This window comes from Allorhizobium paknamense (genome assembly GCF_030815125.1).
In the GTDB taxonomy this organism is placed as follows: Bacteria; Pseudomonadota; Alphaproteobacteria; order Rhizobiales; family Rhizobiaceae; genus Allorhizobium; species Allorhizobium paknamense.
In genome coordinates this window covers 398,585-513,927 of the sequence record NZ_JAUSWH010000002.1, presented here as the reverse complement: position 1 = coordinate 513,927, position 115,343 = coordinate 398,585, and the positions used below count along the sequence as shown (strand labels likewise).

The 115,343-nt window shown below is 60.4% G+C and carries 101 protein-coding genes and 2 other RNA genes (2 of these 103 running past the window's edge); 39 read left to right on the top strand and 64 right to left on the bottom strand.

From position 1 onward, the window contains the following. Both QO005_RS05930 and QO005_RS05925 read left to right on the top strand, forming a co-directional pair. A protein-coding gene (locus QO005_RS05930; protein ID WP_307157061.1) for a TetR/AcrR family transcriptional regulator crosses the window boundary here: on the top strand, positions 1 to 382 show its 3' portion. Its footprint begins 227 nt before the window's first position; the window shows 382 of its 609 coding nt (coding positions 228-609); the start codon falls outside the window, past its left edge; its stop codon occupies positions 380 to 382. An 85-nt stretch (positions 383 to 467) separates the two neighbouring features. Beyond that, positions 468 to 1,631 carry an MFS transporter gene (locus QO005_RS05925; protein WP_307157060.1) on the top strand — a complete coding sequence of 388 codons (1,164 nt, stop codon included), beginning with the start codon at positions 468 to 470 and terminating at the stop codon, positions 1,629 to 1,631. Positions 1,632 to 1,637: 6 nt separating this feature from the next. Here QO005_RS05925 and QO005_RS05920 read toward each other — a convergent pair whose 3' ends face one another. Next, positions 1,638 to 2,039 (bottom strand): winged helix-turn-helix transcriptional regulator, encoded by a 402-nt coding sequence (locus QO005_RS05920; protein ID WP_307157059.1) that lies wholly within the window; start codon positions 2,037 to 2,039, stop codon positions 1,638 to 1,640. A 129-nt stretch (positions 2,040 to 2,168) separates the two neighbouring features. Between QO005_RS05920 and QO005_RS05915 the strand changes: the two genes are divergently transcribed. Beyond that, positions 2,169 to 3,041, top strand: a complete 873-nt coding sequence (locus tag QO005_RS05915) for an SDR family oxidoreductase (protein WP_307157083.1) — start codon at positions 2,169 to 2,171, stop codon at positions 3,039 to 3,041. Between the two features lie 188 nt (positions 3,042 to 3,229). On the opposite strand, the gene QO005_RS05910 is transcribed toward QO005_RS05915, so the two are convergent. Then, the gene (locus tag QO005_RS05910) at positions 3,230 to 3,982 is read right to left on the bottom strand and encodes a pyridoxine 5'-phosphate synthase (protein WP_307157058.1); all 753 of its coding nucleotides are present in this window, start codon (positions 3,980 to 3,982) and stop codon (positions 3,230 to 3,232) included. Positions 3,983 to 4,302: 320 nt separating this feature from the next. On the opposite strand from QO005_RS05910, the gene QO005_RS05905 reads away from it, so the two are divergent. Beyond that, the gene (locus QO005_RS05905; RefSeq protein ID WP_307157057.1) at positions 4,303 to 4,998 is read left to right on the top strand and encodes a MerR family transcriptional regulator; all 696 of its coding nucleotides are present in this window, start codon (positions 4,303 to 4,305) and stop codon (positions 4,996 to 4,998) included. A gap of 91 nt (positions 4,999 to 5,089) precedes the next feature. On the opposite strand, the gene QO005_RS05900 is transcribed toward QO005_RS05905, so the two are convergent. From QO005_RS05900 to QO005_RS05880, 5 genes are all read right to left on the bottom strand, one after another. Beyond that, complete coding sequence (locus QO005_RS05900; protein WP_307157056.1) at positions 5,090 to 6,220, bottom strand: ATP-dependent DNA helicase; 1,131 nt, start codon at positions 6,218 to 6,220, stop codon at positions 5,090 to 5,092. A 142-nt stretch (positions 6,221 to 6,362) separates the two neighbouring features. Further along, positions 6,363 to 6,764: a nitrile hydratase accessory protein gene (locus tag QO005_RS05895; protein WP_307157055.1), complete on the bottom strand. Its 402-nt coding sequence runs from the start codon at positions 6,762 to 6,764 to the stop codon at positions 6,363 to 6,365. Continuing rightward, a complete protein-coding gene (nthB, locus tag QO005_RS05890; protein WP_307157054.1) occupies positions 6,751 to 7,410 on the bottom strand; it encodes a nitrile hydratase subunit beta in 660 nt (219 codons plus the stop codon). The genes QO005_RS05895 and nthB overlap by 14 nt, the downstream gene beginning before the upstream one ends. Beyond that, positions 7,407 to 8,036 (bottom strand): nitrile hydratase subunit alpha, encoded by a 630-nt coding sequence (gene nthA / locus QO005_RS05885; RefSeq protein WP_307157053.1) that lies wholly within the window; start codon positions 8,034 to 8,036, stop codon positions 7,407 to 7,409. The genes nthB and nthA overlap by 4 nt, the downstream gene beginning before the upstream one ends. 14 nt (positions 8,037 to 8,050) lie before the next feature. Beyond that, positions 8,051 to 8,653 (bottom strand): LysE family translocator, encoded by a 603-nt coding sequence (locus QO005_RS05880; protein ID WP_307157052.1) that lies wholly within the window; start codon positions 8,651 to 8,653, stop codon positions 8,051 to 8,053. Positions 8,654 to 9,043: 390 nt separating this feature from the next. On the opposite strand from QO005_RS05880, the gene QO005_RS05875 reads away from it, so the two are divergent. After that, a complete protein-coding gene (locus QO005_RS05875) occupies positions 9,044 to 9,889 on the top strand; it encodes an aldo/keto reductase (protein WP_307157051.1) in 846 nt (281 codons plus the stop codon). A gap of 243 nt (positions 9,890 to 10,132) precedes the next feature. Here QO005_RS05875 and QO005_RS05870 read toward each other — a convergent pair whose 3' ends face one another. From QO005_RS05870 to QO005_RS05860, 3 genes are all read right to left on the bottom strand, one after another. Next, complete coding sequence (locus QO005_RS05870; RefSeq protein WP_307157050.1) at positions 10,133 to 10,393, bottom strand: hypothetical protein; 261 nt, start codon at positions 10,391 to 10,393, stop codon at positions 10,133 to 10,135. A 140-nt stretch (positions 10,394 to 10,533) separates the two neighbouring features. Then, positions 10,534 to 11,106 (bottom strand): acetolactate synthase small subunit, encoded by a 573-nt coding sequence (gene ilvN / locus QO005_RS05865; protein WP_307157049.1) that lies wholly within the window; start codon positions 11,104 to 11,106, stop codon positions 10,534 to 10,536. Positions 11,107 to 11,125: 19 nt separating this feature from the next. Continuing rightward, positions 11,126 to 12,904 carry an acetolactate synthase 3 large subunit gene (locus QO005_RS05860; RefSeq protein WP_307157048.1) on the bottom strand — a complete coding sequence of 593 codons (1,779 nt, stop codon included), beginning with the start codon at positions 12,902 to 12,904 and terminating at the stop codon, positions 11,126 to 11,128. A gap of 414 nt (positions 12,905 to 13,318) precedes the next feature. Between QO005_RS05860 and QO005_RS05855 the strand changes: the two genes are divergently transcribed. Next, positions 13,319 to 15,310, top strand: a complete 1,992-nt coding sequence (locus tag QO005_RS05855) for an ATP-binding protein (RefSeq protein WP_307157047.1) — start codon at positions 13,319 to 13,321, stop codon at positions 15,308 to 15,310. Positions 15,311 to 15,335: 25 nt separating this feature from the next. Here the strand turns inward: QO005_RS05855 and QO005_RS05850 are convergent, their stop codons facing one another. Next, the gene (locus tag QO005_RS05850; protein WP_307157046.1) at positions 15,336 to 15,602 is read right to left on the bottom strand and encodes a hypothetical protein; all 267 of its coding nucleotides are present in this window, start codon (positions 15,600 to 15,602) and stop codon (positions 15,336 to 15,338) included. A 115-nt stretch (positions 15,603 to 15,717) separates the two neighbouring features. Then, a complete protein-coding gene (gene miaA, locus QO005_RS05845; protein ID WP_307157045.1) occupies positions 15,718 to 16,611 on the bottom strand; it encodes a tRNA (adenosine(37)-N6)-dimethylallyltransferase MiaA in 894 nt (297 codons plus the stop codon). Here miaA and serB point away from each other — a divergent pair. Further along, positions 16,610 to 17,500 carry a phosphoserine phosphatase SerB gene (gene serB / locus QO005_RS05840; protein WP_307157044.1) on the top strand — a complete coding sequence of 297 codons (891 nt, stop codon included), beginning with the start codon at positions 16,610 to 16,612 and terminating at the stop codon, positions 17,498 to 17,500. The genes miaA and serB overlap by 2 nt on opposite strands. Then, positions 17,497 to 18,072, top strand: a complete 576-nt coding sequence (locus QO005_RS05835; RefSeq protein ID WP_307157043.1) for a GNAT family N-acetyltransferase — start codon at positions 17,497 to 17,499, stop codon at positions 18,070 to 18,072. Before serB ends, QO005_RS05835 begins: the two co-directional genes overlap by 4 nt. Before the next feature lie 52 nt (positions 18,073 to 18,124). Here QO005_RS05835 and QO005_RS05830 read toward each other — a convergent pair whose 3' ends face one another. The 6 genes from QO005_RS05830 to QO005_RS05805 all read right to left on the bottom strand — a co-directional run bounded on the left by QO005_RS05830 (position 18,125) and on the right by QO005_RS05805 (position 24,037). Continuing rightward, positions 18,125 to 19,657 (bottom strand): Do family serine endopeptidase, encoded by a 1,533-nt coding sequence (locus QO005_RS05830; RefSeq protein WP_307157042.1) that lies wholly within the window; start codon positions 19,655 to 19,657, stop codon positions 18,125 to 18,127. Positions 19,658 to 19,850: 193 nt separating this feature from the next. Then, the gene (gene hflC, locus QO005_RS05825) at positions 19,851 to 20,777 is read right to left on the bottom strand and encodes a protease modulator HflC (RefSeq protein WP_307157041.1); all 927 of its coding nucleotides are present in this window, start codon (positions 20,775 to 20,777) and stop codon (positions 19,851 to 19,853) included. A 1-nt stretch (position 20,778) separates the two neighbouring features. Next, entirely contained in the window at positions 20,779 to 21,888 is a 1,110-nt protein-coding gene (gene hflK, locus QO005_RS05820; protein WP_307157040.1) for an FtsH protease activity modulator HflK, read from the bottom strand. Positions 21,889 to 22,033: 145 nt separating this feature from the next. After that, positions 22,034 to 22,555 carry a dihydrofolate reductase gene (locus QO005_RS05815; RefSeq protein WP_307157039.1) on the bottom strand — a complete coding sequence of 174 codons (522 nt, stop codon included), beginning with the start codon at positions 22,553 to 22,555 and terminating at the stop codon, positions 22,034 to 22,036. An 85-nt stretch (positions 22,556 to 22,640) separates the two neighbouring features. Further along, positions 22,641 to 23,033: a DoxX family protein gene (locus tag QO005_RS05810; RefSeq protein ID WP_307157038.1), complete on the bottom strand. Its 393-nt coding sequence runs from the start codon at positions 23,031 to 23,033 to the stop codon at positions 22,641 to 22,643. Positions 23,034 to 23,242: 209 nt separating this feature from the next. Continuing rightward, positions 23,243 to 24,037: a thymidylate synthase gene (locus QO005_RS05805; RefSeq protein WP_307157037.1), complete on the bottom strand. Its 795-nt coding sequence runs from the start codon at positions 24,035 to 24,037 to the stop codon at positions 23,243 to 23,245. A gap of 128 nt (positions 24,038 to 24,165) precedes the next feature. On the opposite strand from QO005_RS05805, the gene ssrA reads away from it, so the two are divergent. The 5 genes from ssrA (at position 24,166) to QO005_RS05780 (ending at position 26,233) form a co-directional block, all read left to right on the top strand. Next, positions 24,166 to 24,546: a transfer-messenger RNA gene (gene ssrA, locus QO005_RS05800) on the top strand. Positions 24,547 to 24,720: 174 nt separating this feature from the next. Continuing rightward, on the top strand, positions 24,721 to 25,227 hold the full coding sequence (locus QO005_RS05795) for an SspB family protein (RefSeq protein ID WP_307157036.1): 507 nt from the start codon (positions 24,721 to 24,723) through the stop codon (positions 25,225 to 25,227). A gap of 8 nt (positions 25,228 to 25,235) precedes the next feature. Next, entirely contained in the window at positions 25,236 to 25,481 is a 246-nt protein-coding gene (locus tag QO005_RS05790; RefSeq protein WP_307157035.1) for a DUF4169 family protein, read from the top strand. An 18-nt stretch (positions 25,482 to 25,499) separates the two neighbouring features. Continuing rightward, the gene (locus QO005_RS05785; RefSeq protein ID WP_307157034.1) at positions 25,500 to 25,715 is read left to right on the top strand and encodes a ribbon-helix-helix domain-containing protein; all 216 of its coding nucleotides are present in this window, start codon (positions 25,500 to 25,502) and stop codon (positions 25,713 to 25,715) included. Between the two features lie 197 nt (positions 25,716 to 25,912). Continuing rightward, positions 25,913 to 26,233 carry a hypothetical protein gene (locus tag QO005_RS05780; RefSeq protein ID WP_307157033.1) on the top strand — a complete coding sequence of 107 codons (321 nt, stop codon included), beginning with the start codon at positions 25,913 to 25,915 and terminating at the stop codon, positions 26,231 to 26,233. A gap of 180 nt (positions 26,234 to 26,413) precedes the next feature. Here QO005_RS05780 and QO005_RS05775 read toward each other — a convergent pair whose 3' ends face one another. Further along, complete coding sequence (locus tag QO005_RS05775; protein WP_307157082.1) at positions 26,414 to 30,028, bottom strand: AsmA family protein; 3,615 nt, start codon at positions 30,026 to 30,028, stop codon at positions 26,414 to 26,416. A 268-nt stretch (positions 30,029 to 30,296) separates the two neighbouring features. Continuing rightward, positions 30,297 to 31,706: an FAD-binding oxidoreductase gene (locus QO005_RS05770; RefSeq protein ID WP_307157032.1), complete on the bottom strand. Its 1,410-nt coding sequence runs from the start codon at positions 31,704 to 31,706 to the stop codon at positions 30,297 to 30,299. 333 nt (positions 31,707 to 32,039) lie between these two features. Here QO005_RS05770 and QO005_RS05765 point away from each other — a divergent pair, with 333 nt between their 5' ends. The 3 genes from QO005_RS05765 (at position 32,040) to QO005_RS05755 (ending at position 37,822) form a co-directional block, all read left to right on the top strand. Beyond that, positions 32,040 to 33,947 (top strand): LodA/GoxA family CTQ-dependent oxidase, encoded by a 1,908-nt coding sequence (locus QO005_RS05765; RefSeq protein ID WP_307157031.1) that lies wholly within the window; start codon positions 32,040 to 32,042, stop codon positions 33,945 to 33,947. Then, positions 33,944 to 35,227, top strand: a complete 1,284-nt coding sequence (locus tag QO005_RS05760) for a tryptophan 7-halogenase (RefSeq protein ID WP_307157030.1) — start codon at positions 33,944 to 33,946, stop codon at positions 35,225 to 35,227. The genes QO005_RS05765 and QO005_RS05760 overlap by 4 nt, the downstream gene beginning before the upstream one ends. A gap of 84 nt (positions 35,228 to 35,311) precedes the next feature. Next, on the top strand, positions 35,312 to 37,822 hold the full coding sequence (locus QO005_RS05755) for an ATP-dependent helicase (protein WP_307157029.1): 2,511 nt from the start codon (positions 35,312 to 35,314) through the stop codon (positions 37,820 to 37,822). A gap of 88 nt (positions 37,823 to 37,910) precedes the next feature. On the opposite strand, the gene QO005_RS05750 is transcribed toward QO005_RS05755, so the two are convergent. The 4 genes from QO005_RS05750 to QO005_RS05735 form a co-directional block, all read right to left on the bottom strand. Then, a complete protein-coding gene (locus tag QO005_RS05750) occupies positions 37,911 to 38,555 on the bottom strand; it encodes a LysE family translocator (protein ID WP_307157028.1) in 645 nt (214 codons plus the stop codon). A 342-nt stretch (positions 38,556 to 38,897) separates the two neighbouring features. Further along, the gene (locus tag QO005_RS05745; protein ID WP_307157027.1) at positions 38,898 to 39,176 is read right to left on the bottom strand and encodes a DUF6074 family protein; all 279 of its coding nucleotides are present in this window, start codon (positions 39,174 to 39,176) and stop codon (positions 38,898 to 38,900) included. Between the two features lie 307 nt (positions 39,177 to 39,483). Continuing rightward, positions 39,484 to 41,817: a glucose/quinate/shikimate family membrane-bound PQQ-dependent dehydrogenase gene (locus QO005_RS05740; protein ID WP_307157026.1), complete on the bottom strand. Its 2,334-nt coding sequence runs from the start codon at positions 41,815 to 41,817 to the stop codon at positions 39,484 to 39,486. Between the two features lie 180 nt (positions 41,818 to 41,997). Further along, positions 41,998 to 42,606 (bottom strand): LysE family translocator, encoded by a 609-nt coding sequence (locus QO005_RS05735; RefSeq protein WP_307157025.1) that lies wholly within the window; start codon positions 42,604 to 42,606, stop codon positions 41,998 to 42,000. Between the two features lie 218 nt (positions 42,607 to 42,824). Between QO005_RS05735 and pncA the strand changes: the two genes are divergently transcribed. From pncA to QO005_RS05710, 5 genes are all read left to right on the top strand, one after another. After that, positions 42,825 to 43,451 carry a bifunctional nicotinamidase/pyrazinamidase gene (pncA, locus tag QO005_RS05730; protein WP_307157024.1) on the top strand — a complete coding sequence of 209 codons (627 nt, stop codon included), beginning with the start codon at positions 42,825 to 42,827 and terminating at the stop codon, positions 43,449 to 43,451. Between the two features lie 87 nt (positions 43,452 to 43,538). Beyond that, entirely contained in the window at positions 43,539 to 44,408 is an 870-nt protein-coding gene (gene panC, locus QO005_RS05725) for a pantoate--beta-alanine ligase (RefSeq protein ID WP_307157022.1), read from the top strand. Continuing rightward, the gene (gene panB / locus QO005_RS05720) at positions 44,405 to 45,229 is read left to right on the top strand and encodes a 3-methyl-2-oxobutanoate hydroxymethyltransferase (protein WP_307157021.1); all 825 of its coding nucleotides are present in this window, start codon (positions 44,405 to 44,407) and stop codon (positions 45,227 to 45,229) included. The genes panC and panB overlap by 4 nt, the downstream gene beginning before the upstream one ends. A 459-nt stretch (positions 45,230 to 45,688) precedes the next feature. Further along, entirely contained in the window at positions 45,689 to 46,402 is a 714-nt protein-coding gene (locus QO005_RS05715; protein ID WP_307157020.1) for an AzlC family ABC transporter permease, read from the top strand. After that, positions 46,399 to 46,704 carry an AzlD family protein gene (locus QO005_RS05710; RefSeq protein WP_307157019.1) on the top strand — a complete coding sequence of 102 codons (306 nt, stop codon included), beginning with the start codon at positions 46,399 to 46,401 and terminating at the stop codon, positions 46,702 to 46,704. Before QO005_RS05715 ends, QO005_RS05710 begins: the two co-directional genes overlap by 4 nt. Before the next feature lie 19 nt (positions 46,705 to 46,723). On the opposite strand, the gene QO005_RS05705 is transcribed toward QO005_RS05710, so the two are convergent. Beyond that, positions 46,724 to 48,565, bottom strand: coding sequence for an aminopeptidase P family protein (locus QO005_RS05705; RefSeq protein WP_307157018.1), 1,842 nt, complete (start codon positions 48,563 to 48,565; stop codon positions 46,724 to 46,726). A 317-nt stretch (positions 48,566 to 48,882) separates the two neighbouring features. Here QO005_RS05705 and QO005_RS05700 point away from each other — a divergent pair, with 317 nt between their 5' ends. Then, entirely contained in the window at positions 48,883 to 49,047 is a 165-nt protein-coding gene (locus QO005_RS05700) for a hypothetical protein (protein WP_307157017.1), read from the top strand. 184 nt (positions 49,048 to 49,231) lie between these two features. Here QO005_RS05700 and QO005_RS05695 read toward each other — a convergent pair whose 3' ends face one another. The 3 genes from QO005_RS05695 to QO005_RS05685 form a co-directional block, all read right to left on the bottom strand. Beyond that, complete coding sequence (locus QO005_RS05695) at positions 49,232 to 50,104, bottom strand: 50S ribosomal protein L11 methyltransferase (protein ID WP_307157016.1); 873 nt, start codon at positions 50,102 to 50,104, stop codon at positions 49,232 to 49,234. 77 nt (positions 50,105 to 50,181) lie between these two features. Beyond that, a complete protein-coding gene (locus QO005_RS05690; protein ID WP_307157015.1) occupies positions 50,182 to 50,781 on the bottom strand; it encodes an SCO family protein in 600 nt (199 codons plus the stop codon). A 122-nt stretch (positions 50,782 to 50,903) separates the two neighbouring features. Then, on the bottom strand, positions 50,904 to 51,056 hold the full coding sequence (locus QO005_RS05685; protein ID WP_307157014.1) for a hypothetical protein: 153 nt from the start codon (positions 51,054 to 51,056) through the stop codon (positions 50,904 to 50,906). Between the two features lie 169 nt (positions 51,057 to 51,225). Here QO005_RS05685 and QO005_RS05680 point away from each other — a divergent pair, with 169 nt between their 5' ends. The 3 genes from QO005_RS05680 to QO005_RS05670 all read left to right on the top strand — a co-directional run bounded on the left by QO005_RS05680 (position 51,226) and on the right by QO005_RS05670 (position 54,819). After that, positions 51,226 to 52,014 carry a DUF2189 domain-containing protein gene (locus QO005_RS05680; RefSeq protein ID WP_307157013.1) on the top strand — a complete coding sequence of 263 codons (789 nt, stop codon included), beginning with the start codon at positions 51,226 to 51,228 and terminating at the stop codon, positions 52,012 to 52,014. A gap of 352 nt (positions 52,015 to 52,366) precedes the next feature. Beyond that, a complete protein-coding gene (locus QO005_RS05675; protein ID WP_307157012.1) occupies positions 52,367 to 54,352 on the top strand; it encodes a methyl-accepting chemotaxis protein in 1,986 nt (661 codons plus the stop codon). Positions 54,353 to 54,354: 2 nt separating this feature from the next. Continuing rightward, positions 54,355 to 54,819: a chemotaxis protein CheW gene (locus tag QO005_RS05670; RefSeq protein ID WP_307157011.1), complete on the top strand. Its 465-nt coding sequence runs from the start codon at positions 54,355 to 54,357 to the stop codon at positions 54,817 to 54,819. 72 nt (positions 54,820 to 54,891) lie between these two features. On the opposite strand, the gene QO005_RS05665 is transcribed toward QO005_RS05670, so the two are convergent. Next, on the bottom strand, positions 54,892 to 55,308 hold the full coding sequence (locus tag QO005_RS05665) for a hypothetical protein (protein ID WP_307157010.1): 417 nt from the start codon (positions 55,306 to 55,308) through the stop codon (positions 54,892 to 54,894). 21 nt (positions 55,309 to 55,329) lie between these two features. Then, a complete protein-coding gene (locus tag QO005_RS05660) occupies positions 55,330 to 55,818 on the bottom strand; it encodes a CreA family protein (RefSeq protein WP_370878003.1) in 489 nt (162 codons plus the stop codon). Positions 55,819 to 56,147: 329 nt separating this feature from the next. Here QO005_RS05660 and QO005_RS05655 point away from each other — a divergent pair, with 329 nt between their 5' ends. The 4 genes from QO005_RS05655 (at position 56,148) to QO005_RS05640 (ending at position 60,573) form a co-directional block, all read left to right on the top strand. After that, positions 56,148 to 56,666, top strand: coding sequence for a GNAT family N-acetyltransferase (locus QO005_RS05655; RefSeq protein ID WP_307157009.1), 519 nt, complete (start codon positions 56,148 to 56,150; stop codon positions 56,664 to 56,666). A 510-nt stretch (positions 56,667 to 57,176) separates the two neighbouring features. Continuing rightward, entirely contained in the window at positions 57,177 to 59,132 is a 1,956-nt protein-coding gene (locus QO005_RS05650) for a DEAD/DEAH box helicase (RefSeq protein WP_307157008.1), read from the top strand. Between the two features lie 60 nt (positions 59,133 to 59,192). Next, positions 59,193 to 60,152, top strand: coding sequence for a TIGR02587 family membrane protein (locus tag QO005_RS05645; RefSeq protein WP_307157007.1), 960 nt, complete (start codon positions 59,193 to 59,195; stop codon positions 60,150 to 60,152). A 10-nt stretch (positions 60,153 to 60,162) separates the two neighbouring features. After that, complete coding sequence (locus QO005_RS05640) at positions 60,163 to 60,573, top strand: TIGR02588 family protein (RefSeq protein ID WP_307157006.1); 411 nt, start codon at positions 60,163 to 60,165, stop codon at positions 60,571 to 60,573. A 58-nt stretch (positions 60,574 to 60,631) separates the two neighbouring features. Here the strand turns inward: QO005_RS05640 and QO005_RS05635 are convergent, their stop codons facing one another. From QO005_RS05635 to QO005_RS05585, 11 genes are all read right to left on the bottom strand, one after another. Then, the gene (locus QO005_RS05635) at positions 60,632 to 60,988 is read right to left on the bottom strand and encodes a hypothetical protein (RefSeq protein WP_307157005.1); all 357 of its coding nucleotides are present in this window, start codon (positions 60,986 to 60,988) and stop codon (positions 60,632 to 60,634) included. Positions 60,989 to 61,344: 356 nt separating this feature from the next. Next, on the bottom strand, positions 61,345 to 63,501 hold the full coding sequence (gene ligA, locus QO005_RS05630; RefSeq protein ID WP_307157004.1) for an NAD-dependent DNA ligase LigA: 2,157 nt from the start codon (positions 63,499 to 63,501) through the stop codon (positions 61,345 to 61,347). A 56-nt stretch (positions 63,502 to 63,557) separates the two neighbouring features. After that, positions 63,558 to 64,376: an endonuclease/exonuclease/phosphatase family protein gene (locus tag QO005_RS05625; protein ID WP_307157003.1), complete on the bottom strand. Its 819-nt coding sequence runs from the start codon at positions 64,374 to 64,376 to the stop codon at positions 63,558 to 63,560. Between the two features lie 59 nt (positions 64,377 to 64,435). After that, positions 64,436 to 65,884 carry a cardiolipin synthase gene (cls, locus tag QO005_RS05620; RefSeq protein WP_307157002.1) on the bottom strand — a complete coding sequence of 483 codons (1,449 nt, stop codon included), beginning with the start codon at positions 65,882 to 65,884 and terminating at the stop codon, positions 64,436 to 64,438. 139 nt (positions 65,885 to 66,023) lie between these two features. After that, complete coding sequence (gene recN / locus QO005_RS05615; protein WP_307157001.1) at positions 66,024 to 67,697, bottom strand: DNA repair protein RecN; 1,674 nt, start codon at positions 67,695 to 67,697, stop codon at positions 66,024 to 66,026. Between the two features lie 34 nt (positions 67,698 to 67,731). Then, positions 67,732 to 68,589 (bottom strand): outer membrane protein assembly factor BamD, encoded by an 858-nt coding sequence (locus QO005_RS05610; RefSeq protein ID WP_307157080.1) that lies wholly within the window; start codon positions 68,587 to 68,589, stop codon positions 67,732 to 67,734. Between the two features lie 230 nt (positions 68,590 to 68,819). After that, positions 68,820 to 69,776 carry a UDP-3-O-acyl-N-acetylglucosamine deacetylase gene (gene lpxC, locus QO005_RS05605; RefSeq protein ID WP_307157000.1) on the bottom strand — a complete coding sequence of 319 codons (957 nt, stop codon included), beginning with the start codon at positions 69,774 to 69,776 and terminating at the stop codon, positions 68,820 to 68,822. A gap of 289 nt (positions 69,777 to 70,065) precedes the next feature. Further along, entirely contained in the window at positions 70,066 to 71,892 is a 1,827-nt protein-coding gene (gene ftsZ, locus QO005_RS05600) for a cell division protein FtsZ (RefSeq protein ID WP_307156999.1), read from the bottom strand. A 149-nt stretch (positions 71,893 to 72,041) separates the two neighbouring features. Then, a complete protein-coding gene (gene ftsA, locus QO005_RS05595) occupies positions 72,042 to 73,370 on the bottom strand; it encodes a cell division protein FtsA (protein WP_307156998.1) in 1,329 nt (442 codons plus the stop codon). Continuing rightward, positions 73,367 to 74,302 carry a cell division protein FtsQ/DivIB gene (locus tag QO005_RS05590; RefSeq protein ID WP_307156997.1) on the bottom strand — a complete coding sequence of 312 codons (936 nt, stop codon included), beginning with the start codon at positions 74,300 to 74,302 and terminating at the stop codon, positions 73,367 to 73,369. The genes ftsA and QO005_RS05590 overlap by 4 nt, the downstream gene beginning before the upstream one ends. Then, complete coding sequence (locus QO005_RS05585) at positions 74,290 to 75,216, bottom strand: D-alanine--D-alanine ligase (RefSeq protein ID WP_307156996.1); 927 nt, start codon at positions 75,214 to 75,216, stop codon at positions 74,290 to 74,292. The genes QO005_RS05590 and QO005_RS05585 overlap by 13 nt, the downstream gene beginning before the upstream one ends. Before the next feature lie 332 nt (positions 75,217 to 75,548). On the opposite strand from QO005_RS05585, the gene QO005_RS05580 reads away from it, so the two are divergent. Beyond that, on the top strand, positions 75,549 to 76,853 hold the full coding sequence (locus QO005_RS05580; protein WP_307156995.1) for an MFS transporter: 1,305 nt from the start codon (positions 75,549 to 75,551) through the stop codon (positions 76,851 to 76,853). Positions 76,854 to 77,072: 219 nt separating this feature from the next. Here the strand turns inward: QO005_RS05580 and murB are convergent, their stop codons facing one another. From murB to QO005_RS05495, 17 genes are all read right to left on the bottom strand, one after another. Further along, positions 77,073 to 78,047, bottom strand: a complete 975-nt coding sequence (gene murB / locus QO005_RS05575; protein ID WP_307156994.1) for a UDP-N-acetylmuramate dehydrogenase — start codon at positions 78,045 to 78,047, stop codon at positions 77,073 to 77,075. Beyond that, positions 78,044 to 79,459 carry a UDP-N-acetylmuramate--L-alanine ligase gene (gene murC / locus QO005_RS05570; protein ID WP_307156993.1) on the bottom strand — a complete coding sequence of 472 codons (1,416 nt, stop codon included), beginning with the start codon at positions 79,457 to 79,459 and terminating at the stop codon, positions 78,044 to 78,046. The genes murB and murC overlap by 4 nt, the downstream gene beginning before the upstream one ends. After that, positions 79,456 to 80,577: an undecaprenyldiphospho-muramoylpentapeptide beta-N-acetylglucosaminyltransferase gene (gene murG / locus QO005_RS05565; protein WP_307156992.1), complete on the bottom strand. Its 1,122-nt coding sequence runs from the start codon at positions 80,575 to 80,577 to the stop codon at positions 79,456 to 79,458. The genes murC and murG overlap by 4 nt, the downstream gene beginning before the upstream one ends. A 6-nt stretch (positions 80,578 to 80,583) precedes the next feature. Then, a complete protein-coding gene (gene ftsW, locus QO005_RS05560; protein WP_307156991.1) occupies positions 80,584 to 81,738 on the bottom strand; it encodes a putative lipid II flippase FtsW in 1,155 nt (384 codons plus the stop codon). Position 81,739: 1 nt separating this feature from the next. After that, positions 81,740 to 83,137 (bottom strand): UDP-N-acetylmuramoyl-L-alanine--D-glutamate ligase, encoded by a 1,398-nt coding sequence (murD, locus tag QO005_RS05555; protein ID WP_307156990.1) that lies wholly within the window; start codon positions 83,135 to 83,137, stop codon positions 81,740 to 81,742. A 6-nt stretch (positions 83,138 to 83,143) separates the two neighbouring features. Then, positions 83,144 to 84,244: a phospho-N-acetylmuramoyl-pentapeptide-transferase gene (gene mraY / locus QO005_RS05550; RefSeq protein WP_307156989.1), complete on the bottom strand. Its 1,101-nt coding sequence runs from the start codon at positions 84,242 to 84,244 to the stop codon at positions 83,144 to 83,146. 23 nt (positions 84,245 to 84,267) lie between these two features. Next, a complete protein-coding gene (locus tag QO005_RS05545) occupies positions 84,268 to 85,698 on the bottom strand; it encodes a UDP-N-acetylmuramoylalanyl-D-glutamyl-2,6-diaminopimelate--D-alanyl-D-alanine ligase (protein WP_307156988.1) in 1,431 nt (476 codons plus the stop codon). After that, a complete protein-coding gene (locus QO005_RS05540; protein WP_307156987.1) occupies positions 85,695 to 87,155 on the bottom strand; it encodes a UDP-N-acetylmuramoyl-L-alanyl-D-glutamate--2,6-diaminopimelate ligase in 1,461 nt (486 codons plus the stop codon). Before QO005_RS05540 ends, QO005_RS05545 begins: the two co-directional genes overlap by 4 nt. A gap of 288 nt (positions 87,156 to 87,443) precedes the next feature. After that, positions 87,444 to 89,192 carry a peptidoglycan D,D-transpeptidase FtsI family protein gene (locus QO005_RS05535; protein WP_307156986.1) on the bottom strand — a complete coding sequence of 583 codons (1,749 nt, stop codon included), beginning with the start codon at positions 89,190 to 89,192 and terminating at the stop codon, positions 87,444 to 87,446. Next, positions 89,192 to 89,563: a cell division protein FtsL gene (ftsL, locus tag QO005_RS05530; protein ID WP_307156985.1), complete on the bottom strand. Its 372-nt coding sequence runs from the start codon at positions 89,561 to 89,563 to the stop codon at positions 89,192 to 89,194. The genes QO005_RS05535 and ftsL overlap by 1 nt, the downstream gene beginning before the upstream one ends. Before the next feature lie 4 nt (positions 89,564 to 89,567). Next, a complete protein-coding gene (rsmH, locus tag QO005_RS05525; protein WP_307156984.1) occupies positions 89,568 to 90,593 on the bottom strand; it encodes a 16S rRNA (cytosine(1402)-N(4))-methyltransferase RsmH in 1,026 nt (341 codons plus the stop codon). A 14-nt stretch (positions 90,594 to 90,607) separates the two neighbouring features. Continuing rightward, positions 90,608 to 91,048, bottom strand: a complete 441-nt coding sequence (mraZ, locus tag QO005_RS05520) for a division/cell wall cluster transcriptional repressor MraZ (protein WP_307156983.1) — start codon at positions 91,046 to 91,048, stop codon at positions 90,608 to 90,610. 377 nt (positions 91,049 to 91,425) lie between these two features. Then, positions 91,426 to 91,822, bottom strand: an RNA gene (gene rnpB / locus QO005_RS05515) — RNase P RNA component class A. Between the two features lie 70 nt (positions 91,823 to 91,892). Next, a complete protein-coding gene (locus QO005_RS05510) occupies positions 91,893 to 93,161 on the bottom strand; it encodes an NAD(P)/FAD-dependent oxidoreductase (RefSeq protein ID WP_307156982.1) in 1,269 nt (422 codons plus the stop codon). Between the two features lie 184 nt (positions 93,162 to 93,345). Then, positions 93,346 to 93,963: a lytic transglycosylase domain-containing protein gene (locus QO005_RS05505; RefSeq protein WP_307156981.1), complete on the bottom strand. Its 618-nt coding sequence runs from the start codon at positions 93,961 to 93,963 to the stop codon at positions 93,346 to 93,348. Between the two features lie 260 nt (positions 93,964 to 94,223). After that, complete coding sequence (locus QO005_RS05500; protein ID WP_307156980.1) at positions 94,224 to 94,982, bottom strand: N-acetylmuramoyl-L-alanine amidase; 759 nt, start codon at positions 94,980 to 94,982, stop codon at positions 94,224 to 94,226. Next, positions 94,979 to 95,716, bottom strand: a complete 738-nt coding sequence (locus QO005_RS05495) for a J domain-containing protein (protein ID WP_307156979.1) — start codon at positions 95,714 to 95,716, stop codon at positions 94,979 to 94,981. The genes QO005_RS05500 and QO005_RS05495 overlap by 4 nt, the downstream gene beginning before the upstream one ends. Positions 95,717 to 96,043: 327 nt before the next feature. Here QO005_RS05495 and QO005_RS05490 point away from each other — a divergent pair, with 327 nt between their 5' ends. The 3 genes from QO005_RS05490 to QO005_RS05480 all read left to right on the top strand — a co-directional run bounded on the left by QO005_RS05490 (position 96,044) and on the right by QO005_RS05480 (position 99,399). After that, a complete protein-coding gene (locus tag QO005_RS05490; RefSeq protein WP_307156978.1) occupies positions 96,044 to 97,270 on the top strand; it encodes a pyrophosphate--fructose-6-phosphate 1-phosphotransferase in 1,227 nt (408 codons plus the stop codon). Between the two features lie 162 nt (positions 97,271 to 97,432). Further along, entirely contained in the window at positions 97,433 to 98,068 is a 636-nt protein-coding gene (locus QO005_RS05485) for a hypothetical protein (protein ID WP_307156977.1), read from the top strand. A 296-nt stretch (positions 98,069 to 98,364) separates the two neighbouring features. Beyond that, positions 98,365 to 99,399 (top strand): lytic transglycosylase domain-containing protein, encoded by a 1,035-nt coding sequence (locus tag QO005_RS05480; protein WP_307156976.1) that lies wholly within the window; start codon positions 98,365 to 98,367, stop codon positions 99,397 to 99,399. Between the two features lie 135 nt (positions 99,400 to 99,534). Here the strand turns inward: QO005_RS05480 and QO005_RS05475 are convergent, their stop codons facing one another. After that, positions 99,535 to 100,905, bottom strand: coding sequence for a serine hydrolase domain-containing protein (locus tag QO005_RS05475; RefSeq protein ID WP_307156975.1), 1,371 nt, complete (start codon positions 100,903 to 100,905; stop codon positions 99,535 to 99,537). A gap of 169 nt (positions 100,906 to 101,074) precedes the next feature. On the opposite strand from QO005_RS05475, the gene QO005_RS05470 reads away from it, so the two are divergent. From QO005_RS05470 to QO005_RS05445, 6 genes are all read left to right on the top strand, one after another. Continuing rightward, on the top strand, positions 101,075 to 102,322 hold the full coding sequence (locus QO005_RS05470; RefSeq protein WP_307156974.1) for a BtaA family protein: 1,248 nt from the start codon (positions 101,075 to 101,077) through the stop codon (positions 102,320 to 102,322). Beyond that, positions 102,319 to 102,990, top strand: a complete 672-nt coding sequence (locus QO005_RS05465; RefSeq protein ID WP_307156973.1) for a class I SAM-dependent methyltransferase — start codon at positions 102,319 to 102,321, stop codon at positions 102,988 to 102,990. Before QO005_RS05470 ends, QO005_RS05465 begins: the two co-directional genes overlap by 4 nt. 125 nt (positions 102,991 to 103,115) lie before the next feature. Next, positions 103,116 to 103,919: a glycoside hydrolase family 25 protein gene (locus QO005_RS05460; protein WP_307156972.1), complete on the top strand. Its 804-nt coding sequence runs from the start codon at positions 103,116 to 103,118 to the stop codon at positions 103,917 to 103,919. A 267-nt stretch (positions 103,920 to 104,186) separates the two neighbouring features. After that, positions 104,187 to 105,401 (top strand): lytic murein transglycosylase, encoded by a 1,215-nt coding sequence (locus QO005_RS05455; RefSeq protein ID WP_307156971.1) that lies wholly within the window; start codon positions 104,187 to 104,189, stop codon positions 105,399 to 105,401. A 392-nt stretch (positions 105,402 to 105,793) separates the two neighbouring features. After that, complete coding sequence (locus QO005_RS05450) at positions 105,794 to 106,774, top strand: acyltransferase family protein (RefSeq protein ID WP_307156970.1); 981 nt, start codon at positions 105,794 to 105,796, stop codon at positions 106,772 to 106,774. Positions 106,775 to 106,927: 153 nt separating this feature from the next. Next, positions 106,928 to 107,179, top strand: coding sequence for a hypothetical protein (locus QO005_RS05445; RefSeq protein ID WP_307156969.1), 252 nt, complete (start codon positions 106,928 to 106,930; stop codon positions 107,177 to 107,179). A gap of 89 nt (positions 107,180 to 107,268) precedes the next feature. Here QO005_RS05445 and metF read toward each other — a convergent pair whose 3' ends face one another. The 5 genes from metF to QO005_RS05420 all read right to left on the bottom strand — a co-directional run. Next, a complete protein-coding gene (metF, locus tag QO005_RS05440; RefSeq protein WP_307156968.1) occupies positions 107,269 to 108,183 on the bottom strand; it encodes a methylenetetrahydrofolate reductase [NAD(P)H] in 915 nt (304 codons plus the stop codon). Continuing rightward, the gene (locus QO005_RS05435) at positions 108,183 to 109,184 is read right to left on the bottom strand and encodes an ArsR/SmtB family transcription factor (protein ID WP_307156967.1); all 1,002 of its coding nucleotides are present in this window, start codon (positions 109,182 to 109,184) and stop codon (positions 108,183 to 108,185) included. The genes metF and QO005_RS05435 overlap by 1 nt, the downstream gene beginning before the upstream one ends. A gap of 180 nt (positions 109,185 to 109,364) precedes the next feature. Beyond that, entirely contained in the window at positions 109,365 to 111,695 is a 2,331-nt protein-coding gene (locus tag QO005_RS05430) for a methyl-accepting chemotaxis protein (RefSeq protein ID WP_307156966.1), read from the bottom strand. A 215-nt stretch (positions 111,696 to 111,910) separates the two neighbouring features. Beyond that, positions 111,911 to 114,196 (bottom strand): methyl-accepting chemotaxis protein, encoded by a 2,286-nt coding sequence (locus QO005_RS05425; protein ID WP_307156965.1) that lies wholly within the window; start codon positions 114,194 to 114,196, stop codon positions 111,911 to 111,913. 618 nt (positions 114,197 to 114,814) lie between these two features. Beyond that, positions 114,815 to 115,343, bottom strand: the final stretch of a protein-coding gene (locus tag QO005_RS05420) for a methyl-accepting chemotaxis protein (RefSeq protein WP_307156964.1). The gene runs 1,820 nt beyond the window's last position; only the last 529 of its 2,349 coding nucleotides appear in the window; its start codon lies beyond the right edge, outside the window; its stop codon occupies positions 114,815 to 114,817.

Below are 115,343 nucleotides of genomic sequence, written 5' to 3'. Positions count from 1 at the left end.
CGCACTGCTTGAGGCGAGGCTTGCGGGTTGCCGCACCGGGCGGCAGGCTGTGGAAGAGATTTTGCGTTATTACGCCGATTGGTCCCACGGCGAGGACGGGCGGCGCGGCTGCATGGTGGTGGGCAGCGCCAATGATCTTGCCAATCTGGATCAGGAGGCCGCAGACCGCGTGGCCCGCGCGGTGCGGGAAAATGAGGAGCGCATTCTCACTCATATTCGCGCCGGGCAGGCGGATGGGTCCGTGCGAGCCGATCTCGATGCGGAAAGCCTTGCCCGCACCCTGCTCTGCTTAACGCTTGGCATGCGCGTCGTGGGCCGCACCGGCCCTGATCGTGACGCCATGGCGGCAACCGCCGCCATTGCCCTGAAACTTCTCGATTGAATCCGATTGCGAGCCTCATGCTCGAAACCCCGAAAGATCTGTCATGACCATACATGCCTCGGAGCTTCACTCAAAAAGCACAGAGATGACGCCGCTGCTGACCTTCGTCTTCGCCCTCTCCTGCGGATTGCTGGCGGCAAATCTCTATTACGGTCAGCCGCTGGCTGGTCTGATCAGCGCCGATCTCGGCTTCTCGCCGCAGGCCACCGGCCTCATCGTCACGCTTTCCCAGCTTGGCTACTGTCTGGGCCTGTTCCTGATCGTGCCGCTGTCGGACTTGATGGAAAACCGCAGGCTGGTGCTCATTCTGCTCTTGCTCGCTTTTCTGGGGCTTGGCGGTGCCGCGCTTTCCGGCAGTCCGCTGCCCTTTCTCGCCGCAAGCTTCGGCATAGGGCTGGCATCGGTCGCTGCGCAGGTGCTGGTGCCTTTTGCCGCCAGCCTCGCGCCGGAGCATAGCCGCGGCCGGGTGGTTGGCAATGTCATGAGCGGGCTGCTCACAGGCATCATGCTGGCGCGGCCCCTCGCCAGCTTTGCAGCGGAAATCAGTTCCTGGCACATGATCTATGTCGCGTCTGCCGCAGCGATGCTGATGCTGATCGCGCTGCTGCGAACCACGCTCCCGAAACGCGAACTGCCACATCGACTGAGTTACGGGCAATTGCTGTCCTCCATGGGGCACCTTGCGCTGACATCGCGTATTCTGCAGCGACGCGCCCTTTACCAAGCTGGCATGTTCGGTGCTTTCAGCCTGTTCTGGACGACGACGCCGCTGCTGTTGGCTGGCAACGGCTTCAATCTGAGCCAGACCGGAATTGCACTGTTTGCATTGGCCGGAGCCGCAGGCGCGATCGCCTCCCCCATTGCCGGGCGGTTGGCCGACAAAGGCTACGCCCGTCAGGTGTCCATCCTGGCCATGACCCTCGGTATTGCCGCCTTCCTGATGTCGCTTTACGCCGTCAAGCTCTCTCCCGTTCCGGGTCTGGCACTGCTGACCTTCGCCGCCATTACGCTGGATTTTGGCGTGCAGGCCAATCTCGTCAGCGGTCAGCGCATCATCTTTTCGCTCAACCCCGAACAGCGCGGACGGATGAACGGCATCTACATGGCCACGTTCTTCCTCGGCGGCGCCATTGCCTCGGCGCTGGGCGGCTGGGCCTTCGCGTCCGGCGGCTGGGAAAGAACGGCCCTTATCGGCCTCGCCTTTCCCACCGCCGCACTGGCTCTGATGCTGACGGAGAAACGTGGGTAACTTCTGTCAGTTGTTTTCCGCATCGAAGCGCTGGCGAGCCTCTACGACGGCCGCATGGTTGGCCAGCGCAAAATCCACGAGCGATTGCAGGGCATCCACAAGGGCACGCCCGAGCGGCGTCAGCCGATATTCCACACTGGGCGGCTTGGTGGGAAAAACCTGCCGCTCGACATAACCATCGCGTTGAAGATCCCGCAATGTCTGGGTCAGCATGCGCTGGGAAATATCTGGCACGAGACGGCGCAACTCCCCGAACCGATAGGGTTTTTCAGCAAGCGACCCCAGCAGCAAGGTCGACCATTTATCGCCGACCTGGGAAATGACGGACCGGACGGGGCACACGTCCTCAAGGTCCACAACGGAGGATCGTCTGGCAACCAATTGAGCGAGATTGACCTGTTCCGTCATCGTTTCCTAGTTCCCTTTCTGTAACCAAGCGCGGCAAAACTGCCTTCTTTACATCCCATGGCGAATGACGGATGTAAAGCTGGTCTCAAAAAGAGAGCTATAATTCGCAAGGTTTCCGAAAGGAAGGATATTATGAGCAAGATACTCGTCACGGGCGCATCCGGCAAATTGGGCACTCTCGTGATCCGCCATCTGCTGAAGACGGAAAATGTAGCCCCCGGTAATATTGTCGCTGCCAGCCGCGATCCCGCAAAGCTTGCGGCGCTTCAGTCAGAAGGCGTGGAAACCCGGCGCGCCGATTTTACCGATCCGGGCAGCCTCTCGGAAGCCTTCAAGGGCATCGACCGGCTGCTGATCATCAGCACCGACGCCATCGGCAGCCGCGTGCCCCAGCATGAAGCAGCGGTGGCCGGCGCCATCAAGGCTGGCGTGACCCGGCTCTTCTACACCTCGATGTTTTCGCCGGAGACGTCGAAGGTCTCCTTTGCACCGGAACATCAGGCCTCGGAAGCGGCCATCAAGGCCTCAGGCCTCGCCTACAGCATCTTCCGCAATGGCTGGTATATGGAAAACCTGTTCAACGGCCTGCCTGCGGCGCTGGCCAGCGGCAACTGGTACAATGCAGCCGGTGAAGGCGGCACGTCCTATATTGCCCGCGACGACATCGCCCGCGCCATGGCTGCCGAACTGGCCAATCCGGCTGACCAAAGCACCATCTACACGCTGAGCGGCGGACACGCCTATAGCAAGGCGGAAATTGCCGCCCTGGCGCGGACCATTACCGGCAAGCCGCTGGCGGTGGTGGATGTGACCGAAGAACAGCTCGCAGGCGGCTTGAAAGCTGCCGGCATTCCGGAAGCCTTCATTCCCGTCATTGTCTCCGTCGAGGCCGCCACCCGCGCCGGCAATCTCGCCACCGTAACGCCGGATGCCGAGAAACTCGCCAGGACCCCGCTGCAATCGCTGAAGGACTTTCTGGAAGCCAACAAGGCCGCCTTATAGCGCTTTTCGATCTGATTGAATCAGATCGGCGCTCTAACGTTTTATTTTTGAAGCATAATTTTATCGATCCTCGTTTCACTCCGGTCGAATTATGCTCTAGGCTGACACTCAAATACAAAAGCCGGTCTCAATCTTCTTGACCGGATCGGCTTTTCAGGACCGGTGAGCCAGTCCCTGCCCACGCCCCACTATACTGGCTCACCGCACGCATGGCGGAAACGGCGCACCGTTTCCGCCATGCCGTATTCCAGCGCATCGGCCGTCAGACCGTGACCGATGGAAACCTCCGCAAGATGCGGAATACGCCGTGCCAGCTGAGGCAGATTGGCAACCGTCAGATCATGGCCGCCATTGACGCCAAGGCCGTACGCCTTGGCGAAATCAGCCGTTTTCCCCAGTTTTTCCAAGAGCTCCGTCGCCCGCTCCGGAGCATCGTAGCAGCCGCCATAGGGACCGGTGTAAAGTTCGATGCGATCCGCGCCCGTCGCCTTTGCGGCCTCGACAGCGGCCTTCTCACCATCTCCATCGGCAAAGAGGGAAACGCGCATGCCGCGTGCCTTCAGCCGGGACACCACTTTCGTCAAAAAATCGCGATGGGCGGCAAAATCCCAGCCATGATCCGAGGTCGCCTGGGCAGGATCATCCGGCACCAGCGTCACCTGCTCTGGCTCATTGGCCTCACAGAGTGCGAGGAATTCCTCCGTCGGATAGCCTTCCATGTTGAATTCGGCACCGGGAAATTCATCATCGATCAGCGCCCGCAGAATGGGCAGGTCGCTGAAACGGATATGCCGCTGATCGGGACGCGGGTGAACGGTCAATCCGTGCGCGCCAGCCCGAAGCGCAAGCCGCCCGAAATGGGCAACATCCGGCCAGGGAAGATCACGGCGGTTGCGCAGCATGGCAATGGCATTGAGATTGACAGACAGCTTTGCAGGCATGGATCAGGTCCGTTCATCATGTGGTTCAGGCCATTCCGTCGCAAGGGCGGAAAATCAGGCTCCGGAGCCTGTCTCTAAAGCCAGACGCAGGAAAAGGCCAATGAGTTTATAAGATGGAAAAATCGAATTTGATGATGGTTGCAGTGCAATACATCCTGAAGGAGAGGAATAAATCCCTCAAAACCATGGGTTTGAATTTTAGAGAAAATGATGATAACAAGATAAACAGTGCTTTACCGTGAGTCGGGGATAGTTTTGAACGGTCAGGTTCTTGTGAGCTTTGCGTGAAACGGGGCAATCAACGCAAAAGGAGACAGCGCATGGACGGACACAGGGAGTCCATTGAGCTGATTGCAGACTACCCACCGCCGCCGGGCAGCGGCCAATCCTTCCTACCCTCCGTCCCTTTACCGGAGGATGTGCCATCGGAACCCGTCGGGATTTCGGACATGGCCAATCTCTTTGGGGTGACCCATAGAACCCTGCATTTCTACGAGGAAAAAAATCTTCTCTCGGCAAGCCGGATCGGGCTGATGCGCGTCTATTACCATCGCGACATTGCCCGCATGGCGGTGATCAATACCTGCCGGGAAACAGGCATGCCCGTGGCAGCCATTCAGGACCTGATGGCGGACCTGGCCGAAGCCGTGACACAGGCCGAGGCCGACAGGTTGCTGAATGATGCGCTGGAGGCCAGGAAACGGGAACTGGTTTCCGCCCAATCGCTGATCCTTCGGCAGATGCAGCAGATCAACGCCCTCATGACACGGGAGAGGACTGAGGAGGAGGAGCCGGTGACGCGGCTTGCTCCGCATGGCATCGAGCTTTCGGACATGGAGCATCATTGCCTGAGCCTGATGGCGGAAGGCTATACCCAGCTTCGGGTGGCGCGCAACATGCACCTGACGCCGGAAGCGGCGCAGGCGCTGGAGCAGAGCATCATGCGCAAGCTGAAGGCCACCAACCGTTTTCAGGCGGTGGCAAAGGCGGTGCTACTGGGGCTGGTCGCCTCCTGACCGGAGCACAAAAGCCAATGGTTAGAGCATTTCCGGAGGGAAATCGGTTCCCACTTTTCTCGGGACAATGCTCTAACAGATCGGCAAACACTCACCGAACGACGGTCAGCGTCTCGGCGGCACGGGTGACTGCGGTGTAGAGCCAGCGCTCCCGCGTATCGCGGAAAGCCCAGCTTTCATCAAACAGCACGACATTGTTCCACTGCGATCCTTGCGCCTTGTGCACGGTGAGCGCATAGCCGAAATCGAACTCGTCATAGCGCTTGCGGGTCGTCCACGGGATTTCCGTTTCAAGCTCTTCAAAGGCGGCCTTCAACAATTTGATCTTGGCGGCGCCGCGATCCATATCGTCGTCTTCCGGCTTGATCAGCAGGTTGATGCCGGGCTTCACCGTCTCGCGGGAGGAACTCATCACCTGCCACAGCGAGCCGTTGAGCAGGCCCTTGACCTGATCGTTGCGCAGGCAGACCAGCTTGTCACCCGCCTGCGGATAATCAGCGGTAAAGCCCTTCAACTCCCGCAGGCGCTTGTTATAGCGCCGCCGCGTCTTGTTGGTGCCGACCAGCACCTGATCGGCTCCCAGCACCAGATCCTGATTGACCTCGTTGCGGGAAATCACCCGCGCCGTGCTGCCATAATCCCCATGCATGATCTCCTTGCCCTCGCGGATCTGCATGGCAAGCTGGATGATGGGGTTGTCGCGGGCCTGACGGTGGATTTCCGTCAGCAGATAATCCGGCTCCTGTTCGGTGAAGAAGCCGCCGCCGGAAACGGGCGGCAACTGCCCCGGATCGCCCAGCACCAGGATGGGCGTACCGAAGCTTAACAGATCGCGGCCAAGCTGCTCGTCCACCATGGAGCATTCATCGATGACGATCAGCGCCGCCTTGGCCACCGGGCTCTGGCGGTTGATGGAGAACATCGGCGAGATCGAGGTCTTGCCCGTCTCCTCATCCTCCACCGCCTCTTCGCCGCGCGGGCGATAGATCAGCGAATGAATGGTCTTGGCGTTGGACGCCCCACGAGAGCGCAGCACCTGCGCGGCCTTGCCGGTAAAGGCGGCAAACAGCACATCGCCATCCACATGCTCGGCAAAATAGCGGGCAAGCGTCGTCTTTCCCGTCCCGGCATAGCCGAACAGCCGGAAAACCGGTGACTTGCCCTCCTTCAGCCATGTGCTGACAGCTTTCAGGGCTTCATCCTGTTGAGGCGCGAATTGCATGGCTCAGGAGATGTGCGGATTCGAGCGGCAATTGCAAGAAGAAAAGGAGAACATTACAGCGCCGTGCGCCATATATGGCGCACAAGGTTCGCTGTAACACTTTAAATCTGCTGCATAATTTTATCCTGAAATCGATTCCGATTTAAGGAATTATGCAGTAACCGCCGTGATGGGTCCGCGCCGGATCGTTTTCCAAAAGAATGGGCCTTCCATGCGGCGTGGCTTCCGCTGCCCGCTGCCAGCTTTGTTGAAGCGCCAGCACGGTTTCAGCATCCGCAAAGCCCTTTGTGATCAAAAGCGCGGTCAACGCCGCCACCCAGGCATCGAAATAATCGGATCCATCCGCTTTACGCTCGGGCCTGTGCAATTCGGAAGAAAGCATTTCGGCCCACTCGCCCCATCCGAAATGACCGCCATCATGGAGATGGACTGTCAAGGCAAAGGCTTCCGCCTGCCAGGGCTCGGCGAAAACGGGCTCGCCCGCTTGTGACACGGGAAGGCCAGGCGAAGAAATAAACCTTGAAAACTGTTCACACTGGCTCAAGATAGCTCTCCCAGGCGTCGATGGAAATGGTGAGCGTCGGATCGGCTCCCTCGCCCCAAATCTCACCGGCGTCGAACACGATGGTATAGACCCATTGCGGATTTTCGCCCCGCCCATGGGCATTGTCATCGGCAAAGACGAAACCGCCCTGAACGGCCTCCACCACAGCCGTCTTGCCACGGGCATAGCGCGGCAGCCGTGTATGGGTGGCAGGATGGATGTTGCGGGCGCGCACCCGTTGGCCCACCGCGAATTTCGGTGGTGTCTCCACCGGCCTGTCGCTTGGACCGCCCTTGGCCAGAACGCCAGCCACCATATCCGCCTTCAGCACCCGCTTCGGCGCGGCACCCGGTTGAAGATGCTGGCCGGACAACAATTCCTCCCGCGTGGCAAAGCCGTGGCGCGCCAGCAGCATGTCGATGCCGCGAATCCAGATCTCGTAATAGCTGGCGGCAAGATAATTGGCAGGCGGAATATTTTCCCGCGCATGGCGGCTTTCATCCAGCGTCCAGGCTCCGAAGGCGCCACAGCACAGCGTGATGCCCAGTGCCCGTTTTTCCCATTCCGCATGAAAAAGCGGCTCGTTCACCTCAGGCCGAATGGGGCCGAACCCCATTTGCCCGCCCAGATCATGGGGGCCGTTCATGCCACCTCTCCCGGCAGCAACGCTAACCCCGTGCCGATCATGGAATTGCGGGTGACAAGGGCGGCCAACTCCTCCTGGGAATAATCCTCCGTCCCGGCGGGCCGTTCCGGCACCACAAGATAGCGCAGTTCGGCGGTCGAGTCCCAGACCCGGATTTTCTTCTGCTCCGGCAGCTGAACGCCAAATTCCGTCAGCACGCCACGCGGATCGATCACGGCGCGGGAGCGGTAGGCAGGCGCCTTGTACCAGACCGGTGGCAGGCCCAGCACCGCCCACGGATAGCAGGAGCAGAGCGTACAGACGACGATGTTATGCGTTTCCGGCGTGTTGAACACGGCGCGCATATGCTCGCCCTGCCGCCCGGTAAAGCCGAGGCTGGCAATGGCCGCCGTCGCATCGCGCTTCAACCAATCGGCAAAATCCGGTTCTGCCCAGGCCTTGGCCACCACCGCCGCGCCATTGCGTGGGCCAATTCGGGTTTCATAGGTCTCGACAATCGCATCGATGGCGGCGGGATCGATCAGGCCCTTTTCCGTCAGCAGCGTTTCCAGGGCCCGCACACGGGCCTGCATGTCGGAATAGTGGTTGTCGTGATCGTGCTCACGGTCGTGATGATGATCGCCCATCCTCGCCTCCTTTTTCAGCGCAGCATTGGCCAAAGGCTGGCGACCAGCAAGAGCGCCATGGTGATATTGAACCATTTCAGCCGCTTTGGCACCGAAAGCCAATCCCTGAGCGCCGAACCGAAACCCGCCCAGGCCGAAACACAGGGCACATTGACCAGCGCAAAAACCAGCCCAACGATCAATACGCTCACCCAATAGTTCTCAAGGCTGGTATAGGCCGCCATGCCGGAAACCGCCATGACCCAGGCCTTGGGATTGACCCATTGGAAAGCGGCGGCAGCAAAAAAGCCCATGGGCTGCCCCTCGCCCGCGGCCCCTTCCTCTGTCTGCAAGGAGCGGGATGAGCCGATTTTCCAGGCAATCCACAACAGATAAAGTCCACCGATCACCTTCAACGCGGTATAAAGAACCGGCACGGCAGTCAGCAAGGCACCCATGCCGAAACCGATGCACAGCAGCAGAAACAGAAACCCGGCACCAATGCCCAACATATGCGGAATGGTGCGGCGAAAGCCGAAATTCACGCCCGAAGCAAACAACATCATATTGTTGGGGCCGGGCGTAAAGGATGTGGTGAAGGCAAACAGAACCAGGGCGTAGAGTGTCTGATACGTCATTGCGTTTCCTGTCCCTGCTCGGATTTGATTATTTAGGTCAACATAACTGACCTATCGGCAAAAGCAACCACGTTGAGAGCAATAGCCTCTTCCACAAAGTCGGGTGAAGAGACCGAAGGCTTTCAAAACTTGCTGAGAGCGCTTTTCGATCTGATTGAATCAGCTCGGTGCTCTAACGTTTTTTTCGGAAGCATAATCTTGTCGATCCTCGTTTCACTCCGGTCGGATTATGCTTTACAGCGCCGTGCGCCATATATGGCGCACAAAGGTTCGCTGTAACGCTTTAAATCTGCTGCATAATTTTATCCTTAAATCGATTCCGATTTAAGGAATTATGCAGTAGGGTCCTGGCGCAGGTTGCCATGACATTCACCCAGAGGAGAAAAAGCCATGGATGACAACGCCCCCGTGATCACGCTGAAGAACGGCCTCGACCTTCCGGCTCTCGGTTTCGGCACCTGGATGATGGGAGAAAATGCCGCCCATGCGGGCGACGAGGTGAAGGCCGTGCGCCGCGCCATTGAGCTTGGCATGCGGGTGATCGACACGGCGGAAATGTATGCCCATGGCGGCTCCGAACGGATTGTCGGAGAGGCGTTGCAAGGCCTTCGCGGTGAGGCCTTTCTGGTTTCGAAAGTGCTTCCCTCCAATGCCTCCTACAACGGCGCTATCCGCGCCTGCGAGGAAAGCCTGAAGCGCCTGCGCACCGATCAAATCGATCTCTATCTTCTGCACTGGCGCGGCGGCACCCCGCTCTCCGAAACCGTATGGGCCTTTGAAACGCTGAAGCAGCAGGGCAAGATTGCCGCCTGGGGTGTTTCCAATTTCGATGTGGAAGATATGGAAGAGCTGCTGTCGCTCGAGAATGGCGAAAACTGCGTGGCCAATCAGGTGCTCTACAATCTTTCCCGCCGGGGCATCGAATACGATCTTCTGCCCTGGTGCCAAAGCCGCAATATTGCCGTCATGGCCTACTCGCCCATCGAACAGGGACGGGTGCTGCACAGTCCGGAACTGATCCACATCGCCAAGGCGCATCAGGCGACCCCGGCGCAGATCGCCCTGGCTTTTCTGCTGGAACGGGAGGGTGTGATGCCCATACCGAAAACGTCAAATCTCCAGCGCCTTGCGGAAAACGCCGGGGCTCTGGAGATTGAACTGACGGAGGATGATCTTGAGCGGCTGGACCGGGCTTTTCCGCCTCCCGTCAGCAAAATGCCACTCGAAATGATTTAGGGTGTGTGGACATTCGCCCTTGAGCGGGCTGCAAACGGCAATTTCCTGCGCTTCCGGTGCTCATGTACTCAAGTACACTCCGCTCCGGTTCTCGAAAATCACCGTTTTCGCCACGCCCAAAGCCGAATGTCCACACACCCTAGAGCATTGTCCCGAGAAAAGTGGAAACCGGTTTTCCGTCCGGAAATGCGGAGAAACAAAGACTTAGAGCATTTCGGTGTTTCCGTGAAACACTGAAATGCTCTAGCCCTTTAGACATGCAGCCAGGTCGGCGGCATTCTCTTCTTCGCCATCCGGACCGAAGGCATCGTAGCAATCGGCGGTCCATTCGCTATGCGCATCGATCATAACGCTTTGCTGCTGATGAATATCCGGCAGGCGCGAAGTCTTTTGCGCATTCACCTGAATAAAAGCCGGCTCGGCCTTGAACTCAAACAGTTCCTTTGCTGCAAGACCAGCCGGAACCGTCAAACCCGCAATAAGGATGATCACTGCTTTCTTCATGGCAGGCTCCCTGTGTTACCTGCCAGTTAACGCGGTGTTTACGTTTTTGTTCAATCACCCAAAGATCACGGTTTTTCACGAGATGCAAAAAACCGCCCGTTCCTATGAACGGACGGCCCATACTTCAAGATACCGAAAACTTACATGCCTTGCGCGCCACGGTTCATGGCGGCAATGCCGGTGCGGCAGACTTCATTGAGGCCAAGCGGCTTCATGATCGAAACGAACTGATCGATCTTCGAAGACTTGCCGGTGATTTCAAAGATGAAGTGATCCACTGTCGCATCCACCACCTTGGCATGGAAAGCATCGGCCAGCCGCAGCGTCTCGGCCCGCATGTCGCCTGTGGACACCACCTTCACCAGCGCCACCTCGCGCTCGATGGGCCGCTCCTGTCCGAGCTGACGGGCGCGAACCGTCAGATCCACCACCCGGTGCACCGGCACGATGCGCTCCAGCTGCGCCTTGATCTGCTCCAGCACCTGCGGCGTGCCGCGCGTGACGATGGTAATGCGCGACAGATGCGCCTCATGCTCGGTTTCGGAAACGGTGAGGCTTTCGATGTTGTAGCCACGGCCCGAGAACAGGCCGATCACGCGGGCCAGAACGCCCGGTTCGTTATCCACCAGCACCGAAAGCGTATGGCTTTCGATGGCGGCGGTTTCGGTGGCGATGAAATAGGCGGAGCCGGTCGGCTGTAGATGTGCGTTCATAATCTTAAAATCCCCCTGATCAGACGAGCTGACGGCCCTTGCTGTCAATGGCCGTGGCAACGGCTTCATCGGTGGCCTCATCCGGCAACAGCATTTCATTATGCGCCTTGCCGGAGGGGATCATCGGGAAGCAATTGGCCAGATTGGCCACGCGGCAATCGAAGATCACCGGCTTCTTCACATTGATCATCTCCTGAATGGCGCCATCCAGATCATCCGGCTTTTCGCAGCGCAGGCCAACGCCGCCATAAGCTTCCGCCAGCTTCACGAAATCCGGCATGGCTTCCGTGTAGGAGTTGGACAGGCGGTTGCCGTGCAGCAATTGCTGCCACTGCCGCACCATGCCCATATACTGGTTGTTCAGGATGAAGATCTTGACGGGCAACTCATACTGGATGGCGCAGGACATTTCCTGAATGCACATCTGGATCGAGGCGTCACCGGCAATGTCGATAACCAGGCTTTCCGGATGCGCCACCTGCACGCCGATGGCGGCGGGGAAGCCATAGCCCATCGTGCCGAGGCCGCCCGAAGTCAGCCAGCGGTTCGGCTGCTCGAAGCCATAATATTGCGCCGCCCACATCTGGTGCTGGCCCACTTCCGTGGTGATGTAGGTGTCACGGTCCTTGGTGGCCTGATAGAGACGCTCCAGCGCGAATTGCGGCATGATTACGTCGCGCGACGGCGTGTAGGAGAAGGACTTGCGCGCCTTCCAGCGGGCAATGCTGTCCTTCCACTCCGCCGTCTGCGCAGGGGCCGGCTTCTTCGGCAGGGCACGCCACAGACGCACCATGTCTTCCAGCACATGGCCGACATCGCCGGTGATCGGAATATCGACGCGGACATTCTTGTTGATCGAGGACGGATCGATATCAATATGGATCTTCTTGGAATTCGGCGAAAACGCATTCAGACGGCCAGTAATACGGTCATCGAAACGCGCGCCGATACAGACCATTACGTCGCAATCATGCATGGCCATATTGGCTTCGTAGGAACCGTGCATGCCGAGCATGCCCAGCCAGTTCTTGCCGGAAGCCGGATAGGAGCCCAGACCCATCAGCGTCGAGGTGATGGGAAAATCGGTCAGCGCCACCAGTTCGCGCAGCAGCTTGGAGGCTTCCGGGCCGGAATTGACCACGCCGCCGCCGGAATAGATGACAGGACGGCGGGCATTGGCCATCAGCTCGACAGCGGCCTGAATGGCGCGGGCATCGCCCTGAAGCTTCGGCTGGTAGCTCTTCTGGATCGGATGGTTTTCCGGCGGCACATAGGTGCCGGTGGCAAACTGCACATCCTTCGGAATATCGACGACCACCGGCCCCGGACGGCCCGTCTGGGCAATGCGGAAGGCTTCATGGATGATGCGGGCGAGATCGTTCACATCCTTCACCAGCCAGTTATGCTTGGTGCAGGGCCGGGTAATGCCAACCGTATCGCATTCCTGGAAGGCATCCGAGCCGATCAGCGTCGTCGGCACCTGACCCGTGAGGCAGACCAGCGGAATGCTGTCCATCAGCGCATCCTGCAACGGCGTCACGGCATTGGTGGCGCCAGGACCGGAGGTCACCAGCATCACGCCAACCTTGCCGGTGGAGCGGGCATAGCCTTCGGCGGCATGGCCGGCACCCTGCTCGTGACGCACGAGAATGTGCTGGATCTCGTCCTGCTGGAAGATTTCGTCGTAGATCGGCAGCACAGCGCCGCCCGGATAGCCGAATACGTGTTCGACACCGTTATCCTTCAGCGCTTTCAGAACGATTTCCGCGCCGGTCATCCGATTGTCCTTGCCCGTCATGCCTCTTCCCGTTTCATGTCTTTGACTTAGAGGAGTGGAGTAGCTGCTACCCCGGTTTTGGCCATAAAAAAAGGCCCCTTCGAGGAGCCTGTTTGTCGCGCATGGGTGGCTGATGCCTGACGGTCACACCGTCATGCCCATGCGCGTTCCCACCACGATAAGTACGTTAAACTTTGCCATGTCTGATGTGATAACCACCCTCTTGCCCAGCGTCAACGCCAGATGGGGCGAAAAACGTACGCCCAAGCGTTTTTTTGGCTGAAGCGGGTCACCTCTTGTTAAGGCAGGCCGCTTAAGGTCCATTTTTGGGTCTAAGCGGTCGGTCCTGCTGTGGGACAGGCGCTTTGCCTGAAATGTTTCAGCATTCGCGTGGGCCACCGCAAGCCTTCGCGACATGCCGTGATGGGGTGGGCCTTGCGCGAATTCGAGCCATTCAAGCCCGGTCCGGCGGGCGAAATCGAGCGCCGCGACCAGTTGAAGCCGGGAAACCGGTTCCTGGGCCGCGTGGTGGCCTGTAATGGTTCACGCGCCACCATTGCCGCAACGGCAGAAGAGGGCAGCACGGAACTCTGCGAATTGTGGTCGGTCGGGCGGCTGATTTCCATCAGCGTCAACAACAATCGCGTTGTGGCGCTGGTCTATTCCATGCAGACCTCCACCCGCCACTGGGCCGAACAGCAGGACAATACCTTCTTCTTCGAAGTGGAGCTGATGGGCGAGGTGCACAAGACGCCCGAGGGAAAAGAGGAATTTTCCACCGGCATCTCCCATTATCCCTATCTTGGCGCAATTGCCCACCGCATTCGCGCCGCAGATCTCGCCCGCATCTATGCCAGCCGCGAGGGCGGCAGTACGGTGATCGGCCAACTCAGCCAGGATCAGAGCATTCCGGCCGCCATTCATATTCCCTCCATGCTGTCGAAACATTTCGCCGTGGTGGGATCGACGGGGGTGGGCAAATCCACGGCGGTCTCGCTGCTGCTGCACAGGGCCATCGAGCACGATCCCAAGCTGCGCGTGCTCATTCTCGATCCACATAACGAATTTGCCGCGGCTTTTCCCGATCAGGCCGTGGTCATCGATACCGATACGCTGGACCTGCCCTTCTGGCTGATGCGGCTCGATGAGTTTACCGAAGTGCTCTATCGCGGCCGCACACCGGTGCCGGAAGAGCTGGATGTGCTGCGCGATCTGATGCCGGAGGCAAAGCGCGCCTTCCGCGGCTCGGATGCCAGCCTCGTTCGCCGCAGCGAACGCACCGCCTTTACCGCCGACACCCCTGTGCCCTACCGCATGGCCGATCTTCTGGCGCTGATCGACGAGCGCATCGGACGGCTGGAAGGGCGTGATGAAAAGCCTTTTCTGCGGGCGCTGAAAATGCGCATCATGTCGGCGGTCAACGATCCGCGCTATCGTTTCATGTTCTCCAGCAACACGATCAGCGATACGATCATGGAGACCATCGCCCATATTTTCCGGGTGCCCGGCAATGGGCGGCCCATTTCCACCTTCCAGCTTTCCGGCATTCCCTCCGAGGTGGTGAATTCGGTGGCCTCGGTGCTGTGCCGCATGGCCTTCGAGCTGGCGCTGTGGTCCAACGGCGCCATCCATATGCTGGTGGTCTGCGAAGAGGCGCATCGCTATGTGCCGGCCGATCCGGCGCTCGGCTTCTTTCCCACCCGCCAAGCCATCGCCCGCATTGCCAAGGAAGGCCGCAAATACGGGGTGTCACTCGGCATGATCACCCAGCGGCCGGGAGAACTGGACCAGACGATCCTCTCGCAATGCTCAACCATTTTCGCCATGCGGCTGGCCAATGAGCGGGACCAGGACATCATCCGCTCGGCACTGCCCGATTCGTCGATTTCCACCACCAGCTTCATTTCCTCGATCAGCAATGGCGAGGCCATTGCCTTCGGCGAGGCCGTGCCGGTGCCGATGCGCATGCGCTTCGAGCGCGTTGCGCCCCGCCTTATCCCCCGTGCCAGCGGCACCGACAGACCCGTACACGAGGAAGCGCCGGACAATGTCGATCTGCGCGAGGTCATCTCCCGCATGCGCGCCACCGCAGAGCCTGACATTTCCGCCTTTCAGCAAAGCTATATGGCGGCAGAACCCAGCCCTTTGCCGCCGCTGCCGGAACCTCGGCCCCTTCCGGAACGAGCCCATGACCTGCCGCCCATCGAGCCCTACCGGCCGGACATGCTGCCCCGCCGGGAGCAGGAAACGGCAGTGCCCGCAAGCCCCGGCGGCTTTCGCCCCCAAAGCGCCTATGCCGGCAGCCGAAGCCAGGAAAATTCCGGCCTCTTCGCCACCGCCCCCTCACCAGCCGTCCCCCGTCGCGATACCGGCATGAGCCTCAGGGACAGCATTTTGAAAAAGCCGCTGAACGGTCTGAAGGATTGAAGAGATAAAAGGGCAGAGCTGAAAGTCAGGAAGCCGTATCGCGCTTCACTGCCTCGGCCAGGACGCTCAGGTGCCGTTCGATCAGCGTCAGAAAAGCGATGGTGCCGCAGACGAGAGCGGCAAGGAAAATACCGGCGATGGCCCCGAAAATCGCCCCCGGCACCGAAATCTGCCCGTCGAAATAATAGTAATGCCCATTGCCGGTGGCCCCGGATGCCGTGGCCACCGCAATGATGATCAGCGCCAGAAGAACGTTGAGGGCGGAAAGGGTACGCGCCAGAAAGCGGTTCATGGAAAGTCCTCGACAGGAAGGAAGGCAATGGCGGCGAAAGAAGCACGCGAACCCTTCGTGTGCAAGCGGGCCTCAGGCATTTCCCGGAAAAGTGTGGGGGCGATTTTCAGGGGAATCATGCAAGCCGCTGCCAGCTCTCATCCATCTGGTTGCGAAACCACGTCATTTGCCGCTTGGCATATTGGCGGGTGGCGGCAGAGGCCTGTTCGATGGCCTCTGCCCGGCTGATCTCTCCCCGCAGCATGGCAGCAATCTGCGAGACGCCGATGGCCTTCATGGCGGGCAGGTCAGGCGGCAGGTTCAGAGCCAGCAAAGCCTCTACCTCCTCCACCGCGCCCTCCTCCATCATGGTCTCGAAGCGACGGTTGATGCGCTGGTGCAGCAGGGCGCGCTCCGGCAGGACGATCATCTTCCGCGCCCGCGCCGGATCGACAATCGTCGGTCCCGGCTTCTCCTGAAGCACACTGATCGACTGCCCGGTTACCTCCAGCACCTCCAGAGCGCGGATGATCCGTTGGGCATCGGTGGGGGAAAGCCGTGCGGCCAGTTGCGGATCTCGACGGACGAGTTCGGCATGGAGACTTGCCGCCCCCTCTTGCTGCGCGCGCTGGCGCAGGTTTTCCCTAAGCTCGGCGGGAATGGCGGGCATGTCGGAAAGGCCGCCGGTCAGCGCCTTGAAGTAAAGCCCGGTGCCGCCAATGATGATCGGCAGCCGGCCTTGCTGGCTAAGGCCTGCCAGCACGTCGCGTACCTCCCGCAGCCAATCGCCGGTGGAATAGTGCAAGGACGCCGGGACATGGCCGTATAGCGCATGCTGCACGCCCTGCATCTCCTTCTCGGAAGGCCGGGCAGTTATCACACGCAAAGTGTCATAAACCTGCATACTGTCGGCGTTAATCACGACACCGTCGTATTCTCTCGCAAGCGTGAGCGCCTTGGCGGACTTGCCGCTGGCGGTAGGCCCGGTTATCAGGATCGCATCAAAGTCTGTCATAAGGTTCGTCATCATGGCCTTCGTTGCCACGCTTATTGCCAATCCGTCAAATCCGGCCATCACCCCCGCCCTTGCCGAAGCTGCCGCCGCAAGGCTTGCCGCCACCGGGCTTTATTGGCTGGCCGATGGCGTGGCCTGCGATCTCGCCCTCAAGGATGGCACGCCCGCCGCCGAGGCCGAAGCGGAATTGCGCGCCCTCATCGGCGCGCTGCCCATCGATATTGCCGTGCAGGAGGCAGACACCCGCCGCAAGGCCTTTCTGATCGCCGACATGGATTCCACCATGATCGGCCAGGAATGCATTGACGAACTGGCAGCGGAAGTCGGCCTGAAAGACAAGGTTTCGCAGATCACCGCCCGGGCCATGAATGGGGAGATTGCCTTTGAACCGGCGCTGCGCGAACGGGTGGCTCTGCTGAAGGGCCTGCCCCTCACTGTCGTGGACGAGGTCATTGCCAAGCGCATCACGCTCACCCCCGGCGGCCCGGAACTGATTGCCACCATGAAGGCCAAGGGCTTCTACACCGCGCTCGTTTCGGGCGGCTTTACGGTCTTTACCTCCCGCATTGCCGCAACCCTCGGCTTTCACGAAAACCGTGCCAATATTCTGCTGGAAAAGGACGGCAAGCTCACCGGAGAAGTGGCGGAACCGATTCTCGGCAAGCAGGCCAAGGTGGATGCACTGCTCGACATCACGGCCAAGCTTGGCATTGGTCCGCAGGATTGCATTGCCGTTGGCGACGGCGCCAACGATCTCGGCATGCTGGGGCTGGCCGGTTCCGGGGTAGCGCTGCATGCCAAGCCAGCGGTGGCTGCGGAAGCCAAGATCCGCATCGACCATGGTGACCTGACGGCGCTTCTCTATCTGCAAGGCTATCGCAAGACGGACTTTGTCACGCCATGATCCTTCTCGAAACAGAGCGACTGATCCTGCGCAACTGGCGCGAGAGCGACCGCGATCTGTTTCGGGAAATCAACCGTGACCCCAAGGTCATGGAATTCTTTCCCTTCCGCCGCAGCCATGCGGAAGCCGATGAGATGATGGACCGCGTCAAGCGGCTCATCACCGAAACCGGCTTCTGTTTCTATGCGGTGGAATTGAAGGAAACGGCCGAGCCCATGGGCTTTTGCGGCCTCTCGGATGCCGCCCTACCGGATATTCTGCCGGAAGGCACCACGGAAATCGGCTGGCGGCTCGCCACCCGTTTCTGGGGACATGGCTATGTCACGGAAGCCGCAAAGGCGCTTTTGGATCATGCCTTTCTGACCGAAAAGCTGCGGGAGGTCGTGTCCTTCGCCGTTCACAACAACCAGCGCTCCATCGCGGTGATGGAGCGGCTCGGCATGCGGCGAGACCCGGGCGGCGATTTCGACCATCCGCGCGTACCCGAAACACATCCGCATCTCAAACGGCATGTGCTCTACCGGCTCAAGGCGCGGGAATGGATACGCCTGCAGGTTTCATCCTCTGCCTGAAGCAGCGGATTCAGTTTGTGAGAACGAGAACACAAACCGTTCAAAGGATTCATTATTCCAGCGGAATGGCAACGAAGCGCAGATCGCCCCGCGCATTGGCCACCATGAGGTGAGCACTGCGGCGGCCATCATTCTTGAGTTTCGCAAGCTTCTCGGCCATGGCCTCCGGCGTATCGACAAATTCCTGCGCCACTTCCACAATCACCTCGCCCGGCTTCAACCCCTTCTGCTCAGCCTGGGAGCCCGGCTCGACTGACGTGATCAACAGGCCCTCGACACTTTCAGCGATGGAATTGGCGGCGCGGTTTTCGTCGTCCAGCGTGACCAGACCAAGACCCAGCACCGTCTTGTCGGCATCTTCCTGCTGTTCGCCATTGCCTTCCGGTGCCTTGGGATCGGCCTGCTCGTCCGTCTTGGCATCGGTTTTTTCATCCTGCAGCCGCGCCAGTTTCACCTTGACGGTGAGGCGCTTGCCATCGCGGAAAATCACCGCCTCCAGATCCTGATCGATCGGGCTTTCGGCAACGCTGCGCACCAGATCGCGGCTTTCCATGATGTCCTTGCCGTTGAAGGAAATCACCACATCTCCCGCCTTCAAGGGGCCATTGGCGGAAGGGCCGCCATCGATAACGCTGCTGACCAATGCGCCCCGGCCCGGCTTGATCCCGGCGCTTTTGGCAAGCTCATCCGGCACCGGCTGAATGCGCACGCCCAGCCAGCCGCGCCGCGTCTCGCCATATTGGCGCAACTGGTCGATGACATTCTGCGCCAGTTCCGTCGGCACGGCAAAACCGATGCCGATGGAGCCGCCGCTGGGTGAAATGATGGCGGTGTTGATGCCGATCACCTCGCCCGCCATATTGAACAGCGGGCCGCCGGAATTGCCCTTGTTGATGGCGGCATCGGTCTGGATGAAATTGTCATAAGGCCCTGCATTGATATTGCGCCCGCGAGCCGAGACGATGCCCAGCGTTACCGAACCACCCAGGCCGAACGGGTTGCCAATGGCCATGACCCAGTCACCGATGCGCATTTTCTTCGAATCGCCGAATTTCACCGCCTTCAGCGGCTCCGGTGAATCGACCTTCAACAGCGAAAGGTCGGTCTTTGTGTCGGTGCCGACCAGCGTGGCCTTCAGCTTGGAGCCATCGGAAAAAATCACCTCGATATCATCGGCATTCTCGATGACATGGTTGTTGGTGACGATGTAGCCCGCCGGGTCGATGACAAATCCGGAACCCAGCGAATTGACCTTGTGGTTCGACCCTTCGCCGCCGCGATTCTTGAAGAAATCCTCGAACAGGTCTTCAAAGGGCGAGCCTTTCGGCACCTGCGGCATCGGCCCGGCATCGTCATCCTTCACATTCTGCGAAGTGGCGATGTTCACCACCGATTGCAGCAGGCCTTCGGCAATATCCGACACCGGGGCCGGGCCGCTGAGCTTGCTGGCCGCCGCCGGCGCCCCGCCCGGTTGCGCGCCCATGGTGGATTGCGCCTGCAACGTGCCCGTTTCGGCAAGCATGACCGCGCCTGCGACCAGAAGGGACGTCAGGAGACGCGGGTTCGTTGCGGCGGGCTGCTTCATGGAATCCTCTGCGTGGTATTCGTAACAGGATGATCATAGGGCGGGAGAGCACAAACCGAAACGCCCCCGGCTGGCTTGTTCACGCTATCTTGAGGATAAGCATGGCTAAAGCTTGTCGAATACGGCCGCAACGCAACGCAAAAGGGCAGCCGATGGGCTGCCCTTCCGAAATCTTCTGTTGGAGACGCCACCCTCAAGGCTGGCGCGGCTGGGCGGGTGCGCCGCCCGGCTGAAACGGCGTACCGCTTTCCGAATTGAAGAAGCGGAAGAACTCCGAATTCGGCGAAAGCACCATGGACGTGCCCGCAACACCCAACGATTGCTGGTAAGCGGCCATCGACCGGTAGAACTCGAAGAAGGCCGGATCACGCTGATAGGCATCGGCAAAGATGCGGTTGCGCTCACCGTCGCCCTGACCGCGCAGGATTTCCGATTCGCGCTGGGCGTCAGCCTGCAATTCCACCACCTGACGATCGGCGATAGCCCGGCGGCGCTGGCCTTCCTCGTTACCACGGGCGCGGATCAGTTCGGCCTCGGCCAGACGCTCGGAGCGCATACGGGCATAGGTCTGCTGCGACACTTCCTGCGTCAGATCCGTGCGGCGAATGCGGACATCCTCGATCTTCAGGCCCAGGTTTTCCGCATCCGTCTTGAGATCGGAGGCCACTTCCTGCATCATCTGCGAGCGTTCATCCGAAAGCGCGGCCTCGAAACCACGCTGACCGTAGACGCGGCGCAGAGAGGCATCGAGACGGGTGCGCAGGCGCGATTCCGCCGCGTCGCGGTCACCGCCGCTGACGATGCCGATAAAGCGCTTGGCATCGGCAATGCGGTAGATCAGGAAGGCATCGACTTCATAAAACTTGCCGCCGCGAACCTGCACGCGAATATTGTCGAGATCAAAGCGCAAGGCCTGATCCGACACCATCTGCACGCGGTCGGCGCCAAGGAAGGCGAAGGGCATTTTGAAGTAAAGACCCGGCTCGTTGTAAACGGCCTTGATCTGGCCGAAGCGAACCACGATGGCCTGCTGGCGCTGATTGACCACGAAAACCGAGGAATAGATCAACAGCAGCACGACCGCGAGGCCGATGAGAATGGAGACGAGACGATTGGTCATCTTACTTGCCTCCCTGGCCGGCCTGGCCCTGCTGGTTGCCCATGCGGCCAATCTCGTTCAGCGGCAGATAGGGCACAACACCCTGCTGGTCATCGACAATGACCTTGTTGGACTTCTTCAGAACCTGCTCCATGGTTTCGATGTAGATCCGCTTGCGCGTCACATCCGGGGCCTTGGTATACTGGTCGTAGATGGACACGAAGCGCTGCGCCTCACCTTCCGCTTCCTTCACCACCCGGTCCTTGTAGGCGGCGGCCTCTTCGCGGATCTGCGCGGCCTGACCGCGTGCAGCACCCAGACGCTGGTTGGCGTACTGGTTGGCTTCCTCGACGAAGCGGTCCTCGTCCTGTTCGGCGCGCTGCACTTCATCAAAGGCATCGGCCACCTCACGCGGCGGCGCGGCATCCTCGATGGCCACCGAATTGATGGAAATGCCAGAGCCGTAGCTATCCATGGTGCCCTGGATGATGTTGCGCACATCCACCGCAATCTGCTGGCGGGCATCACGGAAAATGTCCTGAGCTGGCCTGCGGCCCACCACCTCGCGCATGGCGCTTTCAGCCACCTGCTGCATGGTCTGCGGCGGTGTTTCCAGGTTGAACAGATAGGCCTTCGGGTCGTTCACCGTATAGAGAACGGAGAACTGAACGTTGACGATGTTCTGGTCGCCGGTCAGCATCAGCCCGGCGGTCGAGGTGGTCGAGGCGCGCGCACCGATATTCTGCTGCTGCTCCGTGACCTTGACCTTTTCCACCGTTTCCAGCGGCCACATGTGGAAATGCAGGCCCGGGCCGGAAATCTCGTCCTTCGGCTTGCCGAAGCGCATTTCCACGCCGCGTTCATCCGGCTGGACGGTGTAGATGGCCTGGGTCAACCAGAAACCGCCCAGCACCAGCGCCAGCACGAGCGCGACACCGCCATTGGCGCCGCCGGGAATCAGGTTTTTGAACTGATCCTGCCCCTTGCGGATGATCTCCTCGATATCCGGCGGCTGCTTGCCGCCACCGCCCCCTCCACGGGGCCGGTTCGGCCCCTGGCCCCATGGGCCTTGATTGTTATTACCACCGCCGCCGCCCCACGGGCCGCCGCCGTTCTGATTGCTCCAAGGCATTCAAACCTCTTTGGTCGGAAACTCCCATCGCCCGCAACGGCGCCATAAGAAGGCTGCCACTGGGATTAGTTCCCGTTATAGGTATCGGAACACCGGCTTTCAACGCAATGGCGGCAACTTCTTCAATTCCGGGAAAAATAAAGAGTTAACGCGGCTTCTTGCGACGATAGATCGCGTATCGCGTGTCGTAACTGTCGCGCTCCCCGGCGGGAACGAAATGCTCTTCCTGTTTTTCAAAGAGATCATCGCTGATTGGCGGGAAAAACGTATCGCCGTCGGCAATATCCGCTTCCACATGGGTCACATGCAGAACATCCGCCAGAGGCAGGGCCTGACGGTAAATTTCGCCGCCGCCGATCACGCAGATGTCATCCACACCGAGGTCCTGCGCCAGCCTCTCAGCCCGCGCGAGGGCCGCCTCCAGGCTTGCGGCGGTTTCCACGCCCGCGACCGCAATGGGTGCGCCGCGGCTGACGACGATATGCGGACGTCCCGGCAAGGGGCGGCCTCCGAAGCTCTCAAAGGTCTTGCGGCCCAGAACCAGCGGCTTGCCCATGGTCAGCGCCTTGAAGCGTTTGAGATCGGTGGAGAGCTTCCACGGCATGTCACCGTCACGGCCAATGACATGGTTGCGGGAAAAAGCCACGACAATGGAAATCTGTGTCAAGGCGCACGCCCTCTTCGCAAACGGTAAGACCTCCGGCACCCATCCGGTGCCGGAGGTCACCCTTTATCGTCCCCGCTGACCGGCCTCAAGCCCGGCCAGACTTCGCATCGAGACCGATCGGACCGCCGCCGGCGAAAAAGATGTAAAGCGCAATGAAGCAGAACAGGATGGCTGCATCGCCGCCATTGTTGACGGGGAAGAAGTTCTTAGGAGCATGGCCGATGAAATAGGCAAAGGCGCAAAGGCCGGACGCCAGGAAGGCCGCAGGCCGGGTGAAAAGGCCGATGATCAGCAACACACCGGTCACGAGTTCGATCACGCCGGCAATCCACGGCAGGCTCATCGGCGGCGGGTTCATCTGCGAAACCGGGAAACCGATGATTTTCGCCATGCCATGATCGAGCAGCAGAAGCCCGACGACGATGCGGAGAATGCTGAGCACGAGCGGTGCCCACTGGTTGAGACGTTGAGAAAACATAAGAGACCTTTCGGAAGAACGGAATGGTGTGCCCCCTTCCCCATTCGGAAGTCCGTCCGGGAAATTCCGCAGCAGAAATAACGTTTTAGCCGATAACTCACGAGAATATGTTATCAGCCCGATCACTAAATTCACACAGGCCTTCGAAAGTCACGGCAGGGTTTCATAAACTTACCGTGAAATCACCGTGAGAGCCTGCAGCCGACAGGTCAAACGGCAATGGGCGCCTTGATGGAGGGATCGGCCACGTAATTTTCCAGCACGAAATCCTCGAAGCGGAAGGCAAACAGATCCTTGACGGCCGGATTGATCCGCATGGTCGGCAGCGACTTGGGGCTGCGCATCAATTGCAGCCGTGCCTGCTCGAAATGATTGGCATAGAGATGGGCATCGCCGAGGGTGTGGATAAAGTCGCCGGGCTCAAGATCTGTCACCTGCGCCACCATCATCGTCAGCAGGGCATAGGAGGCGATGTTGAAAGGCACGCCGAGAAAGATATCGGCAGAGCGCTGGTAAAGCTGGCAGGAAAGCTTGCCATCCGCCACATAGAACTGAAAAAGGCAATGGCAAGGCGGAAGCGCCATCTCATCCACCAGCGCCGGGTTCCAGGCGGAAACGATGTGACGGCGGGAATTAGGGTTCTTGCGAATACCCTCGACAAGATTGGCGATCTGGTCGATGGAACCGCCATCCGGGGCTGGCCAGGAGCGCCATTGCGCACCGTAGACCGGGCCGAGATCGCCGTTTTCATCGGCCCATTCATCCCAGATGGTGACGCCGTTTTCCTTGAGATAGGCGATATTGGTATCGCCCTTCAGAAACCACAGAAGCTCGTGAATGATGGAGCGCAGATGCAGCTTCTTGGTGGTGAGCACCGGAAAGCCGTCTGAAAGATCGAAACGCATCTGATAGCCGAAGACCGAGCGCGTGCCCGTGCCCGTGCGGTCGCCACGGTCGCTGCCATGCTCCAGCACGTGCTGCATGAGATCGTGATATTGCTTCATTGCGGCATTCCATCTCCGACACCTCCGCTTCCTTATAGCAAAATCCCCTGAAACGGCGAGGGTTCGCCCGACCTTCGTCAACAGCTTCGTGAGACAACGGTCACCTGCCCGTCATAAAGCGCGCGAAACCTCTTTTCATCGCCGCTCTGACAACCTATATGAAGCATGCCGGTGCTTGCATCGGCTATGGCAATAAACGGTCGATGAAATAAACCTATTGGACCCGGGGGCGGTACCCGGCGCCTCCACCAAAAACCGGTCGGCTCTCCACCTCGTGGACTGTGACCGGCTTTTGATGGGGGCGAAATAGGATCGACAAGGGTGTAAAGATCGAACTTTTGCCCGGCATGATACCGCCGTTATCGGGTCACTAGAGTAGTTGCAAACGACAACAACGCTCAGGGTTACGCTGTCGCTGCTTAATCGCGGTGCCAGAAACCCAAATTAAGTCCTTGCGGGTAGCACTGTAAGGCGGGGTTCGGAGGTACCTGGCAACAGAAACCTCCACTTCCCCCTCATTCTGCCAGTATTTGCCGCTCACAGGCCGTAAACTGCAAAAGCTTGACGGCAAAAGCATTCTGCCTTTGCGCCAGCGGCCAGCTTGGCTTATAAACAGGAATAAGCATCCCTTCGGTGCTGTAGATCTAAGACCCAGAAGCAGACTGAAAGAAAGATAGGACCACATGGGGCAGGACCACATCCGTTATGACATTCTGGCTCAGGATGCGCTGCGCGGCGTTATCCGCAAAGTGCTTGCAGAAGTGGCAGCAACGGGCAGGCTTCCGGGTGACCATCACTTCTTCATCACCTTTCTGACCGGGGCTCCGGGGGTGCGGATTTCCCAGCATCTCAAGGCAAAATATGCCGAGCAGATGACCATTGTCATCCAGCATCAGTTCTGGGACCTGAAGGTCACGGACAGCCAGTTCGAAGTGGGTCTGTCCTTCTCCGATACGCCGGAAAAGCTGGTCATCCCGTTCAACGCGATTCGCGGCTTCTACGATCCCTCCGTCAACTTCGAGCTGGAATTCGACGTTCCGCTGGTGGAAGAGGAAGAGACGCCCGCCGAGGTCACGGCCTATCCGCTGGCCGCCACGGAGCGGACTGAAGAGAGCGGCGACGACAAGGGCGATGGCGAGAAGAAGCAAGGCTCTGTCGTTTCGCTCGACGCCTTCCGCAAGAAGCAATAGGGTCAGCCATGGCGGCGGATATCGTCAACCTTCGCCAGTTCAAGAAGGCCAAGGCCAGAGCCGAGAAGGAAAAGGCGGCGGAACAAAACCGCCTGACCTTCGGCCGCACCAAGGCGGAAAAATCCCTGACGCGAGCCTTGAACGAAAAGGCGGAAAAATCGCTCGATCAATCCCGCCTTGAACGCAAGCAGGCCGATGACGAAGCAAAGGACGGTGCACCGTCCCCTTCTTCGAAATCTCCTGACAAAAGCTGATAATCACGGCCTCGCCCGGTGATCCGCAAACACTCCGTTTCGCTGCACGGACATCGCACCAGCCTCTCCCTCGAAGACGAATTCTGGGAAGAGCTGCGTCGCATGGCGGCTGAGCGCGGCATGCCTCTTGCTGCACTGATTGCCGAAATAGACAGGAGCCGCGACCCGAATGACAATTTGTCCTCGGCGTTGCGCCTGAGTGTGCTGGCGTGGCTGAAGGCGCAGATTCGTTAAATCTCTATCAAACATTATGGATCATAACTGTCTCGCGATGAAACGTTGTGCAAGCGAATCAATTGCACAAAGCGTTTCATAGTATGACAGCGCTGGCCTTGAGAAAGGTGGGGACGGTTTTCACGGAAGGCGCGAAACCATCGACAATCATTCGGCCGATTCCAATCGGCGAATGATTCAGCCAAGAGGAAAATCACATGGTAAGCGGCATTTCTTCCTTTGCAGGCTTCGGCGGACCGATGGGTCCAATGGGCGGCATGCGTTTTCCGCGTCCCGAGGATGCAAGCGCAAGCACGACAACTGGCACCACGACGACTGACAGCACGACGACGACCGACGCCAGCACGGCTTCAGCCACAGACTCCACGACGGCAGCAAGCGACAGCGAAAGCACAGAAACCACAAGCGCGGCACCGGAAGGTTTCGAAGACTTCGCATCCAAATTCGCCAATTTCGGCGGTGGCAATGTCGAAGGCGGCGAGATGCCCCCCTTCGGCCAGCGTTTTGCCTTCGTTTAAGTCAGACTCAATCCCTGTTTTAAGCATGCGCCCTGGCTTTCAAAGCCGCGCAATGCTCTGACCCAGCACCGCTCTGCCATGACGGCATAGCGGTTCTTTTTTGTCTTTCAAACGCCTCGACGCTGAGGTTCTACATATGGTGAGGCGGGAAACCGCTACGCACTTTCTCCGGATAATGCACTAATTTCCACCCGGCAGGCTGCGCATATCCAGCATGGGCTGATCGGCAGGCCGTTCCGGCGCCGGTGGCGCGGTCACCGGCGGGGCGTTATCATTCCCCGCCTTTTCCGCCGCAGCCCGGCGTTCGGCCTCCTGCCTTGCCCGCTCCGCCTGACGTGATGCGGCGAGCGCGGCATAATAGGCCGCCTCCCGGCGCAGGCGCTGCTTTTCCAGCACATTGGCCTGCAAGGTTTCCACCCGCCTGCGCTCACGCTCCAGCGCGCGCGCCGAAAGATCGTTGGCCAGAGCCTCCACACCATAGGTCAAAACGGGCGCCGCGACTGGTCCTGTCAGTGAGAGCGTCAGTTCCGGAGCACTGCCTTGCGGCGCATCTTCGCCCGGCGGATAGGCAATGGTCAGCGCGGCATCGACATCACCATCGGCAAGCCCCACCGTTCCGTCAGCCCTGAGTTCGCCCGGGGGTGCAGCAAGATGCACACCCTGAAAGCGGATCGTCCCCTGCGTAACGGTCAGCGGCAGTTCAACCTTCTCCAGCCGAGCCGGTGCCTTTGCGAGCAGCGAGGGAAGCATCTGCGCCACCCGGCTTGCCGCAATCTCGCCGGTCTCCCCGGCAAACGCCTTTTGAAGCGCGTCATAGGCCGAAAGATCGAGACCGGCCACCACCAGCGGCGAGACCATCGCCTTGCCGGAACCGTTGACCGACGACAGGAGATCGGCAACCGTCGGGCCGCTGCCTTCAAGGGTCAGGTCCAAATCGCCCTTGCCGCTCAACCTGCCGGTTTGCCACAGCCGGGCAAGATCAACCTGCTTGACCGTCGCCTTGCCGCGCAGAAAGCCTGTCTGCTGCGTGTTGGAAAGGCTCATCTGGCCTTCCAGCGTGCCGCCCAGCCATTGGCCGGTCAGGCTTTCCATCTGCACGCCGCCATCCACCACGGAAAATCTGAGTTTTGCATCCGAGGCTGGCGGAAGTTCGCCCATGTCCAGCGATTTGGCATCCACGACCAAAGCCAGTTCGGCGTTACCCCAGATGGGGACATGCAATTTCTCCCGCATCAGGCCACCATCGGCAGCGGTCAGTGGGCCAAGCACGGTGGATGCCAGCCAGTCAAGGCTGGCCGTTTGCAGCGTCAGCGCGCCGTCCAGTCTGGGATTGTCGCCCCGTTCCAGATTGAGCTGGCCCGCCACCGCATTGCCGTCAACATTGCCCTGGATCTGGCTGAGCACCAGCGTGCCCGACTGCCGCTCGACATCCGCCGACAGCGACAGCGGCAGGCCCTGCCCGAAGCCCGGAAGGCTCAAGGCATTCATCACCAGCAGCGGCTCGATATCCTCGCTTTTCAGAGACACATGCGCCTGACCGTCGCCGAAACGGTCTTTGGAGAGAGTGACACGCCCCTCCACGTCCAGCGCCGTCGAAGCGACCGACACGTTCGCCTTGCCCGTGGCCGGATCGCTCCCCCTCTGGGCAAGGTCAACCGTGAGGCTTGCAGGCCCATCCACCGGCAGCGGCAGCGGATCGAGACCCAGTTGGCCGAGCAGGGTCGCAGGCTCTTCATTCCTGAAGGCGACATGCGCCGTCTTTTCAGCATCGTCCATCGGATCGAACAGGCTGTTGCGGCTCAGATTGGCGCTGATCTCCGTGCCATTGGCCTTGCCATGCAGATCGAGCTTCACGCCGCCATATTGCGCATCGCCAAAGCGCGCATCCAGCACCAGATCGGTCTCGCCATACCAGCGGCCATGGCTGGCAATCTTCGCCAGCAGCGGATAATCCGGCACCTGCCGGTTCAACATGGCCAGAAAGCCCGACACGTCGCCCGCATGCAGAATGACCTGCGCCTTGCCGTTATAATCTGCCAGCGAGCCGGAGGCCTCGCCATTGGCGGTAAGGCTGGCCCCGGCAAGATCACCGATCTCCAGCTTGCGCAGCGAGAAGCCGCCGTCCTTGTAGGTGAAGAGCCCGTTGACATCGCGGGCCGTCAACCCGGCCACCGAGAAGGCCCCGACCTTGATCTGCCCGGCCACCTGATGCCGCAGCAGCGCCTCGGTACTGGCATCGCCCGCCACCAGCGAAGCCAGCGCCCGTGCGGTGTCATAATCGAATTCATTGCCGGTGAGATCGAAGGACAGCGCCGGCTCGGCTCCGTCCTTTGCCTGACGCTCCAGCCTGCCCTTGAGGCTGGCCGTGCCCATGGCAAGCTCCAGCTTTTCAAACCGCTGCTCATCCTCGGTCAATTGCACTTCCGCCGAAAAGCCCGCCGTCTTCAACTGCCGGAGCGCCGGATCGACATCACCGGAGAGCCAGCCTGCCAGTCCCGACGGCTGATTGGACGCAGCCAGCAGCGAGCCGCTAAAGGAGGCATCGCCTTTCAGCCGCAAATGGCCGGAGGCCTCCACCTGGGTGCGGCCCGGCAGCAGCGCCACGGCCTTATCCACCTGCCAGCCTTCCCCATCCGGCCTCAGATCCAGCGTGACATCGCGAATAACCGTATCGCCCGCCACGATGGCGGGCAGTTTCAGGCTGGCGCGGCCCGGAACGGTGGGAATGGGAATATCATCCGCCAGGGCAATCAGCGCGCGGATGCGCTGGCGAGCAGAACTCTCGCCGATCCGGCCAGTCTTGCCCTTCGGCACATTGGCAGCCAGCTTGTCGACATCGATCTGCTGGCCATCCGCCGTCAGCAGGAATTCCGGCGCCTTGCCGGTATCCAGCGTCGCCTCGCCAGTGATGACATAAGGATTATCCGCCGCCCCGATTTCCAGCCGGTATTCCGGCACGCGGATGCGGTCATTGGCAAGCTCGAATTTACCCTTCACCCGCGGCTGCGGCACCGGCTTATCGCCCGGCTGCGGCCTGTCTCCGTGCTCGGCAACCGCTTTCAGGACCGAAACGAAACTGCCTTTAAGGGTCGGCCTGCCATTTTGCAGGGCAAGGTCGCCAGCGAGATCGATATCCACCGGCTCGCTGTCCGGCGAAATGCGGATTTTCACCGGCACAGAGGTGGAGCCCGCTTCCGGCTGGAGGCTGGACAGCGTGAAGGTGCCCGCCTGCCCATCCAGCGCCGCCCGGCCCGACACCGACCAAGGGCCGGCCAGTGAGCGGGCGGAAAGATCGGCATTCAACCCGCTGATGTGACGGGTACGGCCGGTCTGCTCGTCGATGAAGGTCACGTCGCCATCGGTCACCGTCGCCTTTTCCAGCACCACGGTTCCGGCGGGCAGGCTTGGACGGCTGCCGCGCAGCCAGTCCAGCGAGCCATTTGCCAGCAGGCGCAGCCTCACCTCCGGCTTTTCCACCCGCATGCTGAAAATCCGGGTTTCACCCGACAGAAAAGGCGCAAGCTCGGCATCCATGGAGAAGCTCGCGACATGCACCAGCGTCTGGCCATCCTCCCCCGGCCCGACGGTCACATCCTTGAGGGTGACGGAGGGAAAGGGCAGGATGCGCGCTTCCACGGCGCCATTTACCACCACCTTCTTGCCCAGAATGCGGCTGGCTTCCGCCTCGAAATTTTCCCGAAAACCGGTCCAGTCCACGAACAAGGGGGCCAGCAGCGCCGCAAACAGCACCAACACCACCAAACCGCCAACCGCGATGAACAACCTGCCGAACACACCCAACCTATCTATCCGGGAAAAGGGCCTTTGCGGCCCCTCCCCATTCATCTTTCAGAAAGAATAAACTAACCGCTTGAACCCGAAGGACAAGCGCCTTCTTGTCTTACCGCATTTCCGGACGGGAAACCGGTGACCACTTTCCCTGGAAATGCTTTGGTCTTACCGCATTTCCGGACGGGAAACCGGTGACCACTTTCCCTGGAAATGCTTTGGTTTTTACGCATTTCCGAACGGGAAACCGGAAACCACTTTCCCTGGAAATGCTTTACAACCGGAAGATCTTGCCCGGATTGAACAGATTGTCGGGATCGAGCGCCCGCTTCACCTGCCGCATCACGTCGAGCGCGCCACCCAGTTCGGCTTCCAGATAGCTCATCTTGCCCTGCCCTACGCCGTGTTCGCCGGTGCAGGTGCCATCCATGGCCAGCGCCCGGGCGTTGAGCCGCGTCAGGAAGGCTTCGACCTTGTCGACATCGGCACCGTCCTTGTCATCGAAGAGAATAAGGACGTGAAAGTTCCCATCGCCGACATGGCCGACAATGGGGGCCAGCAACCCGGTCTCGGCAATATCCGCCTGGGTTTGCGCCAGGCAATCAGCCAGCCGCGAAATCGGCACGCATACATCGGTGGAAAGGCCGTTCAGATGCGGGGCAAGTGCCCTGCCCGCCCAGTAGGCGTTGTGCCGCGCCTTCCACATCTGGGCGCGTTCTTCCGGATCGGAGGTGAAGCGGAGGTTTTCCGCGCCATACTCCCGGGCAATCTCGGCAAATTGCTCGGACTGCATGGCAACCGTCTGTTCCGTGCCATGAAATTCCAGGAAGAGCGTCGGCTTTTCCGGCAGCGTCAGGTTGGAATAGGCATTGCAGGCCCTGACCTGCATGGCATCCAGAAGCTCGATACGCGCCACCGGAATACCGAGCTGAATGGTCATGATCACCGCATCGCAGGCCGCCTTGACATCGGCAAACTGGCAAATGCCGCCGCCGATCTTCTCCGGTATCCCTTGCAGGCGCAAGGTCACGGACGTGATCACACCAAGCGTGCCCTCCGCGCCAACGAAAAGCCGGGTGAGATCGTAGCCCGCCGAAGATTTGCGGGCACGCCTGGCCGTTCTGATCTCCTCGCCATTGGCGGTGACGACGGTCAGCGCCAGCACATTGTCCTTCATCGTCCCATAGCGCACGGCATTGGTGCCGGAGGCTCGCGTGGAGGCCATGCCGCCGATGGTCGCATTGGCGCCGGGATCGATCGGGAAGAACAGGCCGGTATCGCGCAGATAGGTGTTCAGCGCCTCACGCGTCACGCCCGGCTGCACGGTGCAATCCAGATCTTCGGCATTAACCTCCAGAACCTTGTCCATTCGGCTGAAATCAATGGAAATTCCGCCATGGGCGGCATTGACCTGCGCCTCCAGCGAGGTGCCGACGCCAAAGGGCACCATCGGCACCTTGTGCTCGGCACAGGCCTTCACCACCGCCTGCACCTCATCGGCACTTTCCACGAAAACCACGCCATCGGGCAATTGCGCCGGCAGATAGGTGGTGGTGTGGGCATGCTGCTCACGAAAGGAGAGCCCGGTCTGGAACCGCTCCCCGAAGCGCTGCTTCAACAGGCCGAGAACCGTGGCAATTCCTTCTTCATTGCGAGGCCCCGCGATCACATCCTTGCGGCTCATTCATCACTCCCGCCTGCTCTTCATCGTGCGGCGATGATATGCGCCAGCAAGGCGGGGCTTGTCCAGCACCAAAGCGGCCTGACCTGTTCTGCGTCACCGCCCTGGGACGATTGCTCAATCATCCCCATGCGATGACGGCAGGCGGCCAAGACGTGACCAAAATTGGTCCTATCCAAGCACGGGATTGCAGCAGGACAGAGCACCCTTTATAAGTGCATCCTGACATTCATACGCGCATCATCCCTTCAGGAGGAGCATGGAAGGGGCTTTGCGCATGCATTCCCTTGGTCATTCCCTTTTCATCTTCACCCTTATTTCAAGGCGGGATTTTTCATGGCTGCAGCAGAAACCACGTCCAGCAAGATCGTCAAGGCTGTCATCTATCCGGCTATCGGCATAGCCCGTGTCGGCAATGCGCCGGAAGGCTATGTTCTCGGCCCGGAAGTACCGGATCCGCTGCCGGTGATCGTCAAGGACGGAGCGCCCAATCCCTATCGCGACAAAGAGGGACGGCTGCTGCCGCAGGCGGCCCGTTTCCGGATTTACGGTGTCAATGAGGACGGACAGATTGTGAAGGAACTGTCTGCTTCGGGAAGCGGCGCCGATATCCGCTGGCAGGTGCACCTCGCCAATCGCAAGGCCGCCTGGTACGGTTTCCAGATCGCGCTCGATATTCCCGAAGCCGCCCTTGCCACTCCGACCACGCTGCGCAATCCTACCGTTTCAGATCGGGCCGCTCTGGTTCTGGATGCCGGCGAGCACCGCCTGCATGCGGGCCACGGAAAGCAAAGCGTCGATATGGTGGCGGGCAAATTCATGCATCAGGGCGATCCGGTCTATCTCGGCCGCATGTGGTGCGAAAAGGATGCGCGTCTTCTGGTCACCGGCGGGCGCGGAAAATCCGCCTCCTACGACAAAAGCGTCGCCATTACCTTCGGCAACAATGAAGGCTGGCATGACGATGTCTCCGATGGTCCGGTGACGGCGGAAGTGATCTTCGAAGGCGCGCACCTGCCCGTCACGCCCGCCTGGATCGTAGTAGCCCCGCCCAATTACGGACCGCAGCGCAAATCCGTGCGCACCCTGTGGGATCTGATGCGGGACGTGGCGATCAAGGCCGGGACGCTGAAACAGCCTGAGCTTCCCTCCTTTACCAACGATCTCTACCCGATCTTTGAGCGGATGAGCGGGCTGCAATGGGTCAATGCCGGTTTTGCAGCGGGTTTCGGCTGGGGATCGCCCTATGATTTCTCAAGCGAAGACTGGATCGACCGGCTGCGGAACAAAAGCCCCAGCCGCGAAGAGTTCCGAAGGGTGATCAAGAACAATTTCCGCCATGACGAAACGGATTCCTGGTCGCCCGTTCCCTGGCCTTGGCTCTATGGCGACGCCATGAGCTATCCGCCCGCGAAAACTCCAAGGCAGCATAGCACGCTGTCTGTGACGCAGCTTGCCATGCTGGACCAATGGGTAAAGGGCGAGTTCATCGATGACTGGGGAACAGCGCCCGTCTATCACACATTCGATGAGGTGCCGTTGGTGGAACAGGGCGATGTTCTGACGCGTGCGGCGCTCGATTTCTGCTTGGCGGATGCCTTCCATCCCGGCTGCGAGATGACATGGCCGGTACGCTACACCACCATGTACATGGAACCGTTCCGCTTCAAGCATGCGCCAAAGGGTTGGGTGGAACCCGGTCTCGGCGCCATTCTGACAAAAGACGGGGCGAAAGGTCCAAATGGTCCTCTTGGCGGCCAAATTCCGGGCGGAATAACCCGCTGGATGGCCGTACCGTGGCAGACGGACACCGCGAGCTGCCGGTCAGGTTACACCTCCACCTATGATCCCAACGTGCCGACCTTCTGGCCCGCCCGCGTGCCGAATGAAGTGCTGACCAAGCAGGATTATACCCTCGTCATGGATGCAAGCCTGCCGAAGGAGGACCGGCTGGCCGCCTTTGCCCGGCGCGCCTCATGGATAGAGCCGCTTGGCCTGAAAAGTGGCTATACCGAGCAGATCAATCGCATGATCCATCACTTCGACCATCTGGGCGTGGTGGAAGTGCGGCCCGGCCCGGAGGACGAAACCGGAAAAGCTCTATTTCCGGCGCTGATTGAGGTAGAAGACGAGCACCGGCTGATCTCGAAACCTGTCGAGCAGGACGATGCACCTGATACGGATCTAACAACCATCGATAAAATGTGCCTCCTGATCGGCAGACCAGACCACAACCGGGCATGAAAGACGCCGCAAACGGCGTGATCGACGCGGACGCCATCATCATCGGCGCGGGACCGGCAGGCGCCTGTCTCGCGCTCAATCTCGCGCCCTTTTACCGGGTTCTTCTGATCGAGCGGCAGTCCGGGCAAAGCGTGACGGTTGGCGAATCGCTTGCCCCGGCAGCCCGGCGGCTTTTCCGTGACATGGGGCTCTGGGAATCATTCCTGGCAGAGGGCCATGCCCCCTGCCATGCCAGCCGCGCCTTCTGGGGTGCGGAGTTGGGCTTCGAGGCTGACGGCCTGCGCGATCCCGATGGGCCGGGCTGGCATCTGGACCGCGCCCGTTTCGATCTCTGGCTGCGCCAGCAGGCCGTGGGGCGCGGTGCAGCACTTCTTCAGCCCGCCCGCGCCTTGAATGTGGGGCGGGAAGCGGATGGCTGGCGGGTTGAGCTCGCCATTGGAACAAACGGCAAAACCATGTCCGCCACGGCAAGACTGCTGATCGACGCCGGGGGACGGGCATCGGGTCTTGCCCGGCATTTCAAGGTGGAGCGGCAGGTGCAGGACCGGTTGGTTTGCAGCTATCTCCACGGTGACGATACAGCAGACCGCACCGCCGGAACGACCTTCATTGAAGCAGAGCCGGACGGCTGGTGGTACAGCGCGCCGCTTCCCGGCGGTAGGCGGGTGATTGCCTTTCACACCGATGCCGACCTTGCCGCGGATGCGGGGGTGACCTCGGTAGAGGGGTTGATGCAGCGCGCCATGGCACAGCCCCATCTCTCGCAACTAATCGAAAACAGCGGCTTTCACCCCGGCACGGCGCTTGGCTACCGGGCTGCCCAGTCGAGCCGGTTAAAGTGTTTCCAGGAAAAGTGGGCTCCGGTTTTCTGTCCGGAAACACGTAAAAACCAGGAGTGTTTCCAGGAAAAGTGGGAGCCGGTTTTACCTGCGGAAACACGGGGAAGTGTTCTCGCAGTGTCAACAGGCTCCGGCTGGATGGCCGTCGGCGATGCCGCACTGGCCTTCGATCCGCTCTCGGCACAGGGCCTGTTCAATGCGCTCTACACGGGCCTTGCGGCAGCGGAAGCCGCAGATCGTTTTCTTCAAGGCAACACAGATGCGCTTATCGATTATCAGGCGCAATTACAGCCGATATGGACAGCCTATTGCGACCATATCCATGCCTGGTACGGCATGGAGCGGCGGTGGCCGGACCGGCCCTTCTGGCAGCGACGGCACGCACAACTTGCCGCTCACCTCAGCGCGCAAAAAGAAAGGATGACCGCTTTCTCCCGCTGAAAAACAGGGGCAGAAGCCGGAAAAATCAGAATAAAACCGGAACATTTGCTAGCCTTTCCGGCCCGAATCACTACATTGGGCGGCATGAGCAACGGTTTTGACGATATTCCCTTCTTTGACGAGGAACCCGCGCCGCGCAAGAAGCCGGTCGCTGCGCCTTCGCCTTCCTCTGGCCCTTCTGCTGGCGGCGGCCTTGGCATTGCCGCCCGCGCCATGGCCGCGCGCGATCAGGCCCGCCAGCCGGATTATCTTTCGGGGCTGAACCCGGAGCAGCGCGAAGCGGTGGAAACGCTGGATGGGCCTGTGCTGGTGCTGGCCGGTGCGGGCACTGGCAAGACGCGCGTGCTCACCACCCGCATCGCCCATATTCTGGCCACCGGTCGCGCCTTTCCCAGCCAGATCCTTGCCGTCACCTTCACCAACAAGGCGGCGCGGGAAATGAAGGAACGCATCGGCCATCTGGTCGGCGGTCAGGTGGAGGGCATGCCATGGCTCGGCACCTTCCACTCCATCGGCGTTAAGCTACTGCGCCGTCATGCCGAACTGGTGGGGCTTTCCTCCGATTTCACCATTCTCGATACCGATGACGTGGTGCGGCTGATCAAGCAGTTGATCCAGGCCGAAGGCATTGATGACAAGCGCTGGCCGGCCAAGCAATTCGCCGCCATGATCGATGGCTGGAAGAACAAGGGCCTCGATCCGGCGCAGATCCCGGAGGGCGACGCCCGCGCCTTTGCCAATGGCAAGGGCCGCGAGCTTTACACCGCCTATCAAAACCGGCTGAAAAGCCTGAACGCCTGCGATTTCGGCGATCTTCTGCTGCATCCCATCCGCATGTTCCGGGCCAATCCCGACGTGCTCAGGGATTATCACCAGAAGTTCCGCTACATTCTGGTGGATGAGTATCAGGACACCAACACCGCGCAATATATGTGGCTGCGGCTTCTGGCGCAGCGTCCCGCTTCAGCCGGAGGGAAAAACGAGCCGGTCAATCTGTGCTGCGTGGGCGATGACGACCAGTCGATCTATGGCTGGCGCGGCGCCGAGGTGGATAACATTCTGCGCTTCGAGAAGGATTTTCCCGGTGCAAAGGTCATCAAGCTGGAGCGCAATTACCGCTCGACCGAACATATTCTGGGGGCTGCCGGTCATCTCATTGCCCATAATGAAGGCCGCCTCGGCAAGACGCTGTTTACCGACCGCACCGACCCGGATGACGAAAAAGTGGTGGTGCATGCGGCCTGGGATTCGGAAGAGGAGGCCCGCGCCGTCGGCGAAGAAATTGAACGTTTGCAGCGGGGCGACGCCACTGGCCGCAAGCATAACCTGAACGACATGGCCATTCTGGTGCGCGCCTCCTTCCAGATGCGCGAATTCGAAGATCGCTTCGTCACGCTTGGGCTGAATTACCGCGTCATCGGCGGGCCACGCTTTTACGAGCGGCTGGAAATTCGCGATGCCATGGCCTATTTCCGCCTCGTCTGCCAGCCCGCCGACGATCTGGCCTTCGAGCGCATCGTCAACACGCCGAAACGCGGGCTGGGCGATACCACGATCCGCACCCTGCATGACTATGCCCGCGCCCGCGACATTCCCATGCTGGCCGCGGCCGCCGATATTATCGAGACCGACGAATTGAAGCCGAAAGCGCGCAAGGCGCTGTTCGATGTCGTGGCGGATTTCCGCCGCTGGCAGGGCTTGCTGGAAAACACGCCCCATACGGAACTGGCCGAACAGATTCTCGACGAAAGCGGCTATACCGCCATGTGGCAGAACGACAAATCGGCGGAAGCGCCGGGACGGCTGGAAAACCTGAAGGAACTGATCCGCTCCATGGAAGCCTTCGAGAGCCTGCGCGGCTTTCTCGAACACGTCTCGCTGGTCATGGATGCCGAACAGAACGAGGATCTGGACGCCGTCTCGATCATGACGCTGCATTCGGCCAAGGGGCTGGAATTCGATACCGTCTTCCTGCCCGGCTGGGAGGAGGGGCTCTTTCCGCACCAGCGGGCGCTGGATGAAGGCGGGCGCGCCGGGCTGGAGGAAGAACGGCGGCTGGCCTATGTCGGCATTACCCGCGCCAAGCGGCGCTGCCATCTGTGGTTCGTCTCCAACCGCCGCATTCATGGGCTGTGGCAGTCCACCATGCCCTCCCGCTTCCTGGACGAGTTGCCGCCCATGCATGTGGAAGTGGCGGAGGTGGACACCAGCTATGGCGGCTATGGACGCGGCGGCTACGGTCAGTCCCGCTTCGACAAGGCCGAGCCCTTCACCAACAGCTACTCCACCCCCGGCTGGAAACGCGCCCAGCAAAACCGGACCGACGCCACGCGTGACAATTGGGGCACCCGCTCCGGCCACGCGGTGGAGCGCATCGGTTACGGCGAAAGCGGCCCGCGCGGCCGCACCATCGAGGGCGAACTGGTGGCCAAATCCACCAGCACCGAGCCCTCACGCTTTGCCGTGGGCGACCGGGTGTTTCACATCAAGTTCGGAAACGGCAATATTTCGGCCATAGAGGGAAACAAGCTGACGATCGATTTCGACCGGGCCGGACAAAAGCGCGTGCTGGACGGCTTTGTAGAGCGGGCTTGAGAGGAAGGCTAAGGATGTCGCGCAAAAGTGTGAACCGGTCTTTCCGGGAGGACTTCAGTTAATTTGTCACCAACTGAGTCTTTCCCACTCAGGCTGACCAGCCCAGGCTTGCACCGAGAAACAGATAGATCGCTGCCGTCAGGCCGGGAAAGAAACGGCTGGAAAGAGAGCCCGACAGTCGCGCCTTCATCACGATCAGCAAAAGCGCGTAAACCGAATGAATGGTTGTAACGATCATCGCAATTGTCAAAAACATGATAGCAAACTGCGGAAAGATCGGCATATCTCTGGAAACAAATTGCGGCAGAAAGGCAGACAGAAATATAACCGTCTTCGGATTGCTGGCGGAAACGGCAACACCTTCAAGATAGCGCCTGCGAAAAGACGGTAGCCTTTCCTGCTTCACACCCGGATCAACCAGATTGAGATTGGTGGCGCGTCCTTTCACAAAGACATTGTAGACAATCCGCACGCCCAGATAGACCAGATAAGCCGCCCCGACATATTTCATCCAGTGATAGACGACGGTATCAACCGTAAGCAGAGCACCGACTCCAAGGCCAATGGCCGTAATAATGAGCAGTTGGCAGGTGAGATTACCAGCAATCGTTACATAGATATGACGAAAACCATACTTTGCAGCATGCGTCAGCACAATCATCACATTCGGGCCGGGTGACAATGTTATTCCCATATATGCCACAGCGAATGCAATCCATAAAGAAACTTGCATATTATTTCCATTCCATCAGATAGTAAAAGATATATAAATACCTGCAAAATCACCTTTTACGTGCATTCAGGAAACATATTGCACACGGCATTGTCAAATATAAAAGTCACAAAATACCGGGGCGCGGCCCCACCGGGGACGTCACAGGCACCATCGAATTATGCTTGGAGAAAAAATGCCATTTCATAGTTCTTTAAATCAATATCGATTTAAGGAATTATGCAGTAGGCAGACACAATAAGCTCCATGAAGAACCTCTCTGCGCCCTATATGGCGCAGAGAGGTTCTTCATGGAGTGCTGGCAGAAAAAGGAAAGCACTCTCACCAGGTTGCAAATCGGGTTTAAACCCTTGCGGCCTCGCGGTGCAGCCACATCAGTTCCATCTGCACGGCTTCCTGAAATTCGATGATCTCTTCGCGCATGGCGTCTGCCGGGCAGCCGAGGTCCAGCAGTTCGGCGCCAAGCTTCTTGCAGGTGGTACGCCAATAGGTATTGGCCTCTTCACCGTGAAGGCTGTTCAGTTCGCGGGCGGCGCTGCGCACCAGTTGACGGCGGCTTGCAAGCGGAAAAAAGGCGAGCGTGGCCGGAGCGGGCTGGAGCTTGGCGGCAGTGTTAGTCATGCGAACCATCCTTCAAACAGAGTGATTCGGTTTTAAGCCTTGCATGGTTAAGGTTTGGTTGCCGTAACGGAAGGCAATTGAGCGTAAACCTTCACCTAAAACACGCACCCAAACAGCGATTCTGCTTCTAAAAACCTACCGAATTCAGAGACATATAAAACCGTTGACCGATAAATAGCCCCAGGTCGCCGTTCACAATTCTGTGCCAAAAGAAGACCCCTCCCGCCACAAAGGGCATGAAGGGGTCCGCTTCCTCGTAACTTTTTTCCGGATGGCATCGGGTTTTTGAAAACCGGATGCCATCCGGTCAGGGCAAGGTATAGGCGATCACATAATCCCCCGGCTTGGTGCCGATGGAGCCGTGACCGCCGGCCACCATCACCACATATTGCTTGCCGTTCAGCTCATAGGTCATGGGTGTCGCCTGACCACCGGCGGGAAGCCGTGCCTTCCACAGCTCCGTGCCATCGGCAAGATTGTAGGCCCGCAGATAATTATCGACTGCAGCACCGAGGAAGGCGACGCCGCCCTTGGTGATCATCGGGCCGCCAATGCCCGGTACGCCCACCTTGAAGGGCAAGGGCAGCGGCGTCATGTCATAAACGGTGCCGTTGCGATGCTTATAGGCGATCTCGCCGGTCTTCAGATCCACACCGGTCACATAGCCCCATGGCGGCGCCTGGCAGGGAATGCCAAGCGGCGACAGGAACGGCCCCATATAGACGCCGTAGGGCGCGCCATCATTGCGGTTCAGCCCCTGTTCCGAGCCCTTCTCATCCTGCCCCTTCGGCGGCACCTGATCGCGCGGCACCAGCCGGGAGGTAAAGGCCAGATAGGTCGGCATGCCGAACATCACCTGCTTTTCCGGATCGACGGCGACAGAGCCCCAGTTGAACGTGCCGAAATTGCCAGGGTAAATGATCGAGCCTTCCAGCGAGGGCGGGGTATACTGCCCCTCATAGCGCAACTGGTGGAACTTGATGCGGCAGACCATCTGGTCGATCAGGCTCACGCCCCACATATTGCGCTCTTCCATCTTCGGCGGACGGAAGGTAAGCCCGGAGATAGGCTGGGTGGGAGAAGCCTTCTCCCCCGGAATGGTACTGGGCGCTGCCGGCAATTCCTTGACGGGAATGATCGGCTGACCCGTGCGGCGGTCCAGCACGTAGACATCGCCCTGCTTCGTTACCTGCACCAGTGCGGGAATGGTCGCGCCATCGCGCGTCAGGTCCAGCAGCACCGGCTGGGCGGGCACGTCCATATCCCAGAGATCGTGGTGGACGAACTGCTGCATCCAGCGGTCCTTGCCGGAATTCACATCCAGCGCCACCACGCCTGCGGAATATTTCTCCACATTGGCGCTGCGGCCAATGCCGATCTGGTCCGGCACCTGATTGCCGAGCGGGATATAGACAAGGCCAAGCTGCTCATCCACGGCAAATACCGACCAGCTATTAGGAGAATTGACCGTATAGGTCTTGCCCGGCGGCAGGGGCGTGGTTTCCGTCGGATTGCCACTGTCCCAGTTCCACACGAGCGCACCAGTGTTCACGTCAAAGGCCCGGATAACCCCGGATTGCTCGTGGATGGAATAATTGTCGTTGACCGCCCCGCCGATGATGATCTTGCCCGCGGCAATGACCGGCGGTGAGGTGGAGTAGTAATAGCCCGCCGGATTATAAGGCATGCCCTGTTCCAGATGCAGCACGCCGCGATCGGCAAAGCCTTCACAGACAGAGCCGTTTCTGGCGTCCAGCGCAATCAGCCGTGCATCGGAAGTGGGCAGATAGACCCGCTCTGCGCAGGGCGCACCGGCAGGTGCCGCCTGATCCTTGTAATAGGTCACACCACGGCAGGTCTGGTGCTGACGGTCAGGATTGAGGCCGACATTGGGGTCATATTTCCATTTCTGCTTGCCGGTGGCAGCATCCACCGCAATTGCCCAATTATGCGGCGTGCAGAGATAAAGCGTATCCCCTACCTTCAGCGGCGTGACCTGATAGGTGGTCTCGCCCACATCGCCGGGCTGTTTCACGTCTCCGGTCTCGAAGGTCCAGGCGGTCTTCAGCGTCTTGACGTTATCCGGCGTGATCTGGTTGAGCGGCGAATAGCGCTGGCCATAGGGGGTTCGGCCATATTGATGCCATTCCCCGTCCGGCACATTGCCGCCATAGCTCGGCGTAGCCGAGGCAGTTTTCAGATCAAGCGAGCCCACCTTGTCATAGGGGTCCTGCGTGATCGAATAACCGGCAACGATCAGTGCGATCAGCACGGGCAGCGCCACAGGCCAGGCGCTGGCGCTGATACCGCCTTCCCGCCGGTGCAGTGGACCCAGGCGGCGGCGCACGGCGGGGAGCAACAGCACGAAGCCGAGCACGATGACCAGACCGCCGCGCGTGCCGAGCTGCCACCAGTCAAACCCCACCTCGGAAACGGCCCAGGCAAGGCAGCCGAGAATGAAAAGGCCATAGAGCCAGAGCGCGGAACTGCGCCGAAGGGCAAGCAACAGGCCTGTTGCCAGAAAAACCAGCCCGGCCACGAGATAAAAAGGGCTGCCGCCGAGCGAAAGAAGATAAGCGCCGCCACCGCCGAGCACGAGCCCGATCACGGCAAAAACGATAACAGTCAGGGTGAGGATCATTCCGAAATCCACTGTGTTGGGAAGAACAGGGACACACGCCGAAAACCGACCTTCTCCCCTGCGGCTTCCGATCACCAATGATCTTCATCCGTAAACGACGATGGTAACGACGCGCGTAATCTGCAAACGGGCTGCACGTCGTTTTGTTCCATAACAAAATCTATTATTTTCGGGAGGTGATCATCGGCTGGCAACCAGGACACCCGCACCGACCATCAGCGTTCCGGCCCCGCGATTGAGCCGCCTTATGTTGCGCGGCGTGCCGAGTGCGGCCTTGGCTTTGCAAGCCAGAAGCACATGCCCCCCGATGACCACGGTTTCAACCAGCCCGATCACGGCCAGAAGCTCCAGCGTATCGACAAGGCCCAGCGGGCGAAGGCCAAGAACGCCCGGCAGAAGGGCAAGATAGAACACCGGCATTTTCGGATTGGAAACATTCAGCACGAAGCCGGTAAAAAACAGGCGCGGCAGCCCGCCGCGCAGGGACCGAGGCTGCAAGACGGGATTCGCCCGCCACATCATCACGCCGGTATAGATCAGGTAGCATGCACCGGCATACTGAATGACGCGCAGGTTTTCATTCATGTATTGCGAGAGCGCGTTGAAGCCGATGGCCGCCATGATGACAAACAGCACGATGCTGGTAACAACCCCTACCCCATAAGCGATACCATGCGCCGGCCCATTGGACACGGTTTTGGAAAGGATGGTCAGGTTATCGGGGCCGGGACTTGCGGCAAAAACGAAGAAAGCCAGAGCGAAGGTCAGAAGCGTTTGAATATCCATCATCTCTCCTTGCGTCTTTGGATTGCAATTGCGGCACATCCTGCCGTTTAAAACCGCAGGTGCCGATTGTTTTGAGAAAAAGACAGACGCGTGAACGAAGCAGCAAGATCCATGCCAGCCCCTTGAACTCCCCGCCCTCTTGAACTCACCCGGCCGCTTTGCCACTTTGCAAACGACGCATCCGACTTGCCAAGGCCGAATTCCGGCGGAAAAGGAAGACCATGACCCGCGCCCTGCTGCTGATCGATATCCAGAACGGTTTCTGCCCCGGCGGCAATCTTCCGGTTCCGGAGGGCGATGCCGTGGTGCCGGTGGCCAATGCGTTGATGGCGCATGGCGGCTATGATCTGATCGCCGCCTCGCAGGATTGGCATCCCCACAATCACGGCAGTTTCGCCTCGCAGCATCCCGGCCGCCATCCCTTCGAGATGGGCGAGCTTTCCGGCAAGCCGCAAATGATGTGGCCGGACCATTGCGTGCAGGGCACGGCGGATGCCGCCTTTCATCCCGATCTTGATGTGGAGCGGATCGGGATCATCCAGCAGAAGGGCACCAATCCCGCCGTGGACAGCTACTCCGCCTTTCGCGACAATGATAAGTCCGCACTGACAGGTCTTGCCGCCCAACTGACGGAAAAGGGTGTGACGCTGCTGGACATCATGGGCCTTGCTACCGATTACTGCGTAAAATTCTCGGCCCTCGACGCGCTGGACATGCTGCCGGGCGTGAAGGTTCGGCTGATCATGGATGGCTGCCGGGGCATCGATCCGCTGACGGTGGATGCAGCGCTGGCCGAAATGCGCGACGCCGGTGTCGATCTCATCACCAGCAGAAGCCTGCTTGAATAGATGCACTTTCTCCCGGGCAAGTGCCTGATTGATTTCCCGGCCCCGCCCGATTATCACGACGGCGAGTTTCGGGGAGGAAGCCGCGACATGCAGACCATCACCACCATCGCCGCATTGCGCGAGGCGCTTGCTCCGCATCGGCGGGAAGGCAGACATATCGGTTTCGTGCCGACCATGGGCTATCTGCACGAAGGGCATCTGACGCTGGTGCGCAAGGCCCGGGCAGAGAACGATGTGAGCGTCGTCTCGATCTTCGTCAATCCGCTGCAATTCGGCAAGAACGAGGATCTCGACCGCTACCCGCGCGATCTGGCCCGCGACAGCGCCCTGCTCACCGCCGCTGGCGTTGATTTTCTCTTTGCGCCAGATGTTGCCGACATGTATCCGCGCCCGATGGAAACGGTGGTGGATGTGCCCTTGCTCGGCAACCAGCTTGAGGGCGAGGCAAGGCCCGGCCATTTTGCCGGTGTGGCGACCGTCGTCACCAAGCTGTTCAACATCGTGCAGCCGGATGCGGCCTATTTCGGTGAGAAGGATTATCAGCAGGTCGCCATTATCCGCCGCATGGTGGAGGATCTTGCCCAGCCGGTGCACGTCGTGGCCGTGCCGACGGTGCGCGAGGCGGATGGTCTCGCCTGCTCGTCCCGCAATGTCTATCTCTCTGCAAATGAGCGGCAGGCAGCCGTGATCGTGCCGAAGGCGCTGGAGGAGGCAGCAAGGCTATTTTCTCAAGGGTTGACCGATGCCGGGGCGATGGAAGAGGCGATCCGGGATTTCATTCGCCGCGAACCGCTGGCCGAGCCCGACGTGGTGGCCGTGCGCCACCCCGACACGCTGATGCCACTCGACCTGCTGGACGGCAGCTTTCTGCTGCTGCTTTACGTTAGGTTGGGCACGACCAAACTTCTGGATAACCGGGTGATCCGCCTGCACGCAAACAAGGATGCCGCCGCATGAGCACGCCGCCCCGCCAGAAGCGCTTCACGCCCGCCGACATCACCGCCCTCAAGGGTAAGCGTCCGATCGTCTCGCTGACCGCCTACACCACGCCGATTGCTCGGCTGCTGGATCCGCATTGCGATCTTCTGCTGGTGGGCGACAGCCTCGGCATGGTGCTTTACGGGCTGGACAGCACCGTCAGCGTCACCATGGAGATGATGATTGCCCATGGGCAAGCTGTCTTACGCGGCGTAAGCCAGGCTTGCGTCATTATGGACATGCCCTTCGGCTCCTATCAGGAATCGAAGGAACAGGCTTTTCGCAATGCCGCCCGCATCATGAAGGAAACCGGCTGCGATGGCATCAAGCTGGAAGGCGGCACGGAAATGGCGGAGACGGTGGCTTTTCTCACCGAACGCGGCGTGCCGGTGCTGGGCCATGTCGGCCTGATGCCGCAACAGGTCAACACCTCCGGCGGCTATCGCTCCAAGGGCCATAGCGAGGCGGAAGCCACGAAAATCCGCCATGACGCCAAGGCCATTGGCGATGCCGGGGCTTTCGCCCTCGTCATCGAAGGAACGGTGGAGCCGCTGGCCCGCGCCATATCCGGCGAACTCGCCTGCCCCACCATCGGCATCGGCGCCTCGCCCGCTTGCGATGGTCAGATCCTGGTGTCTGACGACATGCTGGGCCTGTTCAATCAGTTCAAACCCCGCTTCGTAAAACATTATGCCGAACTGGCGGGCACGATTTCGCAAGCCGCAGAAGATTATGCCCGCGAGGTGCGCGAGCGCAGCTTTCCCGGTCCAGAACATACGTTTCAGCCGCGAAAGACCTGATCATTGTGCATCAGATTTAGAGCGCCGATCTGATTGAATCAGATCGGCGCTCTAACATTTTATTTTTGAAGCATAATCTTGTCGATCCTCGTTTCACTCCGGTCGGATTATGCTCTAAAGACGTACAGCGTCCTTTATACGTTTGATAAAACGCACGGCGCTGTAGGGTGTGTGGACATTCGGCTTCGGGCGTGGCGAAAACGGTGATTTTCGAGAACCGGAGCTTAAGTCGTACTTGAGTACATGAGCCTAGGTAAGCGCAGGAAATTGCCGTTTGCAGCCCGCTCAAGGGCGAATGTCCACACACCCTAGACCAACGCGCATTTTCATCAAGACCGCACCCCTCTGCCATGGCACAGGTCAGGCTTGCATAAACGCAACTGAACGCTTCATCAGCGAAATTGGTTTGTTTATGCGAATGAACTGACGTACCTCATAAGGCAAAGGCGGACTTTTCCTATGACGCAATTTCTTCAAGGGGCGCGGCAGAGCGTGGCGATCAGCCTGTCCACCCTGCCCTTTGCTGCCCTGTTCGGCGCGGTGGCAGCCGCCAATGGCCAGACGGTCGCGGAAGCGACGCTGACCAGCGCCACGATTTTTGCCGGCGCCAGCCAGTTGGTAGGCATTGAGCTTTTCGGCCACAACGTGCCTGCATGGCTTATCGTGCTCTCGGTCTTTGCCGTCAATTTCCGGCATATCCTCTATTCCGCCGCCATCGGCCCGCATTTTTCGCGGATGAACGGGGTGCAGAAGGCCCTCTCCTTCTTCCTGCTCACCGATCCGCAATTTGCCGAAACGGTGAAGCGCAGCGAGGCAACGGGGCCTGTCTCCTTCGGCTGGTATTTCGGCTTCGGGCTGGCCATCTATATTCCGTGGGTTGGCTTTACCACGCTGGGCGCGCTGTTCAGCGCGATGATGGGGGATCCGAAATCTCTCGGCCTCGATGTGCTGCTGCCGGTCTATTTCATGGGAAGCCTTCTCGGTTTTCGCCGCCGGGCCAATTTTCTTCCCGTCGCGGCGGTCAGTGCTGTGGCATCGGTGATCGCTATGAAGCTGGTGGGCGCGCCCTGGCATGTCAGCCTGGGGGCGCTGGCGGGTATTGCCACCGCCGCATTGCTGCCGGTCCAGCCGCGCGAAGATCAATCGCAAGCCGTGCCGGAGGCCGCAGAATGACGCTCGATCCACATATGGTGATGATCATCCTGGCGGCGGCCATTGCCACCTATCTTACCCGTGCGGGCGGGTATCTGGTGATCAGCCGCATCCGCTCCCTGCCACCCCGGGCCGAAGCCGCACTCAATGCCGTGCCCGCAGCGGTGCTGACCACACTGGTTGCGCCCGCCTTTTTCATGGGCGGCATGGATGTGAAAATCGCGATGCTCATCGGCCTTGCCGCAGGCCTGCGCTTTTCCATCATTCCCATGCTGCTGATGGGTTGGGGCGCGGCGATAGTGATCCGCCACGCGCCTTTTTAACCATTTTGGCCCACCGCTCTCAGGCCAGTTTCGCCAGCGGTTCCGTCGCGGCGATCAGCCATTGCCGGGCGGCATCATCCTCCATCAACGGCATCAGCAGATCGCGGGTGCGGGCATGATAATCATCCAGCCAGCGCAGTTCCTCGCGGGTCAGCAGGTCATCTGCGATCAGCTTGCGGTCGATCGGCACGAAGGTCAGCGTTTCGAAGCTCATCATGTCCTGATCGCCGCCCTCCACGGGCTCAAGATCGCGGACATAAATCAGATTTTCGATCCGGATGCCGAAATGGCCGGGGCGGTAATAGCCCGGCTCGTTGGAGAGGATCATGCCCGGCAGCAATTCCTGCGTGGACACGCGGGAAATCCGCTGCGGCCCTTCATGCACCGAAAGATAGGAGCCGACGCCGTGGCCGGTGCCGTGGGCAAAATCCGCCCCTGCCTTCCAGAGCGCAATCCGTGCCAGCGGATCGAGATCGCAGCCACGCGTCCCCTTGGGAAAGCGGGCGGTGCTGATAGCGATCATGCCCTTCAGCGCCAGGGTGAAGAAGCGCCGCTGCTCCTCCGGCACCGTGCCGATGGCGACCGTGCGGGTAATATCGGTGGTGCCGGTCACATATTGCGCGCCCGAATCGATCAGGAACATTTCGCCATCATGGATGGCGCGGTCGCTTTCGGTGGTGACCCGGTAATGCATGATGGCGGCATGTTCACCGGCACCGGCAATGGTATCGAAGGAAATGTCCTTGAGCGGGTTTTGCAGGCGCGTGCCCACCCGTTCTCGCGCCGCCTCCAGTGCTTTGGTCGCGGCAATTTCCGTCAGGCTGCCCGCAGGCTGCGCATCAAGCCAGCTTAAGAATTCCACCACGGCAACGCCGTCCTGCACATGCGCACTTGCCGAGCCGGAAAGCTCCACCTTGTTCTTGACCGCACGACCAAGCTTGGCGGGATCATTGCCATCGACCAGCCGCCCGCCACGGGCAACAATCAACAACGAAAGTGCCGCAGGCGCCAGATCGGGATCAACCAGAATGCGCAGGCCCTCGGCGGCAAGCCCGCCAAGAATGCCGGTAAACGCACCGGGCTCGCGGATAGTCGCAATCGTCTTGAGATAATCCGCCACCTCGCCGGAAATCTTTCGGCCATCGAGAAAGAGATCGGCCCGGCCATCGGCATGGATAATGGCGCGCGACAGCGGATGCGGCGTGTGCGGCACGTCCTGCCCGCGAATATTGAAAATCCACGCCACCGAAGAGGGGTCAGTGATCAACACGGCGGCCAGATCGCGCGCCTTCAGATCCTCGGCAATAGTCGCGATCTTCTCCTTCGCCTCGATCCCGGCGGCGGAAACGGGCTGGATCGAAACCGGCCCCAGCGGCTCGGCGGGGCGGTCGGTCCATACCGCATCCAGCGGATTTTCCGGCACCAGCACCAGCTTGCCATCGATCTCCTTCAGCGCCTTTTCCAACCGGCTCACTTGGGCGCTGGTGTGCATCCACGGATCGATGCCCAGACGAAAGCCCTTGGGCAGATGGGCAACGATCCATTTCGCGGGCGGCTCACCGATCAGATCGCCGGGGGTGAACACCGAAAGATCCACCTGCTGGCGCACCTGCGTGACATAGCGGCCATCCACGAACACCACCGCCTCGCTGGCCGTCACCAGCACCTCACCGGCAGAGCCGGTAAAGCCTGTCAGCCAGGAAATGCGCTCAGCAGACGCCGGGACATATTCTCCCTGGTATTCATCGGCACGCGGCAGAAGAAACCCGTCAATGCCGAGGGGCTGGAAACGGCTACGAAGCGCTGTAACGCGCTCGCGGCCGAATTGCGGGGTGGAGGTGACATCGAAGGATTGAAACATGATTCCGCTCTGGCTGATTGGCATGATGGATGTCGGGGAAAGGCAAGATCGCTTCCCGGAAGGACATTTCCCACTCACAGATATACCAGCCTGTCCCGCGAATGACAGCGCGTATTTGCGGACGCTCCTCCCGGCTCGCTACCATCAAACAGCCAAGCCTGGGCGCTTTGTGACGTTTTTTTGTCCAGATTGGTGAAGGACCGGGATAAATCCCTGCACTGGACGCATAGCTCCCATACCGCATTTCCCTCTGCCCAAAAACGACATGAAAGGTTAGAAGCGCCGCAACGAAACACATCGAACCCGTGAGACAGACAATGACCAGCCAGATCCGCACCACTGAACCGACCCGCGCCCCGTCGCTCGGCCGTCAGATTGGCCGCATCGGTCTTGCTGGCGCCTCCTCGCTGTCCCGGGATATTCTGGCTTCGTCCACCCGCCCCGGCACCGTGCGCAACAACGGCGTCATGATGGCTCTCTGAGCCTTCCGGACATTTTCCCAGAGACATTTTCGAGCCCGCTTGAGCCGACCTCCCACGGCTCGCGGGTGATCAGGGCGACCTGATCAAGGCAGAGGCGGCAACGGCGGTGCCGCCTTTTGCTTTTTATGGCTGCGGCATAAGTAGCCATGCTGACGCTGCACTGCTGCGTCGCAGCAATAATCTCTCATTGAAGATGGATCGTGACCCAGCCATTGCGCCAGAGCGTGCGCACATGCCGAACGCCCGCCCCCTTATAGGCGGCAATCACCTTCCAGCGCTGCGAAGCGAGAATCCCGGACAGGATGACGGAGCCACCCGGCGCAAGGTTGTGCACCAGTTGCGGCGCCATCTTCATCAGCGGTCTCGCCAGAATATTGGCGATGATCAGCTCGAAAGGCCCGAATTCCCGAAAGGCCGTGGAGTGAAAGCCCGGCGCGGTGCGAAACTCAATGCCGTGCGGCACGCCGTTGCGGATGGCGTTTTCTTCCGCCACGCGCACGGCAATCGGATCGATATCGGTGGCCAGCACCGGCACTGGCGCCAATTTGCGCACGGCAATCGCCAGAACACCGCTACCCGTGCCCAGATCCAGCGCGTTGCGCGGCTTGCGCACCTTGAGCAGGCTGTCTATCATTTCCAGGCATCCGGCCGTGGTGCCGTGATGGCCTGTGCCGAAAGCTTGGCCGGCATCGATTTCGATAGCAAGGTCATGCGGGCGAACCTTGTCACGATCATGCGAGCCATGCACCATGAAGCGCCCTGCCCTGACCGGCGTCAGCCCTTCCAGCGATTTGGCGATCCAGTCGATATCGGGAATGACTTCGCGCTCAAGCGGCAGATGTGGGTATTCTTCGGCCAGAAGCGCGGTCATCCGCTCTTCGACCTCAGCTTCCTGATCGGCCATTAAATAAACGGACGCCTGCCAGATATCCCGCTTTTCATCGATTTCCGTCGTGGCAATGGCCAGATCCTCTTCGCCGAAGGCAAAGCTCATCAGATCGAGGATGTGGTTGGCATCCACTTCGGTGGTGGTGACAAAAAGACGGATTTCGCTCACGGACGCATCATTCCTTCGGAAAAAACAGGTTTCCGCTACACCGGCTCACACGCCAATGCAACAGAGCAGCGGCGGTATCAACCCTTGGCCAGATTTTCCAGCTTCTTCACCGCCACATCCGGATTTTCGCCGTAAGCAATGGTGCCCTTGAAGCGGCCCTCGCCATCCAGCAGGAAGACGGAGGCGGTATGATCCATGGTGTAATCGCCATTGGGGTTCTTCTCGTCCACCGGTACCTTCTTGGCATAGACGCGGAAGCCCTTGACCATGTCCATGACCTTGTCGGGCGCACCACCAATGGCGGTGATGCGCTTCGAAACGTTTGAGACATACTGGTTGAGAATATCCGGCGTGTCGCGCTCGGGATCGACAGTCACGAAATAGGCGTTCAGCTTCTTGCCATCGGGATCGACCTTGCCCAGCCAGCCATCCAGCTCGAACAGCGTGGTGGGGCAGACTTCAGGGCAATGGGTAAAGCCGAAAAACAGCGCCGTGGGCTTGCCGCGCAGGGCCTGCTCGGTAATCGGCTGGCCGTGCTGATCGACCAGTTGAAACGGCACGCCAAAAGGCGCCTCGGAGATCTGCTGGCTGGAGCGTCCTATCTCGAGGGTGAGATAGCCAAGCACGCCCGCCGCCGCGATGGCCAGAACCCACAATACGATCCGCACCTTTTTCATGTCACCGTCTCACATTCCGTTTCCTGCCGCCTACAGGATAAGCAGCGGCAAGCACAAATCAATTGCATGTCAGGGCAAGCCGCTGCAGCAGATGGACGCAGGCCATCACGATGCATGTCGGCTCAAAAGCAGTTGGAAAGGCCGTTAGCGGCAAGCGTCAGGATCATATCCGCGCCGTAAAAGATCCAGCCGAGAAAGCCCGCGGCACTGACAGCCACCGCCAGAAGGAGCAGGAAGCCAAAACTTAAGCGCCTGGATGTCAGAATTGCGTTCATGGCCGATCATAGCGCCAACAGGCGCCCCTGGCGAGCATGCGGCATGGCATTTTGCTAGAAATAATTGCAACCATCCGGTGAAGATGACGATTATCAAGGACGAATCCCGACCAGTTGTTCAAGCTCATCCGTGAAACATGTCGTCATCCAGGTTTCTTGGGAGGGAAAGATGGGCGATCAGGCAGCAGGCAGTTCCACATCCGAGGTGATCACTCTCAGAAAGCTCAAGGCCTCGGATGTGTGGCGAGCTTTTCAGCTGGGGTACAGGGATTTCAGGCTTTATCCGGCCTATGGCCTGTTCTTTGGCGGCATTTACGGGCTGGGCGGATTGTTCATCGTCTACGGTCTGCTGCTGCTGCACATGCCGTGGCTGATCATTCCTGTCGCCATCGGTTTTCCGCTCATCGGTCCCTTCGTCGCGGTCGGCCTTTATGAGATCAGCCGCCGTCATGAGATGGGCGAGGAGATCAGCTGGCGCGCCGTGCTGGCACAGGTTTTTCGCCAGCGGGAACGGCAATTGTCCTGGATGGCCTTTGTGGTGCTGTTCATTTTCTGGATCTGGATCTATCAGGTGCGACTTTTAATGGTGCTGTTTCTCGGTTCGCACATTCCAGCCTCGCTCGCCGGCTTCCTGGCGCTGGTGATCGGCGCGCCGCAGGGAATGGCCTTTCTGGCCGTCGGCACCCTCGTCGGCGGCGTCATCGCCGGCCTTCTTTTCAGCGTTACCGTGCTGGCCATGCCGCTGCTGCTCGACCGGGACATGGATTTCATCACCGCCATGATGACCAGCCTGCGCTTCGTGGCGGAAAACAAGCTGCCAGCCTTCATCTTCGGCGCCACCATCGCGCTGGCTGCAATACTCGCCATGCTACCCGCCTTTCTCGGCCTGTTCCTGGCGCTGCCGGTGATGGGCCACGCCACCTGGCATCTCTATCGCCAGGCCGTGCAGCAGGGCTGATACCACTGATCCCGAAAAGGCTGAAAATGCCGCCGACACGGCGTCCTTCTGCATGTATTCCACAATAGAGCGTTTCATTGTTTCACGGAAACATTGAAACGCTCTAACTCTTTGTTTCTACGCATTTCCGGACGGAAAACCGGTTACCACTTTTCCTGGAAATGCTCTAGCCTCATCTCCGCGGACACTTTCCCCTCACCAGCCCTCTACGTAAGTAATTTCTAAAAATAAACGCTTACTTTAGCGGAAGATTAACTTGTTCCGGTTGAATTTGAATCCACTAATGAGCGAGGGATTCGCCTGGGCTGCGCGCTGCGCAGCTCCGGCGACAGGGTAAAGGTCGAGGCAGATCATGGCAGATGTAACGAAAGCAGCCGGCCTCTCGGTCGGCAGCAGGTTGATGACGCTCGGTGGGGCCGCCGTTTGCGGTATCGCGGCCATGCTGGCAGTCGGCTATTACCAGAGCAGCCAGGTGGATGCTTCGCTGCACCGGGCGCTGATGCTGAAAACCAAGCTCGAGACGATCAATGAATTGCGCCTTGCCAACGGCGAACTCACGCTGGCTGCCATGGATACGATCATCGACCGGGATGAAGGCAGCATTCAACCCGAGCGGGTAAAGATCATCACAGCGGCGGGAAGCGCCCTGACCAAGGCTGCCCCGCTGGTCAAGGAGATCGCAGGCGAAATCGGGCAACCCGCCATAGCGGCGACGTATGAAGCCGACAGCGCCAGTCTTTTCCGGGAAATCTCGGTGGAACTGAAGCGGCTTGTCGAAACCCGTGCGCCGGAAGCCGATTACGACCGGATCGACAATGTGATTGACAGCGCCGGTACCCGCCTTGGCGATCTGCTGGGCAACCTCTCCAATGCCGCCACCCTGCTGGTCGAGCAAAGGGTGAATGAAGCCACCGACGCTTCCAGCCGCTCCATAAGCTATCAGCTGACCATTGGCCTGCTGGCCTTCCTGACCGTTCTTGCCTTGCAGTTCGTGCACGCGCGCTCCATTCTGAACGGCCTGCGGGGTGTGCGCACCAGCCTCAGATCCATCATCGACGGTGATTACGAAACGCCGATCAACGCGCTCGAACGGCGCGACGAAATCGGCGACATCGCCCGTTCGGCGGAAATTTTCCGTGATTCCGTGAAGGAAAAACGCAAGCTCGAGCAGGAGGCGGAAGCCAATCTGCGTCTGCATGAAAACGAGGTCCGCGAGCGTGAATCTGCCACCCGGGCCGAACGGGACCGCATGCAGGCGGCCGTAGAGGCCCTGGCCGACGGGCTGAACCGCCTTGCCGATGGCGATCTGCAAGTGGTGATCGACAAGCCCTTCCCGCAGGACATGGAGCGCCTGAAGAGCGACTTCAACCAGGTCACGACCCGGCTCAAAAATGTCATGTCGGAAATCTCCGCCAATTCGCACTCGATCCTGGCCAACAGCGTCGAAATGCGCGTGGCAGCCGACGATCTGGCGCGCCGTACCGAACAGCAGGCCGCCTCGCTGGAAGAAACCTCCGCCGCCCTGAACCAGGTCACGCAGACGGTGCGCACATCGGCGGAGCGCGCCGAACATGCCAGCCAGATGGTGGAAAAGGCAAAGGATTATGCCGAGGAATCGGCCACTGTTGTCGGCGAAGCCATGTCGGCCATGGAGCGCATCCAGTCGGCAACCGGCGAGATCGGCAAGATCATCAACGCCATTGACGAGATCGCCTTCCAGACCAACCTGCTGGCGCTGAATGCCGGTGTGGAAGCAGCCCGCGCCGGTGACGCTGGCAAGGGCTTTGCCGTTGTCGCGCAGGAAGTGCGCGCCTTGGCCGGACGCGCCGCTGACGCCGCCCGCGATATCAAGACGCTTGTCGGCAAATCCAATGACGAAGTGCTGACCGGGGTGGACCTTGTGAAGGCCGCAGGCGACGCGCTGCATAGAATTGGTGAGGATGTTTTACGAATTAACGATCATGTTAAGTCGATCGTAACCTCGGCGCGCGAACAATCAGTGGGACTGAATGAAATCAATTCCGCCGTCGGTCAAATGGATCAGGTGACGCAACAGAACGCGGCCATGGTCGAGGAAACCAATGCGGCAAGCCATGCACTGGCCGGCGACGCCGAAAATCTCGGCAGGCTGGTCGGACAGTTCAAGACCGGCAGTGGCGCCAAACCCGCCACGGCCAAACCGCAGCCTGCAAGCGCGGCTTCCGCACCGAAGCCATCGCCTGCAAAGCAACTCATGAACAAGGTTGCGGGCGCATTCTCCAAGGGGACTGCCACACCGGCGAGAGCCGCGACAGCAGCCGCCACCGCAGCATCAACGGATCATTGGGAAGAATTTTGACCATGAGCAATGCCATCAAGCAGTCCGGGGCCTATCTGGAAATCGTGTCCTTCCATCTGGGTGACCAGGAATTCTGTATCGACATCATGGCCATCCGCGAAATTCGCGGCTGGGCGCCCGTCACCCCCATGCCGCACACGCCGCCCTATGTTCTGGGGCTGATCAACCTGCGCGGCGCGGTGATCCCGGTCATCGACATGGCCTGCCGCCTGGGCATGCGCATGACGGAACCGTCGGAGCGCTCGGCCATCATCGTCACCGACATCGCTGGCAAGCTGGTCGGCCTGCTGGTGGAACAGGTTTCCGACATGATGACCATTCGCAGCGAAGACCTGCAGCCGCCGCCGGAAATCATTCCGGAAGCCCAGCGCGCCTTCTCGCGCGGCATCGTGGCGCTGGAAAAGTCCATGGTCTGCTTCCTCAACCTGGACACGGTCATCGCCGACGAACTGGCGCACGCCGCCTGATACGGCAGCCCCGCTCCCAAACGTCAGGAAGGCCGCTGAAAGCGCCTCTGATGCGAGAGCGTGGATACGCCTTTATATCAACCGTCCGGATCGGAGTGATGGCCCGATCCGGCGGCGTTTTGCTTTGAGCATCAACGCCGATGGTGATTGTTTCTTTTTTGGGCCAAAGAAGAGCGGGAAGCCCACAGGCTGTGCACCACGTCTCAGGCAAAGATTGATCCTGAAAGCAAAAAATGAAAATCGCCCTGGATGGCGTCCGGGCGATTTTCCTGATCCGTCGGAGAACGGACCTTTCTTGGCAGAGCCCTTGCAGACAGCGACATCATCACCGCCACAAGATGCATTGCCACTTTGCACCATCTCAAAGCTTGCATAAAGTGACAGGATACGCCAAATCCTGTCCACATCCGGGAGCATTCTGACCTTTTTTGGTTCTTCGCCTGGTTGCACCCCCGGAAAAATACGGGGAACAGATTTCACCGTTGGCAAGACAGGCTTTCAGCCCAAAGATCAAGGCTTGCCGTTTTTCCAGCTGACCTGCTGGTTGAAAAGCGGCACGGTCGAGATGGCCATCTTGGCGGAGCCGTTCACCACCTGCCGCGAATGGGCAAGATAGATCAGCGTATCGTTCTCCTTGTCATAGATGCGGTTGACCACCAGGCTCTTCCAGATCAGGGACCGACCCTGCTTGAAGACCTCCTCCCCGCCCTTGGAGAGATTGATGTCGCCGATCTCGATCGGCCCGGTCTGACGGCAGGCAATGGAGTTGTTGGACGGGTCTTCAAACCAGTTGCCCTTGTGCAGGCGGTCGATCAGCGAACGGTCGAAATAGGTGACATGGCAGGTCACGCCCTTGACGCCGGGATCTGTTACGGCCTCCACGACAATGTCATTGCCCACCCAGTCCACGCCCACCTTACCCACTTCATCGGCATGGGCCGGAAGAAAAGACAGACCGGACAGAACAGCCGCCGCAGCGGTCAATTTGATCATGCGCATTGCAAAGCTCCCGTTTCGTCACAGGTGAGAGAAGATATCCTTCGGCAAACCGGCAGCCCCCGGTCTCTCCTCAACACGTTTTTATATGCAGGAAGCAACAAGACGTTCAGCAAGACAAGTGGTTCCACCATCGTGCTTGACATTCTGAAACGGCATCTCATTATCATCGAATGATGATGTATCTGTCTTCCACACTTGTGACCATGACCACCGTCCCAGTCCGGGGACGGGGCTATCGTCGCATGCGCTGACGCAAGACGATTATCCCCGCAACCCCGCCGCAGCGGGGTTTGCCACGGCACCTGCTCCGGCTTTTCCAAGGAGCCAGAATGTCAGCCTTTCCTTCTCATGCCCAGCCCGGTGCCAACGCCTGCGTCATTCGCGCCAGTATTCCTGCCGATGCGAGCGGGTTGGCTGCATTACACAATCTTCCTGGTTACAGACAGGGAACCCTGCGAATTCCCTTTCACACCGAAGCGGAGCTGCGGAGGCGATTGGAATCAAAGCCCCCGGAAGTGACCACCCTGCTCGCAGAGATCGACGGCCAGATCGTCGGCGATATCGGCATGACGCGGTTCACCGGTCGCCGCAATCACGTCGCAACGATCGGCATGGGGGTGCATGATGATTTCCAGCGGCGAGGCATTGGCCGGGCGCTGCTCTCGGCAATCATCGATCTTGCCGATAACTGGCTGAACATCACCCGGCTGGAACTGACGGTTTACACGGATAACGCCGCCGCCATCGGCCTCTATCAGAGCTTCGGCTTCGAGCAGGAGGGCCTGCACCGCGCCTTCGCCTTCAGAAACGGCATTTTTGTCGATGCCCTGGCGATGGCGCGACTTTAGTTTCTAGAGCATGTCGCGCAAAAGTGTGCAGCGGTTTTGCGATAACGACATGCTTTTAAACAAGACCTTAAAGCACGTTGCATGAGGCTGATAAGCCGCAACGTGCTTTAATGTTTTCTTTGGTATTTTTTGGAAAACCGGGTTCCGCTTTTCCCTTACAAACTCCAGAGGATTGTCCAGGGAAAAGTGCGTAGCGGTTTGCTGTCCAAACATGCGTAAAGACAGAGAGTCGGAGCGTTTCAGTGTTTCCGTGAAGGACTGAAACGCTCCAGGATAACTCATCGTTCGGCTTGAGCGGGGAGTGGAATTCTGCCGATCCCCCCACCGGGTTTCGCCAGCACACACGCCCAAAACGCCGCTTGTACCGGCACCTCCCCGCATCTTTTAACCCTTCACCGAAATTCTCCCTGTACTTCGCGAGGATTGCGCTTTAGGAAGACACCAAAATATGCCGCCCGCCCGGCTTTTTATGCCGTGGGCCTGCTGCCACTCATTTCGAAAGATGAACCGATGACGAATTTTGACGGCATCGTCCCGGCAATTGCCGAGGCCTTGCTGAAACGCGGCTATGAGACCCTGACCCCCGTCCAGCAGGCCATGCTGAACGATGATCTCGACGGTCAGGATGCGCTTGTCTCCGCGCAGACCGGCTCCGGCAAGACCGTGGCCTTCGGCCTTGCCATGGCCTCTGGCCTGCTGGAAGGCCGCGACCGCTTTGGCCGCGCGGGCCCGCCGCTGGCGCTGGCCATTGCCCCCACCCGCGAACTGGCCTTGCAGGTAAAGCGGGAGCTGGAATGGCTCTACGAAATGACCGGCGCGACCATCGCCTCCTGCGTGGGTGGGATGGATATCCGCAATGAGCGCCGGGCGCTGGAGCGTGGCGCGCATATCGTCGTCGGCACGCCGGGCCGCTTGCGTGACCACATTACCCGCAACGCGCTCGACCTTTCCGATCTGCGCGCCGTGGTGCTGGACGAGGCCGACGAAATGCTGGACCTCGGCTTCCGTGAGGATCTGGAATTCATTCTGGAGCAGGCGCCTGAAGATCGGCGCACGCTGATGTTCTCGGCCACCGTGCCCCGCGCCATTGCCGATCTCGCCCGCAGCTATCAGAAACCGGATGCGCGGCGCATCGAAACCGCTGCCGAAAAGAAGCAGCATGTCGATATCGATTACCGCGCCATGCTGGTTTCCCCGGCTGACAAGGAAAACGCCATCATCAACGTACTGCGCTTCTATGAAGCCCGCAACGCCATCGTTTTCTGCTCCACCCGCGCCAATGTGAACCATCTGACGGCGCGGCTGCACAATCGCGGTTTTTCGGTCGTCGCCCTCTCCGGCGAGCTTTCCCAAAACGAGCGCACCCATGCACTGCAGGCCATGCGCGATGGCAGGGCGCGGGTCTGCATCGCCACCGATGTCGCCGCCCGCGGGATCGATCTTCCGGGTCTGGAACTGGTCATCCATGCCGATCTGCCTACCAATTCCGAAACCCTGCTGCATCGTTCCGGCCGCACGGGCCGCGCCGGCAACAAGGGCGTTTCCGCACTGATCGTGCCGGTCAACCTGCGCCGCAAGGCAGAGAGGCTGCTGGATGGCGCCCATGTGCGTCCCGCATGGGTCTTGCCGCCAAGCGCCGACGAGGTTCTGGCCCGTGACGACGAGCGCCTGCTGGCGGACGCGACGCTGGCCGAGACCGTTGGCGAGGACGAGGCCGAGATGGTGCAGCGCCTGCTGGCCGAACATGGCGCGGAAAAGCTTGCCGCCGCCTTCATCCGCAATTATCGCGGTAGCCGTTCCGCGCCTGAGGATCTGGTGCCGGTTACCGTCGATGCGCCGAAGCGTCCGCGCCGCGAGCGGGATGAATTTGCCGCCGATGGCAGGGAAGTGCCGCCGCATCGCGAAAGCCGCCCCCGGGACGCCTTCGGCCCCAGCCGCTGGTTTTCGCTTTCGGTTGGCCGCCGCCAGAATGCCGAGCCGCGCTGGCTGATCCCCATGCTATGCCGCAATGGCCAGATCACCAAGGCCGAAATCGGCGCAATCAAGATGCAGCCGGAAGAAACCTTCGTGGAGATTGCCGAGGATGGCGTGGATCAGTTCCTCTCCTCCATCGGCCCGAACAAGATGCTTGAGCGCGGCATTCAGGTGCGCCCGCTGAAGGGCATGCCGGATTTCTCCGCGCCGCCCAAGGCACCGCGTGATCGCAAGCCCTATGGCAATCGCGACAATGGTGATAGCCGTCCCGCCAGCCGTCCCGCCAAGTCGCAGGGCCGCTTTAAGGACGATCTCGCCCGCACCGACGCAGAGGTCTGGGGCGATGCACCGAGCGCAAAGCCGCGCCGCGATGATTGGAAGCCCAAGGGCGATCGCCCGGCCAAGCCCTTCAAGGGCGGCAAGCCGAAATTCGATGATCGCGGCCCGGCTGCGGACCGCAAGAAGCCGCGCAAGAGCAAGCCGAACGGCTGATGATGATGCTGATGGAACTCTCTGGCCGCCTCAACACTTTAAGCGGCCAGAGGATGTTTCATGCAGACATATCAGAGCGAGGCACACCGAAAATCCGCAACGGACGATCTGAGGGCAGACACGCATAAGCCCTCCTCATCGCTGCATCTCAGCGGGTTGGCCCGGGGGCTGGCGGGATCTCTGCTCTTCTCCCTTCCCATGCTGATGACCATGGAAATGTGGTTTCTCGGCTTTTACATGGATCGCTGGCGGCTGATCCTGCTGCTGGTGATCAACCTTCCCCTTCTCATTCTATTGGCCCGGCGCATCGGCTTCGAGCGTACCGTCAGCTGGACGGATGCTGCTCGCGACGCTGTGATCGCCTATGCGCTCGGCATCATCGCCAGCGCCATGATTCTTGCCGTTTTCGGAGTCATAACCTTCGATATGTCGGTGAGTGAATGGCTCGGCAAGATCGCCATACAGGCCGTGCCGGCCAGCATTGGCGCCATGCTGGGGCGCAGCCAGCTGGGCCAGCACCAGGAAAGCGAGGAAGACGATGACGCAACGGAAGCGAACACCAGAGCATTTCCAGAAAAAGTGGAAGCCGGTTTTCCCTCCGGAAATGCGCGTAAACGATCTGAGGAAACCAGCTATGCGGTGGAACTGGCGATGATGGCGGTCGGGGCGCTGTTTCTGGCTTTCAACATGGCGCCCACCGAGGAGATGATCCTGATCGCCTACAAGATGACGCCCTGGCATGCGCTGGCGCTGATGATCCTGTCCATTCTGCTGATGCACGGCTTCGTCTACGCGCTTTCCTTTCCCGGCGGCCATCGGCTGGAAAAGGGTGTGCCCGGCTGGCATGCGCTGATCCGCTTCACCTTGCCCGGCTATGTCGTGGCGCTGGCGATCAGCGCCTATCTGCTCTGGAGTTTTGGCCGGCTGGATGACACCGCCGCCTTCGAAATGGCCATGGCCACCATTGTGCTCGGCTTTCCCGCCGCCCTTGGCGCCGCCGCGGCCCGCCTGATTTTATAGGAGTGCTCCCATGACGATGACACACCATGGCGTGCAGACCGAAAAGCCGACGCCGCACCGGCTGGAATGGACCACGGGCTTGATCTCCACCCTTCTCGTGGCTGGCCTGTTCGGCTGGGTGGGCTATGAAGCCTTAACCGCGGCCAGCGTCCCACCGGACTTGACCGTCCATGCGCTGTCCACCGAACACCTTCCCTCCGGCTGGCGCGTGACCTTCGAGGTGAAGAACCACGCCCCGAGCACCGCCGCAAGCGTGGAAATTCGCGGCGAAATTCTGGAGAGCGGCCAGCCGGTGGAAGAATCGGAAGTCACCTTCGACTATGTGCCCGGCCATTCCAAATCCACCGGCTCGCTCAGCTTCATTCGCGACCCGAACGGCAAATCCTTAAGGCTCCGCGCCGTTGGCATGGCAGAACCTTGATGTCTTCCGGGCTTTTCCTCTGATCGATATCGATCCTTGGAGAAAACCCCTCAACACATTACCGGGACGTGAGCGTGTATTGGCCGAGATTGCAGAGATCGACCTTGCTCATCAGGTCGTAATAGCCGGAATCCTGCTCCATCTCACCCAGTACGCCATATTTGCAGGTGCCGTCATTCGGAACGGTGACAATACGGCTCTTGTTCTTGCCGACGCTGTGACCATTCAGCACCTCCACCTTTCCGCCGGTGCCGTCAAGAGACCGGAAGGTCAGGCGAACGATGGCCGAGTCGGTCTTGTTGACGAACAGGAAGCGATGGCTGCCGGAGGCCTTGGCGGGTGCCTTGGCATTCGTTGAGGCAGCAGAAGCCGTCGAGACCATGGCGAGCGACGCCAGGCCAACAGCCAAACCCATGAATAAACGCATAATGTCCCCATGAAACCCGTGCTGCGCAAACCAGGGGCGGTGTGACATCGGCACGAAAAGAGATTAAACCCAAAGCGCCCCTCCCGATGCCCCTCGGCGGCAGCGCCCACCTGCATAATTCCTTAAATCGGAATCGATTTAAGGTGAAAATTATGCAGCACATTTAAAGTCCTACAGCGTCCTTTGTGCGTTTGATAAAACGCACGGCGCTGTAGCGCAGATTTTCCCTGCGCAGTGAAAGAGATGCATCTGAACATGGAACATTGCAAGAGAGGTAGTGGAACAAAATCACCCCGTGCCGGAAAGCGTGAACGTCCCGTTGCAACCACCCGTTCAGACCATGATCACCCGCCGATCAAGGCCAGCCACTCATCTTCCGTCATGACGCTCACGCCAAGCTCGCGGGCCTTGTCCAGCTTGGAACCGGCGCCAGGACCCGCCACGACATAATCGGTCTTCTTCGATACCGATCCCGCCACCTTGGCGCCCAGTCCTTCCGCCCGCGCCTTCGCCTCGTCACGGGTGAACCGTTCCAGCGAGCCGGTGAAGACCACGGTCTTGCCCGCCACAGGGCTGTCACCCACAGCTTGCGCCTCCGCATCCTGCGGAGTCACCTCGTCCAGCAGACGCGACACCACTTCCAGATTGCGGGGCTCCTTGAAAAATTCGACGATGGAGGCGGCCACCACCTCGCCAATGCCTTCAATGGCGTTCAGCTCATTCCAGGCCTCGCCGAATTTCGGAGCCGCCGCCTGCATGGCCTCGGAAAAATGCGCGTAGGAGCCGTAGGAGCGCGCCAGAAGCTTGGCCGTCGTCTCGCCCACATGGCGAATGCCGAGCGCGAAGATGAAGCGGTTCAGCGCGATTTCACGGCGCGCATCGATGGCATCGAACAGCTTGCGGACACTGACACGCCCGAAGCCCTCGATATTCTCCAGCTTGGCCAGTGACGTTTCCTGGCGTTTTTTCAGGGTGAAGATATCCGGCGCGGTGCGGATCATCAGCGCCGGATCCTCGCTCTCGAAGAAGAAATCCACCTGCTTCGTGCCCAGCCCTTCGATGTCGAAGGCATTGCGCGAGACGAAATGCTTGATGTGCTCCTTAGCCTGGGCCGAACAGACGAAACCGCCCGTGCAGCGGGTGACGGAATCGAGCTTGCCGGTCTTTTCGTTGCGCTCCCGCACCGCATGGCTGCCGCAGACCGGGCAGGTCTTCGGAAAGTCATAGGCCACCGCATCATCGGGCCGCTTCTCCAGCACCACGTCCAGCACCTGCGGAATCACATCCCCGGCCCGCTGCACGATCACCGTATCGCCGACGCGAATATCATGCCCCTCGGGGCGGATGCGCTCGCCGCTATTGCCAATCCCCAAAATGTAATCGGCATTGTGCAGCGTCGCATTGGTCACCACCACGCCGCCGACGGTGATCGGCTCCAGCCGCGCCACGGGTGTCAGCGCGCCGGTGCGACCCACCTGGATGTCGATCTTCTCCACCCGGGTAAAGGCCTGCTCCGCCGGAAACTTGTGCGCCGTTGCCCAGCGCGGCGAGCGCGAACGAAAGCCCAGCCGCGCCTGCAAATCCAGGCGGTCCACCTTGTAGACAACGCCATCGATATCGTAATCCAGATCGGCGCGCTGAAGCCCGATCTCGCGGTAATGGGCGAGGATCTCCTCCACCGAGGTCAGCCGCCGCGTCAGCGGATTGACCGGAAAGCCCCAGCGCCGGAACACCTCCACCATGCCATGCTGGGTATCGGCAGGCATCTCGCTCATTTCCCCCCAGGCATAGGCAAAGAAGCGCAGCTTGCGGCTGGCCGTCACCTTGGCGTCCAACTGGCGCAGCGAGCCTGCGGCGGTGTTGCGTGGGTTCACATAGGTCTGCTTGCCTTCCGCCTCCATCTGGGCGTTCAGCGCCAGAAAGTCGCTCTTGGCCATATAGACTTCGCCGCGCACCTCCACCACATCCGGCGCATCCTCCGGCAGTTCGGTGGGGATTTCCTTTATGGTGAGAATATTGGCAGTGACATTTTCACCCGTCGTGCCATCGCCACGCGTGGCCGCCGTCTTCAGCTTGCGGCCCTCATAGCGGATCGACATGGAAAGCCCATCGATCTTCGGCTCGGCGGTAAAGGCAATGGAGTTGTCCGGCATCTGGCCAAGGAAGCGATAGACCGAGGCAACGAAATCCTGAACGTCCTCATCCGAAAAGGTGTTGTCCAGCGACAGCATGGGCCGTGCATGGGTAATCTGCGCAAACACACCCGTGGGCGCTGCTCCCACGCGCTGCGAAGGACTATCCGTGCGCACCAGTGTGGGAAACTGCGCTTCGATGGCATCGTTGCGGCGCTTCAGGGCGTCATAATCGGCGTCGGAAATCTCCGGCTGGTCCTTGCCGTGATAAAGCGCGTCGTGATGGGCGATCTCGGCGGCAAGCCGCTGAAGCTCCACCCGCGCCGCATCTTCGGTCAGCTTTTCTACCGGGATCAGTTCGTCTGCCATCGAAGTCTCCAGAATTTGCTGTCTGGTCATAACCGAAAATCGGCTGAGGAAAAGTCCTATTCCTCAGCCTCGATCACCTCTTCCAGATTGATCCAGGCCTTGAGCGGCAGATGGTCGGAGGCAAGCCGGGCCAGCGGGCTGTCATGCACGGCAATTTCGGAGAGCACGCTTGGCCGATTGGTGAGAATACGGTCCAGCGCCAGCACCGGCAGGCGCGCAGGAAAGCTGGGGACCGGCGGCGGCAGCGGGCCAAAGACCGGCTCCAGCCGCGTCAGCGCCGAGCCCGCCCCCAGCCGCCACTCATTGAAATCGCCCATCAGCACGGTCGGGCAATCCTGCCTTTCGCGCATCAGGCTCAGAATAAAATCCGCCTGCTGGCGGCGCGCCCAGCGCAACAGGCCGAGATGGGCGGCGATAATGCGCAATTCCCGGCCAGCACCCAGATCGATCTCCGCAACCACTGCGCCGCGCGGCTCCAATCCCGGTAGTACGAAGGGCCGCACATCGCGCACCATGCCCTCGCGAAACAACAGCACATTGCCGCGCCAGCCATGGGAGCGCGGCATGCCGGAGACCGGCACCCGCGTCAGCCCCATTTCATTATAGAGCCTGCTCATATCCAGCAGGCCCACGCGGTCGCCGAAACGGCGGTCGGCTTCCTGCAAGGCAATCACATCCGGGGCAATCTCGCGGATCACCTGCATCACCCGGTCGGGATCGAAGCGGCGGTCTGTCCCCACGCATTTGTGGACATTGTAAGAGGCCACGAGCAGGCCGGGCCGCTTTTCCGAAGCCACGGCCATCACCGGGCGGCCCCTGCGGTTGCGAAAGGAATTCAGCATTTGCGCCGTCAGGCTATGATCAGGCTTTTTCATCTATGGCATCATGGACCGTCAAAGGAAGGCCGCGCTCCTCTTCTGAACATCACACGCATTTACAAATAGGGCGAACCGAGCCAGAGCACGCGCTCCAGAAGCCGCACGGCAAAGGGGCGGCGGCGCAGGGCATCCAGCGTCACCTCCTCGGCGCCCTCGCGGCTTGCGGCAATCCGGCGCTCCACGAAACCGGCAAAGTCCTCGTCATAAACTTCAAGATCGATCTCGAAGTTCAATCTGAGCGAACGCGAATCCAGATTGGAGGAGCCGATATAGGCCCAGCGCCCATCCACCACCAACAGCTTCGAATGATCGAAGGGCCCGGCAGAACGGTAAATCCGGCAGCCATCCCGGAGGATGGGCTCGAACTGCGCATTCATAGCGCGGCTGACGATGGCGAGATTGTTCTTGGAAGGAACCACGATCTCCACCTGCACCCCTCGGCGCGCCGCCGTGACCAGGGCGGAGAGAAAGATATTGTCCGGCAGAAAATAGGGCGACTGAATGCGGATGGACTTTTCGGCCACGGAAAACGCCCCCATCAGCATGCGGTGATTGGCCTCCAGATTGGCATCCGGCCCGGAGGCAACGGCGCGCATGAAGGGGGCAGTCCCCGCCTCGCCTGCGGAGAGGCGAATGCGCCAGGGCTCCCCCTTCAGCACCTCGCCGGTTTCGAAATGCCAATCATCGGCAGCCACGGCGAAGAGATCGGCCACCACGGGACCCGTGACCTTGAAATGGGTATCATGGGCGGCATCCGGCCCGCAGAAAGCATCGCGCACATTCATGCCGCCCATGAAGGCCACGGCGCCATCCACCACCATGATCTTGCGGTGGGTGCGCATATTCGCATAGGGCAGACGCAGGCCGGTGATCACCTGACCGTTAAAGGCGGCAACCGTGACGTCTCCCTCTTCCAGATAACTCAGAATGCTCGGCACGCTGTAGCGCGCGCCAACGGCATCCACCAGCACCCGCACGGTCACCCCGCGTTTGCGCGCCGCAATCAGCTTGTCAGCCAGCCAGCGGCCTATCCGGTCCCTGTCGAAAATATAGGTTTCCATCAAAATGCTATGTTCGGCCTGATCGATGGCCTGCCCCATCGCCTCATAGGCCGCATCGCCGCTTTCCAGCGGTGTCAGCCGGTTGCCGGAGGTCAGCACCCGTCCGCATACCGTATCCCCCAGGCGGCGCAGCGATTCCAGCCGTTCGCCGAAGGCCGTTTCCACCCCGCCGGGATCGATGGCGTAATGCGCCAGCACCTCCCCCAGTCGGCTGCGCCGCATATTGCGCCGCGCCACGAAATTCGCCCGCCGAACCCGGTTGATACCGACAATGCCATAAATCAGCGCGCCGATAATCGGCGAAAGAATGATCACGCCCACCCAGGCAATGGCCGAGCGCACATCGCGCTTGGTCATGGCCACATGCACCGCCGCCACCGTGCCAAGAAGCGTGGAGAGCACCGCCAGAATATGCGGCCAATAGGTCTGGAGAAGATCAAACATCGCTCACCGTTAAATGGTTGAGCGCAAAGGGAAGAGGCCGAAAACGCTGCATATGCCTGAGACGCCGAACCCCATGATCTTGTTCCCTCTCACTGCTGCGCGAACATCTCGAACAAGATCGGCATGAAACGGGAAAAGATCAATGGTCTCCGGCCAGAAGCTTGGCGGCGGCGGCGCGGGCCTCGTCGGTCACCTGAGCACCGGCCAGCATGCGGGCTATTTCCTCGCGGCGGTGATCGGGGCCGATAGTGGCCACCTGGGTGGCGATCCGCTCACCGCCGGAACTGGCCGGTCCCTTGGAAATCAGGAGATGCGTGGCCGCCCGCGCCGCCACCTGCGGCGCATGAGTGACCGAAAGAACCTGCACGCGGTCCGACAGGCGTTTCAACCGCTGGCCGATGGCATCCGCCACAGCGCCGCCCACGCCGGTATCGATCTCGTCGAACACCAGCGTCGGCGCCGACCCGCGATCGGCCAGCGCCACCTTCAGCGCCAGCAGGAAGCGCGAAAGCTCACCACCGGAAGCGACCTTCATGATCGGACCAGGGCGCGTGCCCGGATTGGTCTGCACATGAAATTCGACAGTATCGATGCCTTCAGCGGCAGCATTGCCGGGATCGGCGGTGACATCCACCATGAAGCGGGCACGCTCCAGCTTCAGCGCCGGAAGTTCGGCCATCACGGCGTCCGCCAGGGCCGATGCCGCATTGCGGCGCTTGGCGGAGAGCGCTTCGGCAGCCTGATCGTAGACCGCCTTGGTCTCGGCCACGGCGGCCTCCAGCTTACCCAGCTTTTCTTCACCGGCATCGAGATCGGCCAGATCGGTGATCATCTTTTCCGCCAGAGCCGGCAGATCCGCCACCGAAACGGAGAATTTGCGGCCCGCAGCCCTCAGCGCAAACAGGCGCTCTTCCACCCGCTCCAGTTCACGCGGATCGAACTCGGTGCGGCGAAGTGCTGCCTCCACCTCCATCTGGGCACTGGAGAGCGTATCGAGCGCCGTGCCGAGCAGTGATACCGTCTCTTCCAGCAGGCCCGGGGCTTCGCCACTCTTACGCTCCAGCCGCCGCATCAGTGAGGCAATCATCGGCACGGGGCTGGCATTGCCGTTCAGGAATTCAGACGCCTCGGCAATATCACCGGCAATACGTTCGGACTTCTGCATCTGGGCGCGGCGTTCGGCCAGTTGCTCTTCCTCGCCATCCTGCGGGCTCAGGCCTTCCAGCTCTTCCACGGCGGCGCGCAGGTAATCGGCCTCGCGGGCTGCGGCCTCCACCTTGGCGCGGTGGGTTTTGAAGGCACGCTCGGCCTCGCGCCAGCGGCGATAACGCTCGCCCAGCGCCTCGGCCTCTTCCGTCAGTCCGGCAAAGGCATCCAGCAGAATGCGATGAGCCGCCGTATCCACCAGCGCCCGGTCATCGTGCTGGCCATGAATTTCCACGAGATGCTGTCCGGCTTGCCGCATCAACTGCACGCTGACCGGCTGATCGTTCACATAGGCGCGGGTGCGGCCATCGGCGGATTGAACACGGCGGAAAATCAGATCGCCATCGTCATCGATGCCGTTTTCCCGCAGCAGCAGCCGGGCCGGATGGTTCATGCCGACATCGAAGACGGCAGTCACTTGCCCCTTGTCCTCGCCATGGCGCACCAGACCACCATCACCGCGCCCGCCAAGCGCCAGCGAAAGGCTATCGAGCAGAATGGATTTGCCCGCGCCGGTCTCACCGGTCAGCACGGAAAGGCCCTGCGAAAAGCCAAGGTCCAGCCTTTCGATCAAGACAATGTCACGGATCGAAAGCTGGACCAGCATGGCGTTTCACGTCTCTTGTGGGGCTCAAGGAAAATCAGGTGGCCGAATCGCCGAGCAGCAGCTTCTTGCCTGCGCGCGAAATCCAGGATTCCTGATTTTCACGCGGCTCAAGACCGCCGCCCTTCAGCAGGTTGAAGCTATCCTGATACCACTTGCTGTCCGGATAGTTGTGGCCGAGCACGGCAGCAGCGGTCTGGGCTTCCTGCACCACGCCAAGGGCGTAATAAGCCTCGACCAGACGCGCCAGCGCCTCTTCGATCTGGTTGGTGGTCGGATATTTCTCAACCACAGTGCGGAAGCGCTGGATAGCGGCGAGATATTCCTTACGCTCCAGATAGTAACGGCCAACCTGCATTTCCTTGCCGGCCAGTTGGTCGCGGGCGAAGCGGATCTTTACCTGCGCGTCCTGCACATATTCAGAGCTCGGATAGTTATCGACCACCTTCTGCATGGCTTCGATGGTGCGGGCGGAGAATTTCTGATCCTGCGTGACGGAGGGAATCTGCCGCCAGTTGGAAAGACCGATCAGATACTGCACATAGGCCGAATCCTTCGATTCGGGATAGAGCGTCATGTAACGATTGCCGGTGGAAATGGCTTCCGTGTACTTGGCCTGGCGATACTTCACGAAGGTGCTCATCACCAGCGCCTTCTGCGACCAGTCGGAGAAGGGATTCTGCTTGTCGACGGCGTCGAACTTGCGGCCCGCTTCTGCGAGGTTACCGGCCTTGATGTTTGCGAGGCCCTGATTGTAAAGCGTTTCCGGCGGGTCGGTCTCAGCGGCCAGCTTGGTGATATCAATGTCCTTGTCGGTCTGGCAGGCGGTGATGAGACCCGCCGTGCCCACAAGGGTAAGGCACAGGGTCAGCATCCGCGCCGATTGATAGACCATGGAAGACTTCACTTCACTCATACGACAGATCCCGATTGCAGCGGCGCTTCTCCAGCCCTCGCCTTCGCAAGGCGTTTTAGCCATAAAGCCAGTATGAGGGCAACGCAATGGTCATGCTTTCATACATTTTTATGGCCGTGAAACTTTCTTCACCTTTATTTTCGCGGAAAAGCTGCGGTGAAAACAAAAAAAGGGCGCTCAGGGCGCCCTTTTCGAATCAATAGGTCACGTCATGCGCTCCAGGGCGCAAAACCCGGCTCACTCACGGCGACAAATTCGCGGGCACGCGCCTGCGCGGACCGTGCACCGGGGGCTTCCACAACTTCATAAGCGGTCGCGTCAGACAGAAGCGCCTTCAGCGCCATGGAATTGACCTTATGGCCGCCGCGATAGGAGCGATAGCAGCCGATGAACTGCGCACCCGCAAGCGCCAGATCGCCGACGGCATCCAGCGTCTTGTGACGGGCGAATTCATCGGCGTAACGCAGCCCTTCGACGTTTACGACCTTGTCGTCGTCGGAGATGACCACGGAGTTTTCCAGCGAGGAGCCCAGTGCCAGACCGGCAGCCCACAGGCGTTCGACATCGCGCATGAAACCGAAGGTGCGGGCACGCGACAATTCCGTCTTGAAGGTTTCCGCCGTCAGATTGCCCTTCCAGCCCTGGCGGCCGATCAGTGCGCAATCGAAATCGATTTCCACTTCGAACCGCGTGCCGTCAAATGGACGAAATTCGCCCCACGAAGCGCCATTTTCCACCCGTACCGTCTTCAAGACGCGAATGTAACGGCGCTTGACGCCAAGGCTCATGATACCGGCCTGCTCGATCGCGTCGATATAAACAGCGGAGCTGCCATCCATGACCGGCGTTTCCGGACCATCGACCTCGATGATCAGATTGTCGATGCCAAGGGCATAAATGGCGGCCATGACATGCTCGACGGTCGCAACCCAATGGTCCGGGGAGAAGCCGAGAACAGTGCTGAGATCGGTATTGCCGACCTGCGAAGACACGGCCTTGAGTTCCGTGACCCGGCCATCGGCATGCTGGCGGTGAAAGACAATGCCGGTACCGGCTTCGGCAGGCAGGAAACTCATCGTGACAGGCTGGCCGGAATGCACGCCGGTTCCCTTGAGGGTCGCCGGTTGAGCGATAGTGGTCTGGAAGCTCAGCAATCCGATTGCCATGGATACTCTACCTTTCAAAACCGCGGAGGATCAGCTCCACCGCGAAATTCCCAAGCGTTCCTTACTGTTCCCGACAGCAGCGATAACGCACTTCGTTATCCGGGATATACGGTTTGACACGCAACAATCCAAATCAATGTTTCTTTCCGATTGTTACGAAGTCATCCGCTTGAAAAAACACAAAAAAACTGTGGATATATTTCGTGATGGAACACAAAAACCCAGGCCGTGAGGCCTGGGTTTCAAGAATGCGTCCAAAACGGAGAGGCAGGCGTCTCCCCGGATTTTCTCAGTTCGACTGGCGGCGCAGGAAGGCCGGAATTTCCAGCTGGTCGTCATCATGGCCCATGCGCGACTGCGGCACGGCGCGGCCCTGATCGTCGAGGTTGCCACGGCGCGGCGCATAGAGGCTTGCCTCTGCCGACAGCGGACGGCGCGGCTGCTGGGCCGGGGCGGCAGGCGCGGCCTGGGCTTCCGGTGCTGCTTCCTCACCCCGGCCAAGCGAGGAGGTGATGCGGCGCAGAAGACCCATCGGACCCCGCTCTTCCGTTGCCTGCTGGGCAGCGGGCTGGGTGCGATGATCGATTTCCGCCTGAACGACCGGCGGGAAATCCTCGACCTTCGGCATGCGCACCTGCTCGGACGGACGCAGGTTGATGCTCGGCTCCTGGCGAACCGGCTGCTGCATCGGCGCCTGCGGCATGGCCGGGCGGCTCATGACCGGCGGGGCAACAGGTTCGGGCTGACGGGCAACCGGCGGCTCGGACACGTTGAAACCGGAGAACAGCTTGCTCTGCGGGCGGAAGTCATCTGCCGGGGCAGCGGCCTGCGGAGCCGGTGCGGGCTGAGCGGCCTGGGCCTGCTGCATGGCAGCCTGACGGGCAACGGCGATTTCCAGTTCGCGCTCCAGTTCGGCCTCGGCGGCGCGGATCTGGTCGGCAACCGGATCGGCAGCGCGCGGAGCGGCAACCGGGGCGCTCATGACAGGCGCCGGAGCGGGCTGCATGACGGGAGCCGGTGCAGGCTGCGGAGCCGGGGCGGCAGCGACCGGAGCCGGAGCCGGCTGGGCCGGAATGGCAGCGGACGGACGGATGATCGGCTTGGCAGCCATTGTGCGCATTTCAGCGCCGCGGGCTTCAAGCGCATTGGCGGCGCGGTCGATGCCGGTGGCAACGACGGAGACGCGGATCAGGCCTTCCAGAGCTTCATCGAAGGTCGCACCGAGGATGATGTTGGCATCCGGATCGACTTCTTCGCGGATACGGGTTGCGGCTTCGTCCACTTCGAACAGCGTCAGGTCACGACCGCCAGTGATGGAGATCAGCAGGCCCTGCGCGCCCTTCATCGAGGTTTCGTCGAGCAGCGGGTTGGCAATGGCGGCCTCGGCGGCCTGCATGGCGCGGCCCGGACCGGATGCTTCGCCGGTGCCCATCATGGCGCGGCCCATCTCGCGCATCACCGAGCGAACGTCGGCGAAGTCGAGGTTGATCAGGCCTTCCTTGACCATGAGGTCGGTGATGCAGGCAACGCCCGAATAGAGCACCTGGTCGGCCATCGCGAAGGCGTCGGCGAAGGTGGTCTTGTCGTTGGCGATGCGGAAGAGGTTCTGGTTCGGAATGACGATCAGCGTATCGACAGACTTCTGCAGTTGTTCGATGCCCGATTCGGCCAGACGCATGCGGCGCGCGCCTTCGAAATGGAAAGGCTTGGTGACCACGCCGACCGTCAGGATGCCCTTGTTGCGGGCGGCCTGCGCCACGACAGGCGCCGCACCCGTGCCGGTGCCACCACCCATGCCGGCGGTGACGAAGCACATATGCGTGCCATTCAGGTGGTCGATGATCTCATCAATGCACTCTTCGGCAGCCGCGCGGCCGACTTCCGGCTGCGAACCGGCGCCGAGACCTTCGGTGACATTGGCGCCGAGCTGGATGATGCGCTCGGCCTTGGTCATGGTCAGCGCCTGGGCATCGGTATTGGCAACCACGAAATCCACGCCCTGGAGACCGGCGGTGATCATGTTGTTCACGGCATTGCCGCCACCGCCGCCAACGCCGAAAACGGTGATGCGCGGCTTCAGCTCGGTAATGTCCGGCTTGTGCAGATTGATGGTCATACTTTCCGTTCCTTCTTCCCTGGCCGCATCGCCCTGGCCAACGTCACTTCAGTTTGTCGCCGGATCCGGAAGCAAACCCGCTACACGCTTCCTGAACCCGCTCTTTTCTCATCTGGCCCGAATCGTCTCTCGACCGGCGGGCCGGTTCTTCAAAAACTTTCTTTCAGCCATTGTCCCACACGCATCATGCGGCTGTTGCCCGCGCCAGCGGAGAAAAATCCTCCCTGGCTCGCGGCAATTTCCTGATCGGCCACCTGCGGATAGATCATCAGACCCACAGCGGTCGAAAAGGCAGGGCCTTTCGCCGCAACCGGCAGGCCGGAGACACCCATGGGGCGGCCGATCCGGACGTTGCGGGCAAGCATGCGCCGCGCGACTTCCGGCAGACCGGTCAACTGGCTTGCGCCACCGGTCAGTACCACTCGCTTCCCGACCACCGGGCTGAAGCCCGAAGCGTGGATCCGGTCACGAATCATCTCCAGTGTCTCTTCAATACGCGCTTGAATGATTCGCGTCAGCAGGGAACGTGGCACTTGTGTCGGTAAATCGCGATCATCCTCGCCAATGGGTGGGATTGCGATCACATCACGCTCATCCGCGCCGTTGGCGAAGGCCGATCCATGCACCACCTTCAACCGCTCCGCATCCTCGATGCGGGTGGAAAGACCGCGCGCAAGATCGGTGGTGACGTGATGACCGCCAATGCCGATGGCATCGGTATGAATGAGCTTGCCTTCGGCAAAAACCGAAATGGTGGTGGTGCCGCCGCCCATGTCGATGGCCGCGCAGCCAAGCTCCACCTCGTCATCCACCAGCGCCGCAAGGCCGCTGGCATAGGGGGTTGCCACCAGCCCCTCGACCGTCAGATGCGCGCGGTTGATGCAAAGCTCCAGGTTTTTCAGCGCCGGACGCTCCGCCGTCACCACATGCATGTCCACGCCAAGCGTATCGCCAAACATGCCGAGCGGATCGCGAATGCCGCGCTCGCCATCCAGCGAATAGCCGGTGGCCAGCGAATGCAAAAGCACGCGCTCGCGGCGCTGCGACTGCTGGTTGGCCGCCGCCAGAACCCGACGCAGGTCGGCATTTTCCACTTCCTGCCCGCCCAGATCGATGGTGGCGGTGTAGACATCCGATTTGATACGGCCTGCAGAGACGTTGACGATCAGGCTGTCGACGGTAAGCCCCGCCATGCGCTCGGCGGCATCCACGGCCAGACGCACCACGCTTTCAACGGCATCAATATCGGCAATCACGCCGGATTTCATGCCGCGCGAACGCTGGTGGCCAATGCCGATGATTTCCACGTGATGGGTGCGGCCCGGCAGCACATCGCTTTCCTTGCGCGGCGTCAGCCGCCCGATCATGCAGACCACCTTGGTGGAGCCGATATCCAGCACCGACACCACATGCGCCCGCTTGGACGACAGCGGCTTCATGCGCGGCAGGCCGAAAGAAGAAGACCCGAATATGCTCATATCCGCTGCTCCGCCTGTTTGACGGCCTTGGTGCGGGCGGCAACCGCCGCCTGACGGCGCTGGTCGGCCTCGGGCGTCAACTGCACGGCCATGCGGTCGGGCAGACGCAGGTCCACGGCCAGGATGTCACGCTCCAGAAGCTTCTCTTCGCCTTCCATCCGCGCCAGACGGGCAAGGGCGGCCCCTACATCCTCTTCCGGCAGCTTCACGACCACGCCATTATCCAGATGCACATCCCAGCGACGGCTGGCGACGCGCACATAGGCCTTGATCCGCGCCTTGATCTCCGGCCAGCCATCGAAATCGGCATCCACGTCCTGGGCGGCGACTTCGGCATCGCGCCCCACGAACAGCGGCAGGCTGGCAAACTTGTTGTCACGCAGCGGCGCAATCACGCTGCCATTCTTCTCGATCAGCGACAGCTCCGAACCATGCTGCCAGATACCGTAGGCTTCCCGCTCCTTGACATTAACCTCGATGGTGCGCGGATAGATCTTGCGCACTTCCACGGACTGGATCCACGGCAGCTCGGAGACGCGACGGCGGGCCTCATCGGCATTGATCGCCACCAGCGAGGTCGTGCCATCGAGGCCGAGCGATTGCAGCACGTCGATTTCCGAGGTGTGAACATTGCCGGAGAGCTTGACGTCCTCGATGGCAAAGCCTGCCGTGGAGGTCATGGCCTGCTCGACCACCGGCCAATGGCCGCCCTGGACGATGCCGTAGCCGCCAACGGCCACGCAATAGGCGAGAAAGGACAGCTTGCCGAGATGATCGGGCACCGCAACCTTGCCGGCGCAGAGCGCAATCACGAAGCGCGCCACGCGGCGGAACGGACGCGGCAAAACCAGCCCCGCCTCATCGGCGAGCACGGCTGCCGGGCGCTCGCTCTTGCGCTTGCCACCCGATTTTTTGGCGCTTACCGAGAGCACGAAGCGTCCTCCACCATCCAGCTGCACAGTTCAGAAAAGGAAATACCGGCATGAGCGGCCATTTCCGGAACCAGCGATGTCGGCGTCATGCCCGGCTGCGTGTTGATTTCGAGCCAGATCAGCTCTCCATCCTCGGAAAAACGGTCATCGTACCGAAAATCCGACCTGCTCACGCCCCGGCACCCGATCGACTCATGCGCCCTGACTGCCAATTCTTGTATTCTTTGGTAAATATTCGGTGAAAGCTGTGCCGGAATGACATGGGACGAGCCGCCAGCGGCATATTTGGAATCAAAGTCATAAAAGGAATTGGCCTTGGCGATCACTTCCGTGACATCCAGAGCCTTGCCGTTCATCACGCCGCAGGTGAGTTCGCGGCCAGCAATATATTTCTCCACCATGACCACATCGCCATAGCGCCACTCGGACGAACCGATGATCTGCGGCGGATGCGACTGGTCTTCCTTGACGATCACCACGCCGAAACTCGACCCTTCCCGCACCGGCTTCACCACATAGGGCGGCGCGATGGGATGCTCATTGCCGATCTCGAAACGTGACATCGCCTTGCCGAAGGCAACGGGAATACCGGCAGCGGCGGCAACTTTCTTGGCCTGCGCCTTGTCCATGGCCAGCGCCGAGGCCAGCACGCCGGAATGCGTATAGGGAATGGAAAGATATTCGAGGATGCCCTGAATGGTGCCATCCTCGCCGAACGGGCCGTGCAACGCGTTAAACACCACATCGGGGCGCAGTTCCGAGAGAACCTCCGCGACATTGCGCGAGACATCGACACGGGTGACGCGGTAACCCGCCTCTTCCAGCGCCGCCGCACAGGCATTGCCGCTGGAAAGGCTCACCGGCCTCTCCGACGAAAACCCGCCCATCAATACGGCGACATGCTTGGCACCCATCTTCACCCTCGACACATGTAAACTCAAATCTACCGCGTACAGCCTTGTGCGCGGCTTGCGGCGGAATCAGGTGATTCCACTGCCTGCGTTGATAAAACGTCATTAAGGTTAATGAACCGTTTACTTTCGTTAACCGCCGCCGCCAGCTTTTTGTTTTTGCGGAATTTGCGGTCAAAATCAGAGTTGCCCGCCCCCTCACCCGTTCCAGGCTGCATTCCCCGGAATTGCACGGAAATTACGTGTTTGCGCTTTCACAAGCATGAAAATTGCGTTAAGGCCGCTTCACCTTTCTTTGAAAGAGCTGAAATGACACTTCTCCGGGGACTTAATCCATGACTGAAGCGGTACGCTCCGTATCGCCGTCCTCTGAGCCGTTGGCGCCTGTTGCAGTCAATTCTCCCGCACGCGTTCTGACGGCCAGCCTGGTCGGCACAACCATCGAATTCTTCGACTTCTACGTTTACGCCACGGCGGCAGTGCTTGTTTTTCCGACGCTTTTCTTCCCGAACAGCGATCCGATGACGGCGCTTCTCGCCTCTTTCGCCACCTTCTCCATCGCCTTCTTTGCCCGTCCCATGGGCGCTGTGGTCTTTGGCCATTTCGGTGACCGCATCGGCCGCAAGGCGACACTGGTGGCGGCATTGCTCACCATGGGCATTTCCACGGTAATCATCGGCCTGTTGCCGACCTATGAACAAATCGGCGTGATGGCGCCGCTGCTGCTTGCCCTTTGCCGCTTCGGCCAGGGCTTCGGGCTTGGCGGTGAGTGGGGCGGCGCGGTGCTGCTGGCCACGGAAAATGCGCCGGAAGGCAAGCGCAACTGGTATGCCATGTTCCCGCAGCTTGGCGCACCGGTCGGCCTGTTCCTGTCCTCGGGCATTTTCTGGCTGCTGCTGCATGTCATGTCCAAGGATGCGCTGGTCGCCTGGGGCTGGCGCGTGCCCTTCGTCGCCTCGACGCTCCTGATCGCCGTTGGCCTGTGGGTCCGCTTCTCGATCTCGGAAACACCTGCCTTCCGCAAGGCCATGGAAGCCCATGAGCGCGTTGCCGTGCCGGTCAAGGAAGTGTTCGGCAAGTACAAGCGCAGCCTGTTCCTCGGCACCTTCGTGGCGCTCGTTACCTTCGTGCTTTTCTATATCGGCACGGCCTGGCTGCTTTCCTACAATGTGAAGGTGCTGCAGATCCCCTTCCTCGACGCGCTGGAAATCCAGATCATGAGCGCCGTGGTCTTCGGGATCTTCATTCCGCTCACCGCCAAGGTGGGTGACAAGATTGGCCGCCGTCTGTCGCTGATCGTCATCACCATCCTGATCGCCGCCTTCTCCTTCCTGCTGCCAACACTGCTGACGGCTGGCGAAGCGGGCGTAGCCATCTTTGCCGCTGGCTCCATGGCGCTGATGGGCATGACCTATGCCTTGATCGGGGCCGCCCTTGCCGCCCCCTTCCCGACCAGCGTGCGCTATACCGGCGCATCGCTCACCTTCAACTTTGCCGGTATCGTCGGCGCCTCGCTGGCGCCTTACGCCGCCACCTGGCTCCAGACCAATTACGGCATGGCTGCCGTCGGCTATTATCTCGGCCTAGCCGCCGTGATCACGCTGGTCTGCATTCTGGCCTCCGGCAAGGAAGAAGTCTGACTTTTCTGGAGCCCGGTTCGCCGGGTTCTACAGCGCCGTGCGCCATATATGGGGCACAAAGGTTCGCTGTAGCGCTTTAAATCTACTGCATGATTCCTTAAATCGACTCCGATTTAAGGAATCATGCAGTAGATAACTTGAATCAGCTTCTTAACAACAAAAAACGCCGCCAAGTGATTCTACTGGCGGCGTTTTTTTACGAAAGCTGAAAGATCAGGTTTACTCGGTCGTCGCGCCCATGAACGGGGACACTTCGCGGCCCGGCATGAACAGACCTAGCCGCTTGATCTCCCACTGCAGCTTGACGCCGGAGGTCTCGAAAACCCTCTGACGGACGGTCTCGCCCAGATATTCCAGATCATAGGCCGTGGCATGGCCGACATTGATCATGAAATTGCAATGCAGCGACGACATCTGCGCCCCGCCGATCATCAGACCCCGGCCACCGGCCTCGTCGATCAACTCCCAGGCGGAATGGCCGGGCGGGTTCTTGAAGGTGGAACCGCCGGTCTTTTCCTTGATCGGCTGCACCGTTTCGCGGTGCTGGCGCACAGCATCCATTTCAGTGCGGATCTTCGCCTTTTCGTCGGCATAGCCTTCGAACAGCGCGCCGACGAAAATCAGGCCTTCCGGCGCATCGGAGTGGCGATAGCTATAGCCCATCTGCTCTTTCGAGAGGATATGCGTATTGCCCTGCCGGTCCACCGCCTCCACTTCCAGAACGCGGGCCGCTGTCTCGCCGCCATTGGCACCGGCATTCATGCGCAGCGCCCCGCCGATCGAGCCGGGAATACCGTAATAGAAGGCAAAGCCGCCGATATTATTGTCCATCGCCATGGCGGCGATATGCTTGTCCGGGCAGATGGCGCCGGCGCGTATGCGATTATCGCCCTCCAGTTCCAGGCCGCCGAAGCCCTTGGCCGACAGGCGGATCACCACACCCGGAATGCCGCCGTCGCGTACCAGAAGGTTGGAGCCCACGCCCACCACCGTCAGCGGCACGTCTTCCGGCAGCAGTTTCAGGAAGGCAATGAGATCTTCCTTGTCATGCGGCTGAAACATCAACTCCGCCAGCCCGCCTGCCTGGAACCAGGTCACCCGGTCCATGGGCGCATTCGGTGTCAACCGGCCCCGCAACGCATCTACACCAGGCCCCAGCCGAGCCAGCAGCTTTTCCCCATCCACCTGTTTCATTCAGACTTTCCTGACAGCAATTCCAATTCTCTGGGCAGGGCCGCCGCCCATTGCGTGATATTTCCCGCTCCCAACAGGACCACAAAGTCCCCCGGTTGCGCAATGGCAGAAATGAGGCGCGGCAAGTCTTCAGGCGTGCTCAGAAAGCGCGCATCACGGTGACCGCCCGATTTGATACGGGAAACGAGGTGCTCGGAATCGGCTCCCTCGATGGGATCTTCACCTGCAGCATAGACGGGAGCCAGCAAAATACTGTCCGCATCGTTGAAACAATTGGCAAAATCCTCGAAGAGGCTTGAAAGGCGCGAAAAGCGGTGCGGCTGATGCACGGCGATGATGCGTCCCGTGCAGGCCTCGCGCGCTGCCTTCAAAACGGCCTTGATCTCAACCGGATGGTGGCCGTAATCGTCGAAGACCTGCACGCCATTCCAGCTTCCGGTGAGCGTGAAGCGGCGCTTTACCCCGCCAAAACCGGAGAGCCCCTTGCGAATCGCCTCCTCGGAAATGCCGAGCCGGTTTGCCACCGCAATGGCGGCGCAAGCATTGGAAATATTATGACGGCCCGGCATGGGCAGCATCAGATCCTTGAACTGAAAGACACGGCCCGTGCGGCGGCGGCGGATTTCGACATCGAAAATCGATTGCGTGCCGTTCAGCCGCACATTGGAAAAGCGCACATCGGCCTGCGGGTTTTCACCATAGGTGATGACCTTGCGGTCCTCGATGCGCCCCACAAGTGCCTGCACTTCCGGATGATCCAGGCACATGACGCCAAAGCCATAGAAAGGCACGTTCTCCACGAATTGCCGGAAGGCGGCGCGTACGGCATCGAAATTGCCGTAATGATCGAGATGCTCGGGATCGATATTGGTGACCACGGCCACATCGGCAGGCAGTTTCAGGAAGGTGCCGTCGGACTCGTCGGCCTCCACCACCATCCACTCGCCTTCGCCCATGCGGGCATTGGTGCCATAGGCATTGATGATGCCGCCATTGATGACGGTGGGATCGAGCGACCCCGCTTCCAGCAGGGCCGCCACCATGGAGGTCGTGGTGGTCTTGCCATGGGTGCCGCCAATGGCGATTGCATTGCGGAAGCGCATCAGTTCCGCCAGCATTTCAGCCCGACGCACCACCGGCAGTAGCTTTTCGCGCGCCGCAATCAGTTCGGGATTGTTCTTCTTGATGGCGGTCGAAACCACCACCACTTCGGCCTCGCCGAGATTATCTGCCGTGTGGCCGACAAAAACCTCGATACCCTTGGCGCGCAGGCGCTGCACATTGGCACTGTCGGCCTGATCGGACCCCTGCACCTTGTGACCGAGATTGTGCAGCACCTCGGCAATACCGCTCATGCCGATCCCGCCGATCCCGATGAAATGGACCAGGCCAATGCTTTGCGGCATTTTCATTTGCGCATTCCCTTTACAGCATCAATCGATTTCCCGCTCGCAATAGCTTCAACCAGATCGGCAAGCAAGCCTGCCGCCTCCGGTTGTCCCGTGCGTTTGGCGGCAATCGCCATGTCGGCAAGTGTTTCAGGTGTGGCCATCCAGCCCGTGAGCAGGTCGCGAATCTTTTCCGGCGTCAGCTCCGATTGCTTCACCACCAGCGCCCCGCCCTGCCGCTCCAGTGCAGCGGCATTGGCGGCCTGGTCGTGATCCAGCGCGTAAGGATAGGGCACGAGCACGGAGGGACGGCCGATTACCGCCAGTTCTGACACCGTGGAGGCCCCGGAGCGGCAGATCACCACCTGCGCCCGGGCAATACGCGCTGCCATGTCGGTAAAGAAGGGCGCAACCTCCGCCGGAATGGCAAGCTTGCGATAGCAATCGCGCACGCGCTCTTCATCCTCGGGCCGGGCCTGTTGCGTCACCGTCAGGCGCTTGCGAAGTTCCTCATCCAGCAGGCAGATGGCATTGGGCACGGCGCTGGAAAAATGCTGCGCGCCCTGGCTGCCGCCAAACACCACCAGATGAAAAGGATCTTCAGCAATCGCAGTCCTGTAAGGCTCGCGGGCGGCCTCCAGCACGGCGGGCCGTACGGGATTGCCCGTCACCACGGTCTTTACCGCATAAGCGCCGCCTGCGGGCAGGAAGCCACCAGCTATGGCGCGCACCCGCGCGGCCAGAAGCTTGTTGGCGCGGCCCATCACCGCGTTCTGTTCGTGAATGAGTGTCGGCACCTTGAGCGCGGACGCCGCCATCAGCGGCGGAACGGTGGGATAGCCGCCAAAGCCGATGACGGCAGCAGGCCTCAGCCGCGCGATCAGCTTTTTGGCGGCACGATAGCCATTCCACAAAGTGAGTAAGGCTCGGGCCATGGCAATGGGATTTTTCGAGCCGATGGTGGCAGACGCCACGACATGAATCTCGTCGGCGGGAAATTTCCCGGCATAGCGCTCGGCCCGCTTGTCGGTGACGAGATGCACGGTGTAGCCGCGCGCCTTTAATTCATGCGCCAGCGCTTCCGCCGGAAAAAGATGGCCGCCGGTACCCCCGGCGGCGAGAAGAACGAGCCCTTTGGACATAGGCGATTACTCCGCTGGAACACCCTGCATGGACCGGAAAAGCCGCCGTGCCTGCGAGCGCTTTTCAGGCCTGTGCCGGGTGAGCGCCAGAATGAACCCGGCGGTGACACAAATGGCCACCATAGACGAACCGCCATAGGAAATCAGCGGCAGCGTCATGCCCTTGGCAGGCAGGAGTTCGAGATTGACGCCGATATTGATCATCGACTGGACGCCGATCTGCAGTACCAGACCGGCCACTGCGAAGCGGTTGAAATCATTGCGGTCGCGATAGGCGTGGCTCAAGCCCCGGATGACGAGGAAGGCGAAGATCGCCACCAACGCCAGACAGAAGACGATACCGAATTCCTCCGCCGCCACCGAAAAGATGAAGTCCGTATGGGCATCGGGAATGATGCGCTTGACGATACCCTCGCCCGGACCGACGCCGAACCAGTTGCCGCGAATGATCGCCTCCCGCGCCGTATCCACCTGGAAGGTGTCGCCCTCGCCGGTCATGAAGCGGTCGATACGGCCCGCAACGTGCGGCATGGTGTAATAGGCGCCGACCGAACCGACGCCACCGATGACGGCGAGCATGATGATCCAGATCCACGGCACACCGGCCATGAAGAACATGCCACCCCAGACCACGGAGGTCAGGATGGTCTGGCCGAAATCCGGCTGCACCATCAACAGCGCCACCACCACCATGAACAGCAGGATGGCGAAGAGATTGCCCGGAATATCCGGCTGGCGGGCGTGTTCGGCAAAAAGCCAGGCGCAGACGACCACGAAGGCGGGCTTCATGAATTCCGACGGCTGGATGGAGAGCGGCCCGAAATTGATCCAGCGATGCGCGCCCTTGACCTCGGGGCCGAAGAACAGCGCCAGGATCATCAGGCCGATGGAGGCCATGAGAATGAGAATGGCCGCCCGGCGCACCTGACGCGGCGACAGGAAGGACAGGCCGATCATCGTGGCAATGGCGGGAATGGTGAAAGCGGCATGGCGCTTGACGAAGTGGAAGCTGTCAAGCCCGATACGCTCGGCAACGGCGGGCGATGCGGCAAAGGACAGCATGAAGCCGATGCCCATCAGCAGGATGAAGGTGATCAGAAACAGCCGGTCGATGGTCCAGAACCAGTCGGCCAAGGCTCCACGTTCGGCGCGGCTTACCATGTCACTTCACTCCCGTTGTGGGTTCAACCAGCATTGTCACACCATCCAGCGCGGCCACCAGCGATACGAAGGCATCGCCCCTGACCTCGAAATTCTTGTACTGGTCGAAGCTTGCGCAGGCCGGTGACAGCATCACAGCCACCTGCCCGCCATCCGCATCTGCGTCTGCAATGGCATGGGCCAGCGCCCGGTCCAGCGTGCCGGAAATCTCGAAGGGCACTGCCGTGCCGAGCGTGGCGGCAAAGGCAGAGGCCGCCTCGCCGATCAGATAGGCCTTGGCGATGCGCGAAAACAGAGGCGCAAGAGCGGTGATGCCGCCCTCCTTGGGCAGACCGCCGGCAATCCAGTAGATCCGATCATAGCTCGACAATGCCGGCGCTGCCGCCTCGGCATTGGTGGCCTTGCTGTCGTTGACGAAGACGACCTTACCCCGGCGGCCCACCGGCTGCATGCGGTGTTTCAGTCCGCCGAAGCTTAAGAGTCCGGCGCGCACCTCATCCACCGTCAGGCCGACGGCAAGGCAGGCGGCGATGGCAGCAGCTGCATTCTGGGCATTATGGCTGCCGCGCAGCGTCTGGATGCCGTTCAGATCGGCAATCAATTCCTCACCGCGGAAAATGCCATGATCCTTGTTGTAGAAGCCGTTCGCCAGCTTCTGGCGTTTCGAAATGCGCAGAACCCGATTTCCGGCGCGCTCCAGCCGTTCGGCAATGCGTTCGCAATAGCTGTCATCCACACCGACGATAGCCGTCTGCGCACCGGCCACCAACCGCTCCTTGATCTCGGCATAGTGCTGCATGGTGCCGTGGCGGTCGAGGTGATCGGGGGTGAGATTGAGCAGGATGCCCGCCGTCGCATCGAGCGTCGGGGCAAGGTCGATCTGGTAGGAGGAGCATTCCACCACGTAATGACGGCCCTTGGCGGGCGGCTCGAGCGTCAGCATGGCCGTGCCGATATTGCCGCCAAGCTGGGTGTCGCGCCCGGCGGATGTCAGGATATGGGCGATGAGCGCCGTGGTGGTGGATTTGCCATTGGTGCCGGTAATGGCGATGAAGGGGCAATCCGGCTCGGTGGCGCGGCGCTCGCGAACGAAAAGCTCGACATCGCCGATGATCTCCACACCGTTGGCATGGGCGAGATCCACCGTCCAATGCGGCTTGGGATGAGTGAGCGGCACGCCCGGCGACAGGATGAAGGCCGCCAGCAGCGACCAGTCGATGCCCCGGAGATCCTCAGCCGGAAGGCCGCGTGCGCGCGCCTTGTCGACACTGTCGGGATTGTCGTCCCAGACCAGCACCTCCGCGCCGCCCGCCTTCAAGGCCTCGGCGGTGGCAAGACCCGATCCGCCGAGCCCGAACAGCGCAACCTTCTGCCCCTTGAATGTGGAGACCGGGATCATCGCCGCTTACCTCAGCTTCAGCGTCGAGAGGCCGAGCATGGCAAGGCCGACGGCGATGATCCAGAAACGGATGACCACCTGGCTTTCCGTCCAGCCCTTTTTTTCGAAATGGTGGTGGATCGGCGCCATGAGGAAGACGCGCTTGCCGGTGCGTTTGAACCAGAAGACCTGAATGATGACCGACAGCGTTTCCATGACAAAGAGGCCGCCGATGATCGCCATGACGATTTCATGCTTGGTGGCAACCGCCACGGTGCCGATCAGGCCGCCGAGCGACAAAGAGCCGGTATCGCCCATGAAAATGGCGGCAGGCGGCGCGTTGAACCATAAAAAGCCGAGACCGGCGCCGATCACCGCGCCCAGGATCACCGCAAGCTCGCCGGTGCCGGGCACGAAATTGATCTGCAGATAGCCGGAAAACACGGCATTACCGGCCAGATAGGCAATCAGGCCAAAGGCTGCGGAAGCAATCATCACCGGCACGATGGCAAGCCCGTCCAGCCCATCGGTCAGGTTTACGGCATTGCCGGCGGCAACGATGACGAAGCCGCCGAAAAACACGAAGAAATAGCCGATGTTCAGCAGCGCATCCTTGAAGAAGGGAAAGGCGATGGAGGTGGCGATATGCGCGCCCTGCGGCGCCGTGACCATGGCGGTGCGCATCATGAAGAACACGGCAATACCGGCGATGATGAATTCGAAGCCCAGACGCGCCCGCCCGGAAAAGCCCTTGTCGGACTGCTTCGTCACCTTCAGATAGTCATCATAGAAGCCGATGGCGCCGAAGCCCAGCGTCACCAGCAGCGTCGCCACCACATAGACATTCGAAAGATCCGCCCAGAGCAGCGAGGAGCCGACAATACCGGCCAGAATCATCAGCCCGCCCATGGTGGGCGTGCCGGCCTTCTTGAAATGCGTCTGCGGCCCATCGGCGCGGATCGGCTGGCCCTTGCCCTGGCGCACGCGCAGCGAGGAAATAATGGCCGGGCCGAAGAGAAAGACGATCAACGCGGCGGTGAACATCGCGGCACCCGTCCGGAAGGTGATGTAACGGAACAGGTTGAAGAACTGAAGGTGATTTGCGAGTTCAACGAGCCAAATGAGCATGAAAGGTCTTTCTGGTAGAGATCTTATCGGCGGGCGGTGTCGTCCATCGGCGGATAGGTGTCAAGCAGGGCCTTGACGATCTTGCCGAAGCCGATGCCAAGCGAGGACTTGACCATCAGCACATCGCCCGGCTGCACCTCACTGACGGCATAGGCCGCCAGTTCCTCGGTGGTGGGAAAATGGATCGCCGTCATGGTGTCCGGAAGTTCGGTCTTCAGCGCCGCCATGTCCTTGCCCGCAAGCCAGACATGCTCGATGCCTGCCGCCATCAGCGGTCCGGCCAGTTCTGCATGCAGCTCTGCGGAATGGCTGCCCATTTCCAGCATATCGCCCAGAACGGCGATGCGCCGTCCCGCACCGGTGGGGTGGGCGGCGGCAAGCACGGCAATGGCCGCCCGCATCGAGGCCGGGTTGGCGTTATAGCTTTCATCGATCAGCGTCAGACTGGAGGCGCCGATCGCCAGACGATGCCGCGCGCCGCGGCCCTTGACGGCCTGAAGTGCTGCCAGCGCATCGGCGGCGGCATCGAGATCGGCCCCGACCAGCCGCACGGCGCCCAGTGCCGCCATGGCGTTTTCGGCAATATGCAGGCCCGGCGCGCCTACGCGGATTTCGTGGGTTTCGCCTTCGATCACCGCCCAGATGGTGGAGTGATCGGCGCCGCCATCGAACTCTGCCAGCCGGAAGGCAGCATGGGCATGCTGGCCGAAGGAATGGATATGCTGCACGCCAGCGGCCTGAGCCTTGGCCACAAGATAGTCGTAATAGGCATTATCGCGGTTCAGCAACACTTCGCCGCCGGGCTCCAGCCCCAGGAAGATTTCCGCCTTGGCATCGGCGATTTCGTCAATGCTGTTGAAATTGCCGAGATGGGCAGGCGCGATGGTGGTGATGATCGCCACATGCGGACGCACCATCTGCACCAGCGGCGTGATTTCGCCGCCGTGGTTCATGCCGATCTCGAACACGCCGAAATGGGCGGTGGCAGGCATGCGCGCCAGCGTCAGCGGCACGCCCCAATGGTTGTTGAAGGAAGCCACCGCCGCATGCACCTCGCCGGAAGGCTCCAGCACATGGCGCAGCATTTCCTTGGTGGTGGTCTTGCCCACCGAGCCGGTGACGGCAATGATGCGGGCTTGCGAGCGGGCGCGGGCGGCAAGGCCGAGCTTCACCAGCGCCGCCATCACATCCTCCACCACGATCATCGGCACGGTCAGGCGGCCAAGGGCGGGCAGTTTCGCTTCATTGACCACCAGCAGCGCGGCCCCGTTGGCAAGCGCGATGCTGGCATAATCATGCCCATCCACCCGGTCGCCCTTGATGGCGAAAAAGGCCTCGCCCGGCTGAATGGTGCGGCTGTCGATGGAAATGCCGGTAATACCGGCAGGCAATGTGCCGACCGGACGTCCGGCCATGGCGGCAAGCAGATCCTCGGACTTCCAGAGAAAGGTCAAGGCTGAAACTCCTCCATTGCTTTCAGGATTTCGGCATGATCGGAAAAGGGTAACGTCACACCCCCAACGATCTGCCCCTCCTCATGCCCCTTGCCCGCCACGATCAGCGTATCGCCGCTCGAAAGCATGGCGACACCTGCGCGAATGGCCTGGCTGCGGTCTGCAATCTCGATGCCGCGCGGTGTGGCCGCCATGATCTCGCTGCGGATCTCGGCGGGAATTTCCGAGCGCGGATTGTCGTCGGTGACGATGGCAATATCGGCAAGCCGGTTGGCGACATCCCCCATGATCGGGCGCTTGCCCTTGTCACGGTCGCCGCCGCAGCCGAAGACGACGATGATCCGGCCCGTCGTGAAGGGACGCACGGAGATGAGCACCTTTTCCAGCGCATCCGGCTTGTGGGCGTAATCGACATAGGCAAGCGCGCCGTTCTTTGCCTGCGCCACCAGTTCGAGCCGACCGGCCGCACCCTGCAATTTTTCCAGCGCCTTCATCGCCACGGCGGCGGGCACGCCGGTGGAGATGGCAAGCCCTGCGGAAACCAGCGCATTGGCGATCTGGAAATCACCGGCCAGTGGCAGGTCTACTTCGAAGATCGTGCCGTCATGATGAATTTCCGCCGTCTGCTTGTGGCGGAAATGCTCGACGCGCTTCAGCGCCAGGAAATTGCCGCTGCGCCCGACGGTGCGCACGTCATGGCCGGATTCGGTCGCGACCCGGATGGCCTCGGCCGACCAGGCATCGTCGCTGAAGATCACGGCGGGTGCGCCCTTCGGCAGCAGACTGTCGAACAGCCGCATTTTCGAGGCCATGTAATGCTCCACCGTCGGGTGGTAATCCATATGGTCGCGGCCGAGATTGGTGAAGCCCGCTGCCGCAAGACGCACGCCATCCAGCCGGTGCTGGTCCAGCCCGTGGCTGGAGGCCTCCATGGCCGCATGCGTCACGCCCTCATCGGCAAGCTCCGCCAGCAGTGCATGCAGCGCCACCGGGTCCGGCGTGGTCAGCGAACCATAATCGTTGCGCGTCGGCGAAATCACGCCCGTCGTACCGACCTGCGCGGCGGCATGGCCTGCGGCAGCCCAGATCTGGCGGGTAAAGGAGGCAACGGAGGTCTTGCCCGCCGTGCCCGTCACAGCAACCATGGTTTCAGGTTGACGGCCGTAAAAGCGCGCGGCGAAAAGCGCCAGCACCCGGCGCGGCTCGCGCACCACCAGCACCGGCACGGAGGTTTCGACCGGCGCGCCGGTGATGATAACAGCCGCCCCCTTGGCAACGGCATCGGCAATATAGCTGGAGCCATCGGCCTTGGTGCCGGCAAGGGCAAAAAAGGCAAAGCCGGGCGCGACCCTGCGGCTATCCGCGGTCAGCCCGGCAATTTCCAGCGCACCAAGGCTTTCAAGGCCCGTGCCGATCATGTCGCCCAAAGCCCCCTGGGCCAGATCCTGCAATTTCATCGTCCGTCGTCCCCTGCGGGCGTGGCCGCCCGCGTCATGAAGTATGAAATCCGCACCTTGCCCGAAGCCTTATGCCCGAACACCGGCGATGCCTTGCGAATCTCCGCGCTACAGCGCGGTGCGCCATATATGGCGCACAAAGGTTCGCTGTAGCGCTTTCCATCCGCTGCATAGTTTTGGCCTTAAATCGATTCCGATTTAAGGAACTATGCAGTAACCCTTGTGCCATAAAAGGCGACAGCTTTGCGGCAGCGCGTCATTTTTTCCCGGACGATGGCGGCGTCAGACTCAGTACGAAACGAGCATGCCATTGCCTGCCTGGCCGAAATCCGGCTCGACACCCAGAATGGAACCCGAACGGCGAATGATATCGCGCACAATGGGTGCCGCCGTATTGGCCGCCAGCATGCCGCCCTCGCCATCATGCGGCTCGTCGCAGAAGCTCAGCACCACATAGCGCGGATTCTTGATCGGAAAGGCGGCCAGGAAGGCGTTGAAATTCAGCTTGTGGTCATAGCGGCCATTCACCACCTTGTCGGCGGTGCCGGTCTTGCCACCGACATCGAAGCCCGGCACGCGCGCATTGCGACCGGAGCCGATGACACCATTATATTCAAAAAGATAGCGCATATCGGCGCTGGTCTGCGGGCGGATGACGGCTTCGGCCATTTCATCGGCCTGCTCACGCGAGCGCGGCAGGAAGGTCGGCGGAATGAGCTTGCCGCCATTGACCAGCGCCATGCCCGCCACCGCCGTCTGCAAGGGCGTGGTGGACACGCCATGGCCGAAGGCAATGGTAATCTGGTTGACCGGACGCCATTCACGCGGCTGCGAGGGCATTTTCACTTCCGGCAATTCGGTGTTCATCTTGGTCAAAAGACCGAGACGGGTCAGAAACGCCTTGTGATCGGGAATGGAGACCGTCTGGGCGATCTTCGCCGTCCCGATATTCGAGGAATAGCGGAAAATATCGGCCACGCTCAGGAAGGTGCCGCGTCCGTGCAGATCGTGAATGGTGAAGCCACCGATCTTGATCGGATAGCGGGCGTCGAAACTGTCACTGAGCTTCACCCGGCCCGAATCGAGCCCCATGGCCAGCGTGAAGGATTTGAAGGTGGAACCCATTTCGAACGTACCGTTCGACATGCGGTTCAGCCAGCCTTCCTTGGCGCCTTCCTCCGGCTTGTTCGGATCGAAATCCGGATAAGAGGCCATGCCCAGCACTTCGCCGGTATTAGCATCCAGAACCACGGCGCCGGTGCCCTTGGCCTTGTAGTTGATCATCGCATTCATCACCACGTCATGGACGATGTTCTGAACGCGCAGATCGATGGAAAGCTTCACCGGCTCCAGCCGGGCATTGCTGGTCATGCCGAGATCGGCAAGATCGGCAAGGCCCTGGTTGTCGATATATTTCTCCATCCCGGCCATGCCGCGATTGTCGATATTGACGAAGCCGACAATGTGCGAGGCAACCGAACCGCCGGGATAGAAACGGCGCTTTTCGGGGCGGAAGCCGATGCCGGGAATGCCGAGCGCCAGGATCTGGCTCTGCTGCTTTGGCGTTAGCTGGCGACGCAGCCATTGGAAATGCGACTTGGAATTCAGGCGCTTATAGGTGTCGCGCGCATCGAGGTCGGGCAACACTGTCTGCAGCTTTTCGATGGCCTCATCGGCATCGACGATCTTGTGCGGTTCGGCAAACAGCGAAACGGTGCGGATATCGGTGGCGAGCACCTGACCGTTGCGGTCGAGAATATCGGGCCGCGATGCCATCAGCCGGTCCGGCGGCATGATGCTGGACGTGCTTTCCGGCTGGGCATAGCCGTAATGCATCAGCCGCACACCGATAACACCATAGACCGCCGTGAAGGCGAGAATGATCAGGCCAACGCGGCGTCTGGCCATTTCGGCCTTGCGCTTGCCGATCCCGTCGAAATTCCGGGCCTTGCCGCCGGTTACCACCCGCCCACGCCGCACATCGGCGGAAAAATGGGCCTTGGACTTCACAAGCATCAATCGCGACAGGAAAGACATCAGCGTTTCACCGATCCGGTTGTGATCTTGTCCATGGGAATGGGCGGCTTCTGGTTCTCGGCCAGCGCCGGTTGCGGCACCTGCGCCTTGGGCATGGGCAGCTCATTGGGCCGCGCCAGCTGGTTGGGGTCCGTCGGCTGCAGCTTCAATTCGGCCTGATAGGCATTGGCAAGCTTCTCCAGGCGGTTCGGCTGCGTCAGCAGCGCCCAGTCGGCCTCCAGCAATTCGATCGTGTCGTGCTCCAGGCGGATTTCCGCTTCGATACGCTTCAGATCCTGCAGCTTGTCATCGGTCTTGTGCTTGATCTGGTAGGTGACGGTGGCAGCCGCCGCCATGGCGCCGATCATGATGATATCAAGGGTGCGCAGCATGGTCTCAGCCTCCCATCCGTTCGATCTCGGCGAGATCGGGCAGGTCGAAAATCGAAAAATCAGCCTTCATCGGCGATGCGTCGGTGCGGATACCAGCGCGCAGCTTGGCGGAACGGGCGCGCGGATTGGCCTCGGCCTCCTCCTCGCTGGCCGCCACCATGCCCTTGCCGACGGGCTCGAAGATCACCGGCTTTTCCACCGCCACCGGCAGATGGCGCGAGCCGGAAGCCTTGCCGGAACGATCCGCGAAGAATTTCTTGACGATGCGGTCTTCCAGCGAGTGGAAGGTAACGACCACCAGCCGCCCGCCGGGTTTCAGGGCGCGCTCGGCGGCAAACAGCGCCATGGCCAGTTCGCCAAGCTCGTCATTCACAAAAATGCGCAGCGCCTGGAAAACCCGGGTGGCCGGATGGATCTTGTCCTTGGCCTTGCGCGGCGTCACGATCTCGATCATGCCCGCCAGATCGCGGGTGGTCTCGAAAGGCTTTTCAGTCCGGCGCTTCTCGATGGCGCGGGCAATGCGGCCCGCCTGCTTTTCCTCACCCAGAAAGCCGAAAATGCGAATGAGGTCGCCCACCTTGGCGCGGTTGACGACATCAGCGGCAGAGGGGCCGGAGACGGACATGCGCATGTCGAGAGGGCCGTTCTTCTGGAAGGAGAAGCCGCGTTCGGCCTCATCGATCTGCATGGAAGAAACGCCGATATCCAGCACCACGCCATCCAGCCCGCCTTGCGGGGCGAACTGATCGAGAGCAGAAAATTGCGTATGATGCAGGACAAGACGCCCGCCATGGACTGCAACCAGCGCCTGCCCGGCGGCAATCGCCGTCGGATCGCGGTCCAGCGCGATCACGTTTGAGCCTGCATCGAGAAGAGCACTGCTGTAGCCGCCGGCACCGAAAGTGCCATCCAGAATGACCTTGCCGGGCTGAGGCTCGAGCGCCGCAACCACTTCGGAGAGAAGAACCGGGATGTGACGGACCGGTCCGCCTTCGGCATCAGTCAAGCCTGTGCCAAGATCCGTCACCATCCCGCCTCTCCGTATCAGCCCGAACCGGAACTCTTCAGCCCCAATCCACGTCTCGCTGCCGTCTGCGCCTCGTGAAACGCTTCCGGCCGCCACAATTGAAAATGATCCGAACGCCCCACGAAGGTAACCTCCGTGGTGATGCCCGTGAAGTCGCGGATGAAATCCGTGACCATGAGGCGCCCCTCCGAATCGAGGCGCATGAAGACCCCGCCCCCATGTATCAGGAGCGACATCTCGTTTGCACCCGGCGAAAAGGGATCTTCCGCCGAGATCTGACGCTCGTACCGCTCGAGCAGGTCCGGACCGCCGATGCTGATGGCCGGGAAAGTGAAATCCTGGAAGCAGTAAAGCTCCTGGATATCCCGGCTTGAAAGCACAGCACGAAACGCCGCCGGAACGGAGACCCGCCCCTTCGCATCGATCCGATTTGTCGCATTGGACAAGAAGCGGTTCATGACGCCTTACAGCCGCTCCCCTCCGATGAACGCGGACCTCATAGCCGCATGTCCACTGATTCACGCCTGCCGCCATGGGCCGGAAGGTACGCAGAACAGAACCGCTCCAGGCCCTCAAGGCCTGCCCTTCTTTTTCACATGTCCGGGCTTCAGATCGCCCTTCAGCAGTGCAGGAATGGGATAACATGGGACATCATGGGCGTCAATGGGATGAGGCCGGCGCACCGGCCCGATGCATCCCTCGTTTATATCCTGTTAAGTTTAATGAATGGTTATTGAATTCGCCTTCAAGGGCTTATTCCACCCCTTGGAGACAACAAGGGCGCGTGGCAATAATCACCCTGATTTCTCAGGGGTTTGTCAGGAAAATAGAAGAAAATACCAGTCGGCCTGTAAGCCGGGTTCTGTATGGCCCCGGTTTCCCGGAACGTGGCAGCCATTCATCTGGGACGGCGCTTGCGCGCCGCCTCTCGCGACCCACCCGGATGGCTGGCCTGGAAACCAGCTGTGGCCGCACGCGGCCCGCGCCATCCCTATTCGGTCTTGCTCCCGGTGGGGTTTACCATGCCAAGGGCTGTTGCCAGCCTCGCGGTGGGCTCTTACCCCACCTTTTCACCCTTGCTCCGGCCAGGCCGGGGCGGTTTGTTTTCTGCGGCACTTTCCCTGAGGTCACCCTCGCCGGACGTTATCCGGCACCGTGTTTCCATGGAGCCCGGACTTTCCTCACCCCACCGCCTTTCGGCATTGGTGAAGCGCGGCTGCCCGGCCGACTGGTGCGCCGTGCTTACCGAAGCTGACCGGCGAATGCCACAGGAATCTCACGAAAACACGGGATTAGAGCGTTTCATTGTTTCACGGAAACATTGAAACGCTCTAGCTCTTTGTTTTCACGCATTTCCGGACGGAAAACCGGTTTCCACTTTTCCTGGAAATGCTCCAAATCCACCGCATCGTCTTCGTGGAACAGCCTCCCATGCAGAAGAAGCTCTGCCCCAAGCCGGCCGATTTCATCCGAACTTTTGGCTGCGGCCCCGCAGCCCCCGGACAGCACGCCGATGCGCGGGCTCTCGCTCCAGCCTATGGCCGGATAGCCGCCGGGCGTAAACGAGGTGACACAGGCCGCCATGGAGAGTGGCGCATGAACGAGCGATGGCACGAGGTTGCCGATGATTCGATGCAGGTGATCGCGCGTGCTCTCCCGCCCGCCGCTTCTGAACCAGGCGCGGATGTCAGGCTCTGTGGTCAGCCGCAGATCGTCCGGATCACCGCCAATCTTCAGATAGGTCTTGCCATCGGGGTAGCGCACCGGCGGCAGCAGATAGATGTGATCCTTCGGATCGTCCGGCTCATGAATGAGCGACGGCATACCCTGATAGCGCTGAAGCTCGGCCTCCGGAATTTCGAAGAAGGCAACGGTGCGGGCATAGACGGCAAGGTCGAGCCGCTGGGGCAGCAGATCGTCGGCGATGGAAAAGCCGCCAGCCGCCACCAGAACCTTTTCGGCGCGGATGGTGTTGCCCTCCGCTGTCGTCACTTCGGCGTAAGCACCGGCATCGCGCACGCGAATGGCGGTTTCACGGAAGATGGTCGCCCCTGCCCGCTCAGCCAGCAGCGACTGCGCCTCAACAAGCCTTCGCGGATTGACGTAACCTGCCTGCTTCGGTTCATGCACGCCCATGGCCCCCGCCGCAAAACGGAAATAGGGAAAGCGCGCCTGAAGACCTGCCTCATCCAGATGATCCGTCTGGACATTGAGACCGGATGCCGCCTCGATCACCCGTTCGATATAGGTGGAAACGCCGCCGGGCTTCGGCGCGACGATCAGGCAGCCAACCTCGTGATAGAAGCGAATGCCACTTTCGGCTTCGATCTCGCCATAGCGTGCGATGGAACGGTTGGCGAGCCGCGCCCAGATCGGATTACCATCGATGGTGCGGGTGATACGGGCCTCATCGTAATGGCTGGCGAACACACCCTGATGGTCGGCCTTGCTTGCCGGTTCATCGGGACCGATCAGCGCCACGCCGTCCGTCTGCCGCGCCAGATGCCGCGCCGCAGCCGCCCCCATCATGCCCCGCCCGATGATCGCATATTTGAAAAGCCGTTCCGTCATGTCCGCTTCCTTCGCAATGAAGGGTTCGGATAGCATGACTGAACGGCTTTGACAGTATCAGGATTGCCGCAGGCAAAAAGTTAGAGCGCCGATCTGATTCAATCAGCTCGGAAAGCGCTCTAACTCTTTGCTTCTACGCATTTCCGGACGGAAAACCGGTTTCCACTTTTCTCAGGGCAATGCTCTAAGCCCGCCGGTCCCCCAGCATGGCCTGAACCTGGCCGCAATATTGCTTGGAAACGGCATTCATGCGGGTGGCGCCATGGCCGGCATTGTAGCGCAGGATGGCGCCGCAGGTGGTGCCGCCGCCAAGCTGATGCGCCATGGCGAGATATTTCATGCCGTATTTGAGATTGGTCTCGGGATCGTAAAGACCGGCGACACTGCCGCTATAGCCCATGGCGCGGGCCGTAGCGGGCTTGATCTGCATCAGGCCGATTTCGCCATGGGTGCCTCGGGCTTTCGGGTTATAGCCGCTTTCGATCTTCACCACGGCCTGGGCCAGTTCCACCGGCACGCCATATTGCTGGGCATAATTGGCAACGAGCCCGTGATAACGGCTCTGCCCCTCTTGCCTGTCGGAACCGATATCCTTCCTGGACATAACGGGAGCCGATGCCTTGCGCTCGGAGCGATCATTGTCATCGGCCTTTACCTTTTCGGCCTGCTCTTTCTTCTCATTGGCGGCACGGATCATGTCCATCAGGGTCTTGCCGTTTCCAGCTTCACCGGCAAAGGACTGGCCGGCTCCGGACAAAGTGACAGCGAGGCATGCAGCAGCAGCGAAAAGATGCGTTTTCATGTAGAAATTCAGTCTCCACCAGGAGGCATGGCATAGTCATGTCAAAAGCCAAAGCTTTACCCTTGCCGCGCTGTATGCAAAGCGCAGCCTGCCATTGCCCTCATCGTTGATATTGAGGCCGGACTTGCATTTCCGATGTCAAATCCGCCGTTCAGCCCGGCCTATAGACAATCGCAATAAGGAAATCCTATGGCACGCGGCAAAAGTGAAATTTTTTGCCGGTTTTTAGTTTGAAGACGCTTGAGAAGAAGAAGCTTTGTTCAGGCAAATCTTGGCAGGGCCGCCAGCAGCCGATGCAGCGTATCGATGGTGGAAAAATCCGCCACGCCATCCACCCGCTCCTGGCGGAAATGCAGCTGGAAGCTCTTGACCACGCCTTCCGTCGCCGGGTCGAATTCACCGGTAATCTCAACGGGATACCCATAGAGCGACAGCATGGACTGCAAGGCCTCGATAGGCTGGCCGCGATCCCCTTTCTGGAAGAAGCGCCCACCCATGATCGGGGCGGGGTCTACCCAATGGCCAATCCCCTGCTGGGCAAGCCAGCCCCAAGGGAAATGCTCGCCCGGATCCACCTTGCGCACCGGGGCCACATCGGAGTGCGCCAACACCCGCTCCGGGGGAATTTGCCATCGATCTGCACAATACCGACACAATTGGGCAACGGCTTCCAGCTGCTTTTCAGGATAAGGCGGCAGCAAGGGATGCCCGGCATTGGCGATTTCAATACCGATGGAGCGGGAATTGGTATCCGTTACGCCCGCCCAGAAGCTCTTGCCCGCATGCCAGGCGCGGCGGGCTTCCGGCACCATCTGCACCACCTCACCGTTTTCCCGCACGAGGTAATGGCTGGAAACCTGACTTTCCGGATTGCAGAGCCAGGACAGCGCCCCATCCTCCGTCGGCATGCCGGTATAATGCAGGATGATCATGTCCGGAACGGCCCCATCCACGCGCTCACCATGATTCGGCGAGGGCACGACGGTCGCACCCGGAAAATCGGCTGAAAAGCAGGTCATGCCGCGCGGCGTTCCTTTTCGATGGCCGCATAGGCCGCATTGAAAGCCGCCATGCGCTGATGGGCGGCAGCATGCATTTCCAGCGGCAGGCCGCGCGCATGCAGACGGTCTGGATGATGCTCGGAAGCCAGCGCCCGGTAGCGTTTGCGAATGGTGGCGAAATCATCATTCCGGGAAACGCCGAGAATGCCGTAAGGGTCTTCATCGGGATGGATGTGACGCGCCGCGAGCGCCTCGAACCGCTCTTCCGTAATGCCGAAAATCTCGGCGATGCGGCTCAGAAAGGCCATTTCCTTTTCGTGGATCAATCCGTCGGCCGTGGCGATGTGAAAGAGCGCGTCGATAATCTCTTCCAGCACAGGGCAGCCGGGCACGCGCGAGCCGCAGAGATTGGCCAGCTTTTCGGCATAGGCCTCGTAGCCGGCAATATCCTGCTTGGCGAGATTATAAAGCCGCGCCACATTGCGCGCTTCTTCCGGCGGAAAATCGAAGACAGAGCGGAAGGCATTGACCTCCGCTTCCGAAACAATACCGTCCGCTTTGGCCATCTTGGCCGAAAGCGCAATGATCGCCACCGAAAAGGAGACCCGGCGGCGGGTTTCCGGATCGCCCTCGAACAGCGTGCGGATCGATTCCACGATGGAAGACAAGGCATTGCCTGCCGCATCGGTGATGGAACCGAGCAGTTTGTCCCAGAAGGAAGCGAGCTGTTGACAGGCGAAGTCGAATATCATGGAAAAAGCTTGACCAAATCACCACGCAAAAAGCAAGCCGACGGGCTGGTGGAACCGGATTAAACTTTGTTCACGTTTATGCGGTTCCGTCACTTTCGCAAATTTAAGTTAAGGCACATCTAATATGGAAAACCCGCTTATCCACAGGGCGGCAAGTGTCGCGACAATTTGAAACGATTATATCGTCCAGCTTCGTGACAATTGGACGAAACCACGGATTTTCCTAGATTTTTTTCTTTACAGCGGCCCCGCCCTTGCCGCATCCCTTTGCCATTCATTTCGTAAACGAGACGGCTCTCGCGGTCTGGAACCGCAAAAGGAGGAAGAATGGCCAAGCAGAAAGTCGCGATGCTGACCGCCGGAGGGCTTGCACCCTGCCTGTCTTCGGCAGTGGGAGGCTTGATCGAGCGTTATAGCGATATTGCGCCCGATGCAGAGCTCGTTGCCTATAAATCCGGCTTTCGCGGGTTGTTGATGGACTACAAGATCGAGATCACGCCGCGCATGCGCGAACAGGCGCATGTGCTGCACCGCTATGGCGGCTCGCCTATCGGCAACAGCCGCGTCAAGCTCACCAATGTCGCCGATTGCGTGAAGCGCGGCCTGGTGAAAGAAGGCGAAGACCCGCTGAAGGTGGCCGCCGAACGGCTGGCAGCCGATGGCGTCACCATTCTCCACACGATCGGCGGGGACGACACCAACACCACCGCTGCCGATCTGGCCGCCTATCTCAAGACCAATGGCTATGATCTCACGGTTGTCGGCCTGCCGAAGACGGTGGACAACGACGTTTACCCGATCAAGCAGACGCTCGGCGCCTGGACGGCGGCGGAGGTGGGCGCACGCTTCTTCGACCACGTTTCCAACGAGCAGAGTGCCGCCCCGCGCACGCTGGTGATCCATGAGGTCATGGGCCGCCATTGCGGCTGGCTGACGGCGGCAACGGCGCGCACCTATATCAACCGCATCAAGCACAATGAATATGTCGACGGCTTCATGATGAACGAGCAATTGAAGACCATTGACGGTCTTTATCTGCCGGAAACCCATTTCGACATGGAGGCGGAAGCTGCTCGTCTCAAAGAATTGATGGACCGCACCGGCTTCGTCACGCTGTTCGTTTCGGAAGGCGCATGCATGTCGGAAATCATCGCCGACCGGGAAGCGGCAGGCGAAACAATCGCCCGCGACGCCTTCGGCCATGTCAAGCTGGACACCATCAATGTCGGCGCGTGGTTCCAGAAACATTTCGCCAAGCTTCTGGACGCAGAGCGCTCCATGGTGCAGAAATCGGGCTATTATGCCCGCTCTGCCCCTGCAAATCATGAGGATTTGCGACTCATTCAGAGCATGGTGGATCTGGCGGTGGAAAGCGGCCTCAATGGCATTTCCGGCGTGACCGGCCATGATGAGGATCAGGGCGGCAAACTGCGCACCATCGAATTTCCGCGCATCAAGGGCGGCAAGCCCTTCGATCTCAAGACGCCATGGTTCCAGGAGGTGGTGGATCATCTGGGTCAGAAGTTCCATCCTATCGCATCTGCCGCCCATTGACGGCAGGCAGGATTAGTGGCTTTTGTTTCTAGTCCACTGGCCAGGCAACTGGAAGCGCATGACCGGGCAGACTCAAACGTCCGGTCATGGAACCGCATCGGCAGACAAGCGTCTTTGCCATGATGCCCCAGTGATGGAAGGCTGAAGGAAGGGAGGATGCTGATGACATTGCAGACCACGCTCGTCTTCGCAGCCGCCTCTGTTGTTTTTCTGGCCGTTCCGGGACGTGGCGCCAAGCTCATCATTGCCTGCCGCAGAGCCGGAGGGCGCGGGCTGGCGACAGCCGCAGCCATCGGGACAGCCATTGGCCAGACAGCCATGGCAACGCTGGCACTTTTCGGCCTCTACCGTCTTTCGCTTGCCGATCCCACCCTGCTGCCGCAGTTCCGCTGGGTCTCTGGCGCGGTGCTGATGGTTCTGGCGTTGAGATTATGGCGCGCACCGCTGCATATCGGCCCGATGGCCGATAATGACAATCTGCCGCATAAAGCAGCACCGCTCGTGGTGGCGGAAAGCGCAAAGCTCGGGGCCATCAACCTGCGCAGCCTCGTCTTCGTCTCCGCCATGGGCGTTGAGGTCAGCCCCGCAAGCGTCGCCGACATGCAATTGCTGATCGCCCTGCCCGCCGTGTTCGGCTTAGCGGTGTTATCCACAAGCATTCTGCAGGCACTGTTTGCCCGCCGGGTGGAAGCACTGATCCGCCGCAGATCCATGCGCCTGCGCAGATCCATCCCCGGCAAGACCGTTTTGATCGCCGGACGCGCTGTCAGCGCGGGTTATCGCCGCATTGCGGCCTGACCCTTCCTCGCACTGACCCCTCTTCCTGCCATGACGTAACATGCAAGTGTTCCGCGATTCACGCGCGCACCACGCTCTTCATCCTGTGGAGATTGTGGCGGTTTACTCGGATTTCGTTAACCGCCATGGCAGATTGAAATGGGGAAAAACCCTTGGTTTTCGGGGTTTATCAGCATCATGTCGCAATGCCGCATGGATTGTGGAGGCAGGGGGGCTGTCAAATTTGTGAATCTGGTGTTAATAGTTCGCGAGCTTGCCAATGGCGGGCTGCGTTTCAACAGCGAACGGACGACGGAATGACTGCTCAAACGGACCGCGCGATAACTCTCGGCCTTTCGGCTCTGATCGTGGCAGCCCTTTCCAGTTGCACCAATGTCAATGACGGCTCCAAGGCCGATCTTTCGCCCAAGTCCGGCGCGAAAACGCAGACTGTGGCCTCCTCCGGCCCGGCTCCCCTGGTACCTTCGGCCCACGCCACGCAGACGGCAGCCGCAACCGCTCCTCAGGCAGCCACCGGCGCCCAGCAAGCCGCCATCGGGGAATCATCGCTTCCGCAGCAATCCGCCGTCACGGCGCTGGCCAATACGCAGGGCACCAATGCCGCCGCACAGGCGATCGATCTGGCCGCTGGCCAAGGTCCTCTGCCCATCGCCAAGCCGCAGGGCGGTGGCACGCTCGGGCCAACCGTCGCCTCGGTCAATGCCGGCGCCACCATGCCGGCCCATGTGGCGGAAAACGAAGCCGTTGGCCTCGAAAACGAATTGGTCCCGGGCAATGGCTCGGCCCTGCATGCGGCTGTACCGACCCCGCGCCCGTCCACGCTTGGCTATGCCGCGCAGCCAGGGCGCCAGACGTCCATGTCCTTCGCGATGCTGGATGCCCGCTTCGACGAGACACCGCCCGGCCCGGCCGCTTCGGCCTCTGCAACGCCCAGCGCCGCACCCTCCATCCGCAAGCCATCGGAAACCGACAGCGCTTCCAAGGGTCCGACGGTTATCAACGGTCTCGTCAACAAATATGCCGCGCTCTACGATATGCCGGCAAATCTCATTCACCGGGTCATTCACCGCGAAAGCCGCTACAATCCCGGCGCCTTCAATCGCGGTCATTATGGTCTGATGCAGATCAAGTACAACACGGCGAAATCCATGGGCTATAGCGGTCCGGCGGAAGGGCTGTTCGATCCGGAAACCAATCTGAAATATGCCATCAAATATCTGCGCGGCGCGTGGATGGTGGCAGACAGCAATAACGACAATGCTGTTCGTCTTTACGCCCGCGGCTATTATTACGATGCCAAGCGCAAGGGCCTGCTGGACGAAGTGCAATAAAATCTCGTTTCGACGCCTTCAGGCAAAAAGGGCATGTCCGGTGATCGCGGACATGCCCTTTTTGATTTTGGAGGGATCGGGAGAGCGTTGAACGCCCTCCCCCCACTCAACGATCCAGCACTCGACGACTAGCACTCAGGGCGTGGCATCCAGCACGGCCTTGACGAGTGCCTGCGGCTTGTAAGCCAGCCAGCCCGGTGTGAGCCCCATGCGCAGCACGATCAGGCGTTTTGAGGGAATGATCGTAACGGTCTGGCCGTCATGGCCACGCATCCACACCGTTTCCGCCGGAAGCTCGGTGCCCGGCACGTCCTCCAGCGGTCCGGCTTTCCACATCTGGCCCTGGGTATAGGAACCCTTGGAGGATGCGGTCGGGGTCCACATGGTCTTGACGAAGCCCTCCGGCAAAAGCCGCTGGCCTTCCCACACACCATCCTGCAACAGAAATTGCGCGAACTTCGCCCAGTCGCGGGCATCGGCATAGAGATAGGATCCGCCGGAAAGTGTGCCGCGCTCATCTGCCTCCAGCACGGCACTGCCCATGGCCAGCGGCAGGAACAGGCCCGCCTGCGGGAACATCAGGGCCTGGTCACGGCTGGGAAAGCTGTCCATCACCAGCCGGGACAAGAGCATGGTGGTGCCGGTGGAATAGTAGAAGCGCGTGCCGGGTTTTTCCGCCAGCGGCTTGGCGGCGACGAAGGCTGGCTGGTCGGGTTCGAGGAAAAGCATGCGCGTCACATCGCTGACATCGCCGTAATCCTCGTTGAATTCCAGGCCGCTTTCCATGCCCATCAGGTGCCGGATGCGGATGGCGGAACGGTCATCCTTCTCCCAGGCCGGGAAAAGATGGTCCTTGTCCAGCGACAGGGCTCCCTGCCCCACCCTCAAGCCCACCAGCGCCGCCGTCACCGTCTTGGTCATCGACCAGCCGATCAGCGGTGTCTCCGGCTTGAAGCCCGGGCCATAGGTCTCGCCCACCAGCTTGCCATCGCGAATGACGAGGGTGGCGCGCATGCCGGGACCGATCAGCGCCGGATCGGCCAGGATCGCGGCAATTTTCGGGTCCGTTTCTGCCGCGCCCATGCCCTGCGGCCAGGGGGCGGCGCTTTGGGCCGCGATTTGCGGCAGGGGCTGCGGCAATTGCACGGCGCGCGCTGCGGCCACATTGCCGTCCGGCACGCTGGCGCAGCCCAGGCCCGGGCGATAAATCGCGGTGCCTGGCGCAAACAGGCCGAACATATAGGCCGTTACCTGCCCTTCCTCGCGATCGACCTTCAGCCGCAAAAGCCGCAGCAACGGATTGCCGGGCGCCTGCACATCCACCCGCAGAACCTCATCCGGATCACGCTTGGCGACGAATACATTCGAGCAGACGATTTTTGCCGCATAGCCGGTGCCGACCCGAAGCAGTTCCGGCGGGGCGACCGCAAGCCAGGCCGCCGCCCCGGCCACCACGACGCCGCCTGCCGCCAGCACGATCTTCACGCCGCGAATCACTGATACCATTGAGAGCCTCCACCTTTCGAATGTGCGCGATGCAATCAGGTTTAGCCTCCGCTTTGAAGAGGGTCTCGGACTTTTCCGGGGCTTACCGGCACTGCCCACATCCTCCGTCATCAAACTGTAGTTGTCTGCGATTATTCACGGCGAAAACTTGGAACAACGGGGCCTTTAGATGACAGAACTCGTTCCTGAAGCCGGATTTGGCAAGAACCGCAAGCTCAAGTCCGCCTTGCTGCAACATCGGCCCCTGTCGCGCCAGGGCTTTTCCGAGCGGCTGTTCGGCCTGCTGTTTTCCGGCCTCGTCTATCCGCAGATCTGGGAAGACCCGGAAGTGGACATGCAGGCCATGGAGCTCAAGCCCGGCCACCGCATCGTCACCATCGGCTCCGGCGGCTGCAACATGCTGGCCTATCTCTCGCGCAGCCCGGCCAGCATCGACGTGGTGGATCTCAACCCGCACCACATTGCGCTGAACCGCATGAAGCTCACCGCCTTCCGCACGCTGCCCGGCCATCTGACGGTCACGCGCTTTCTGGCGGAAGAGCAGCAGGCGGACAACAGCGCGCTTTTCGACCAGCATATCGCCCCCCATCTCGATGCCGGCACCCGCGCCTACTGGAATGGCCGCAGCCTGACCGGGCGGCGGCGGATCAGCGTCTTTACCCGCAATTTCTACCGCACCGGTCTGCTGGGCCGCTTCATCGCCGTCTCGCATCTCTTGGCGCGCCTGCATGGCGTCGATCTCACGGGGCTTGCCGAAGCGAAATCGCTCCGCGAGCAGCGCCAGTTTTTCGATGAGCGCATCGCGCCGCTCTTCGAAAAGCCGTTGATCCGCTGGCTGACAAACCGCAAGAGCTCGCTCTTCGGTCTCGGCATTCCGCCACAGCAATATGATGAACTGGCCAGCGTTTCCGCCTCCGGCACCATCGCGCCGGTGTTGAAGGAGCGGCTGGAAAAGCTCGCCTGTCATTTTCCGATGCGGGAAAACTACTTTGCCTGGCAGGCCTTTGCCCGCCGCTATCCGCGTGCACATGAAGGTGCTTTGCCGGATTATCTGAAGCCGGACTATTACCACGCCATCCGCGATAATGCCGAACGGGTGAGCGTGCACCACGCAAGCTTCACCGAGCTTCTGGCTGGCAAGGACGCCGCCAGCATCGACCGTTTCGTGCTGCTCGATGCGCAGGACTGGATGACGGACCGCCAGTTGAACGATCTGTGGACCGAAATCAGCCGCACCGCTGCGCCGGGGGCGCGGGTCATCTTCCGCACGGCGGCAGAAAAAAGCGTGATCGAAGGCCGTCTTTCGCCTGCCATCGATGCCCAATGGACCTATCTGGCAGAACCTTCGGCAGCCCTCCACCTGCAAGACCGCTCGGCCATCTATGGCGGCTTCCATATCTATGAGAAGCGCGCATGAGCATGGTCGACAGCGGCAATCGCTCCGAAAGCAGCAGCCATGCCGCCCGCATGGACGGCATCTACCGCTATCAGCGCCACATCTATGACCTGACGCGGAAATATTACCTGCTGGGCCGTGACAGGGCGATCCGCGATCTTGCCGTGCCGGATGGTGGCAGCCTGTTGGAAGTCGGCTGCGGCACGGGCCGAAACCTGCTGCTGGCCGAGCGCCTTTACCCCCGCGCGCGGCTTTATGGGCTGGATATCTCCCAGGAAATGCTGGCCCAGGCGGCTAGGAACTTTCGCGGAAGGCCCGCCCAGCCGCATCTGATCGCCGCCGATGCCACCGCCTTCACCGCCGAGGCGTTTGGCGTTAGCGGGTTTGACCGCATCCTGATCTCCTATGCCCTGTCGATGATCCCGGACTGGGAAAAATCCGTCAGCACCGCGCTTGCCGCGCTCAATCCCGGCGGCGTGCTGCACATTGTCGATTTTGGCCAGCAGGAGCGGCTGCCTGAAGAATTTCGTAGCCTGCTTCAAACCTGGCTTGCCCGCTTTCACGTCACACCCCGGGCAAACCTCGAAAGCGTGCTGATGGCAAAGGCACGCGATGCCGAAGCGGACCTCACCTTCGAACGGCTCTATCGCGGCTATGCCTGGGCGGCGGCCCTGCGGAAAAAACCCTGACCACCGGTTGAAAATAACCGATTTTTTACGATGATAGCGCAAAAGAGAATAAGCGCCTCTTTTGTTCTTGCGTGTGTGCGCATCACATCAGCGGCAGGGTTGTCTCGAATCCACAGGGTTACAGAATGCGGTCGCTGCTCTTGGCGCTCATGCCTCTCGCCTTCCTCATGGCCGGTTGCACATCGACCAGCTATGATTTCATGGAGACGGCTTCGATCAAGCCGCGCTTTCAAGACAAGGACCCGCAGGATTTCGGCTATAACTCCCCGCATCGCCATCAGGTGCACGGCATCGATGTGTCGAAATGGAATGGTGACATCGACTGGCAGCGGGTGCGCCAGTCCGGCGTTTCCTTCGTCTTCATCAAGGCTACCGAAGGCAAGGACATGGTCGATCCGCGCTTTTCGGAATATTGGCAGGAAGCCAATGCCGCAGGCCTGCCGCATGCGCCCTATCACTTCTACTATTTCTGCTCCACCGCCGACGAACAGGCAGACTGGTTCATCGCCAATGTGCCGAAGGCTGCCATGGACATGCCGCCGGTGATCGACGTGGAGTGGAACCACACCTCCAAGACCTGCACCAAGCGGCCGCCCGCGGATGTGGTGCGCAGCGAAATGAAGCGCTTCATGGACAGGCTGGAGGCCTATTACGGCAAGCGGCCGATCATCTACACCTCGGTAGACTTCCACCGCGACAATCTGGAAGGCGCCTTCCAGGACCATTATTTCTGGGTACGCTCCGTGGCCAAGCATCCATCCGAAATCTACCCGGCCCGCCGCTGGGCCTTCTGGCAATATACCTCCACCGGCGTCATTCCCGGCATCAAGGGCGAGACGGATATCAATGTCTTCGCTGGCAGCCAGGAAAACTGGCGCAAATGGGTAAAGGCAGTCTCCGTGCCGCAAGAGCTTCAGGCCGCCAATTGAATTGAGCTCTAATACCAAGGCTCGAAGATGCGTCAGCCTCCTCGCCTTGAAAGAATTTCGAATATCTCAAATGCATCAGGGGCTTGAGATATTCGAAAAGGGAATACGAAGAGTGATTTTCAATGACTCTTCGTATAACCCCTGAAACTCCTTGCTTAGGCCACAAAAATTCGGCAAAGCGCCATTCTGAACCTTTCACGCCCGTGGGGATGGAAACAGCCATGTCTGTTTTCCGGACCGCCCCGCCGACCAATCAGGATGGAAGAAATGATCTTGCGCAGCCGCCTTGCGACCACAGCCCTTTTCACCGCCCTCACCACGCTGGCCACTGCCGGTGGTGCGCTGGCCCAGCAAAGCGCCAGCGGGGTCGCCTGCGGTGGCGATCTCGCCGCTTTCCTGCAAGGCGTGAAGGCGGAAGCCGTGGCGGCTGGCGCATCGGCATCGGCTGCCGATCAGGCGCTGACGGGCGCCCAGATCGATCAGAAAGTGCTGGCGCGGGATCGCGCTCAGGGCGTTTTCAAACAGACCTTCACTGAATTTTCCTCCCGCACCGTTTCCAAGGGCCGTCTGGATCAGGGCAAGCAGAAGCTCCAGCAATATGCCGATGTCTTCCGCCGCGCCGAGCAGGAATATGGCGTTGCCCCGGGCGTGATTGCCGCCTTCTGGGCCATGGAGACCGATTTCGGCGCCGTGCAGGGTGATTTCAATACTCGCAACGCGCTGGTGACGCTGGCGCATGACTGCCGCCGCCCGGAACTCTTCCGCCCGCAACTGCTGGCGCTGATCAAGATGGTTGAGCATGGCGATCTGGACCCCGCCACCAATACAGGCGCCTGGGCCGGTGAAATCGGTCAGGTGCAGATGCTGCCCAAGGATATCGTCGCCTTTGGCGTGGATGGCGACGGCGACGGCCATGTGCGGCTGAAGACCAGTTCGCCGGATGCCATCATGACGGCGGCGAAGTTCATCCAGCATCTCGGCTTCAAGCAGGGCCAGCCCTGGCTGCAGGAAGTGACCGTGCCGGAAAACCTGCCCTGGGAAAAGACCGGCTTCGATGCCGGCATGAAGGCGGGCGACTGGTTCAAGCTTGGCGTGAAGCCGCGCGACGGCGACACGAAATTCGCCGATCTGGAAGGCGAGCTGCTGCTGCCGCAGGGCCGCAAGGGTCCGGCCTTCATGGCCTATCCGAACTTCAACATCTATCTGGAATGGAACAAGTCCTTCATCTACACCACTTCCGCCGCCTATTTCGCGACACGGCTCATGGGCGCGGAAGCCTATCTCAAGGGCAATCCCGAACAGGGCCTGACCGATGTGCAGATGAAGGAACTGCAGACCAAGCTCAAGGCCAAGGGCTATGACGTCGGCGAAATCGACGGCATTCTGGGCGGCGGCACGCGCGATGCGGTGCAGAAGGAACAGCAAAAGCGCAACATTCCCGCCGATGGCTGGCCGACGCCGGAACTTCTCTCCGCGCTCTGAGCCAAAAGCCGGGATATGCCCTTGCGCATCAACCGCGTCTTGATGCGCAAGGTGAGCATGGTGACTCAAGCTTTGAGAAGCCGCGCCTAACCTTTTGAGGTCAAAGGTTTTCTGCTAAAGCACGTTGCGGCTTATCAGCCTCATGCAACGTGCTTTACATTCTTGTTTTAGCGCATGTCGTTATCCCAAAACCGCTGCACACTTTTGCGCGACATGCTCTAGCTTCCGCACTTGGAAGCAGCGGCCAAAACTATGAGCGGCACTTTCTCAACACCCCCAGAATTTTGGGTATCCAACCCGATAAAGCCTGTGACAAGCTGCGAAAAACAGGCTTCAATACATCGTTTTCGGATGAGGGGTGTCTGCATCCGGTATCGAGTGGGCGAAAAGCGATGCAGTTGAAATCCATTCAGGCCATGCGGGCCGTTGCGGCGATGATGGTGGTGTTCTTTCATCTGTCGGAAGGCGGCTTTGTCAGCGGTGCGGCGGGTGTCGATATCTTCTTCGTCATTTCCGGCTTCATCATGGGGACTGTCGGAGTGCAGGAGCGGCCTTCCGTCTTCCTGCGCAAGCGGCTGGTGCGCATTGTGCCCCTTTACTGGCTCGTCACCTTCGTCATGTGCGTGGGGGCAGTCCTCGGTGTCTTCCGCAATTTCAGCTTCGATACCGTCACGCTGGCGAAATCGCTGGCCTTCATTCCCTATCTCAATCCGGACGGAAATATCTGGCCCCTCGTCGTGGTCGGCTGGACGCTGAACTTCGAGATGTTCTTCTATCTCGTCTTCGCCCTTGGCCTGATGGCCGCGCAGCCCGTTCTGCTGCCCGCCATCGCCATGGTGGCGCTCACCGTCTGCGGCTTCCTGCTTCATCCCGCCGCAGCACCGCTTCAGGTGTGGACATCGCCGCTGCTCCTGGAATTCACCGCCGGGCTGCTTTTGTCCCAGGCCCGCCCCTTTGCAAGCCGCTCCGGCGGCATCGCGCTCATCCTTGCGGGCATCGGCCTTTTCGTGGCGACGGCAAAGCTTGGGCTTTATGAAGCGCCCTGGCGGGTTCTGGGCTGGGGTGTTCCCGCCTTCTGCGTCGTCACGGGCGCACTTGCCATAGAGCGGGCGGGAGCCTGGCCATCTCGGTTGCTGTGGCCGCTGGAAAAGCTGGGGGACGCGTCCTATTCGCTCTACCTTCTCCACGGCATCGCCATTGCCGCCGGGCATCGTTTTCTGGGCACCAGCATCGCCGTCAATGCGCTTATCGTATTGGTGTCGCTGGTCATGGCACAGCTTTCCTTCATGCTGTTCGAAAAGCCGGTGGGCCGCTTGCTCAACCGAGTCTTTTCCGCATCGTCCGGGCGCACGCCGGAGCGGCAGGCCGGATAACCCTGCTTATTCAGCTTTCTGAACAGTTTGTGAACGGGACGTTTTATCCCGTTCTTTCAGTGTGTTATATTGCGTGAACGCTGCTTATCCCCAGGCTCTGCTTGCAGTGCAGCAACGATTTCGCTTTCAAAATGTCACAAAGCGGACATAATCGTGAACAGCAAGGGTCGTGTTCCGGGGAAAGAGACAACCGCTCTGTTTCTGGAACTGCCGAAAAGAGAACAAGGAGGAAGAGATGGGACTTACACGTTCACTCAATATCCTGGTCGTCAGCGCCGCATTCCTGTTCGTTGCAGCCATGCTGTTTATTTAGAGCATTTTCCGAAAAAGTGGGAACCGGTTTTCCGTGCGGAAATGCGTAAAAACAAAAAGTTACAGCGCTTCAGTGTTTCCATGAAACACTGAAGCGCTGGAAAAAATTACAATCCCAGAGGCGTGAACAATAAATAAGAAAAAGGCGTCGTTGGTGAGCGACGCCTTTTTTAATCCAGCAGTCACACAGCCGAGACGGCCTTCACCTGCCCGACCGCCTGCCTGACAAGGCCCAGATTTTCCAGCGTCGCGTTGACCAGCGGCGCCCGGTTCATGGTGTAGATATGAAATTCATCGACACCGCGCCCCATCAGATCGGTAATCTGTTCGGCGGCCACCTGTGCAGCCACCACGACCCGCGCCTGCGGATTGTCTTCGACACCGGCGAAACGATCATCCAGCCAGGACGGAATCGACGCACCGCACATGCCGGCAAAGCGCTTCAACTGTGACAGGTTGAGAATGGGCATGATGCCGGGCACGATGGGAATGGTAATGCCCGCTGCCCGCACCGCGTTGAGATAGCGCTCATAGGTGTCGTTGTCGAAGAAGAACTGCGTCAGCGCCCGCGTGGCGCCATTGTCCACCTTGCGCTTCAGCATGTCGAGATCGACACTGAGATCGGCGCTTTCCGGATGCTTTTCGGGATAGGCGGAGACGGAAATCTCAAAATCGCCCATGTCTTTCAAGCCGCGCACCAGTGCGGCGGCATTTTCAAATCCGCCCGGATGCGGCACATAGGCAGCCCCGACACCTGCCGGCGGATCGCCCCTCAGCGCCACGAAATGATTGACGCCAACGGCGCGGAACTCTTCCACCACCTGCGCCACCTCTTCCCGCGTGGCACTGACGCAGGTGAGATGCGAAGCGGTGGCCAGCGGCGTCTCCTGCACGAGACGCTTGACGGTGGAGAGTGTGGGCGCGCGCGTGGTGCCGCCCGCGCCATAGGTCACAGACACGAATTCCGGCGACCAGCCGGCCAGATCATCGACCGTGGCCCAGAGCTGCGATTCCATGTCCTCCGACTTCGGAGGAAAGAATTCAAAGGACAGCTTGAAGGGACGCGCTATCGGCTTCCTTCCATGTTCAGGGGCCATCACACACCTCCCACGCGTTTCAAATTAAGCACTTCGCCCAAGGGCTCCGCCTTGCGGGCGGCCAGCCAGATCGTTGCCGTCAAGGCTTCGTCATGCCGCTGGCTGGGCGCGACATCCACAGCGGCAGAGGGCGTAAAGCCCGCCCGCGACAGCCATTCCTCCATCACCTGATGGGAAAAACCGAGACGGATATGGGCGTGATCGTCACGCAGATGCTCCAGCGCATGCGGCGCAAGATCGATCACTGCCAGCCTGCCGCCGGGTTTCAGCATGCGCGCGGCCTCCCGCAGCGCCGCTTCCGGCTCGACCAGAAAATGCAGGACCTGGTGAATGATCACCACATCGAACTCCCCGTCATCCAGCGGAAGGTTCAGGATATCGCCTTGGCGCACCGAGGCTTTGACAATACCGGCCTTGTCGAGATTGGCCCGGGCCACCGCCAGCATGTCGCGGCTGGCATCGATGCCGACGGCGCGGCGATAATGATGTTCCAGAAGCTGGAGAATGCGTCCCGTACCGGTGCCGAGATCCAGCAGCGCGTCCACCGGCTCCGTGCCGAGAAGCTGCAGCAGGTTTGCCTCCACCGCCTTGTCGTTGACATGCAGGCGGCGCAATTCATCCCACTCAGCAGCGTTGCGGCTGAAATAGGCCTGAGCCTTTTCCGCCCGCGCCCGCTTCACAGAGAGAAGCCGCTCGCCATCGCGCAGCAAAACCGAATCCGTATCGCTTGCGGCATCGAGCAGTTGACGCGCCAAAGCAACGGCATCACCCTCCTGCTTCAGGCGAAAATAGGCCCAGGCGCCCTCCTGGTAACGATCCACCAGATCCGCCTCTGCCAGAAGTTTCAAATGCCGGGAAATGCGTGGCTGGGATTGCCCAAGAATATCCGTAAGATCGGAAACCGTCAGATCGCCTGCCGCCAGCAAGGCAAGCAGCCTCAGCCGCGTCGGCTCACCCGATGCCTTCAGCAAATCCACCAGCTTGTCCAGAGTGAGTGCCATACCCGCCACGTTTATCAATCAAGATATAAAGATATCTTTATGTCAGTTGCACGAGCGGCGCAAGAGCAAACATGGGGGATCAGGAGAAAGGTTAAAGATCATTCCACAGGCGTCTGCGCCCATAAACAAAATGCCCCGGAGTTAAAACCCCGGGGCATGGATTTAGCGTGTGTGAGGATCTCAAAACTCTTCCCAGCTCTCCTGCCGGGCCGCCACCGCAGCACCGCCGCGGCTGACAGGTGCTGCCCGGCGTGCAGGTGCCGTAGACGGGGCAGATGGGCGCGCGGCTGCGGAAGATCGGGTGACCGAAGCAGCAGCCCGCTCCTGCCCCGTGCGGAACCGAGCCAGAAGCTCCGACAGCTTCTCAGCCTCCTGCGCAAGACCGGCGCTGGCCGCATTCATTTCTTCCACCATCGCCGCATTCTGCTGCGTCGCCTGGTCCATATGGTTCACAGCCGTGTTCACTTCTCCAAGGCCGGAGGACTGCTCCTGCGCGGCGGTCGCAATCGCATCCATATGCGTGTTGATGACCTGCACCAGTTCGGCAATCTCGCGAAGGCCCTTGCCGGTGTCGTCCACCAGCTTCACGCCCTCATTCACCGCAACAGCCGAATTGCCGATCAGCGCCTTGATCTCCTTCGCCGCATTGGCAGAGCGCTGCGCAAGCTCGCGCACTTCCTGCGCCACCACCGCAAAGCCCTTGCCCGCCTCGCCCGCACGGGCGGCTTCCACACCGGCATTCAGCGCCAGCAGGTTCGTCTGGAAGGCAATCTCGTCGATCACGCCGATGATCTGGGTGATTTGCTGGGATGCCTGCTCGATACGACCCATGGCGGCAACGGCATTGCTAACCACCGCGCCGGAATGTTCGGCGCGGCCTCGGGCCGTGCGAACGATTTCACGCGCTTCACCCGCACGGCTGGACGTGTTCTTGACGTTGACCGTCACCTCCTCCAGCGCCGCGGCGGTCTCTTCCAGGGAGGCCGCCTGTTGTTCCGTTCTCTTGGCCAGATGATCGGAAGCGCCGGAGATTTCGGCAGAGCCCCCGGCAACAGTGGCAACAGCGCCGTGAACTGCCAAAAGCGCCTCTCTGAGCTGGCGCACGGAAGCATTGAAGTCATGCCGCAGCGGTTCGAACTGCTGGGCAAATTCAACATCGATTTCACACAGCATATCGCCGGATGCCAGCTTGCGAAGCCCTTCGGCGAGCGAGCCCGTCGCCTGGTTGAGGCGCTTCTCGGCCTCCTCTTCGGCGCGGCGCTGTACAGCTTCCCGTTCGGCCTCGGCGCGACGGCGGCTGGCCTCGGCTTCGGCCTCCAGTTCGCCATTGCGGATGGCTGCCCGGCGGAAGACCTCCACCGCATTGGCCATTTCGCCAATCTCATCGTTCTGATTGGCGCTCGGCACGGTCACCTTGTGATCGCCATCGGCCAAGGCACGCATGCACGCCGTCAGCCCCGCGACAGGCCGGGTGACGCGAATACGGAAAATAACGGCGATGGAGGTAACGGTGCCGACCAGGACCAGCGCGATGCCGATATTCAGCAGCAGGCTGGCATAAAGATCCTCGACGGATGTCGACAGAACCGCCCCGGCCCGCTTCATCACGCCATCCCGAAATTCGATGATGGAGGCCATTTCCGGCACATAGGCCTTGGCAAAATCCGCCGGGGTGGTGCCTGCAGCTTCGTTGTTGCGCGCTTTGGTCACGATGTCTGCCGCCATTTGACGGCCAATGGTGAGGTAGCGCGTGTTGATGGTGTTGAAGGCGGCGGCAAGCTCCGGATCGTCACCCAGCTTGGCCTTGGCCAGCGAGATCTGCTGCAACAATGCTTCGGTGCGGCCAAGCAGGCGCTCGTAACGGGCCTGCTCCTTGGCATCGAGTGGACGATTGGCCGCCAGTGCGGCTGTAAACACCGATCCGATCTGACCGGCATAATCGCGCAATTCCGTGGCGCTGCGGCCAATGGTGATCCAGGAGAGAATTTTCGGATCCGCTTCCGCGATGACCTGCTCGGTGGTGTTGAGGCCGTCATTCAGAGCCGGAATGGCACCGATCATCCCATCGACAACCTGGGTCAGAGCAGCGCTGTTGCGGGCTTCCTTCGGCTGATCGATCAACTGATCCGCCGTTCCGCGGGCAGCTTTCAGGCGATCCAGAGACTGGGAAAGGGAGGCAAGAACGGCATCCCGCCGCTCTGCCGAAAGATTAGCCGCAGATGCAGTGGCAGCGGCAAAGGCATCTTCCGTCGCCTTGCGCGCCGTATCCAGCGCCTTTCGCGGCGCTTCAGCCAGAGGCGCAGGCGCGCCCATGGCGCCGTTGGTCGGTCCGCGCTCCAGAGACATCCTCGTTGATGCAGCCAGCATATCGCGGGCCACAAGCGTTGCCTGCTCCGCCGCCAGCCCGTGCCGATAAGCCAGAGCATCATCGTAAATAACCCGCCCGGCCACAAGGCCGCACACCGCAACGGTAACGGCCGTCCCCACACTGATCAGAACTGAAAGACGCATAAGTGCTTCTCCAACAGATATCAGTATCCGCATATACGAAATATCTTAATAGACGTTGAAAGCCGCGATTTTGTATACCTTTATGGCTGCAGAAAAAATGCCCCGGCGTTTGACGCCGGGGCACAGGATGTATGCACTGTTCAGGAAACCTTCGGGGATCTATTTCAGCGCATGTCGCTCCCGCGAAACAACTCGGGAGGTTTGCTAGGAAAGGCTCAAAACTCCTCCCAGCTCTCCTGCCGGACGGCCACGGCAGCACCGCCACGGCTGACGGGTGCGGATCGGCGTGCAGGTGCCGTAGACGGGGCAGATGGGCGCGCGGCTGCGGAAGACCGGGCGCTCGAGGCACTAGCAGCCTGTGCCGCCCGCTCCTGGCCTGTGCGGAACCGAGCCAGAAGCTCCGACAGCTTTTCCGCCTCCTGCGCAAGACCGGCGCTTGCCGCATTCATTTCTTCCACCATCGCCGCATTCTGCTGCGTTGCCTGGTCCATATGGTTCACAGCCGTATTCACCTCGTTGAGGCCCGTCGATTGCTCCTGCGCCGCCGTTGCAATCGCATCCATATGGCTGTTGATCGCCTGCACCAGTTCGGCAATCTCCCGAAGACCCTTGCCGGTGTCGTCCACCAGCTTCACGCCTTCATTCACCGCAACAGCCGAATTGCCGATCAGCGCCTTGATCTCCTTCGCCGCATTGGCAGAGCGCTGCGCAAGCTCGCGCACTTCCTGCGCCACCACCGCAAAGCCCTTGCCCGCCTCGCCCGCACGGGCGGCTTCCACACCGGCATTCAGCGCCAGCAGGTTCGTCTGGAAGGCAATCTCGTCGATCACGCCAATGATGTTGGAGATCTGGCTGGAGGCCTGCTCGATCTTCTCCATCGCCGAGACGGCATTGTTCACCACCACCCCGGACTGCTCCGCCTTGGAGCGGGCGTTGCGGACGATATCGCGGGCTTCACCGGTGCGCTGCGAGGTCGCCTTGACGTTGGAGGTGATTTCTTCCAGCGCCGCTGCCGTTTCCTCAAGAGAGGCCGCCTGCGTTTCCGTGCGCTTGGCGAGATCGTTGGAGGCATGCGAGATTTCACCGCTGCCGCTGCGCACGCCGCTGGCAGACACCCCAACAGACACCAGCACCGAACGCAACTGGCTGACCGAGGTGTTGAAGTCATGCCGCAGCGCTTCGAATTGCGGTGCGAACTGTTCTTCGATCTCGCACAGCATATCCCCGGAAGCGAGCTGACGCAGGCCGGAGGCCAGGGCGCCGGTGGCCCGCTCCAGCCGTTCGTTCGCTTCAGCCTCGGCGCGCGCCTGCATCTCGGCACGCTCAGCTTCCGAACGCTTGCGGTTTTCCTCCGCCTCCGCCTCAAGCTCGGCATTGCGGATCGCTGCCTGACGGAAGACCTCCACTGAGCGCGCCATGTCGCCGATTTCGTCTCCACGCTCAAGATGCTGGATGGCGCTCTGCTTATCGCCCTCGGCAAGCCCGCGCATGCGATTGGCAACACTGCGGATGGCGGATGACAACACGCGGAGAACAGAGACCGAAACGAGGATTGCGAAGGCGATCAGCACCGCAAGGCTACCGAGAATGACCTTCAACTGCCAGGCAGCAGCGTCATTCTTGGCATCTGCAGTGACCTTCAAGGAATCGGATGCAGCCAGCAGCATGGTGGAAAAGGCCTGGCTGCGTTTCTGCATGGCCGCCTTCCACATCGCCAGTTCGCCTGGGCCGGACGTATGGGAAGGCTTCTCCAGCATCTTCTGGATGGTTTTGCGGATCAGTTCACCATCCTCTGTCTGCCAGAACCGTGCGTAATCCGCGAGAATAGGCTTGCCAATGAATTCATTCATCGTCTTGCCATAGGTCTCGACCAGGCTGGAACCGCGCACAAGGTGCTTGACGTCTTCATGAGCCAGACTGCCAGCCTGGATATATTGCTCGCCCACATGGTTGATGATCAGGTAACCGTCATTCACCTGGAGAAAGGCATAATAGCCAAGGATGCTGCGGGAAAGCTCCCCATCGGAAATCAGGCTGCTGGCACGACCTGCCATATCGAGACCGGTGGCCGAAACTGGCTGAAGATATTTCAGCGGCAGAAGCGGATCAGCATCACCTGCATCGACCTTCTGGCGGAATTCCGCCATGCGCGCGAAGCCTTCATCGAGTTTCTTTTTCAGACCTGAGAGAATCGCATCTTCATGACCGATCTTCAAAGCCGCGTCATAAGCGTTGACAACCTCCTGATAATCCTGGTCGGTCGCCTTACGCCGTTCGGCTCGATTGCTCGGCGTCGATTCAGCCTCTGCCGGCATGGAATGCAGCAAGGCACCGCCGGCCCGCGCCACCCGAACCAGAGTGACCGCCTGTTGCAGCGCCGTGTAATTGAGATAGGCTTCGCGACTGATCACAACGCCGAGTCCGACAGCCGCCAGCAAAGGCACGACCGCTAAAATCGACAGCATGGTTCGAAATGAAAAGCGCTTCAGAATATAATACATGCCAGCCCCCTGAGCATAAGAATTCATTCGTCGGGCCGGTCTTTTGACGAGCATCAGAGATTACCGCCGATAATTCAGATATTCATAATACAATATGCATTTCGTGAATCTGAATATGTGGCCCCTCGAAAACTCAACCATTAAAAGGTAAAAAATTTTCGCAAAACTTTTAGAAGAAAGTGAGTTGTATTGTCATCGCGTTTCCGCCAAACTTTCTGCTTCATAAATCCTTCAACCGCAAAACAAAGCGACTTGCCAGCATAAGCTATTGTATTGCATTATAAATAACGCACACACTGCCCGTTATTTACGGATCGGCAAATCGGCTCACAGAGCCACAATGCCAGATATTGAATTTTCCGATATCTTCCAACGCATTAATCGATACCTGCAACTGAAGGCTTCGCTCCGTTTCAAGGACAGAAACGCATTGCGCGAAGGGCTTTCAAAGAAGATCGAAGAAGACTGCGGCCACGGAAATCGGGCATTGCAGCAAAATCAGTCAAGCCAAAAGCGAAAGCGGTTCCGTACTTCATTGAAACACGGAAACGCTTTCGCTCTTGCATGCAGGCTGTCGAAAAGAGCAAACCTGAAAAATCAGGTCCAGACTTTGAAGCTTCAAAACTCCTCCCAGCTCTCCTGCCGGGCGGCCACCGCAGCACCGCCACGGCTGACGGGTGCAGCCCGGCGTGCAGGTGCCGTAGACGGAGCAGACGAACGCGCGGCTGCGGAAGACCGGGCGCTCGAGGCACTAGCAGCCTGTGCCGCCCGCTCCTGGCCTGTGCGGAAATTCGCCAGCAATTCTGCAAGCTTCACCGCTTCCTGCGCCAGACCAGCGCTGGCCGCATTCATCTCTTCCACCATCGCCGCATTCTGCTGCGTCGCCTGGTCCATATGGTTCACAGCCGTGTTCACTTCTCCAAGGCCGACAGATTGCTCCTGCGCCGCCGTCGCAATCGCATCCATATGGCTGTTGATCGCCTGCACCAGTTCGGCAATCTCGCGAAGACCCTTGCCGGTGTCATCCACCAGCTTCACGCCCTCATTCACCGCAACAGCCGAATTGCCGATCAGCGCCTTGATCTCCTTCGCCGCATTGGCAGAGCGCTGCGCAAGCTCGCGCACTTCCTGGGCAACGACGGCAAAA

What these genes read in the sequence shown, in the direction of transcription:
- QO005_RS05925 (WP_307157060.1), top strand. Translation starts at nt 468, where the DNA reads ATGACGCCGCTGCTGACCTTCGTCTTCGCCCTCTCCTGCGGATTGCTG.
- QO005_RS05920 (WP_307157059.1), bottom strand. Translation starts at nt 2,039, where the DNA reads ATGACGGAACAGGTCAATCTCGCTCAATTGGTTGCCAGACGATCCTCC.
- QO005_RS05910 (WP_307157058.1), bottom strand. Translation starts at nt 3,982, where the DNA reads ATGCCTGCAAAGCTGTCTGTCAATCTCAATGCCATTGCCATGCTGCGC.
- QO005_RS05905 (WP_307157057.1), top strand. Translation starts at nt 4,303, where the DNA reads ATGGACGGACACAGGGAGTCCATTGAGCTGATTGCAGACTACCCACCG.
- QO005_RS05900 (WP_307157056.1), bottom strand. Translation starts at nt 6,220, where the DNA reads ATGCAATTCGCGCCTCAACAGGATGAAGCCCTGAAAGCTGTCAGCACA.
- nthB (WP_307157054.1), bottom strand. Translation starts at nt 7,410, where the DNA reads ATGAACGGCCCCCATGATCTGGGCGGGCAAATGGGGTTCGGCCCCATT.
- nthA (WP_307157053.1), bottom strand. Translation starts at nt 8,036, where the DNA reads ATGGGCGATCATCATCACGACCGTGAGCACGATCACGACAACCACTAT.
- QO005_RS05880 (WP_307157052.1), bottom strand. Translation starts at nt 8,653, where the DNA reads ATGACGTATCAGACACTCTACGCCCTGGTTCTGTTTGCCTTCACCACA.
- QO005_RS05875 (WP_307157051.1), top strand. Translation starts at nt 9,044, where the DNA reads ATGGATGACAACGCCCCCGTGATCACGCTGAAGAACGGCCTCGACCTT.
- QO005_RS05870 (WP_307157050.1), bottom strand. Translation starts at nt 10,393, where the DNA reads ATGAAGAAAGCAGTGATCATCCTTATTGCGGGTTTGACGGTTCCGGCT.
- ilvN (WP_307157049.1), bottom strand. Translation starts at nt 11,106, where the DNA reads ATGAACGCACATCTACAGCCGACCGGCTCCGCCTATTTCATCGCCACC.
- QO005_RS05860 (WP_307157048.1), bottom strand. Translation starts at nt 12,904, where the DNA reads ATGACGGGCAAGGACAATCGGATGACCGGCGCGGAAATCGTTCTGAAA.
- QO005_RS05850 (WP_307157046.1), bottom strand. Translation starts at nt 15,602, where the DNA reads ATGAACCGCTTTCTGGCGCGTACCCTTTCCGCCCTCAACGTTCTTCTG.
- serB (WP_307157044.1), top strand. Translation starts at nt 16,610, where the DNA reads ATGGCCTTCGTTGCCACGCTTATTGCCAATCCGTCAAATCCGGCCATC.
- miaA (WP_307157045.1), bottom strand. Translation starts at nt 16,611, where the DNA reads ATGATGACGAACCTTATGACAGACTTTGATGCGATCCTGATAACCGGG.
- QO005_RS05835 (WP_307157043.1), top strand. Translation starts at nt 17,497, where the DNA reads ATGATCCTTCTCGAAACAGAGCGACTGATCCTGCGCAACTGGCGCGAG.
- QO005_RS05830 (WP_307157042.1), bottom strand. Translation starts at nt 19,657, where the DNA reads ATGAAGCAGCCCGCCGCAACGAACCCGCGTCTCCTGACGTCCCTTCTG.
- hflC (WP_307157041.1), bottom strand. Translation starts at nt 20,777, where the DNA reads ATGACCAATCGTCTCGTCTCCATTCTCATCGGCCTCGCGGTCGTGCTG.
- hflK (WP_307157040.1), bottom strand. Translation starts at nt 21,888, where the DNA reads ATGCCTTGGAGCAATCAGAACGGCGGCGGCCCGTGGGGCGGCGGCGGT.
- QO005_RS05810 (WP_307157038.1), bottom strand. Translation starts at nt 23,033, where the DNA reads ATGTTTTCTCAACGTCTCAACCAGTGGGCACCGCTCGTGCTCAGCATT.
- QO005_RS05805 (WP_307157037.1), bottom strand. Translation starts at nt 24,037, where the DNA reads ATGAAGCAATATCACGATCTCATGCAGCACGTGCTGGAGCATGGCAGC.
- QO005_RS05795 (WP_307157036.1), top strand. Translation starts at nt 24,721, where the DNA reads ATGGGGCAGGACCACATCCGTTATGACATTCTGGCTCAGGATGCGCTG.
- QO005_RS05790 (WP_307157035.1), top strand. Translation starts at nt 25,236, where the DNA reads ATGGCGGCGGATATCGTCAACCTTCGCCAGTTCAAGAAGGCCAAGGCC.
- QO005_RS05780 (WP_307157033.1), top strand. Translation starts at nt 25,913, where the DNA reads ATGGTAAGCGGCATTTCTTCCTTTGCAGGCTTCGGCGGACCGATGGGT.
- QO005_RS05770 (WP_307157032.1), bottom strand. Translation starts at nt 31,706, where the DNA reads ATGAGCCGCAAGGATGTGATCGCGGGGCCTCGCAATGAAGAAGGAATT.
- QO005_RS05765 (WP_307157031.1), top strand. Translation starts at nt 32,040, where the DNA reads ATGGCTGCAGCAGAAACCACGTCCAGCAAGATCGTCAAGGCTGTCATC.
- QO005_RS05760 (WP_307157030.1), top strand. Translation starts at nt 33,944, where the DNA reads ATGAAAGACGCCGCAAACGGCGTGATCGACGCGGACGCCATCATCATC.
- QO005_RS05755 (WP_307157029.1), top strand. Translation starts at nt 35,312, where the DNA reads ATGAGCAACGGTTTTGACGATATTCCCTTCTTTGACGAGGAACCCGCG.
- QO005_RS05750 (WP_307157028.1), bottom strand. Translation starts at nt 38,555, where the DNA reads ATGCAAGTTTCTTTATGGATTGCATTCGCTGTGGCATATATGGGAATA.
- QO005_RS05745 (WP_307157027.1), bottom strand. Translation starts at nt 39,176, where the DNA reads ATGACTAACACTGCCGCCAAGCTCCAGCCCGCTCCGGCCACGCTCGCC.
- QO005_RS05740 (WP_307157026.1), bottom strand. Translation starts at nt 41,817, where the DNA reads ATGATCCTCACCCTGACTGTTATCGTTTTTGCCGTGATCGGGCTCGTG.
- QO005_RS05735 (WP_307157025.1), bottom strand. Translation starts at nt 42,606, where the DNA reads ATGATGGATATTCAAACGCTTCTGACCTTCGCTCTGGCTTTCTTCGTT.
- pncA (WP_307157024.1), top strand. Translation starts at nt 42,825, where the DNA reads ATGACCCGCGCCCTGCTGCTGATCGATATCCAGAACGGTTTCTGCCCC.
- panC (WP_307157022.1), top strand. Translation starts at nt 43,539, where the DNA reads ATGCAGACCATCACCACCATCGCCGCATTGCGCGAGGCGCTTGCTCCG.
- panB (WP_307157021.1), top strand. Translation starts at nt 44,405, where the DNA reads ATGAGCACGCCGCCCCGCCAGAAGCGCTTCACGCCCGCCGACATCACC.
- QO005_RS05715 (WP_307157020.1), top strand. Translation starts at nt 45,689, where the DNA reads ATGACGCAATTTCTTCAAGGGGCGCGGCAGAGCGTGGCGATCAGCCTG.
- QO005_RS05710 (WP_307157019.1), top strand. Translation starts at nt 46,399, where the DNA reads ATGACGCTCGATCCACATATGGTGATGATCATCCTGGCGGCGGCCATT.
- QO005_RS05705 (WP_307157018.1), bottom strand. Translation starts at nt 48,565, where the DNA reads ATGTTTCAATCCTTCGATGTCACCTCCACCCCGCAATTCGGCCGCGAG.
- QO005_RS05700 (WP_307157017.1), top strand. Translation starts at nt 48,883, where the DNA reads ATGACCAGCCAGATCCGCACCACTGAACCGACCCGCGCCCCGTCGCTC.
- QO005_RS05690 (WP_307157015.1), bottom strand. Translation starts at nt 50,781, where the DNA reads ATGAAAAAGGTGCGGATCGTATTGTGGGTTCTGGCCATCGCGGCGGCG.
- QO005_RS05685 (WP_307157014.1), bottom strand. Translation starts at nt 51,056, where the DNA reads ATGAACGCAATTCTGACATCCAGGCGCTTAAGTTTTGGCTTCCTGCTC.
- QO005_RS05680 (WP_307157013.1), top strand. Translation starts at nt 51,226, where the DNA reads ATGGGCGATCAGGCAGCAGGCAGTTCCACATCCGAGGTGATCACTCTC.
- QO005_RS05675 (WP_307157012.1), top strand. Translation starts at nt 52,367, where the DNA reads ATGGCAGATGTAACGAAAGCAGCCGGCCTCTCGGTCGGCAGCAGGTTG.
- QO005_RS05670 (WP_307157011.1), top strand. Translation starts at nt 54,355, where the DNA reads ATGAGCAATGCCATCAAGCAGTCCGGGGCCTATCTGGAAATCGTGTCC.
- QO005_RS05660 (WP_370878003.1), bottom strand. Translation starts at nt 55,818, where the DNA reads ATGCGCATGATCAAATTGACCGCTGCGGCGGCTGTTCTGTCCGGTCTG.
- QO005_RS05655 (WP_307157009.1), top strand. Translation starts at nt 56,148, where the DNA reads ATGTCAGCCTTTCCTTCTCATGCCCAGCCCGGTGCCAACGCCTGCGTC.
- QO005_RS05650 (WP_307157008.1), top strand. Translation starts at nt 57,177, where the DNA reads ATGACGAATTTTGACGGCATCGTCCCGGCAATTGCCGAGGCCTTGCTG.
- QO005_RS05645 (WP_307157007.1), top strand. Translation starts at nt 59,193, where the DNA reads ATGCAGACATATCAGAGCGAGGCACACCGAAAATCCGCAACGGACGAT.
- QO005_RS05640 (WP_307157006.1), top strand. Translation starts at nt 60,163, where the DNA reads ATGACGATGACACACCATGGCGTGCAGACCGAAAAGCCGACGCCGCAC.
- QO005_RS05635 (WP_307157005.1), bottom strand. Translation starts at nt 60,988, where the DNA reads ATGGGTTTGGCTGTTGGCCTGGCGTCGCTCGCCATGGTCTCGACGGCT.
- ligA (WP_307157004.1), bottom strand. Translation starts at nt 63,501, where the DNA reads ATGGCAGACGAACTGATCCCGGTAGAAAAGCTGACCGAAGATGCGGCG.
- QO005_RS05625 (WP_307157003.1), bottom strand. Translation starts at nt 64,376, where the DNA reads ATGAAAAAGCCTGATCATAGCCTGACGGCGCAAATGCTGAATTCCTTT.
- cls (WP_307157002.1), bottom strand. Translation starts at nt 65,884, where the DNA reads ATGTTTGATCTTCTCCAGACCTATTGGCCGCATATTCTGGCGGTGCTC.
- recN (WP_307157001.1), bottom strand. Translation starts at nt 67,697, where the DNA reads ATGCTGGTCCAGCTTTCGATCCGTGACATTGTCTTGATCGAAAGGCTG.
- QO005_RS05610 (WP_307157080.1), bottom strand. Translation starts at nt 68,589, where the DNA reads ATGGTCTATCAATCGGCGCGGATGCTGACCCTGTGCCTTACCCTTGTG.
- lpxC (WP_307157000.1), bottom strand. Translation starts at nt 69,776, where the DNA reads ATGGCAATCGGATTGCTGAGCTTCCAGACCACTATCGCTCAACCGGCG.
- ftsZ (WP_307156999.1), bottom strand. Translation starts at nt 71,892, where the DNA reads ATGACCATCAATCTGCACAAGCCGGACATTACCGAGCTGAAGCCGCGC.
- ftsA (WP_307156998.1), bottom strand. Translation starts at nt 73,370, where the DNA reads ATGAGCATATTCGGGTCTTCTTCTTTCGGCCTGCCGCGCATGAAGCCG.
- QO005_RS05585 (WP_307156996.1), bottom strand. Translation starts at nt 75,216, where the DNA reads ATGGGTGCCAAGCATGTCGCCGTATTGATGGGCGGGTTTTCGTCGGAG.
- QO005_RS05580 (WP_307156995.1), top strand. Translation starts at nt 75,549, where the DNA reads ATGACTGAAGCGGTACGCTCCGTATCGCCGTCCTCTGAGCCGTTGGCG.
- murB (WP_307156994.1), bottom strand. Translation starts at nt 78,047, where the DNA reads ATGAAACAGGTGGATGGGGAAAAGCTGCTGGCTCGGCTGGGGCCTGGT.
- murC (WP_307156993.1), bottom strand. Translation starts at nt 79,459, where the DNA reads ATGAAAATGCCGCAAAGCATTGGCCTGGTCCATTTCATCGGGATCGGC.
- murG (WP_307156992.1), bottom strand. Translation starts at nt 80,577, where the DNA reads ATGTCCAAAGGGCTCGTTCTTCTCGCCGCCGGGGGTACCGGCGGCCAT.
- ftsW (WP_307156991.1), bottom strand. Translation starts at nt 81,738, where the DNA reads ATGGTAAGCCGCGCCGAACGTGGAGCCTTGGCCGACTGGTTCTGGACC.
- murD (WP_307156990.1), bottom strand. Translation starts at nt 83,137, where the DNA reads ATGATCCCGGTCTCCACATTCAAGGGGCAGAAGGTTGCGCTGTTCGGG.
- mraY (WP_307156989.1), bottom strand. Translation starts at nt 84,244, where the DNA reads ATGCTCATTTGGCTCGTTGAACTCGCAAATCACCTTCAGTTCTTCAAC.
- QO005_RS05540 (WP_307156987.1), bottom strand. Translation starts at nt 87,155, where the DNA reads ATGAAATTGCAGGATCTGGCCCAGGGGGCTTTGGGCGACATGATCGGC.
- QO005_RS05535 (WP_307156986.1), bottom strand. Translation starts at nt 89,192, where the DNA reads ATGTCTTTCCTGTCGCGATTGATGCTTGTGAAGTCCAAGGCCCATTTT.
- ftsL (WP_307156985.1), bottom strand. Translation starts at nt 89,563, where the DNA reads ATGCTGCGCACCCTTGATATCATCATGATCGGCGCCATGGCGGCGGCT.
- rsmH (WP_307156984.1), bottom strand. Translation starts at nt 90,593, where the DNA reads ATGGTGACGGATCTTGGCACAGGCTTGACTGATGCCGAAGGCGGACCG.
- mraZ (WP_307156983.1), bottom strand. Translation starts at nt 91,048, where the DNA reads ATGAACCGCTTCTTGTCCAATGCGACAAATCGGATCGATGCGAAGGGG.
- QO005_RS05510 (WP_307156982.1), bottom strand. Translation starts at nt 93,161, where the DNA reads ATGACGGAACGGCTTTTCAAATATGCGATCATCGGGCGGGGCATGATG.
- QO005_RS05505 (WP_307156981.1), bottom strand. Translation starts at nt 93,963, where the DNA reads ATGAAAACGCATCTTTTCGCTGCTGCTGCATGCCTCGCTGTCACTTTG.
- QO005_RS05500 (WP_307156980.1), bottom strand. Translation starts at nt 94,982, where the DNA reads ATGACCTGCTTTTCAGCCGATTTTCCGGGTGCGACCGTCGTGCCCTCG.
- QO005_RS05495 (WP_307156979.1), bottom strand. Translation starts at nt 95,716, where the DNA reads ATGATATTCGACTTCGCCTGTCAACAGCTCGCTTCCTTCTGGGACAAA.
- QO005_RS05490 (WP_307156978.1), top strand. Translation starts at nt 96,044, where the DNA reads ATGGCCAAGCAGAAAGTCGCGATGCTGACCGCCGGAGGGCTTGCACCC.
- QO005_RS05485 (WP_307156977.1), top strand. Translation starts at nt 97,433, where the DNA reads ATGACATTGCAGACCACGCTCGTCTTCGCAGCCGCCTCTGTTGTTTTT.
- QO005_RS05480 (WP_307156976.1), top strand. Translation starts at nt 98,365, where the DNA reads ATGACTGCTCAAACGGACCGCGCGATAACTCTCGGCCTTTCGGCTCTG.
- QO005_RS05475 (WP_307156975.1), bottom strand. Translation starts at nt 100,905, where the DNA reads ATGGTATCAGTGATTCGCGGCGTGAAGATCGTGCTGGCGGCAGGCGGC.
- QO005_RS05470 (WP_307156974.1), top strand. Translation starts at nt 101,075, where the DNA reads ATGACAGAACTCGTTCCTGAAGCCGGATTTGGCAAGAACCGCAAGCTC.
- QO005_RS05465 (WP_307156973.1), top strand. Translation starts at nt 102,319, where the DNA reads ATGAGCATGGTCGACAGCGGCAATCGCTCCGAAAGCAGCAGCCATGCC.
- QO005_RS05460 (WP_307156972.1), top strand. Translation starts at nt 103,116, where the DNA reads ATGCGGTCGCTGCTCTTGGCGCTCATGCCTCTCGCCTTCCTCATGGCC.
- QO005_RS05455 (WP_307156971.1), top strand. Translation starts at nt 104,187, where the DNA reads ATGATCTTGCGCAGCCGCCTTGCGACCACAGCCCTTTTCACCGCCCTC.
- QO005_RS05450 (WP_307156970.1), top strand. Translation starts at nt 105,794, where the DNA reads ATGCAGTTGAAATCCATTCAGGCCATGCGGGCCGTTGCGGCGATGATG.
- metF (WP_307156968.1), bottom strand. Translation starts at nt 108,183, where the DNA reads ATGGCCCCTGAACATGGAAGGAAGCCGATAGCGCGTCCCTTCAAGCTG.
- QO005_RS05435 (WP_307156967.1), bottom strand. Translation starts at nt 109,184, where the DNA reads ATGGCACTCACTCTGGACAAGCTGGTGGATTTGCTGAAGGCATCGGGT.
- QO005_RS05430 (WP_307156966.1), bottom strand. Translation starts at nt 111,695, where the DNA reads ATGCGTCTTTCAGTTCTGATCAGTGTGGGGACGGCCGTTACCGTTGCG.
- QO005_RS05425 (WP_307156965.1), bottom strand. Translation starts at nt 114,196, where the DNA reads ATGTATTATATTCTGAAGCGCTTTTCATTTCGAACCATGCTGTCGATT.